Annotated in this window: 103 protein-coding genes and 1 pseudogene (2 of these 104 cut by a window edge); 55 read left to right on the forward strand and 49 right to left on the reverse strand. The window is 60.7% G+C overall.

Features of this window, described 5'->3' with window-relative positions; all coding sequences use genetic code 11:
• The 17 genes from ACSQ3Z_RS09055 to trbL all read left to right on the forward strand — a co-directional run.
• Positions 1-1155, forward strand: partial view of a replication initiator protein A gene (locus ACSQ3Z_RS09055; protein ID WP_436170946.1) — the 3' portion only. Its footprint begins 6 nt before the window's first position; 1155 of the gene's 1161 nt are visible here — the last part of the coding sequence; the start codon falls outside the window, past its left edge; it ends in the stop codon at positions 1153-1155.
• On the forward strand, positions 1152-1640 hold the full coding sequence (locus ACSQ3Z_RS09060; RefSeq protein WP_436170947.1) for a DUF2840 domain-containing protein: 489 nt from the start codon (positions 1152-1154) through the stop codon (positions 1638-1640). Before ACSQ3Z_RS09055 ends, ACSQ3Z_RS09060 begins: the two co-directional genes overlap by 4 nt.
• Positions 1637-2182, forward strand: coding sequence for a S26 family signal peptidase (locus tag ACSQ3Z_RS09065; RefSeq protein ID WP_436170948.1), 546 nt, complete (start codon positions 1637-1639; stop codon positions 2180-2182). Before ACSQ3Z_RS09060 ends, ACSQ3Z_RS09065 begins: the two co-directional genes overlap by 4 nt.
• Before the next feature lie 70 nt (positions 2183-2252).
• Positions 2253-2588, forward strand: a complete 336-nt coding sequence (locus ACSQ3Z_RS09070) for a DUF736 domain-containing protein (protein ID WP_436170949.1) — start codon at positions 2253-2255, stop codon at positions 2586-2588.
• Positions 2589-2591: 3 nt separating this feature from the next.
• On the forward strand, positions 2592-3365 hold the full coding sequence (locus tag ACSQ3Z_RS09075; protein ID WP_436170950.1) for a lytic transglycosylase domain-containing protein: 774 nt from the start codon (positions 2592-2594) through the stop codon (positions 3363-3365).
• A gap of 244 nt (positions 3366-3609) precedes the next feature.
• The gene (locus ACSQ3Z_RS09080) at positions 3610-5349 is read left to right on the forward strand and encodes a relaxase/mobilization nuclease domain-containing protein (RefSeq protein WP_436170951.1); all 1740 of its coding nucleotides are present in this window, start codon (positions 3610-3612) and stop codon (positions 5347-5349) included.
• 27 nt (positions 5350-5376) lie between these two features.
• Positions 5377-7359, forward strand: coding sequence for a conjugal transfer protein TraG (locus ACSQ3Z_RS09085; RefSeq protein ID WP_436170952.1), 1983 nt, complete (start codon positions 5377-5379; stop codon positions 7357-7359).
• A gap of 7 nt (positions 7360-7366) precedes the next feature.
• Positions 7367-7822 (forward strand): CopG family transcriptional regulator, encoded by a 456-nt coding sequence (locus ACSQ3Z_RS09090; protein ID WP_436170953.1) that lies wholly within the window; start codon positions 7367-7369, stop codon positions 7820-7822.
• A gap of 399 nt (positions 7823-8221) precedes the next feature.
• Positions 8222-8569, forward strand: coding sequence for a type II toxin-antitoxin system RelE/ParE family toxin (locus ACSQ3Z_RS09095; protein ID WP_436171875.1), 348 nt, complete (start codon positions 8222-8224; stop codon positions 8567-8569).
• The gene (locus tag ACSQ3Z_RS09100) at positions 8566-8883 is read left to right on the forward strand and encodes a helix-turn-helix domain-containing protein (RefSeq protein ID WP_006338687.1); all 318 of its coding nucleotides are present in this window, start codon (positions 8566-8568) and stop codon (positions 8881-8883) included. The genes ACSQ3Z_RS09095 and ACSQ3Z_RS09100 overlap by 4 nt, the downstream gene beginning before the upstream one ends.
• 216 nt (positions 8884-9099) lie before the next feature.
• Positions 9100-10116: a P-type conjugative transfer ATPase TrbB gene (trbB, locus tag ACSQ3Z_RS09105; protein ID WP_436170954.1), complete on the forward strand. Its 1017-nt coding sequence runs from the start codon at positions 9100-9102 to the stop codon at positions 10114-10116.
• A 35-nt stretch (positions 10117-10151) separates the two neighbouring features.
• On the forward strand, positions 10152-10445 hold the full coding sequence (locus tag ACSQ3Z_RS09110) for a TrbC/VirB2 family protein (protein WP_246678489.1): 294 nt from the start codon (positions 10152-10154) through the stop codon (positions 10443-10445).
• On the forward strand, positions 10445-10741 hold the full coding sequence (locus ACSQ3Z_RS09115) for a VirB3 family type IV secretion system protein (RefSeq protein ID WP_436170955.1): 297 nt from the start codon (positions 10445-10447) through the stop codon (positions 10739-10741). Before ACSQ3Z_RS09110 ends, ACSQ3Z_RS09115 begins: the two co-directional genes overlap by 1 nt.
• Positions 10742-10754: 13 nt before the next feature.
• Positions 10755-13193 carry a conjugal transfer protein TrbE gene (gene trbE / locus ACSQ3Z_RS09120; RefSeq protein ID WP_436170956.1) on the forward strand — a complete coding sequence of 813 codons (2439 nt, stop codon included), beginning with the start codon at positions 10755-10757 and terminating at the stop codon, positions 13191-13193.
• Entirely contained in the window at positions 13190-13948 is a 759-nt protein-coding gene (gene trbJ, locus ACSQ3Z_RS09125) for a P-type conjugative transfer protein TrbJ (RefSeq protein ID WP_436170957.1), read from the forward strand. Before trbE ends, trbJ begins: the two co-directional genes overlap by 4 nt.
• Before the next feature lie 10 nt (positions 13949-13958).
• Positions 13959-14354 carry a putative entry exclusion protein TrbK-alt gene (gene trbK-alt / locus ACSQ3Z_RS09130; RefSeq protein WP_436170958.1) on the forward strand — a complete coding sequence of 132 codons (396 nt, stop codon included), beginning with the start codon at positions 13959-13961 and terminating at the stop codon, positions 14352-14354.
• Between the two features lies 1 nt (position 14355).
• Complete coding sequence (gene trbL / locus ACSQ3Z_RS09135; protein ID WP_436170959.1) at positions 14356-15522, forward strand: P-type conjugative transfer protein TrbL; 1167 nt, start codon at positions 14356-14358, stop codon at positions 15520-15522.
• Here the strand turns inward: trbL and ACSQ3Z_RS09140 are convergent.
• The 5 genes from ACSQ3Z_RS09140 to ACSQ3Z_RS09160 all read right to left on the reverse strand — a co-directional run bounded on the left by ACSQ3Z_RS09140 (position 15415) and on the right by ACSQ3Z_RS09160 (position 18776).
• On the reverse strand, positions 15415-15864 hold the full coding sequence (locus ACSQ3Z_RS09140; RefSeq protein ID WP_436170960.1) for an MFS transporter: 450 nt from the start codon (positions 15862-15864) through the stop codon (positions 15415-15417). The two genes, trbL and ACSQ3Z_RS09140, sit on opposite strands and share 108 nt — an antisense overlap.
• 212 nt (positions 15865-16076) lie before the next feature.
• A complete protein-coding gene (locus tag ACSQ3Z_RS09145; protein WP_436170961.1) occupies positions 16077-17072 on the reverse strand; it encodes an aldo/keto reductase in 996 nt (331 codons plus the stop codon).
• Between the two features lie 15 nt (positions 17073-17087).
• The gene (locus ACSQ3Z_RS09150; protein WP_436170962.1) at positions 17088-17462 is read right to left on the reverse strand and encodes a DUF2255 family protein; all 375 of its coding nucleotides are present in this window, start codon (positions 17460-17462) and stop codon (positions 17088-17090) included.
• Positions 17459-17950 carry a (R)-mandelonitrile lyase gene (locus ACSQ3Z_RS09155; protein ID WP_436170963.1) on the reverse strand — a complete coding sequence of 164 codons (492 nt, stop codon included), beginning with the start codon at positions 17948-17950 and terminating at the stop codon, positions 17459-17461. Before ACSQ3Z_RS09155 ends, ACSQ3Z_RS09150 begins: the two co-directional genes overlap by 4 nt.
• A 46-nt stretch (positions 17951-17996) precedes the next feature.
• Positions 17997-18776 carry a carboxymuconolactone decarboxylase family protein gene (locus ACSQ3Z_RS09160; protein ID WP_436170964.1) on the reverse strand — a complete coding sequence of 260 codons (780 nt, stop codon included), beginning with the start codon at positions 18774-18776 and terminating at the stop codon, positions 17997-17999.
• Positions 18777-18913: 137 nt separating this feature from the next.
• On the opposite strand from ACSQ3Z_RS09160, the gene ACSQ3Z_RS09165 reads away from it, so the two are divergent.
• Complete coding sequence (locus tag ACSQ3Z_RS09165; protein WP_436170965.1) at positions 18914-19807, forward strand: LysR family transcriptional regulator; 894 nt, start codon at positions 18914-18916, stop codon at positions 19805-19807.
• Between the two features lie 644 nt (positions 19808-20451).
• Here the strand turns inward: ACSQ3Z_RS09165 and ACSQ3Z_RS09170 are convergent.
• Positions 20452-21258 (reverse strand): pyrroline-5-carboxylate reductase family protein, encoded by an 807-nt coding sequence (locus ACSQ3Z_RS09170; protein ID WP_436170966.1) that lies wholly within the window; start codon positions 21256-21258, stop codon positions 20452-20454.
• Between the two features lie 14 nt (positions 21259-21272).
• Positions 21273-21902: a TetR/AcrR family transcriptional regulator gene (locus ACSQ3Z_RS09175; protein ID WP_436171876.1), complete on the reverse strand. Its 630-nt coding sequence runs from the start codon at positions 21900-21902 to the stop codon at positions 21273-21275.
• Positions 21903-22050: 148 nt separating this feature from the next.
• Between ACSQ3Z_RS09175 and ACSQ3Z_RS09180 the strand changes: the two genes are divergently transcribed.
• Together ACSQ3Z_RS09180 and ACSQ3Z_RS09185 are read left to right on the forward strand one after the other, a co-directional pair.
• On the forward strand, positions 22051-24087 hold the full coding sequence (locus ACSQ3Z_RS09180) for an FAD-dependent oxidoreductase (RefSeq protein WP_436170967.1): 2037 nt from the start codon (positions 22051-22053) through the stop codon (positions 24085-24087).
• Between the two features lie 46 nt (positions 24088-24133).
• Positions 24134-24736, forward strand: a complete 603-nt coding sequence (locus ACSQ3Z_RS09185; RefSeq protein WP_436170968.1) for a dimethylsulfoniopropionate lyase — start codon at positions 24134-24136, stop codon at positions 24734-24736.
• Between the two features lie 271 nt (positions 24737-25007).
• Here ACSQ3Z_RS09185 and ACSQ3Z_RS09190 read toward each other — a convergent pair whose 3' ends face one another.
• The gene (locus ACSQ3Z_RS09190; protein ID WP_436170969.1) at positions 25008-26069 is read right to left on the reverse strand and encodes a 2Fe-2S iron-sulfur cluster-binding protein; all 1062 of its coding nucleotides are present in this window, start codon (positions 26067-26069) and stop codon (positions 25008-25010) included.
• Between the two features lie 4 nt (positions 26070-26073).
• On the reverse strand, positions 26074-27312 hold the full coding sequence (locus ACSQ3Z_RS09195; RefSeq protein ID WP_436170970.1) for an aromatic ring-hydroxylating oxygenase subunit alpha: 1239 nt from the start codon (positions 27310-27312) through the stop codon (positions 26074-26076).
• 161 nt (positions 27313-27473) lie between these two features.
• Here ACSQ3Z_RS09195 and ACSQ3Z_RS09200 point away from each other — a divergent pair, with 161 nt between their 5' ends.
• Positions 27474-28352 carry a LysR substrate-binding domain-containing protein gene (locus tag ACSQ3Z_RS09200; RefSeq protein WP_436170971.1) on the forward strand — a complete coding sequence of 293 codons (879 nt, stop codon included), beginning with the start codon at positions 27474-27476 and terminating at the stop codon, positions 28350-28352.
• Between the two features lie 55 nt (positions 28353-28407).
• Here ACSQ3Z_RS09200 and ACSQ3Z_RS09205 read toward each other — a convergent pair whose 3' ends face one another.
• Entirely contained in the window at positions 28408-29403 is a 996-nt protein-coding gene (locus ACSQ3Z_RS09205; protein ID WP_436170972.1) for an isopenicillin N synthase family dioxygenase, read from the reverse strand.
• A 249-nt stretch (positions 29404-29652) separates the two neighbouring features.
• Complete coding sequence (locus tag ACSQ3Z_RS09210; RefSeq protein WP_436170973.1) at positions 29653-30645, reverse strand: LysR substrate-binding domain-containing protein; 993 nt, start codon at positions 30643-30645, stop codon at positions 29653-29655.
• A gap of 327 nt (positions 30646-30972) precedes the next feature.
• Here ACSQ3Z_RS09210 and ACSQ3Z_RS09215 point away from each other — a divergent pair, with 327 nt between their 5' ends.
• The 3 genes from ACSQ3Z_RS09215 to ACSQ3Z_RS09225 are packed head-to-tail and all read left to right on the forward strand — an operon-like array spanning position 30973 to position 34702.
• Complete coding sequence (locus ACSQ3Z_RS09215; RefSeq protein WP_436170974.1) at positions 30973-32523, forward strand: trimethylamine methyltransferase family protein; 1551 nt, start codon at positions 30973-30975, stop codon at positions 32521-32523.
• Between the two features lie 8 nt (positions 32524-32531).
• Positions 32532-33641 (forward strand): mandelate racemase/muconate lactonizing enzyme family protein, encoded by a 1110-nt coding sequence (locus ACSQ3Z_RS09220; protein WP_436170975.1) that lies wholly within the window; start codon positions 32532-32534, stop codon positions 33639-33641.
• Positions 33641-34702, forward strand: a complete 1062-nt coding sequence (locus ACSQ3Z_RS09225; protein WP_436170976.1) for a GlxA family transcriptional regulator — start codon at positions 33641-33643, stop codon at positions 34700-34702. Before ACSQ3Z_RS09220 ends, ACSQ3Z_RS09225 begins: the two co-directional genes overlap by 1 nt.
• Before the next feature lie 217 nt (positions 34703-34919).
• Here the strand turns inward: ACSQ3Z_RS09225 and ACSQ3Z_RS09230 are convergent, their stop codons facing one another.
• From ACSQ3Z_RS09230 to ACSQ3Z_RS09265, 8 genes are all read right to left on the reverse strand, one after another.
• Positions 34920-36035, reverse strand: a complete 1116-nt coding sequence (locus ACSQ3Z_RS09230) for a mandelate racemase/muconate lactonizing enzyme family protein (RefSeq protein WP_436170977.1) — start codon at positions 36033-36035, stop codon at positions 34920-34922.
• A gap of 11 nt (positions 36036-36046) precedes the next feature.
• Positions 36047-37171: an alcohol dehydrogenase family protein gene (locus tag ACSQ3Z_RS09235; protein WP_436170978.1), complete on the reverse strand. Its 1125-nt coding sequence runs from the start codon at positions 37169-37171 to the stop codon at positions 36047-36049.
• A 66-nt stretch (positions 37172-37237) separates the two neighbouring features.
• On the reverse strand, positions 37238-37975 hold the full coding sequence (locus ACSQ3Z_RS09240) for an SDR family NAD(P)-dependent oxidoreductase (RefSeq protein ID WP_436170979.1): 738 nt from the start codon (positions 37973-37975) through the stop codon (positions 37238-37240).
• Positions 37972-38706, reverse strand: a complete 735-nt coding sequence (locus tag ACSQ3Z_RS09245; RefSeq protein ID WP_436170980.1) for an SDR family NAD(P)-dependent oxidoreductase — start codon at positions 38704-38706, stop codon at positions 37972-37974. The genes ACSQ3Z_RS09240 and ACSQ3Z_RS09245 overlap by 4 nt, the downstream gene beginning before the upstream one ends.
• A 362-nt stretch (positions 38707-39068) precedes the next feature.
• Positions 39069-40055 carry a glycine betaine/L-proline ABC transporter substrate-binding protein ProX gene (proX, locus tag ACSQ3Z_RS09250; protein ID WP_436170981.1) on the reverse strand — a complete coding sequence of 329 codons (987 nt, stop codon included), beginning with the start codon at positions 40053-40055 and terminating at the stop codon, positions 39069-39071.
• A gap of 37 nt (positions 40056-40092) precedes the next feature.
• Complete coding sequence (locus ACSQ3Z_RS09255) at positions 40093-41034, reverse strand: ABC transporter permease (RefSeq protein WP_436170982.1); 942 nt, start codon at positions 41032-41034, stop codon at positions 40093-40095.
• Positions 41034-42122, reverse strand: coding sequence for a quaternary amine ABC transporter ATP-binding protein (locus tag ACSQ3Z_RS09260; RefSeq protein WP_436170983.1), 1089 nt, complete (start codon positions 42120-42122; stop codon positions 41034-41036). Before ACSQ3Z_RS09260 ends, ACSQ3Z_RS09255 begins: the two co-directional genes overlap by 1 nt.
• Positions 42119-42286 carry a hypothetical protein gene (locus ACSQ3Z_RS09265; protein WP_436170984.1) on the reverse strand — a complete coding sequence of 56 codons (168 nt, stop codon included), beginning with the start codon at positions 42284-42286 and terminating at the stop codon, positions 42119-42121. Before ACSQ3Z_RS09265 ends, ACSQ3Z_RS09260 begins: the two co-directional genes overlap by 4 nt.
• Before the next feature lie 532 nt (positions 42287-42818).
• Between ACSQ3Z_RS09265 and ACSQ3Z_RS09270 the strand changes: the two genes are divergently transcribed.
• From ACSQ3Z_RS09270 to ACSQ3Z_RS09285, 4 genes are all read left to right on the forward strand, one after another.
• Positions 42819-43223, forward strand: a complete 405-nt coding sequence (locus ACSQ3Z_RS09270) for a hypothetical protein (protein WP_436170985.1) — start codon at positions 42819-42821, stop codon at positions 43221-43223.
• On the forward strand, positions 43220-44566 hold the full coding sequence (locus ACSQ3Z_RS09275) for an NAD(P)/FAD-dependent oxidoreductase (RefSeq protein WP_436170986.1): 1347 nt from the start codon (positions 43220-43222) through the stop codon (positions 44564-44566). The genes ACSQ3Z_RS09270 and ACSQ3Z_RS09275 overlap by 4 nt, the downstream gene beginning before the upstream one ends.
• A gap of 94 nt (positions 44567-44660) precedes the next feature.
• A complete protein-coding gene (locus tag ACSQ3Z_RS09280) occupies positions 44661-45767 on the forward strand; it encodes a mandelate racemase/muconate lactonizing enzyme family protein (RefSeq protein ID WP_436170987.1) in 1107 nt (368 codons plus the stop codon).
• A 380-nt stretch (positions 45768-46147) separates the two neighbouring features.
• Positions 46148-47134 (forward strand): aldo/keto reductase, encoded by a 987-nt coding sequence (locus tag ACSQ3Z_RS09285; RefSeq protein ID WP_436170988.1) that lies wholly within the window; start codon positions 46148-46150, stop codon positions 47132-47134.
• 317 nt (positions 47135-47451) lie between these two features.
• Here the strand turns inward: ACSQ3Z_RS09285 and dddP are convergent, their stop codons facing one another.
• The 6 genes from dddP to ACSQ3Z_RS09315 form a co-directional block, all read right to left on the reverse strand.
• A complete protein-coding gene (gene dddP, locus ACSQ3Z_RS09290; RefSeq protein WP_436170989.1) occupies positions 47452-48783 on the reverse strand; it encodes a dimethylsulfonioproprionate lyase DddP in 1332 nt (443 codons plus the stop codon).
• A gap of 65 nt (positions 48784-48848) precedes the next feature.
• On the reverse strand, positions 48849-49880 hold the full coding sequence (locus ACSQ3Z_RS09295; RefSeq protein ID WP_436170990.1) for a GlxA family transcriptional regulator: 1032 nt from the start codon (positions 49878-49880) through the stop codon (positions 48849-48851).
• Positions 49881-49962: 82 nt separating this feature from the next.
• Complete coding sequence (locus ACSQ3Z_RS09300; protein WP_436170991.1) at positions 49963-50655, reverse strand: corrinoid protein; 693 nt, start codon at positions 50653-50655, stop codon at positions 49963-49965.
• A 92-nt stretch (positions 50656-50747) separates the two neighbouring features.
• Positions 50748-52397 carry an ABC transporter substrate-binding protein gene (locus ACSQ3Z_RS09305; protein ID WP_436170992.1) on the reverse strand — a complete coding sequence of 550 codons (1650 nt, stop codon included), beginning with the start codon at positions 52395-52397 and terminating at the stop codon, positions 50748-50750.
• A 58-nt stretch (positions 52398-52455) separates the two neighbouring features.
• On the reverse strand, positions 52456-53997 hold the full coding sequence (locus ACSQ3Z_RS09310) for a trimethylamine methyltransferase family protein (RefSeq protein ID WP_436170993.1): 1542 nt from the start codon (positions 53995-53997) through the stop codon (positions 52456-52458).
• A gap of 258 nt (positions 53998-54255) precedes the next feature.
• Positions 54256-55164, reverse strand: a complete 909-nt coding sequence (locus ACSQ3Z_RS09315) for a LysR substrate-binding domain-containing protein (RefSeq protein WP_436170994.1) — start codon at positions 55162-55164, stop codon at positions 54256-54258.
• Between the two features lie 137 nt (positions 55165-55301).
• On the opposite strand from ACSQ3Z_RS09315, the gene ACSQ3Z_RS09320 reads away from it, so the two are divergent.
• The 5 genes from ACSQ3Z_RS09320 to ACSQ3Z_RS09340 all read left to right on the forward strand — a co-directional run bounded on the left by ACSQ3Z_RS09320 (position 55302) and on the right by ACSQ3Z_RS09340 (position 61256).
• The gene (locus ACSQ3Z_RS09320) at positions 55302-56657 is read left to right on the forward strand and encodes an NAD(P)/FAD-dependent oxidoreductase (RefSeq protein WP_436170995.1); all 1356 of its coding nucleotides are present in this window, start codon (positions 55302-55304) and stop codon (positions 56655-56657) included.
• Positions 56658-56674: 17 nt separating this feature from the next.
• Complete coding sequence (locus tag ACSQ3Z_RS09325) at positions 56675-57547, forward strand: dihydrodipicolinate synthase family protein (RefSeq protein ID WP_436170996.1); 873 nt, start codon at positions 56675-56677, stop codon at positions 57545-57547.
• A 22-nt stretch (positions 57548-57569) separates the two neighbouring features.
• Positions 57570-58184, forward strand: coding sequence for a short chain dehydrogenase (locus tag ACSQ3Z_RS09330; protein WP_436170997.1), 615 nt, complete (start codon positions 57570-57572; stop codon positions 58182-58184).
• 122 nt (positions 58185-58306) lie between these two features.
• Positions 58307-60748, forward strand: a complete 2442-nt coding sequence (locus ACSQ3Z_RS09335; protein ID WP_436170998.1) for a GcvT family protein — start codon at positions 58307-58309, stop codon at positions 60746-60748.
• A gap of 142 nt (positions 60749-60890) precedes the next feature.
• Positions 60891-61256, forward strand: a complete 366-nt coding sequence (locus tag ACSQ3Z_RS09340; RefSeq protein ID WP_436170999.1) for a helix-turn-helix domain-containing protein — start codon at positions 60891-60893, stop codon at positions 61254-61256.
• Positions 61257-62761: 1505 nt separating this feature from the next.
• Here the strand turns inward: ACSQ3Z_RS09340 and ACSQ3Z_RS09345 are convergent.
• Both ACSQ3Z_RS09345 and oiaX read right to left on the reverse strand, forming a co-directional pair.
• On the reverse strand, positions 62762-64096 hold the full coding sequence (locus tag ACSQ3Z_RS09345) for a four-carbon acid sugar kinase family protein (protein ID WP_436171000.1): 1335 nt from the start codon (positions 64094-64096) through the stop codon (positions 62762-62764).
• 3 nt (positions 64097-64099) lie between these two features.
• A complete protein-coding gene (gene oiaX / locus ACSQ3Z_RS09350; RefSeq protein WP_436171001.1) occupies positions 64100-65350 on the reverse strand; it encodes a 3-oxo-isoapionate-4-phosphate decarboxylase OiaX in 1251 nt (416 codons plus the stop codon).
• A 184-nt stretch (positions 65351-65534) separates the two neighbouring features.
• Here oiaX and ACSQ3Z_RS09355 point away from each other — a divergent pair, with 184 nt between their 5' ends.
• A complete protein-coding gene (locus tag ACSQ3Z_RS09355) occupies positions 65535-66248 on the forward strand; it encodes a transcriptional regulator NanR (RefSeq protein WP_436171002.1) in 714 nt (237 codons plus the stop codon).
• A 10-nt stretch (positions 66249-66258) separates the two neighbouring features.
• Here the strand turns inward: ACSQ3Z_RS09355 and apnL are convergent, their stop codons facing one another.
• The 7 genes from apnL to ACSQ3Z_RS09390 all read right to left on the reverse strand — a co-directional run bounded on the left by apnL (position 66259) and on the right by ACSQ3Z_RS09390 (position 74558).
• Positions 66259-68094, reverse strand: a complete 1836-nt coding sequence (gene apnL, locus ACSQ3Z_RS09360) for a D-apionate lactonase (RefSeq protein ID WP_436171003.1) — start codon at positions 68092-68094, stop codon at positions 66259-66261.
• Positions 68091-69125 (reverse strand): Gfo/Idh/MocA family protein, encoded by a 1035-nt coding sequence (locus tag ACSQ3Z_RS09365; RefSeq protein WP_436171004.1) that lies wholly within the window; start codon positions 69123-69125, stop codon positions 68091-68093. Before ACSQ3Z_RS09365 ends, apnL begins: the two co-directional genes overlap by 4 nt.
• A 2-nt stretch (positions 69126-69127) precedes the next feature.
• Complete coding sequence (locus ACSQ3Z_RS09370) at positions 69128-70192, reverse strand: ABC transporter permease (RefSeq protein WP_436171005.1); 1065 nt, start codon at positions 70190-70192, stop codon at positions 69128-69130.
• Positions 70185-71735 carry a sugar ABC transporter ATP-binding protein gene (locus ACSQ3Z_RS09375; RefSeq protein WP_436171006.1) on the reverse strand — a complete coding sequence of 517 codons (1551 nt, stop codon included), beginning with the start codon at positions 71733-71735 and terminating at the stop codon, positions 70185-70187. Before ACSQ3Z_RS09375 ends, ACSQ3Z_RS09370 begins: the two co-directional genes overlap by 8 nt.
• On the reverse strand, positions 71732-72391 hold the full coding sequence (locus tag ACSQ3Z_RS09380; protein ID WP_436171007.1) for a DUF2291 family protein: 660 nt from the start codon (positions 72389-72391) through the stop codon (positions 71732-71734). Before ACSQ3Z_RS09380 ends, ACSQ3Z_RS09375 begins: the two co-directional genes overlap by 4 nt.
• Before the next feature lie 79 nt (positions 72392-72470).
• Positions 72471-73412: a D-ribose ABC transporter substrate-binding protein gene (locus ACSQ3Z_RS09385; RefSeq protein WP_436171008.1), complete on the reverse strand. Its 942-nt coding sequence runs from the start codon at positions 73410-73412 to the stop codon at positions 72471-72473.
• 318 nt (positions 73413-73730) lie between these two features.
• The gene (locus tag ACSQ3Z_RS09390; protein ID WP_436171009.1) at positions 73731-74558 is read right to left on the reverse strand and encodes a phosphogluconate dehydrogenase C-terminal domain-containing protein; all 828 of its coding nucleotides are present in this window, start codon (positions 74556-74558) and stop codon (positions 73731-73733) included.
• Positions 74559-75046: 488 nt separating this feature from the next.
• Between ACSQ3Z_RS09390 and ACSQ3Z_RS09395 the strand changes: the two genes are divergently transcribed.
• Both ACSQ3Z_RS09395 and ACSQ3Z_RS09400 read left to right on the forward strand, forming a co-directional pair.
• Positions 75047-75322, forward strand: coding sequence for a class II aldolase/adducin family protein (locus ACSQ3Z_RS09395; protein WP_436171010.1), 276 nt, complete (start codon positions 75047-75049; stop codon positions 75320-75322).
• A 159-nt stretch (positions 75323-75481) separates the two neighbouring features.
• Entirely contained in the window at positions 75482-75880 is a 399-nt protein-coding gene (locus ACSQ3Z_RS09400; RefSeq protein ID WP_436171011.1) for an LVIVD repeat-containing protein, read from the forward strand.
• A gap of 151 nt (positions 75881-76031) precedes the next feature.
• On the opposite strand, the gene ACSQ3Z_RS09405 is transcribed toward ACSQ3Z_RS09400, so the two are convergent.
• Positions 76032-77192, reverse strand: a complete 1161-nt coding sequence (locus ACSQ3Z_RS09405) for an IS30 family transposase (protein WP_436171012.1) — start codon at positions 77190-77192, stop codon at positions 76032-76034.
• Positions 77193-77592: 400 nt separating this feature from the next.
• A complete protein-coding gene (locus ACSQ3Z_RS09410) occupies positions 77593-77859 on the reverse strand; it encodes a hypothetical protein (protein ID WP_436171013.1) in 267 nt (88 codons plus the stop codon).
• Positions 77860-78841: 982 nt separating this feature from the next.
• Between ACSQ3Z_RS09410 and ACSQ3Z_RS09415 the strand changes: the two genes are divergently transcribed.
• A complete protein-coding gene (locus tag ACSQ3Z_RS09415; RefSeq protein WP_436171877.1) occupies positions 78842-79627 on the forward strand; it encodes a DeoR/GlpR family DNA-binding transcription regulator in 786 nt (261 codons plus the stop codon).
• A 442-nt stretch (positions 79628-80069) separates the two neighbouring features.
• Here ACSQ3Z_RS09415 and ACSQ3Z_RS09420 read toward each other — a convergent pair whose 3' ends face one another.
• The 3 genes from ACSQ3Z_RS09420 to ACSQ3Z_RS09430 all read right to left on the reverse strand — a co-directional run bounded on the left by ACSQ3Z_RS09420 (position 80070) and on the right by ACSQ3Z_RS09430 (position 83660).
• Complete coding sequence (locus ACSQ3Z_RS09420) at positions 80070-81095, reverse strand: ABC transporter permease (protein WP_436171014.1); 1026 nt, start codon at positions 81093-81095, stop codon at positions 80070-80072.
• Positions 81096-81118: 23 nt separating this feature from the next.
• Entirely contained in the window at positions 81119-82657 is a 1539-nt protein-coding gene (locus ACSQ3Z_RS09425; protein WP_436171015.1) for a sugar ABC transporter ATP-binding protein, read from the reverse strand.
• Between the two features lie 73 nt (positions 82658-82730).
• Positions 82731-83660, reverse strand: a complete 930-nt coding sequence (locus ACSQ3Z_RS09430; RefSeq protein ID WP_436171016.1) for a sugar ABC transporter substrate-binding protein — start codon at positions 83658-83660, stop codon at positions 82731-82733.
• A 466-nt stretch (positions 83661-84126) separates the two neighbouring features.
• Here ACSQ3Z_RS09430 and ACSQ3Z_RS09435 point away from each other — a divergent pair, with 466 nt between their 5' ends.
• From ACSQ3Z_RS09435 to ACSQ3Z_RS09460, 6 genes are all read left to right on the forward strand, one after another.
• Complete coding sequence (locus ACSQ3Z_RS09435) at positions 84127-85242, forward strand: LacI family DNA-binding transcriptional regulator (protein WP_436171017.1); 1116 nt, start codon at positions 84127-84129, stop codon at positions 85240-85242.
• Between the two features lie 83 nt (positions 85243-85325).
• Positions 85326-87428, forward strand: a complete 2103-nt coding sequence (locus ACSQ3Z_RS09440) for a hydantoinase/oxoprolinase family protein (protein ID WP_436171018.1) — start codon at positions 85326-85328, stop codon at positions 87426-87428.
• 14 nt (positions 87429-87442) lie between these two features.
• On the forward strand, positions 87443-89257 hold the full coding sequence (locus ACSQ3Z_RS09445) for a hydantoinase B/oxoprolinase family protein (protein WP_436171019.1): 1815 nt from the start codon (positions 87443-87445) through the stop codon (positions 89255-89257).
• Positions 89258-89327: 70 nt separating this feature from the next.
• Entirely contained in the window at positions 89328-90236 is a 909-nt protein-coding gene (locus ACSQ3Z_RS09450) for an aminotransferase class IV (RefSeq protein ID WP_436171020.1), read from the forward strand.
• A 17-nt stretch (positions 90237-90253) separates the two neighbouring features.
• Positions 90254-91018 carry an SDR family oxidoreductase gene (locus ACSQ3Z_RS09455; RefSeq protein ID WP_436171878.1) on the forward strand — a complete coding sequence of 255 codons (765 nt, stop codon included), beginning with the start codon at positions 90254-90256 and terminating at the stop codon, positions 91016-91018.
• 55 nt (positions 91019-91073) lie between these two features.
• Positions 91074-91871, forward strand: a complete 798-nt coding sequence (locus ACSQ3Z_RS09460) for an SDR family NAD(P)-dependent oxidoreductase (protein WP_436171021.1) — start codon at positions 91074-91076, stop codon at positions 91869-91871.
• Positions 91872-91933: 62 nt separating this feature from the next.
• Here ACSQ3Z_RS09460 and ACSQ3Z_RS09465 read toward each other — a convergent pair whose 3' ends face one another.
• From ACSQ3Z_RS09465 to ACSQ3Z_RS09500, 8 genes are all read right to left on the reverse strand, one after another.
• Entirely contained in the window at positions 91934-92467 is a 534-nt protein-coding gene (locus tag ACSQ3Z_RS09465; RefSeq protein WP_436171022.1) for a VOC family protein, read from the reverse strand.
• A 16-nt stretch (positions 92468-92483) separates the two neighbouring features.
• Positions 92484-94097, reverse strand: coding sequence for a GMC family oxidoreductase (locus tag ACSQ3Z_RS09470; RefSeq protein ID WP_436171023.1), 1614 nt, complete (start codon positions 94095-94097; stop codon positions 92484-92486).
• A gap of 120 nt (positions 94098-94217) precedes the next feature.
• Positions 94218-95357: an ABC transporter substrate-binding protein gene (locus ACSQ3Z_RS09475; RefSeq protein ID WP_436171024.1), complete on the reverse strand. Its 1140-nt coding sequence runs from the start codon at positions 95355-95357 to the stop codon at positions 94218-94220.
• A gap of 159 nt (positions 95358-95516) precedes the next feature.
• The gene (locus ACSQ3Z_RS09480; protein ID WP_436171025.1) at positions 95517-96602 is read right to left on the reverse strand and encodes an ABC transporter ATP-binding protein; all 1086 of its coding nucleotides are present in this window, start codon (positions 96600-96602) and stop codon (positions 95517-95519) included.
• The gene (locus ACSQ3Z_RS09485; RefSeq protein ID WP_436171026.1) at positions 96599-97402 is read right to left on the reverse strand and encodes an ABC transporter permease; all 804 of its coding nucleotides are present in this window, start codon (positions 97400-97402) and stop codon (positions 96599-96601) included. The genes ACSQ3Z_RS09480 and ACSQ3Z_RS09485 overlap by 4 nt, the downstream gene beginning before the upstream one ends.
• A gap of 2 nt (positions 97403-97404) precedes the next feature.
• Entirely contained in the window at positions 97405-98283 is an 879-nt protein-coding gene (locus ACSQ3Z_RS09490; protein WP_436171027.1) for an ABC transporter permease, read from the reverse strand.
• A 267-nt stretch (positions 98284-98550) separates the two neighbouring features.
• A complete protein-coding gene (locus ACSQ3Z_RS09495; RefSeq protein ID WP_436171028.1) occupies positions 98551-99507 on the reverse strand; it encodes a sugar phosphate isomerase/epimerase family protein in 957 nt (318 codons plus the stop codon).
• A gap of 41 nt (positions 99508-99548) precedes the next feature.
• Positions 99549-100373: a helix-turn-helix domain-containing protein gene (locus ACSQ3Z_RS09500; protein WP_436171029.1), complete on the reverse strand. Its 825-nt coding sequence runs from the start codon at positions 100371-100373 to the stop codon at positions 99549-99551.
• Between the two features lie 173 nt (positions 100374-100546).
• Between ACSQ3Z_RS09500 and ACSQ3Z_RS09505 the strand changes: the two genes are divergently transcribed.
• The 5 genes from ACSQ3Z_RS09505 to ACSQ3Z_RS09525 all read left to right on the forward strand — a co-directional run bounded on the left by ACSQ3Z_RS09505 (position 100547) and on the right by ACSQ3Z_RS09525 (position 107581).
• On the forward strand, positions 100547-102349 hold the full coding sequence (locus ACSQ3Z_RS09505; RefSeq protein ID WP_436171030.1) for a thiamine pyrophosphate-binding protein: 1803 nt from the start codon (positions 100547-100549) through the stop codon (positions 102347-102349).
• Between the two features lie 91 nt (positions 102350-102440).
• Positions 102441-103751, forward strand: coding sequence for a histidinol dehydrogenase (hisD, locus tag ACSQ3Z_RS09510; RefSeq protein ID WP_436171031.1), 1311 nt, complete (start codon positions 102441-102443; stop codon positions 103749-103751).
• Positions 103752-103785: 34 nt separating this feature from the next.
• A complete protein-coding gene (locus tag ACSQ3Z_RS09515; protein ID WP_436171032.1) occupies positions 103786-105294 on the forward strand; it encodes a GMC oxidoreductase in 1509 nt (502 codons plus the stop codon).
• A 23-nt stretch (positions 105295-105317) separates the two neighbouring features.
• Positions 105318-106484 carry a Gfo/Idh/MocA family protein gene (locus tag ACSQ3Z_RS09520; protein ID WP_436171033.1) on the forward strand — a complete coding sequence of 389 codons (1167 nt, stop codon included), beginning with the start codon at positions 105318-105320 and terminating at the stop codon, positions 106482-106484.
• Positions 106485-106498: 14 nt separating this feature from the next.
• On the forward strand, positions 106499-107581 hold the full coding sequence (locus ACSQ3Z_RS09525; RefSeq protein WP_436171034.1) for a Gfo/Idh/MocA family protein: 1083 nt from the start codon (positions 106499-106501) through the stop codon (positions 107579-107581).
• Between the two features lie 59 nt (positions 107582-107640).
• On the opposite strand, the gene ACSQ3Z_RS09530 is transcribed toward ACSQ3Z_RS09525, so the two are convergent.
• Positions 107641-107763: a hypothetical protein gene (locus ACSQ3Z_RS09530; protein WP_436171035.1), complete on the reverse strand. Its 123-nt coding sequence runs from the start codon at positions 107761-107763 to the stop codon at positions 107641-107643.
• On the opposite strand from ACSQ3Z_RS09530, the gene ACSQ3Z_RS09535 reads away from it, so the two are divergent.
• The 6 genes from ACSQ3Z_RS09535 to ACSQ3Z_RS09560 all read left to right on the forward strand — a co-directional run bounded on the left by ACSQ3Z_RS09535 (position 107762) and on the right by ACSQ3Z_RS09560 (position 113508).
• A complete protein-coding gene (locus ACSQ3Z_RS09535) occupies positions 107762-108880 on the forward strand; it encodes an MFS transporter (protein WP_436171036.1) in 1119 nt (372 codons plus the stop codon). The two genes, ACSQ3Z_RS09530 and ACSQ3Z_RS09535, sit on opposite strands and share 2 nt — an antisense overlap.
• Before the next feature lie 119 nt (positions 108881-108999).
• Positions 109000-109707 carry a hypothetical protein gene (locus ACSQ3Z_RS09540; protein ID WP_436171037.1) on the forward strand — a complete coding sequence of 236 codons (708 nt, stop codon included), beginning with the start codon at positions 109000-109002 and terminating at the stop codon, positions 109705-109707.
• A 484-nt stretch (positions 109708-110191) separates the two neighbouring features.
• Positions 110192-111199 (forward strand): glycoside hydrolase family 3 N-terminal domain-containing protein, encoded by a 1008-nt coding sequence (locus tag ACSQ3Z_RS09545; protein ID WP_436171038.1) that lies wholly within the window; start codon positions 110192-110194, stop codon positions 111197-111199.
• Positions 111200-111274: 75 nt separating this feature from the next.
• A complete protein-coding gene (locus ACSQ3Z_RS09550; RefSeq protein ID WP_436171039.1) occupies positions 111275-111679 on the forward strand; it encodes a VOC family protein in 405 nt (134 codons plus the stop codon).
• A gap of 287 nt (positions 111680-111966) precedes the next feature.
• Positions 111967-112752: a helix-turn-helix transcriptional regulator gene (locus tag ACSQ3Z_RS09555; protein ID WP_436171040.1), complete on the forward strand. Its 786-nt coding sequence runs from the start codon at positions 111967-111969 to the stop codon at positions 112750-112752.
• 141 nt (positions 112753-112893) lie between these two features.
• Positions 112894-113508: a hypothetical protein gene (locus tag ACSQ3Z_RS09560; RefSeq protein WP_436171041.1), complete on the forward strand. Its 615-nt coding sequence runs from the start codon at positions 112894-112896 to the stop codon at positions 113506-113508.
• A 641-nt stretch (positions 113509-114149) separates the two neighbouring features.
• On the opposite strand, the pseudogene ACSQ3Z_RS09565 reads toward ACSQ3Z_RS09560, so the two are convergent.
• Positions 114150-114362, reverse strand: a pseudogene (locus ACSQ3Z_RS09565) (TetR family transcriptional regulator); the annotation flags it as partial.
• A gap of 132 nt (positions 114363-114494) precedes the next feature.
• Between ACSQ3Z_RS09565 and ACSQ3Z_RS09570 the strand changes: the two are divergent.
• Positions 114495-114512, forward strand: the beginning of a protein-coding gene (locus ACSQ3Z_RS09570; RefSeq protein ID WP_436171879.1) for an efflux RND transporter periplasmic adaptor subunit. Its footprint extends 1047 nt past the window's final position; only the first 18 of its 1065 coding nucleotides appear in the window; the start codon lies at positions 114495-114497; its stop codon lies beyond the right edge, outside the window.

Genomic DNA, 114512 nt, shown 5'->3' on the forward strand with positions numbered 1-114512 from the left:
GCGCGAAACCAGTCCCTTTCGGAGCGCGGGCAGCTCGACCTGTTCCAGGCGCTGCCTGGCGACTTCGCCCCACGAGACGCGCAGGATCTCATGGCCTATCCGTTCTTCTCCCTTTCCAAGACCCATCGCATCACCCCGATCGATTTTGCCGCAGGTAACGTCACGATCCGGGTCGAAGCCGTACCCGACCATGGGATGGCGACCATCTGGGACGCTGACATCCTGATCTGGGCCGCGAGCCAGATCGTCGAGGCGCGCGACACCGGCCTTCGCACATCGCGCCTGATGGCCGCCACGCCCTATGAGATTCTCACCTTCGTCGGCCGCGGCAAGAGCCTTCGCGACTATCAACGCCTGAAGGCGGCGCTTGATCGGCTGCAGTCGACCACCGTCTCGACGACAATCCGTCAGCCCGCCGAAGGTCGGCGTCACCGCTTCTCATGGATCAATGAGTGGCAGGAGCGCATCGATCGCCATGGCAAACCCGCGGGGATCGAGTTGATCGTCCCCGACTGGTTCTACCAGGCAGTCCTCGATGACGCACTCGTGCTGACGATCGATCGTGCCTATTTCGACCTGACTGGCGGGCTGGAGCGCTGGCTCTATCGGCTTGTGCGCAAGCATGGCGGACGCCAGCGCGACGGCTGGCGCTTCGACTTCCGTCACCTTCACCTGAAATCCGGCGGCCTGTCGCCCTACAAGCGCTTTGCCTTCGAACTGCGCGACATTGTCCGCCGCCAGCCGCTGCCCGGCTATACCCTTGCGCTGGAAGTGGAGATTGGCGGCCGGGCGCTGCTCGCCTTCGAGCGGATCGGCTCCTGTGGAAGGCCTGTGGACGGCCTCGTGCTATCAGGAACCGGACCTATCGTGCCATCGGGAACCGCGGGCTCGTGCTATCAGGAACCCAAACCGGGCCTAATCTCCAGAAAGAAAAGCCGAAATCGCGCCCTTAACTTAGAATCTAACCCAGATCCTAACTTTGAAGAGCGCGCGCGTGATGTGCAAAGGGTCATCCGACGAACCAGCGACGCACTCAGCATAGACACCGACAAGACCTCGAATGCGCCATCGGTTTCTGACGGCAGCAGCACGGCAACCAGCGTCTCCGAAGCCCCGAATCCGCCTCTTGATCCGCGCTCGGGAGCCACCCGATGATCGCCGCCACGCACCACGCTCGCGACGAACTCGTCCATGTCGAACTGACCTGGGTGGAGAAGAGGCAAGAGAACTGGATACGGTTCGGCACGCACGCCCAGGAACAGATCGTCGATCGTCGCCGGCGCATTCTGTCCTATCGCCCCGGCACGGTCTTCGCGTTCGTTCGCTGGGCCGCGAACGACTTCGGAACGATCATCTCACGCATAGACATCGTGCGTGCGGTCAGACGTGGCGAAGCCTATCAGACACTACCCTTCGTGCGCCCCGGCGGCGACATCCTGCTGAAGGTCGAGAGCTGGCCCAAGGTCGAGCGCGTGCTGCAGGCGATCGACGCCATCCAGCGCCTCGACATCGAGCCTGAGTTGGTGTCGCCCGATCATTGGCGGCACATCCACAACCGGATAACCGCCGGCCACTCGCCGCGCAGCTACACACTCGACCAACATCGCGCCTTCCTGCTGCGCAAGAGGACCGAGCCGTGACGCGCGCCGGGATCATCCTCGCTAGCGTTCTCGCAACCATGAGCGTCGGCTATCCCGGCCTCACTTCGATGCCCACGAAGCTCATCTGGAATGCATCAGCTAGCGCACCGATCGGCTTCTACACGATCGACTTCGACGGACCGTTCGATGTCACCGATCTTGTGGCCGTCGACGCGCCTGAGCCACTCGTCGCGTTCCTGGCTGATCGCGGCTATCTGCCGAGGGGCGTGCCACTCCTGAAGCGCATCCTTGGTGTTGCCGGGCAACGAGTCTGTCGCTCGAACCTCACCATCACTGTCGATGGTATCGAGGCGGGCGCGGCGCTCGAGCGTGATCGGGCCGGCCGTGACCTGCCGATCTGGCAGGGCTGCCGCCGCATCTCGACCGGGGAAGTCTTCCTGATGAACTGGCAGGTCCGCGACAGTCTCGACGGACGCTACTTCGGCCTCCTCGCCACCAGCCAGATCATCGGCCGCGCCGTCCCGCTGTGGACGGACGAGGGCGGCAACGGCCGCTTCGTATGGCGCGCGCCAACGCGGTGAGCGCGCGACCGGCGGCGCGCGTCGTGCCGCCAGCCTTCATCACCGCAACCACTGAAAACAGGAGCCTCACATGCAACAGATCGGGGAATTCACGCGCCAGAAGACTGGCTATAGCGGGCGCATCCACACGCTCAGCCTCAACCTCGATATCGCCATCGTGGCGGCAGAGGCGAGCGAAACGGAGAATGCGCCTGACTACCGCGTTCACGCAGGCAACGAGGACGGCCCCGAGATTGGTGCCGGCTGGAAACGCTCCAGCGAAAAGGCCGGAGACTACGTCTCGATCCAGCTCGACGACCCGACCTTCGCGCAGCCGATCCGCGCGAACCTCTTTCGCAATGGCGACGACAAGACGTCCTGGTCGCTGCACTGGGCGCGACCGCGCGACCGCTGCGAGAAGGATTGAACGATGCGCGCTCGCCGTCCGTCGACGAGCCATCGCAGTGCGCCCGGGCCGCTTTTCGCTGCCCGGCGCATGGCTTTGCTCCTCCTTTGCGGCCTGTCCGTCGCGACCGTCATGCCGTCGGCGACAGTGGCGCAGGACTTGGCCATCGCGCGATCGTCGCAGCGCGATCCGTTCGGCGCGCACATCAGCGAAGCCTCGCAGCGCTTCGGCGTTCCGACCGCGTTGATACGCGCCATCATGCGCAAGGAGAGTGCGGGCGATGTGCGCGCCGTGTCCAGCGCAGGCGCCCGCGGCTTGATGCAGATCATGCCCGGCACATGGGATGATCTGCGCGCCCACTGGTCGCTTGGCCGCGATCCGTTCGATGCCCGGGACAACATCCTGGCAGGAACGGCGTATCTGCGAGAACTGCACGATCGCTTCGGCTCGCCGGGCTTTCTGGCCGCCTACAACGCGGGACCTGCACGCTACGAAGCCTACCTCGCTGGGCGTCCGTTACCGGCCGAGACCCGCGCCTATGTCGCGACGCTCGCCCCCCTGATCGGTGAAAGCGAGGGTATGCGCCCTTTCGCCGTTATGCCTGCCGAGGCCGTTCCCTGGAGACAAGCCCCGCTGTTCGCAAGGCAACCGGAACGCAACCAAACTGTCGCTTCCGTAACGGACGAGCGCCCGCAAAATGACGCTAGCTCTGCACCCACCGTGCGCGATGTCTCCGCCATCGTGCCGCTGTCCAAAGGCCTCTTCGTGGCGCGAGCGGGCGAAGGGATCCAGCCATGAGCGCGTATGGGCGTTTTCGCCCAACCGCAAGCTCCAGCGCACCGTGGCGTGGATGGAGGCGGAAGGTGGGCAGAACAACCGGAGGATGGCTAGATAAAAAGCCGCGAGGTGCGGCATCGGTCGGTCGGCGGATTTCAAGGGTTCTTGCAGCGATTTCGCGAGGTGCGAAGGTTTCGCGCACCTCGCGGCGATGCCCATTTTTCTTGGATTTCAGCCGCCTGGCGCGATGTGCGGGATCTTGACCATGAGCGCCGAGGACGATCTTCGAATCCGCCCCGGCCGCATCCGCTCGTCCGGTACCCAGCGCGCCAGGCCCTTCATCGCGCAGGCGCTTGCCGCCGCCCAGAAGGCCGGCGCCCGTGTCTCACGCACCGGCCGGATCAGTCCAGGCAATCGTTCGACCTTCGGGCGCGGCCGCTCGGCGAGCGTGCGCGCCAATCGTCTCCTGACCGGACGCTCGCGAACCGTGATCATCAAGACACGGCTGGTGCGCCACCACGCGCGTGGCGCCCCGCTTGCCGCCCATCTCACCTACCTTCGCCGCGAGGGCGTTACCCGTGACGGGGAGAAGGCAAGGCTGTTCGGGCCGCAGGCCGATGCGGTGGATGGAGGTGCCTTTGCCGAGCGGTGCGGCGATGATCGGCACCACTTCCGCTTCATCGTCTCGCCCGAAGATGCCGTCGACATGGCGGACCTCAAATCCTTCGCCCGCGATCTGATGGGCCAGATGGAAAAGGACCTCGGCACAAAACTCGATTGGGCTGGCGTCGATCACTGGAACACCGACAATCCGCACCTTCACATCATCCTGCGCGGCCACACTGATGACGGGCAGGATCTCGTGATCTCCCGCGATTACATCAAGGAGGGAATGCGCGCCCGCGCGGCCGATCTCGTTACCCAGGAGCTCGGCCCGCGCACCGATCTCGACATCCATCGCAATCTGCAGCGCCAGGTCGAAGCCGAACGCTGGACCCAGCTTGACCGGCAGCTTGTTCGCGACGGCCGCGACCGAGGCGTCATCGACCTTGCCACCGCCGCGAACGCCCAGCCCGATGAATATCAGGTGCTGAAGGTCGGGCGGATGCGCAAGCTCGAAACCCTTGGCCTTGCCGAACAGGTCGGCCCGGGCCAATGGATGATCGACGACAAGGCCGAGGCGACGCTGCGCCAGCTTGGTGAACGCGGCGACATCATCAAGCGGATGCATCGCGCCTTGACAGAACAGGGCATCGAGCGCGGCACGGCGAATTATGTGCTGGCGGCGGAGCGCCTCGACACGCCGATCGTCGGTCGGCTGGTCGACCGCGGTCTCGATGATGAGCTGAAGGGCAGCGCCTACGCCGTGGTCGATGGCACCGACGGCCGTACACATCACATCAAGCTGTCCGACCTCGACGCCGCGGGCGACAGCGCTCCGGGTTCGATCGTCGAGCTGCGCAAGTTCCATGACGCGCAGGGACATGGGCGCGTGGCGCTCGCTGTCCGTTCCGATCTCGACATTGAGCAGCAAACGACCGCCGCCGGCGCAACCTGGCTTGACCGCCAGAATATCGCCCGCGAACCGATTGCGCTTTCAGAAGGCGGTTTCGGCGCCGAGGTGCGGCAGGCGATGCAGCGCCGCGCGGACCATCTCGTTGAACAGGGCCTTGGCGAGCGGCAGGGTCAACGCATCAGCTTCACCCGCAACCTGATAGACACGCTGCGTCGCCGCGAACTGGAGGCGCTCGGCGAAAAGCTCTCGGCCGAAACCGGCCAGCCCTTCAACCGCGCCCGCCGCGGCGAGTTCGTCGCCGGTTCCTACCGGCAACGCTTCACGCTCGCCTCCGGCCGCTTCGCCATGATCGATGACGGCCTCGGTTTCCAACTGGTGCCTTGGACGCCATCCCTGGAAAAACATCTTGGCCGCCACGTCTCAGGCGTCGCTCGCAATGACGACGGCATCGACTGGAGTTTTGGCCGCAAGCGAGGCCTCGGCCTCTAACCTCATGTTGAAGAAAGGACCGCTTCCATGTCTGCCACCAAAATACTCTGGGGCCAGATCCTCGCAGTCTTCGCGATCGTACTTCTCACGACCTGGGGCGCGACGGAATGGGTGGCCTGGCGCCTGGCGTTCCAGCCCGAGCTCGGAAGGCCATGGTTCCGTGTCCTGGGCTTTCCATTTTACCTTCCGCCGTCCTTCTTCTGGTGGTGGTACGGGTTCGATGCCTACGCGCCGTCGATCTTCGTGGAGGGCGCCTTTATCGCGGCTTCTGGCGGTTTCGCTTGCGTCGCCGTCGCCATCGGCATGTCGGTCTGGCGGGCTCGCGAGGCCATGAAGGTCGAGACCTACGGCTCCGCCCGCTGGGCCGACAAGCAGGAGGTTAAGGCAACCGGCCTTCTCGGTTCCGATGGTGTGGTTCTTGGGCGGTTTGACGGCGCCTATCTGCGCCATGACGGACCGGAGCACGTGCTGTGCTTCGCGCCCACACGTTCGGGCAAGGGTGTCGGCCTTGTCGTCCCGTCGCTGCTGACCTGGCCGAGCTCCGCTGTCGTCCACGACATCAAGGGCGAGAACTGGCAACTCACCGCGGGCTTCCGCGCCAGGCATGGCCGGGTCCTGTTGTTCGATCCCACCAATCCGAAATCCTCATCCTACAACCCGCTGCTCGAGGTGCGTCGCGGCGAATGGGAAGTCCGCGACGTGCAAAACATCGCTGACATCCTGGTCGATCCCGAAGGCTCGCTTGAGAGGCGAAACCATTGGGAGAAAACCAGCCATGCCCTGCTGGTAGGCGCGATCTTGCATGTCCTCTATGCCGAGCAGGACAAGACGCTTGCCGGCGTTGCGGGTTTCCTCTCCGACCCAAAGCGTCCGATCGAATCGACGCTGTCGGCGATGATGAAAACAGCGCATCTGGGTGAGGGCGGTCCGCACCCGGTCATCGCCAGCGCCGCGCGGGAGCTCCTGAACAAATCCGACAACGAGCGCTCTGGCGTGCTCTCCACCGCCATGTCGTTCCTTGGCCTCTATCGCGATCCTGTCGTGGCCGAGGTCACGCGCCGCTGCGACTGGCGCATCACCGATCTTGTCGACGACAAGCATCCGACGACACTCTACCTCGTTGTGCCGCCGTCCGACATCAACCGGACCAAGCCGCTCATTCGCCTGATCCTCAATCAGATCGGTCGCCGCTTGACCGAAGATCTGCAGGTGAGGGCGCAAGGGCACCGGCTGCTCCTGATGCTTGACGAGTTCCCGGCGCTTGGCCGGCTCGACTTCTTCGAGTCGGCGCTCGCCTTCATGGCCGGCTACGGGCTGAAAAGCTTCCTGATCGCTCAATCCCTCAATCAGATTGAGAGGGCGTACGGCGCCAACAACTCAATCCTCGACAACTGCCACGTCCGGGTAAGCTTTGCCACCAACGACGAGCGCACCGCCAAGCGGGTGTCCGATGCGCTCGGAACAGCGACGGAGATGAGGGCCATGAGGAACTATGCCGGCCACCGGCTGTCGCCCTGGCTCGGTCATCTCATGGTCTCCCGCTCGGAGACGGCTCGCCCGCTGCTCACGCCGGGTGAAGTGATGCAGCTACCCTCCACCGACGAGATCGTCATGGTCTCGGGCGCGCCGCCGATCCGCGCCAAAAAGGCGCGCTATCATGAGGATGCTCGCTTCAAGGAGCGAATCTTGCCGCCTCCGGCGTTGGTGGCGGCAGTGGAGGGGAGACCGGACGACTGGACCAGACTGCCCCTGCCTTCCCGTCCCCGGATTGCCGAAGCCACATCATTGCCCGCCGCCGAGGATGAGGACCTGACCGAATCCGAGCGTCGTCGGCAACCCGAGCTCAGTCGCGTCGAGCCGGTCGTGAAGCCAACGACCGAGAACGAATTCGAGATCGATCACCTCGACGACGTCGAGGACGATGTTGCCCGCAATCGTCGATTGACGCGCCTCATGCAAGGCATTGCGCGGCAGGCGTCCCTCGACCCCGGCGACGGTGTGGATATGTGAGGCTCCGATGGCAAAGTCACCCCGCAAACAACGCCTGTCCGTCTATCTCGATCCTAAGGCGATGAGCAGGCTGGTCGAGCATGCGGCGCGCCGAGATCTTTCACGGTCGCTCGTCGCGGAGGCGGCCATCGAGTCGTTCCTCTCGCCCGATGCCGCCGAGCGACAGGAGGCGGCGATCACCAAGCGGCTCGATCAACTCGATCGCCGTACGGCACGCCAGGAGCGCGATCTCGGAATTGCCGTGGAGACGCTCGCCGTTTTCGTCCGCTTCTGGCTGGCGACAACACCAGCGTTGCCCGAGCCCGCGGCGCAGGCTGCCCACGCCAAGGCGGGCGAGCGCTATGATGCCTTTGTCACCGCACTCGGCCGGCGCCTGGCGAAAGGTCCAAAGCTTCGACAGGAAATCTCCGAGGACATCGATGGCGGCCTGGACACACTCCAGCCCGGCACGCCCGTGGGCTAAATGGACGGGCGGACTGAGATTTTGCTAGCTCGATATGTCAAAACATATCAAAGCGTTGGAATGATATGTTGTTGTCATAGATCACGCTTTGCCGATCTGTCGAGTTTGGCAGAAGAGAACTAGACAGCCGCGGGGTGGGGTCGCTTTGCACGGGAACCACCTTCAGTCATCGCTGCGGCAACAGCGGGACGGATCTAGCGCGAATCCGCAATTTAAGATCCGTGATTGCATGAAGGACCACGCCTTCAAGAGCTTCTACGATCCCTTGGAAAAAACAGCCGTTTTTGACCCGAATCAACTATTTTCGGTGGCTAGGCGGTGTCAGGATTCGTCGTTGAAAACTATAGTCTGTATGCTATAAGGCAAGAGAGAATGAAGAACCAAAAGCCCGCTGTATGGATGGGGTCGTCAAAGGCCGACCTGCGCGAGTTTCCGGTCGATGTTCGCCGGTTGATGGGTGTCGCAATCAACGACGCCCAGAATGGTGAGGAGCACCCGGCTGCCAAAGCCCTGAAAGGGTTTGGGGGCCGCAGCATCCTCGAGGTGGTCGACGACTTCGACGGAGATACCTACCGGGCCGTCTATGCGGTGCGCTTTGCCGGGGTGATCTACGTGCTTCATTGCTTCCAGAAGAAGTCGAAGAAGGGCAGGGAGACACCCAAGCACGAAATCGATCTCGTGACAGTGCGATTGAAGGCGGCCGAGGCGCACTACCGCGAAAATTATGGGAAAGGTACAAAGTCATGACAGAAGACATCACCGCCGAAGTGAGCAGCGGCAACGTGTTTGCGGACCTCGGCTTTGACAATCCCGAAGAGGAATTGCTCAAGGCCAAGCTGGCCCGCGAGATCCGCGCCATTATCAAGCGCCGGCGCCTGACCCAGGCGAAGTCGGCTGAACTGCTCGGAATGAAACAGCCCGACGTCTCCGCGATCGCCACCGGGCGCACGGGCAAGTTTTCAATAGACAGGCTGGTTCGCTGTCTGGACCGCCTCGACTACAAGGTCGATGTGGTGGTTCGCCACAAGCCTCGACGGTCAACTCGTGCTGAAGCCGCTTGATCAGACGGCTTTGCCGACGAGGGCACAATTGAGGGCGAGCGCCGCCCTTGCCTGAAGATCGTCAGCCTTGATTACAGGTCGGCACCGCCAATCTCCTGTATTTGCACGCTACGCTACTACGCCTCGATATAGGTGTTGAAACCACTCGAGATGCGGCTCTCTTAATCATCCCCGTCCAGGGGCCGCCCATGTTCCCCGGATCGAAACGGGGACAGGATGGCAGCTTCGCATCACAATTCAGAAGGTCTGGCGCGCGGCGCACGCATGTTGCGCACAGCGCTCGGACCCGCGATCGCGAGCTATCTCGACGACGCGGGCATCGTCGAAGTGATGCTCAACCCCGATGGGCGTTTGTGGATCGATCGCCTGTCCGAGGGGTTGTCCGACACAGGAGAGCGCCTGTCGGCGGCGGACGGCGAACGCATCGTTCGCCTCGTTGCTCATCATGTCGGTGCCGAAGTCCATGCCGGCGCCCCACGCGTCTCGGCCGAGCTGCCCGAGACGGGCGAGCGGTTCGAGGGGCTTCTTCCTCCCGTCGTCGGGGCGCCCGCCTTCGCGATCCGCAAGCCCGCCGTCGCCATCATCACCCTCGAAGATTATGTCGCGACCGGGATCATGTCGGCGCAGCAGGCGGACGCGCTGCGCCAGGGCGTTGCCAACCGCGCGAACATCCTCGTTGCAGGCGGCACATCCACGGGCAAGACCACGCTGATCAACGCGCTGCTGGCCGAGGTGGCCAAGACCGCCGATCGCGTCGTCATCATCGAGGATACGCGCGAGCTGCAATGCGCCGCGCCAAATCTCGTGGCAATGCGCACGAAAGACGGCGTCGCGTCTCTATCTGATCTTGTTCGCTCATCGCTGCGCCTGCGGCCCGACCGCATTCCGGTCGGCGAGGTGCGCGGGGCCGAGGCGCTCGAACTGCTCAAGGCCTGGGGCACCGGCCACCCAGGCGGCCTCGGCACGATCCACTCAGGCAGCGCCATCGGCGCGCTGCGACGGATGGAACAGCTCATCCAGGAAGCCGTCGTCACGGTCCCGCGCGCGCTGATCGCTGAAACGATCGACCTAATTGCCGTCCTTTCCGGCCGCGGCCCCGCGCGTCGGCTGTCCGAACTCGCCCGTGTCGATGGCCTTCGCCCGGACGGCGATTACCGGGTCGCGCCAGCCGTCCTAGGTGGCGACGACAGCCCGACCTTGCTCATCCAAAGCCCTGAAGGAGAAAATCCGTGATCCAACGCCTGCGCCTTGCGCGCCATCGTCTCGCCATGACCGTTTCCGTTCCCACGCTCATCCTGGTGATGGCCGCGCCCGCTTTTGCCTCCGGCTCGTCGATGCCGTGGGAACAGCCGCTGCAACAGATACTCCAGTCGATCGAAGGCCCGGTCGCCAAGATCATGGCGGTGATCATCATCATCGTCACCGGCCTGACGCTCGCCTTCGGCGACACGTCGGGGGGCTTCCGCCGGCTCATCCAGATCGTGTTCGGCCTGTCCATCGCTTTCGCGGCGTCGAGCTTCTTCCTGTCGTTCTTCTCGTTCGGCGGCGGAGCGTTGGTCTGATGGCGGGTTTGGTCGAACAGGGCGGGTCAATGCCGGACTACGCAGTGCCGGGTTATGCGGTCCTCGTGCACCGCGCGCTGACCGAGCCGATCCTGCTCGGTGGCGCCCCGCGCGCCATTGCCATCATGAATGGGACGCTTGCCGGCGCCGTGGGGCTGGGACTGCGTCTCTGGCTCGTCGGCCTCGCAATCTGGGCGATCGGCCATGTTGTCGCCGTCTGGGCCGCCAAGCGCGATCCGCTTTTCGCCGACGTCGTTCGCCGGCACCTGCGCATCCCGGCGCATCTCACCGTCTGAGGGGGGCCATTGGATGATGAATCTTGCCGAATATCGCAATCGTAGCAGCCGGCTCGCCGACTTCCTGCCCTGGGTGGCATTGGTCGGCGCCGGCATCATCTTAAACAAGGACGGCAGCTTCCAGCGCACCGCGCGCTTTCGCGGTCCCGATCTCGACAGCGCCGTGCCGGCCGAACTGGTCGCCGTTGCCGGCCGGCTCAACAATGCCTTGCGCCGCCTCGGCTCCGGCTGGGCGATCTTCGTCGAGGCGCAGCGCCATGCCTCGACGCGCTATCCCGACAGCAGCTTTCCGGATCCGGCGTCCACGCTGGTGGATGCGGAACGAAAGGCGGGCTTCGAGGAGGCCGGCGCGCATTTCGAGTCCAGCTACTTCCTGACGCTCACCTATCTTGCGCCCGCCGAAGACACCGCCCGTGCGGAAAGCTGGCTCTACGAAGGCCGCGAGAAGAAGGGCCTCGACCCCAACGCGGTGCTGACCGGGTTCGCCGATCGCAGCGATCGCGTTCTTCGCCTCGTCGAAGCCTTCATGCCGGAATGCCGCTGGCTCGATGACGCCGAGACGCTGACCTATCTGCATGGTTGCGTCTCGACCAATCGCCACCGTGTCCGCGTTCCCGAAACGCCGATGTATCTCGACGCCATCCTAGCCGATCAGCCGCTAACCGGCGGGCTCGAGCCGCGGCTTGGCGCGTCGCACCTGCGCATTCTCACGGTCACGGGGTTCCCGACCGCGACCACGCCGGGTCTGCTCGACGAACTGAACCGGCTCGCCTTCCCGTATCGCTGGTCGACACGCGCGATCCTGCTCGACAAGACCGATGCGACCAGGCTGCTGACAAAGATCCGGCGTCAATGGTTCGCCAAGCGCAAATCGGTCGCCGCGATCCTCAAGGAGGTGATGACCAACGAGGCGTCCGTCCTCGTCGACACCGACGCCGCAAACAAGGCCGCCGATGCCGACATGGCCCTGCAGGAACTCGGCGCCGACTATGCGGGCATGGCCTATGTCACCGCGACGGTAACGGTTTGGGACGATGATCCCGGCATCGCCGACGAAAAACTGCGCCTGGTCGAAAAGGTTATCCAGGGCCGCGATTTCACGGCGATCATTGAATCCATCAACGCCGTCGACGCCTGGCTCGGCAGCCTGCCGGGTCACGTTTACGCCAACGTCCGCCAACCTCCCATCTCCACCCTTAATCTCGCCCACATCATTCCGCTTTCCGCGGTGTGGGCGGGGCCGGAACGGGACGAGCATTTTGCAGCGCCCCCTCTGCTCTTCGGCAAGACCGAAGGCTCGACCCCGTTCCGGCTTTCGCTTCACGTCGGCGACGTCGGCCATACGCTGATCGTCGGCCCGACCGGCGCGGGCAAGTCCGTGCTTTTGGCACTGATGGCGCTGCAGTTCCGCCGCTATGCGGGGTCACAGGTTTTCGCCTTCGATTTCGGCGGTTCGATCCGCGCGGCGGCACTCGCCATGAACGGCGACTGGCACGATCTCGGCGGCGATCTCAGCGATGGGGCGATCGATAGCGTCAGCCTTCAGCCGTTCGCCCGTGTTCATCATGTCCCCGAGCGCGCCTGGGCCGCCGACTGGATCGTGGCGATCCTGACGCGCGAGAATGTGACGATCACCCCTGAGGTCAAGGAGCATATCTGGACGGCGTTGAGCTCGCTGGCGTCCGCGCCTGTCGAGGAGCGCACGATCACCGGTCTGGTTGTGCTGCTGCAATCAAACGATCTCAAGCAGGCACTGCGTCCCTATTGCGTCGGTGGTCCCTACGGGCGGTTGCTCGATGCCGAGCGCGAACATCTCGGATCGGCGTCGGTCCAGGCATTCGAAACCGAAGGACTGATCGGAACGGGTGCTGCGCCCGCGGTCCTGTCCTACCTCTTCCATCGCATCGAAGACCGGCTCGATGGCTCGCCGACCCTCCTCATCATTGACGAAGGCTGGCTTGCGCTTGACGATGACGGTTTTGCCGGCCAGCTCCGCGAATGGTTGAAGACGCTGCGCAAGAAGAACGCCAGCGTCATCTTCGCCACGCAGTCGCTCAGCGACATCGATCGTTCGGCAATCGCGCCCGCGATTATCGAGAGCTGCCACACCCGGCTTCTCCTGCCGAACGAGCGCGCCATCGAGCCGCAGATAACGGCGATCTATCGCCGCTTCGGCGTCAACGATCGGCAGATCGAGATCATCGCGCGGGCGATGCCGAAGCGCGACTATTACTGCCAGTCCCGTCGCGGCAACCGGCTGTTCGAGCTTGGGCTGTCGGATGTGGCGCTCGCGCTCTGCGCTGTATCCGCGAAGACCGACCAGGCCGCGATCGCCCACATCGTCGCCGAGCATGGCCGCGACGGTTTCCTCGCTGCCTGGCTCAACCACCGTGGCGTCGCCTGGGCCGCTGAACTCGTTCCCGTCCTGACCAGCAAGGAGAAATCCCCATGAAAATGCGCCGTTCACTTGCCATGCGGTTCGCTGCCGCTCTGCTTGCCGCACCAGCCGCATTATCGCCCATCCTGGCGACGCCGGCACAGGCCTTCATCGTTTTCGATCCCTCGAACTATTCGCAAAACGTCCTGACGGCAGCGCGCTCGCTTGAGCAGATCACCAACCAGATCACCTCGCTTCAGAATGAAGCGCAGATGCTCATCAACCAGGCCCGTAATCTCGCAAGCTTGCCGTTCTCCTCGCTGCAACAGCTCCAGCAGTCCGTGCAGCGTACGCAGCAATTGCTCGGTCAAGCGCAGAACGTTGCCTATGACGTCCAGCAGATCGATCAGGCCTTCCAGCAGAAATACGGCAACGTCTCGCTGTCGGCTTCTGATCAGCAACTTGTCGCCGACGCGCGCTCGCGCTGGGGCAACACGGTTGGCGGCCTTCAGGATGCCATGCGTGTGCAGGCGGGCGTCGTCGGCAACATCGACACCAATCGCAGTGAGATGTCGGCGCTGGTCGGCCAGAGCCAGGGTGCGACCGGCGCCCTTCAGGCAACGCAGGCCGGCAACCAGCTCCTCGCGCTTCAGGCGCAGCAGCTCGCCGATCTCACCGCTGTCGTTGCCGCGAACGGTCGGGCGCAGGCATTGCAATCGGCCGAACAGGCCACCGCCGCCGAGCAGGGCAGGGAGCAGCGCCGCCGCTTCCTGACACAGGGCTCGGGCTACCAGCCCGGCAGTGCGCAGATGTTTTATGGCAAGGACTGAGGCCGGCCCGATGGATGGCAAGATCCTTGCTCGCATCGGCGCGGTCGTCTTCATCGCGGTCGCTTTGACAGTGACCGCGATCGAGATGAGCAGCAAGGACGATGAGCCTGACGCCCCGGCGATGCCGCACCGTTCCATCGCGTCAAAAGACCCGCTCGCGTCCGAATTGCGCCGCTGTTCCGGGATCGGCGAGGCCGGTCCTCGCGATCCCGGTTGTCTGAAAGCATGGGCAGACAGCCGGCGCCGGTTTCTCGGTCAACGTGCACCGGCAACCGTGTCTGCTCCGGTAGCGCCGACAACGGTGTTTCCAAATGTGGCGGCGTCGGCCGACCGGAAAGAAGGAGAGCGGTCGGATGTGACCGCTCCTGAGATGCAGGCCGAGCCGTCCTGGCCGGAGGCTCGCTGACATGGGCGGCATGGGCGTCATCGACCATTTCCTCGAAGTCTTCACGCGCTACATCGACAGCGGCTTCGGCCTGCTCGGCGGCGAGGTCGGCTTCATCGCCACAACCCTGATCGTTATTGACGTGACGTTGGCTGCGCTCTTCTGGTCCTGGGGTGCGGACGACGACATCATGGCGCGCCTCGTTAAGAAGACCCTGTTCGTCGGCGTTTTTGCCTATCTCATCTCCAACTGGAACAATCTCGCCCGCATCGTCTTCGAAAGCTTCGCTGGGCTTGGCCTGAAGGCCTCGGGTACGGGTTTTACCGTCAACGATCTCATGCGCCCGGGCAAGGTGGCGCAGACCGGGCTCGACGCCGGCCGGCCGTTGCTGGACTCGATCTCGAACCTCATGGGCTATTGGTCCTTCTTCGAGAACTTCATCCAGATCGCCTGCATGTTCTTCGCCTGGGCGCTGGTGCTGCTGGCCTTCTTCATCCTCGCGATCCAGCTCTTCGTCACGCTGATCGAGTTCAAGCTGACGACGCTCGCCGGTTTCGTGCTGATCCCCTTCGGTCTGTTCGGCAAATCCGCCTTCATGGCCGAGCGCGTGCTGGGCAACGTCATCTCGTCCGGCATCAAGGTGCTGGTGCTCGCCGTCATCATCGGCATTGGCTCGACTCTCTTTTCCGAGTTCACTACAGGCTTCGGCGGCAACACGCCGTCGATCGACGATGCCATGGCGATCGTGCTGGCCGCACTGTCGCTGCTCGGCCTTGGCATCTTTGGACCGGGTATTGCCAACGGTCTTGTCTCCGGCGGCCCGCAGCTCGGCGCCGGCGCGGCGGTCGGCACCGGGCTTGCCGCCGGCGGCATGGCGGCAGTGGGCGCCGCGACCGCCGGCGCCGTCATGTCCGGCGGTGCGGCTGTCAGCGGCGGTGCTGCAGCGGCGGCCCGTGGCGGTGCCGCGACCGCGGGCAGGGCATCCACAGCCTACAATCTCGGCGCGGCCGGAGAGTCTGGCTTTTCCGGCGTCGCATCCGGGCTCGGCGGTGTCATGAACGCTGGCGCACAGGGCGCCATCTCACCGCTCAAGCGCGCGGCCAACAATGCGGCAGGCAGCATGAAGCACAGCTACCAGTTCGGCGCTCGCGCTGCCTTCGAGACGACCCGCAAGCAGGACCGCTACTGACGCCACCGGGTTCGCAAAGGCAAGCGACAGGAGATAAAGCAAGCCGGCACCCGTTGCGCCGGCAAGTCCGAGCAGCACCGCGCGCTTTGGCCCCTGGGCATCACAAATGCGGCCGGACCAGAAGCGCGAAAGCAGCGATGCGGCAAACTGGCTTCCCGCGACCAGGCCCACGATGAACGGGCCGTAACCGAGGCCGTTGTGGACATGGAGCGGCAACACCGGCAGCGCGATCCCGATGACCAGAAAGGCCACCAGAACGGTCGCCATGATGGGCAACAGTTCCATGAACACCGACGGTTTGGCTGATTGGGTCAAAGGGGTGGCGATCACGTGGTGAGTCATTTTCTTGAATTTCAGCGCCTAAAGGTCCGCTGGACCGTAGCCCGGTTTTTGTAAGGGTGGCGGCCTTGCCGGCGATGTCGGGATCGTAGACTTCTGTGCGCCACGCTGCGGCCGCGGCCTCATCGAAGCCAATCGAGATCGAGACGTCGCGGTAGTTGAGGATGCTGGCCACATCGCGGAATGCCTTACAGAGGTTGCGGTCGCTGCGCTGATCAACGGCCCGAGAGTTTCAGCATCTGCGCCGGATAGCGCTCGCCCTGCACGCCGATCTCGGCCGAGCGCTGTTCGAGTTCCTCGATATCATCGGCGCTGAGGTGCACGGCGAGGGCACCCAGGTTTTCATCAAGCCGTTCGACCTTACGGGTGCCGAACAGCGGCACGATCCAAGGCTTCTTCGCGAGCAACCACGCCAGGGCAACCTGCGCCGGAGTTGCGCCGTGCCGATCACCTACCGCGCGAATGAGTTCGACGAGCGCCTGGTTGGCTGTCCTCGCCTCCGTGGAAAAGCGGGGGATGGAGTTGCGGAAATCGGCACTGTCGAGCGTCGTGTTGACGTCGATCGTGCCGGTCAGGAAGCCCTTGCCGAGCGGGCTGAATGGCACCAGTCCAATGCCCAGTTCCTCAAGCGTCGGCAGGATGTCCGTTTCAGGCTCCCGGGTCCAAAGCGAGTACTCGCTTTGCAGCGCAGACACGGGTTGCACCGCGTGCGCCCGATGGATGGAATCCGAGCTCGCTTCCGACATGCCGAAGTATTTCACCTTGCCTTGCTGGATCAGCTCCTTGACGACGCCCGCAACCTCTTCCATCGGCACGTCCGGGTCGACACGGTGCTGGTACAGCAGGTCGATCTGCTCGACGCGAAGTCGCTTCAGCGAGCCCTCAACGGCCGCCCGGATGTGGTCGGGCCGGCTGTTGACCCCGCCATTGTGCACACCGGTGGCGGCGTCTACGTCCCAGCCGAACTTGGTCGCAACGATCACCTGGTCACGGATCGGCGCGATGGCCTCGCCGACCATCTCTTCATTGGTGAAAGGGCCGTAGACCTCGGCGGTGTCGAAGAAATCCACGCCGCGTTCGACTGCCGCGCGGATCAGCCCGATCATCTGCGCCCTGTCGCGCAGCTGTCGTGCGTCGCTGCTGTAGCCCATGCAACCCAGCGAAAGGGCCGAGACTTCGAGTCCGAGGACCCCGAGTTTGCGTTTTTGCATGATGACAATCCTGCGTCAGGGGTTGCGGGGGCTGATCTTGATCGTGGCAGAACGCGCCCGGCTGCCGACCATTGGAGCGAGGTAGGGGCTCGTCGCGTACTTCTTCTTGTAGGCAGCATCGACCGCGTCGTTTACGGCGCCGTCGACCGGCTCGAAGGCAGCGTCCAGAGCCAACCCTGCGGCGGTTATCTTCCCGGCTCGCTGCCGCACAGCCGCCTGATACCAACGGGACTTCGGCCCGTTGTAGCCACGGACGAAGAGGTCGTTGCCGACGACGACAGACCAGATCCAGGTCAGTGTGCCATAGGTCGTTCCATCCTCGCGGAAGGGCGCGATGTGAAGATCGTCGCTTGCGGCGATCTTCTGCAGCGTTTCGGGTGTCCAGGTCATGCCGTTGCTCTCTGTTCAGACACGGACGGTTGGTATTGCTCAGGGCTGACCTGCTCGAGCCAATCGACGTTTTTGCCGCCGAGCATGTAGGAAATCGCAATGTGGCTCATGCCGGTGGTATCGGTGGCGCCGTGCCAGTGCTTGACCCCCGCCGGAAACCAGACCACGTCGCCGGCCTTGATCTCGTGGCGCTCGCGGCCTTCCTCCTGAACCCAGCCCTTGCCGGAGGTCACCATCAGGGTCTGACCTGCGGGATGCGTGTGCCAGGCAGTGCGGGCGCCGGGGGCAAACGTGACGTGGCCGCCGGTGCCATGCGTGAATTCGGTTGCCGGGAACAAGGGCACAACGACGACATGTCCGGTGAAATAGTCTGTGCTGCCGATCGTCGACGGGCTCGCCCCATTGGGAGTGATCTGGATGCCCTCGGCACCGGTAGGTGCTGCGCCGAATGTTGCAAGAGCGGCCATGGTGGGCGGCTTGTTTTTCATGGGCGGGTCTTTCTTTTGGGTTGGACAGAAGGAGCGCCGGGCGCGGCTACTTCTGTCGGCCCTCGAAAACGTCCTTGGCAACCGGCACCGCCGACATCGCGGCCGGCCATCCGGCATAGAAGGCGACCTGTGACAGGACCTCCGAGGCCTCGTCGCGCGTCAGGCCGTTGTCCATGGCCCGGTTGAGGTGGAACGGAATCTGACCGACGTAACCGGAGGCCATGAGCGCGCTGACGGTCACGAGGCTGCGGTCCCTTGGCGCAAGGTCCGGCCTCAGCCACAGATCCTTGAACAGGACGTCGCCGGTGAAATCGACCAGGCTCTGGGACACGGGCGCGACATTCGTCTGCACACTGGCAGCGCGCGCTTCCTCGGCCTTCTGGTCGAGGGGCAGCAGGGCTGGCGACGCGGCGGGCAACTGTTCAACGCCGACGCCCCGCGCTTCGAAGATGCCCTTGGTCTCGTTGGCGGCGGCCATGGCGTTGCCCCAGCCTGAGTAAAAGGCGAGGTGGGTAATGATTTCCGAAATCTCGGCCGGTTTGACGCCGTTGTCCAAGGCGAAGTCGACCTGTTGGCCAAGCTCAGCCGTCTGTTTGCGGGCGATCATGACGGCGATTGTCACAACGCTGCGGTCGCGGGCCGACAGCGCTTTGCGCTGCCACAGGTTATCGACCAGGGTGTCCTTGCGATACTTCTCAAGAGCCGGGGCGACGATAGCCAGGCTGCCGGAAGCCGGCAGAGTGCCGGCACCCTTCGATGACCTCTCGGATGACGCGGCACCGGCGGCGGCGAGGCTGGTCAATGTGGATGCAGCGAGTGTCTTCATGGCAAGGCCTCCTTTTGCGAGCCGTCTTTGACCTGCACCTGTGTCAGGCGCCGATGAACTCATGCCCGCAATGTAATGCGATTTTCGGTTTGCATTAGGGAGCAAAACCCGCATAGACTCATTAGGAGGGCTTATGAATGGCCGGCGAGAATCTGAATGACCTTGCAGCGTTCCTCGCGGTGGCGCGGGAGCGCAGCTTCACCAAGGCGGCTGCCAAGCTTGGCGTGTCGCAGTCCGCACTGAGCCAGACCATACGCCAGCTCGAGGAGCGGATTGGCCTGCGGCTGCTCACGCGCACGACCCGTAGCGTCTCGCCCACCGAAGCGGGCGAACGTCTCCTGCAGAACGTCGGCCCGCACCTCGACGAGGTGGAAGCCGAAATCGAAGGTTTGAGCGAGCTCCGGGAGAAGCCTGCGGGAATGGTGAGGATCACCGCCGGCGACCATGCCATCGTGACACTGCTATGGCCGAAGCTGAGGAAGGTCCTCGCCGACTATCCTGATATCAAGGTGGAGCTGAGTGCCGACGCTTCCCTGACCGATATTACAGCCCACGGCTTCAACGCCGGCGTGCGGCTGGGCGAACAGGTGGCCAAGGACATGATTTCGGTGCGCATCGGCCCCGACATGCCCTTTGTCGTCGTCGGAACCCCTGCTTATTTTGCCGATCATGCGCCGCCGCTCGTGCCCCAGGACCTGATTGACCACACGTGCATCAACCTGCGTCTGACCACCTTCGGCGGCCTCTACGCTTGGGAGTTCGAACAGGCAGGACAGGAACTCAAGGTTCGGGTCGACGGACAGCTTGTCTTCAACAACGTGTTCCATGTGTTGGACGCGGTCCTCGACGGATACGGCCTTGCCCATGTGCCCGAAGATCTGGTCCGGCCTTATCTCGCCGACGGGCGCTTGCGCCAGGTCCTTGCTGACTGGTCGCCCCCTTGGCCGGGATATCACCTGTACTACCCCAGTCGTCGCCAGGCCTCGCCCGCGTTCGCGATCCTGATCGAAGCGCTGCGCATCCGCAGTTAGGCAAGTGTGTGTTTGAGCCTGTTCGGCTGTTGCCAAAGTCTTGCAGCCGGCGACAGTCCCCCGGCTGGTTGTCGTCGACCACGTCCGCCTTCAGGAAAGTGGCGACGGACGCTGAGTGACTGATATGAGGCGAACTGACATTCAAGTGGACTCATTGTTATCGGGTTCGCCAGACCATACGAGATCATACGAGAGATATGGTTTGGCGAACCAGCCGCTAACATATTGATTTTGTGTAGAAAAAGGCGTCCCTCCGGGCCCACCAACCACTATATATCAGTGGCTTACGCCTAATTCTTTGAGATTGAATTGAGCGTTAGCGGATAAGTCCAAGAGTTTTGAAGGAAATGATTTGGTCCTTTTCGTCAATTTTCTCCTTCTCGTTGATGGCACTCGTCACAGGTAGCTCATGACTCGCGGCTTCGAAAGACCCTTCAGCGATGCGTGCGGTAATCGGCGGCAACGACGTGCAATTAGGCGGGTTCTGACTTCGGCCGAAGGCTCAAAACACTCGAAGGCGCTCGCCATTCGGTCGATCTCGACTCGCCGATGGAACCGAATGTGGCCAGTCCTGCAGGTGTGGCAAAGGCCTGCGGAGGCGTATCATAGCCGCAACGCAACTTCCGTCCTTCGTGGAGGACCGGCTAGTGCGGCAGTAAGGTGGCTTGTCCCATAGTCACCGATTTCTGAAGCGCTGCGGCAAGGCCGTCGCGCACGGCTGCTTCAAAGCCTGCTGCACGCATGGCATCGATTGCTGCCGCGGTGGTGCCGCGGTAGTCGAGGAAGGTCTGGACGATGTCTTTGGGATTTTCTGCGCGGGCCTCGAGGAGTTTTCCCGTTCCAATCAGCACCGCGCTGACGCTCCTTCGGGCAATGTCCGGGCTTACTCCTCGACTGACGGCATCGTCCATCATCGCCGCCGCCAAAAGCGCCGGAAACGCCGGGCCGGAGCCGGTGAGGCCCGTCAGATAGTCGATATCTGCTTCGCTTTTGACTTCATCAGCAGTGCCACAGGCCTCCAGTATCCGGCGAACGAGATTGCGGTCATCCGGGGTGACGCCCTGAGAGCCTATCCAGGGAGTATAGGAATTCCGCACCTCTGCCGCCGCATTCGGAAGCGTACGGACCACGCAGTCGGTCTTGAGACGTCGAGCCAATTGATCGAGAGGGATCCCGGCCATGACAGACATGGCGAGCTTGCCGTGCGCAGAAATGTCGATGGCAGGCCAATCTTGGGGGCGGACCGATACGATGATGACGTCGGATCGATCCACCAGTTCCTGGTTGTCCCGGGTCCAGGTAGCGTTTGGCAGAAAGCCCGGTTGCCCGCTTCTGTAAGAGAGTGTGAGTTGCTCGGGGGTCACAATTTGCGCATCGACGATGGCATCGGCGATGGCGCGTCCAAGCCAGCCGCCTCCGCCAATTATCCCGACGCTTATAGGTCCGCCCATTGTCGAACCCCTCCTCAACCCGCCGAATAGCCGTGTCTGGCGAAGAATCGATCCAGCTCGCGCTGCTGCGGGGCCTCGCCTGTAAAAATCTCCACGTAGCCGGGAATGCGCTTCATGCGGGCCGCGAGATCTTCCTTGGTCTGCATTGAGATGTAGCCGATCTGCACGAGGTAGATGGTGCGCGCTCGAACGTCGGCCGAGTTTTCCTTGTAACCGAAGCGGACGAACATTTGGCTCATCGCGTCGAGACGCGTCTGGTCGGCTTTCTGGACCTCTGCCAGAATGTCAGGAGACTGGAGCGCCCAGCTTCTGACAGCGAATTCGAACTGGGAATCGAACAAGGACGTGTCGAGCCAGCAGTCGAAAACGTTCAGCATCGCTTCGGCAACAGTCTCGGCATACGCCTCCGCCTGCCTGACGAGGTTGCCGGTGTTCTTGTCGCGCCAACGGGTCACGAGGGCAGCCAACAGTTCTTCTCTGTCCTTGAAGAACCAATAGAAGCTGGTGCGCGACAGGCCCAGTTTCTTGGCCAATGGCGAAATTCTCACCGAGTCGACGCCGGATTCGAGAAGCAGGTCGTAGGCGGCTTCAAGCCATCCCTCCGGCGATCCGCGCCACCCGCTATCGTTTGAAACCTGCTCCATGAGCGACCAACCTAACGAAATGTCAAAGTGAAAACCAGCAAAATGTACACCCATGTCGACTCTGTCAACTACCTGGAACTTAAACTTGACATAGGTGTACATTTTCAGATAGCGTTCGCATCTGCCATCCCAGTCCGGAGTCCGTCTGATGTCGAGCGATCCCCTTCTGCAGCCCTACAAACTCAAGCATTTGACCCTGCGCAATCGCATCATCGTGACGTCCCATGAGCCGGCTTATCCGGAGGACGGGATGCCGAAGGAGCGCTATCTTGCCTATACGGTGGAAAGGGCGAAGGGCGGCGTAGCGATGACGATGACAGCCGGGTCCGCGGCGGTCTCGAAGGACAGCCCCCCGGTTTTCAACAACCTGCTCGCCTACAAGGACGAGATCGTGCCGTGGATCAGGCAGATGACAGATGCGGTCCATGAAGAGGGCGCCGCGATCATGATCCAGCTGACCCATCTTGGACGGCGTACACGCTGGGACAAAGGTGACTGGCTCCCCGTTGTAGCGCCGTCCCATCATCGGGAAGCCTCACACCGCGCGTTTCCCAAGAAAATTGAAGACTGGGATATCGAGCGCATCATCAAGGACTTCGCGGATGCCGCCGAGCGAATGAAGGCGGGTGGGATGGATGGTGTCGAGCTTGAGGCCTACGGCCATCTGCTCGACCAGTTCACGTCGCCTCTCACGAACGACCTTGACGGTCCCTACGGTGGTTCGCTTGATAATCGCATGCGCTTCTGCATGGACGTCTTGAAGGCGATCCGGTCACGGGTCGGCGAGGACTTCATCCTGGGCGTGCGCTATACTGCGGATGAGGCTCTTCCCGGCGGCACCGGCAAGTCCGAGGGCATTGAAATCTCCAAGCGCCTCAAGGAAAGCGGACTTGTCGACTACCTCAATGTGATCCGCGGCCACATCGACACCGATGCGGGCCTGACGGACGTCATTCCGATTCAGGGAATGGCGAACGCGCCGCACCTTGATTTTGCCGGCGAGATTCGTGCGGCAACCAACTTCCCAACCTTCCATGCAGCGAAAATACCGGATGTGGCGACGGCGCGCCACGCGATTGCATCGGGTAAAGTTGACATGATCGGCATGACACGCGCCCACATGACTGACCCCCATATCGTGCGCAAGATCATCGAAAAACGCGAAGACGAAATCAGGCCCTGCGTGGGTGCCAACTATTGCCTTGACCGTATCTATCAGGGCGGGGCGGCATACTGCATTCACAACGCCGCGACCGGCCGCGAACTGACCATGCCGCACATCGTCCCCAAGGCAGAAACCCGCAAGAAAATTGTCATCGTCGGCGCAGGTCCGGCCGGCCTCGAGGCCGCCCGCGTGGCGGGTGAGCGGGGACACGAGGTCGTGGTCTTCGAGGCCGCCAGCGACCCTGGCGGGCAGATCCGCCTGACCGCGCTGAGTCCGCGCCGCAAGGAGATGATGAGCATCATCGATTGGCGCATTGCCCAGTGCGAAAAATACGGAGTGACCATCAAGTACAATGCCTGGGCGGAAGCCGAAACCATCGAGGCGGAAAATCCTGATGTCGTCATCATTGCGACGGGCGGGGTGGCGCACACCGACGTCCTTTCCAAGGGCAACGAGTTGGTGGTGTCTTCATGGGACATCATCTCAGGAGACGTAAAGCCGGGAAGCAATGTCCTGATCTTCGACGACGCCGGCGACCATGCCGCACTCCAAGCCGCGGAATTCATCGCGGGTGCGGGAGCGAAGGTTGAGATTATGACGCCGGACCGGTCGTTCTCACCCGAGGTCATGGCGATGAACCTCGTGCCCTACATGCGGTCTCTTCAAAAACTCGATGTGACCTTCACCGTTACCTATCGGCTCGAGTCTGTTGAAAAGAATGGCAATCAGCTCATTGCAAATGTCGGCAGCGACTACGGCGGCATATCCAAGCAGCGCGTCGTGGATCAGGTAGTCGTCAACCACGGCACCATTCCGCTCGATGACATCTATTTTGAACTGAAACCGAAATCGACCAATCACGGCGAGATTTCGCAAGATGAGCTCATCGCTGGACAACCGCAGTCGGTGGTGCGGAATCCGCAAGGACAATTCCAATTGTTTCGTATCGGCGATGCCGTTTCAGCTCGCAACACCCACGCCGCGATCTACGACGCACTTCGACTGGCGAAAGATATCTAACGTCCGGCCACGGACGATACCACCCGCTCACACCAAGGGCTGCGAGATGAACAGAAGTGATGCCCTGCAATATTTTGTAGACACCGCGTTCGTGGCCTTCGACCAGTTCGCACACGACCTGCGATCGCGCAGATCGATCATCCAACTCTTCGCCCAATCGGAGGTTCCCGGGCTGGAAAGGACCAAGGCCGGGAGCCGTTTGCCGGTCTGCTCTTATCTTGGCTCGGCGTTGGCAGAAGAAGCGATCCCGTCCACGCTCCGCAACTTGATCGAACGCTTCAAGGCGATCGAGCCGCTGCTCGAATGGCGGCCGAAATCAAATCCCGCCCAGTCTGCCAGCAGCAATTTCAGCGACGGTCACGCCAACGCGATGATCCTTGGCCCGGGTGGCATCGAGGACAGAAACGATCTGTGGCTCGGCGTCACTTTGATGGCTCCTCACGTCCGGTATCCCGACCACGAACATACCCCGGAAGAAACCTACCTCGTGCTTTCGGATTCCGAGTTCAGGCAGGCTGACAAGGAGTGGTTTTCGCCGGGCATCGGTGGATCATTCTACAATCCGCCAGGCATCAAACACGCAATGAGATCGCTCGATCGACCGCTGTTCGCTTTCTGGGCGCTGATGGTGGATCAAACGCATCACTGAGCTGGCCGAAACCCGCTACGGACTGAGGGCAGGCAACAAGATTGCCGTTCCGATGAGGCATGCAGGTCATCAATAGCTTCATCGTCTCAACGGTCCGGCTTCAACCGAAGTCGGAGGCGGAGTTCCGCGACGACCTAAATAGACATTCCGCTTGTACTCGACCGCTTTGGGCCTGTTGAGCCCATATGACGAGATCACAAGAGGACATCGAAATCAAAGCAGATATCTCTGACCTCGATCCAAAACTCCAACGACTGATTTGGGATGTTTGCTATGCCTCGACTTTCACGCGTCCGATCGGATTGGAGCAGCACGCAAGAATATAACCTTCGGCAACGTCCTCCTCGGTAATGCCGCCGTTATGCACCATATGAACCTGACCTTCGATCTTTCGGATCTTGCAGGTTCCGCAAATCCCCATGGAGCAACCCGACGGGATCACCAGCCCCGCGGCCTTCGCAGCGGCTAGGATCGTATGCGTTTCCGTACACTTCGCGACTATGCCGGACAGGGCAAATTGGATTTCGGCTACGCTTTGTTCATTCGGAACCACATCCTTGGGGACATTCTCCGCATCTGGAGGTTCTGCCTGGAAGCTTTCCTGATGATAGCGGCTCATATCGTAGCCGAGACCCGCAAGGGCCTCGCGCACGGCCCGCATGAAGGGCTCGGGCCCGCAGCAGAACACCTCGCGCTCAAGATAATCCTGCGCCATTAGGCCCAGCATGATCTGGTTGAACATCCCGCGGTAGCCGGTCCATGACCGGAAGGGATCTGCCTCTTCGACGACCCATTTGAGATCGATGCCGACGATGCGCGACGCCATGAGTTCCATCCTGTCGCGCAGAATGATGTCGGATGGGCGGCGCGCGCAGTTGATGAAAACGATGTTCGGCTCGCGCCCGGAATCGTAAAGCCAAGTGGTCATCGCCACCATCGGTGTGATGCCGGAACCGGCCGAGATGAAAAGGTACTTCTCGACCGGATGGTGGACAATTGAGAATTTCCCAGTCGGCCCTATTGCCTTGATGCGCGCGCCTTTGCGCAAATTGTCGAGCATCCATCTGGTGCCGATGGAACCTTCCTGCGCCTTGACCGTGACTGTCAGGGCAGTCGGACGCGAGGGCGAAGACGAGATTGTATATGTGCGATAGACCGGCCCCCCGGGAATGGGCAGTTCCAGTGTGAGAAACTGCCCCGGTTCATGACTGAACAGCGCGCCGGACGGACTCTGAAAGCTGAAGGTCACGACATTCGGCGCTTCCGGAGTACGGGTGACGCATTCCAACTCTTCTGCGTCGGTCCAGAAGGTGAGTTTTTTTAATGCGCTCATCGGTTCATTCCGCTGCAACTTGAAGCGGCGCAAGGGCGCGCTCAAGCCAGGCTGCATACCAATCGACAAATTGTGTCACGCCACTTTCCTGCCCGGGCGAATAGGGGCCAGGGGTGTAAGCTGGTGAGAGGATTCCCAGTTGGTTGGTTTCGACGATCTCGCGATCTTCCTCATTGGTTGCGATCCAGACCTCCGTCAGGCGCTTGAGGTCGTAATCGACGCCTTCGACGGCATCCTTATTCACCAGCCAGACGGTGGTGACCTCGGTTTCCGTGGGACTGATCGGCGTGACTCGGAAGGTCAGAGAGTGGTCAGGCAAGAAGTGGCTCCAGGTTGTCGGATAATGGAACTTCAACAGCGTGCCTGCATCGGGCAGAGCCACCTGGCCCAGATTCTTGCGAACGGCAGCCTTGCCGTCGAGCGTGTAGCTCAGGGCCTTCTGTTGCAGCGGCATCCGCGCCAGACGGAACTGGCCGTTGCCGCCAAGCCGGAACTGCGCAGGGGCACCTGAGGCTTCGCAGCGGTCAAAATGCGCCTGAAGGGTCGCCGAGACCGATCCGTCGGCAGACACGCCCGCCACTTCCGGGTCGAGCGAGAAGGAGTGGCACAGCGACGGGTGGTTGCTGCTACAGTGGTAGCATTCGCGGTTGTTCTCCCACACGAGCTTCCAGTTGGCCTTCTCAATGATGGTGGACGTATGCGCGACCTTCGCATTGTTGAGGTCATGGACCTCAAGGTAGGGAAGGGCCAGGTCGGCAAACGGTTCGAAGTCGGGGGGCGTTTCGGACAGACAGACGTAGATCATGCCGGCTAGATTGCGCAGATGGACCGGCTTCAGGCCGTGTTTGGACATGTCGAAGTCAGGCCCCATGTCATTTGCCCAGATAAGCTTGCCGTCAAGCTCATAGGTCCACTGGTGATAGGGGCAGACGAGTTTGGCCACCTGGCCTTCGCGCGCCTTGCAAATCATCGAGCCTCGATGGCGGCAGGAATTGTGGAAGGCGCGGATTTCGCCATCGCGGGCGCGCACGATGACCACCTCATAGGCACCCACGCGCATCGTCACGTAGCTACCAGATCTCGCTAGCTGGCACGCTGGGGCCGCGTAGAGCCATTCCTGATAGAAGATGTGCTCGAGATCGAGTTGGTAAATTGCCGGCGATGTGTAAAACGGCTGCTCAAGGGCATAGCCCGAGACGCGGCGCGCTAACAGTTCTTGGATGGACGGCGAGGCGGCGTTCATGCGGAAATTCCATAGATGGCGTGCATATTTTGAAATGTATTTTTCTTGCTCGAACGCCTTTTTCGCAATAGCAGTAATTTTCAGCTCGATTTAGTTCAGCTAATCTCTTGCGCCCCGCCCGCGCCAACCATGAGCCAAAAGACGGGTCCAAAGAGGCTTTGATGAGAAGACCGTACGATCTCTCCTCGGTGACCGCTCTCATCTGCTTCGAGGCGGCCGCCCGAAATGCGAGTTTCAAGAAGGCCGCTCAGGAATTGAACGTGACACCCGCCGCTATCAGCCACCAAATCAAAGCGCTCGAGGGTGACTTGGGATGCAGCTTGTTCCTGCGCATGAGCCGCGGTGTCGATTTGACTGAGAAAGGGGCGTTCTTGTTCGTTGCGGTGCAGCGCGGCCTTGAGACGATTTCCGACGCCGTTACTCACATGCGCGATCGCCCGGAAACCGCTGACGTGACCATCCGGACAACGACGGCCGTCAGCTCGCTTTGGCTTACGCCAAAGATATCAACCTTCTGGAAAAGCCATCCCACCATCACTGTCTCACAGATCGTCAGCGACGTGCCTGGAACAGCTATCCGCTGCGATCTAAGTATTCGATACGGGGATGAGCAGGAGCACCATGAGGAGTGTCACAAGCTCTTTCAAGATCGCATTGTCGCGCTCGGGACCCCAAAATTCGCCGCCGAGCACGGCATTGGGCGAGTTGAGGATCTGCTCAAGGCACCCTTGATTCATACGAACAACGAGGAAACGGACTGGACGAACTGGCCGGACTGGTTTCAAGCGCTTGGACACACCATCCCAAAGGGCCGCAGGTTTTCCGTCAACAACTACATGATTGCCCTCCAAGCCGCCCAGGATGATATCGGGGCGGTACTGGGGTGGGATGGATTGGTCAAAAGCCTGATGGAACAGGGACGGCTGGTCACACTGGTGCCCGACAATATTCCCTCACCCAAGGCATTTTATCTGAAAATCCATCCGCGAGCAGGTTCGAAAGCTCGGCTCTTTGCGAGCTGGCTTGCCAAAAGCTCTTGAAAGGCTGGCCTCTTGCTCGCGGACAACGTGTACCGGCTTTACACGACCACACTCGCTATGCCTTGGCTAAGTGGGCGTAACTTGCTGCGAAACGCCCGAATTTGTGCTGGCCACAAGTCACCGGCTTGTAGCGACGCGGGTTGCCATCCGTGACGCAGGACGCCAGCGGTTCGATGATTGCATCGAAATCAGCGTCGATAAAGAACGGGATCGAATAGCGCTCCCGCCCTGTGGTGTTGACCACGCGATGCATGTTCGCCAGATAGACATCATTGGTGAGCCGCTGGATCAGATCGCCAATGTTGATGACGAAGGTGCCATGGATGGGTGTACCCTCTACCCAGTCGCCGTCTCTGTTCATCACCTGCAGACCGCCCACGTCGTCCTGCGCCAGGATGGTCAGATTGCCATAGTCCGTGTGCGCACCGATACCGATGATGTTTTCCCCGACATAGCCACCCTGCGGAGGGTAGTGGAGAAGGCGCTGGATGCTGATGGGGTCGCGCATCAGATTCTCGAAATGATTTTCTCCCAAGTCCAGACTGAGAGCGATGCCCTTCAACAGTGTTTTCGCAAGGACGACCATTTTCTGATGGTATGCGTATGTCAGCTCGGAAAACTCGGGCAGGGCTGAGGGCCACTGGTTGGAGCCAAAAAACGGACCCTCCAGGGTCGAGCGTTCAGGGCCGATGTCAAAGCACTCTTTGAGATCCTTCGTCTTGCCTGGATCGGTGTTTTCCCCGAATGGCTCGATATATCCGCGCAGCGCCACATCGGATTTGCTTACATGCAATTCCATCTTCTGTGGCATCGGCAAATCAAAAAACCGGCGACTCACATCGAACACGGAGTCGACGAACTCCTGGGGGATGCCATGGTTCTTGACGTACAGGAAGCCAGTGTTCGACAGCGCCCAACGTATCTGCTTGGCCACCGCCTGCTTGTTGCTGCCATCGAGAAGGGGCGCGATATCGACCACCGGGATCTTGTCAAAGCTTTCGCGCTTCGCACGCAACTTGTCGTCCAGTCGGGCAACGAGATCTATGGACATTGAACACCTTGTTTGATGGTGGGAGACGGGCCGACCTTGGCCCATTCGTTCCAGCCTCCTCAACTGCAATAATATTGCTGCTGGATTACGTGTAATAATCTGGCGTCACCGGTGCGGACGGCACGGACCATCCGATCCTGACGGATTCAGGCATCTCAAACTGATCGTGCCTGAGACCGGTTGGCGACGAAGACGCCAAGTTCGGCGAGCAATACGGCGGCACGAGGAGCGCTTCGCGGCGCAAGAACTCTAGCTGTCTCGCTCCTGCGCAGCGATTTCTCGTATCCAGCTTCGCAGGATTTCTGCAGCGGGCGAAAGCGTGCGGTTATCGTTCCAGGTTAGATAGTAGCTGCCTGGCGCAGGGAGCTCGAGTTCGGTCAGCCTGACCAGTTTGCCTTCCTCGATCTGTGACTTCACGAGGTGATGCCAGCCTACTGCAACGCCCTGGTTGGCCTGGGCCGCCTGCATGGCTACAAAGAATTTGCCGAAACGGCGGCCGCGGCTCGGACCGTGGGGCACGGCCGCACGACGCAATACCTCGTCCCAGCCCGCCCAGTTTGGATCAACCCAGTCAACATGCAGCAAGGGAAGATCCGGCAAGGACCCTGTCGTCGCGTCTCGATGCACTTTGGCAAATTCGGCTCCGCAGACCGGATAGATGGTTTCGCCGAAAAGAAGCTCGGCATTCTCGTCAGGCCAGGACCCGAACCCGTATCGGATGCGCAACTCCACCTCGGCCCTCCGGTAGTCTCGCGGATTGTCAGAGATCAAATGATCGACTGCAATCTCGCTGTAGCGTGTCCAGAAATCGGGCATACGCGGTATCAGCCACATTGTCGCAAAGGCGTCAGAACAGGCGAGCGTGACGTTCTTGGACCGATCGCCGCGCTTGACGGTGCGGACAATTTCGGCTGCGCGCGAAAAGCCGCTCGCAAGAACGCCATAGAGGTCCTCGCCGGCACTCGTCAGCATCACCCCTGAGCCCAGTCTTACAAACAGCTGAACGCCAAGTTCGTCCTCGACCGCCTTGACCTGTCTGCTGACTGCCCCGGGAGTCACATTCAGCTCTCCCGCCGCCAGCTTGAATGATAAGTGCCTGGCGGATGCTTCGAAGATCGCGAGGGCTGTCAGGGAGGGCAGGTCATAATATCGGCGAACCATCTTGAGCTCCAAACACCCAAAACCACCTGGCGCGGCGATTTCGGCGAGGTGTGCGCGGCAGACCGTTGTGATCTTTGCCATGCATACACCAGATCGCGTCTGGCGAAAGCTGATGCAGTCGGGACTGCCCGCATTTTCATGCGGAATATGGCGACCGTCGCAACTCAGCAAAGATGAGACTTCTGCTGGGCGCGCGTGGGAATGATTTACGGGCTGGCTTTCACTGATTGAGCCGCGTTTCCCATGACGATGCTGATTGGATCAATCGTAAGCGACGAGGCGAAGCCACGGACGTCCGCGTATAAGTCAACACGCGCGTGAGACTTTTGCAGTAGGTCAAATCGGCCGGTTGCAGCAATAGTCGCGCGCGGCCCGGCTGCGGCTCGCGTGTTCTTTTTGGAGGCCCGCATGACCGTTGAAGCGCAAGTTTCTCGAAGGGGAGGACGCGATGCGCGCCGAATTATTCGGACTGCGCCCAAGGTGGAGATGCTGCCGACACTCAAGCGCGGGCTACCTGTAATCGAGCCCATGGATGCAGAGCAGGTAGAACGTATTCACGAAGCGTCGCTGGCAATCCTGGAAGAGGTCGGGGTGGTGTTTCGCGACCCGATCGCTCTTGAGGACTGGAAGAGAGCAGGCGCCGACGTTCGCGGTGAGCGAGTCTATCTGGATCGCGCGTTGGTGATGGAGCTGATCAAAACAATCCCGCCCGACATTGAGTATTTCGCTCGCAACCCGGCAAAAAACGTCCAGCTGGGCGGCCCGAATTCGATCTTCGTGCCGATGACCGGCGCGCCATACATGCGCGATCTTGACGACGTGCGTCGCGGCCCGACCATTGCGGACTTAGGGACCTTCCACAAGCTGGCACACATGATGCCGGCGCTGCACTCATCGGCGCACCACATCGTCGAGCCGATGGATATCGTCGTAGCGCACCGACATCTGCACATCACCTACTCGTCGATGAAGCATTCCGACAAGATCTTCATGGGCATGACCACCTCGCCCAAGAACGCCGAGGACGTGCTCGACATGTGCGAGATTCTCTTTGGCAAAGGCTTCATGGAAACGCATGCGGTCACGACCGGAAACTGCAACGGCAATTCTCCGCTCGTGTGGGACCAGGTCATGCTTGGCGCCATGCGGGCGTTCTGCCGGCGCAACCAGCCAGTGCTGTGCTCGCCATTCGTGCTGGGCGGCGCAAACACGCCCGCGTCGACGGCGGCTGCGGTGGCCCAGCTGAATGCCGAGGCACTGTCCGCACTCGCCTACACCCAAGTGATCCGCAAAGGCTGCCCGGCCATTTACGGGCATTACCTGTCGACGGTCTCCATGCAATCCGGCGCCCCGATGGCTGGAACGCCCGAGATATCGCTGATGAACTTCATGATCGGTCAGATGGCGCGACGCTACAACGTCCCGTGGCGCACATCGAACCTGCTCGGCGGCGCCAAGATTTTCGATGCTCAGGCCGGCTACGAAAGCGCCATGACAATGATGGCGGTGCTGATGTCGGGCGCCAACTACATCTGGCACTCGGCGGGTTGGAACGAAGCCGGGATGCATTGTTCTATCGCGAAGTTCGTCGTCGATGCCGAGGTTTGTGCGATGGGCTATCGCATGACCCAAGGTATCCACTGGGATGATTTCGACGAGGCCTTGGCCGCCATCCGTGACGTTGGACCCGGTGGCCACTATCTCGGCCATCCGCATACCCAGGCCAACTTCGAACGCGCATTTTTCATACCAAAGCTGTTCGACAACAATTCGATCGAGCAGTGGAAGGTCGACGGCTCAAAGGACATAAAGCAAAGGGCGCTCGACCACGCGAAGCACCTTTTGGGAGAGTACCAGGAGCCCACGCTGGACCAGGCCAAAGATGAAGAGCTGCGCGCTTACATCGATCGACGCTCGCGCGAAATCCCGGCGGTTGACGCACTCAACGACGATTACTGAGCGTCGTCATGCGCATCAACAGGATCAACGTCTACTCGATCCGGCTTCCCACCAAGGGTGGCGCCTATAAGATGGCGAGCACGGAAGTCCACTCCTTGGACAGCACCCTTGTCGAAGTTGTGACGGATGACGGCATTACGGGATGGGGCGAAACTTGCCCCGTCGGACCAGTCTATCAACCCCATCACGCGCTGGGAGCTCGGGCGGCGATAGCTGAGATTGCGCCAGGCCTTATTGGAGAGCCGACCCAGTCGCCGCGTCATCTGGCCAAGCGGATGGATGAAAGGCTCAACGGTCACAACTATGCCAAGGCGGCGTTCGACATAGCGTTCCTCGACCTCATTGGTCAGCGTCTTGGCGTGCCGATCTCGACGCTGCTGGGCGGCGCGCTTACGGACCGCGTGCCGTCTTACTACTCCCTGATTGTGGGCTCGCCGGACGAAACCGCGCGTATCGCGGCTGACAAGGTCAGGGCGGGCTACCCGCGCATCCAGATCAAGGTTGGTGGTCGCAACCTGGAAAAGGACGCAGCCACCGTGCATAAGGTCTGGGAGGCCGTGGGCCTCAAGGCAAGCATAGTTGTAGACGGTAATCGTGGCATGTCCGTAGCATCTGCGCTGCAGTTGGATCGGCTTTGCCAAAATATTCCGTTCGTGTTCGAGCAGCCCTGCAACACCATGGAAGAGATCGCGGCGGTCCGGGGCAGGGGTACCCATCCCATCTATCTGGACGAGAACACCGAAGATCTGAATGCAGTATTGCGGGCCATATCATCGGGCATTGCCGATGGTTTCGGCTTCAAAGTCACTCGCCTGGGCGGACTGACCAAAATGATGACCGCTCGCGACATGTGTGCCATCCGGTGCCTGCCGCACACCTGCGATGACGCATGGGGCGGCGACATTATCGCAGCCGCCTGCGCTCATCTTGCTTCCACGGTCGATCCACGTCGCTTTGAAGGCGCCTGGATCGCGCAGGAATACATCGATGGGCACTACGACAATACGAACCCCGTGGTCATTGAAAATGGTCATATCGCCGTGCCACAGGGAACGGGCCTAGGTGTCAAGCCCGAAGCCGGCATCTTTGGTGTCCCGGTAGCGAGCTATGGCTCCTGATGAACGCGCCGGCCCGCATCCACGAAACCAGCAGCCCCGTCCACCCAGACGCTGCGTTTCAGGTGTCAGGGAAGCCGCATGACATTGCCGTGCTCGTTTTGCCGGGATTTTCGCATCTGGCGCTTCACGCTTATCTCGAGCCCTTCCGCATAGCCAATACGGTTTCGCGGCTTCCTCTTTTCCGCTGGCGGATTGCAGGGGTCGACGGCCAAGCGGTTGTGGGCGCCAACGGGATCTCGATACCGGTGGATGTGACAGTCGAGGAGTTGACAGCGGACGGGTCCCACAGTTGCAGACTGAACCAACTCGTCGTCGTGGCGGGCGAACCGGTCGAAAAGCAGATGACGGCTCTGTTGAACTCGTTCCTGCGGCTAGTGGCGCGGCGAGGGGTATCGATATCGGCGATCGGCACGGCAACGTGGCTGCTCGCTCAAACGGGGCTTCTCGGAGATACCCGTTGCACCATTCATTGGTCGCGTCTCGCGGCTTTCTCAGAGGTTTTTCATAAGCCACGCATCCGTGATTCCCTGTTCGTCAGGGATGGCCAATATTCAACGTGCGGTGGTGAATTGGCGGCGTTCGACCTCGCGGTAGATCTCATTGCAAGTCACGCGGGCGCCTTCATCGCCCAAGAAGTGTGCCGTCATGCGACGGTGGAAGGCCAGCGCTCCGGTTCGAACCGGCAGACGGGTCCTTCAGGCCTGGCGTTTGCAGGAGTCAGCGACAAGCTGGCGATGGCGATGCGCATTATGGAAGAGAATGTGGAAGTTCCGCTGTCGATGGGCGACGTTTCAGATCGGGTTGGGATTTCCCGCCGGCAGCTTGAACGCCTGTTCGCAATCCACGTAGGTCAACCACCGGCTCGTCACTACCTCGGGATCAGGGTCGACCACGCCAAGCGCCTGATCGAAGGCACGCGAATGCCCATCATCGACATTGCTGTTGCCTCCGGGTTTCTGTCGGCGTCGCATTTTGCCAAATGCTTCCGCATCATCAATGGCTTTTCGCCACAGCAGTGCCGGACAATGGTGCCGGCTTGGGTCGGGCCGGGACTAGGTTGAGAAGCTCAGCCGCAGCGTGACCCTCCTGCAAGCGAAATGTCGGCAACACATCGAACTTGCCTGGTCGCTGTCTACCGAACAGCTGTTTGCGCAACCGCGCGCGACAAGCGCGCGGGCGATGCTGTAACGCTTGGGCCAGAGGCCTCAATCACCGTGGTTGCAAGCCGCGATGCTTGTCACGCAAGTGTTTGCAACCGGCGTGACCTACACCGCTCAATCAAGAATAAGTTGCAACTGGAGCGCCCAAGACATCCAGGCGCGGCGTAATGCCCAGTCCAGGTGAGTCAGGCGCGCTGACACGTCCTTCAGTTACCACGAAGTCGCCGTCCGCCACCTTTGTTGTCACCATATCTCGACATTCCAGAATGCATCGAAGATTCTTCTCAGGAACGGTCTGTCCAAGGTGCACTATGCCCGCAAACGCGATATCCGATCCTACAGTGTCTTGAACGCTGACGGTGTAGCCTGCTGCAAGGCAGATGTCTCTGTGGCGACGGCCCTTGGTGAGACCACCATTCTTGGAAATCTTGAGGCCAATACCGTCTGCTGCATCGTCTGCAATTATCTGGACGATTGACGCGTCGTTCGTCGCGAGCTCATCGAAAATTATCGGAACGTCAGTCCTTCGACGTAGCGAGACACACTCGCGCCATGTCGCGCAAGGTGCCTCCAAGACGAAGTCGAGACCTTGCGGTAGCAGGCGCAGCATTCTCAGGGCTGTCTCCACCGTCATGCCGCCATTGGCGTCCACGAGAAAAAACTCGCCTGGTTTCTTGTCAGCCATCGACGCCGCAATGCGTTCAGCGTCGATCGCCGGATCGTCGCCGACCTTCACCGAGTGCCCGATATAGCCCTGGGCCCGGTGATCCGCGACACGCCTCCGCATCTCCTCTGGATCGCCCACATAGATAGACGAGATGATCGGCATCCGGACGTTCGTCCGGCCGCCCAGCAACTCGCAAACGGGCATTTCGACGGACTTTCCGAAGATGTCCCAGCAGGCGATGTCGAGAGCTGTCTTGGCATGTTCGTGGCCGACAAGCGCAAAATCCATCGCCTCGTTGATACGGTCGACTCTTCTCGGGTCAAGACCGATGAGACTGGGTGCGATCTCAGCGATCCCTGAGCGGACACCAAGCGCGTGGGCGGCGACATAGGTGGATCCCCATGGCGTACTCTCGCCCCATCCCTCGATGCCGGTGTTCGTGGTCACGCGGACGATCGTCGCATCGAAGCTGGGGTATTCTCGTCCACCTGAAAGAAGGTAAACGCCGCCAGAATAGGGGAGGTTGACTTGGAAGACGTCGATTTTCTGGATTTTCAGGTCGCGCATTTTTTTCACTTTCACGTGGGTATGACGAGAACAAGCTTGCCGCTGATCTTCTTGGACAGGAAATCGTCCTGCGCCTGGACGATGTCTTCCAATGGATAGGTCTTGCCGATGTGCGGCTTGATTTCGCCGCTCTCGACGTAGGACACGAGGTTTTCGAAGACTATGTCCTCCTGGAATGTGCAGCCAAAGAAGCTCAGATCCTTGAGATAGAGCGTGCGCACATCAAGCTCGACAATCGGTCCGGCAATTGCACCGGCGATGGCATAGCGTCCGCCACGCCTCAGTACATCCAAGAGCTGCGGAAACTGTGGGCCTGCGGCGACGTCGATGACAACGTCGACCGAATCCCTTCCTATGGCGTCGACGAGGCTCTCGCCACGCGACACCACTCGGTCAGCACCGAGTTCGCGTACGGTGGCGGCCTTGCTTTGGCCTGCAACCGCGTTGACGATGGCCCCACGTCGCTTTGCCAATTGGACCGCAGCGGACCCGACGCCGCCGGACGCGCCCGTAATGAGCACGGTCTCGCCGGCCCTCACGTCTGCCCGATGCAACATGCCTTCGGCGGTCGAATAGGCACAAGGCAGCGCAGCCAATTCGACGTCGCTCCAATCGCAGTCGACCTTGAACGTCTCACGCGATGGCGCCTTCGCGTATTGCGCGAATGCGCCGTCGCATTCAGATCCAAATGTCCAGCATTCCCAAGGTCGATAGTCCACATAAGTTCGAAGCAAATTCCGTACGATCACCCGTTCGCCGATCCGCCCATCATCGACACCCTCTCCAACAGAAACGATGTGGCCACAGCAATCGGCGCCTTGAATGCGAGGGAAGGACAACGCCATGCCTGTCCAACTCGCGTCGTCATCCTCCGACGACTCAAATCCGGAGGAGCCCCCTTCGGACGTGCCGCTCCTCACGCCTTTGGAATACCAGCCGATCCGGGTATTGATGTCGGTGTTGTTAATCGCAGCCGCAGCCACCTTTATGAGAACTTCGCCCGGTCCCGGCTGTGGAACCGAGAGGTCGGTCTTGAATTGCAGCTTGTCGAAGCCGCCATGTCCGGTCAGCACCACGCCGGACATCGTCGTTGGAATGCGGGTTGATGGGGACAATCTCGCTGCCTCTGCGTTCATGCTCGTTATCCTTATGGGGTAAAATCCGGAAGACGGCGGTCGGTGCGCGATCCGCCGCCTGACTGGTCATTGTGGTAGGCTAAGCTTTGCCATTCGACCGCCGTCGATGGTCCAGACCTGACCTGTCACGAATGACGATTCGTCCGATGCCAACCAGGCAACCAGACTTGCGACCTCTTCGGGTTTTCCGGTGCGTCCCACCGGATGAATTTTGCCGATATCCCGGCGGAACCCTGCCGGATCGGGCATGCTTTCGATGAACTCAACATTCAGGTCGGTGTCGATCCACCCTGGTGCCACGGCATTGCATCGCACACCTTCGGCACTGTGGTCGACCGCTACCGCGCGCGTCAGACCGTGAATTCCAGCCTTGGAAGCGCAATAGGCTGCGTGTCTCGGGTTGGAGCCCAGCCCCTCGATCGAGCCAATATTGACGATCGTCCCGCCAACCGCTCGCAGATGCGGAAGTGCTGCCTTGATCATGGCAAATGGTGTTGTCAGATTGACCGCTATCGTCCGCTGCCAGTCCTCGAGGCTCATGTCCTCCACGAGGGCTTCTTGCATCATGCCGGCATTGTTTATCAAAACGTCGAGCCGTCCGGCACGGTCGGCTACTGACTGCACAGCGCCGGACGCGGCCGACGGGTCGGTGAAATCAACACCTATCCCTTCGAACTCCTGGTCCTCGCCACGTTGTGCCGTGAATACCCGCGCCCCCTCGTCTCGTAACCGGCGTGCAATAGCCAGACCGATACCGCTGCGACCGCCTGTCACAAGGGCGACTTTGTCTGCGAACCTCTTCATCCGACCGGCTTTCCACCATTGACCTCGACCAGCGAGCCGCACATGTAGCGAGCGGCGTCGGAGGCAAGAAACAGGACCACCGCGGCAATATCGTCCGGCTCCGCAATCCGGCCAATCGGAACGGTTTTTCCCAATTCGGCAACGGCCGTGTCCGGGTCGAAGCCGCGTTTGATAAAGCCTGTTCGAAGCATCGGCGTGTTGACCTCGTTGGGGCATACGGCATTGACCCGAATGTTCTGATGGGCGTGGTCCATGCCCATGCACTGGGTCAACGAGGCAATTGCAGCCTTCGTCATGCAGTATACGGCGTGGTTCGGACCCGGTCGAACGCCCCAGCATGAAGACACGTTAACGATCGCGCCACCGCCCCTATCGACCATGATAGGAATGGCGCCCCGGCACACACGAAACGGGGCCTCTACATTCACACCGAGCGACAAGGCCCAGTCGGCGTCCGTTGTGTTGGCTACCGAGCCCCGCGTGATCACGCCCGCATTGTTGACCAAAATGTCCAGGCCGCCCAGTGCCGCAAATGCGGCTGCGGACAAATTGTCCGCATAGCTTGCATCAAGCAGGTCGCCAGGCAGATGCGCCTCAGCGTCCACGCCCGTCACGTCGCGATCTGCGACGGCGACCCTGACGCCTTCAGCTCTTAGCTGTTTGACGATCGCCGCTCCGATGCCGCCGGCGGCACCTGTCACCAGGGCGGTCTTTCCCCTGAAATAACTCATCAGTCCCTTCCTGCTCATTTTCAACTAGGGTTAGTCCTGGCTGTCCGGCGTGTTGTCGAAATGCTCTCGATAAAGGCCTTCGAACAATGCGATGTCGAAGTGAGCCTGCGTGCAAGAGCGATTTCTTGGTCCTCAGGCGATATAGGCCGGTCTCGCTCGATCAACAGCTCCAACTGCCTGGAAGACATGCCAAGCCGGTGAATGAGCTCCGGATCGCTGGTCCACGCCCGATGTACTCGTCCATGATGTCACTCCGCCAAGGCGGCTATCTCGTTGCTGCGGCGAGATCGTGCCCATGGCGGCGGGCGAGGGGGCAAAATAGGTTGCGGGGCGCTGCTTGGGGCGCGCCCCGCTGTGGACAATCATTTCACTGTTTCGCGGGCTGCTTTGAGCCAGCCGTCATACGCATCGCGGTGCGCCGCGATCCAAGTGTCCACATGTTTGTCGATGTCGGCGGAGTTCTTTTCCCCGTCAGCGATCAATTTGTTCTCAGCCGAGATGTCTTTGATGTCGATCTTCGCGAGTTCAAACAGCTTGGCCGCCGCCGGGTTGTCCTTGAGGAAATCGTTGCGAGCAACAATCCGCAGGCTGTCCACCGCGAAGCCGAGATTCTTGCCATCGAACTCGGTGTTCGCTTTGGCACCATCCGGCAGAGAGCTGTAAGGCACGCTCAGCCATTCCACATCCTTGCCTGGAACCAGCGCGCCCGAGACCCAGTAGGGCGTCCAGGTGTAGTAGAGGACGGGCTTACCGTTCTTGGCACGTGCGATCGTATCGGCGATGATCGCGTTGTATTCGCCCTGGTTGTGCGTGACCGTGTCCCGAAGCTTATACTCGGTCAATTGATGCTCGATCACGCGTTCGCATCCCCAGCCGGGCACGCAGCCGGCGAGGTCCGCCTTGCCATCGCCGTCCTCGTCGAACATGGCAGCGATCTTGGGGTCTTTGAGATCGCCCAGATTCTTGACCCCGGCGTCGTAGCTCTTCTTGTCGACCAGATAGCCCTGGAGGGCGCCTTCGACCAAGGTGCCTACTTTGCTTATCTTCTCCGGTCCACCCGCTTCTTTGAAGAACGCTTCATGGAGCTGATCCCAGCTATCGGTGAAGAAATCGGCATCTCCGGTGCCAACGGCGAGATGCGCGGTCTGGGCGATGACCTCCTGTGGTTCGGCAACGGTATAGCCAAGATCCTGGAGCGCGCGGAAGACGATCCGCGCCTGGAACATTTCCTCGATTGCCGGCTGTATCACCGGCCGTACGGTAACGCCTTCGCCCGGCTTGTCTTTGGCAAAGAGCGGACTTGCGGTAAGCGATAGGACAATCGCTGTAGTCACAGATAAGAGTTTCATGCGCTTTCTCCCTTGTTGCGTGTGAAATTGGTTCTCGTCAGGCATGCCTGTGGAACAGGTTGGCGATCAGCCCGACAGGCCCGCTCTGCCACCAGTGGCGATGGCCTCTTTCGCGCCTCGACTGATTCAGGCCTTGGGTGATGCGGTCGAGGACGATCGCCAGGATCACGATGCCAAGCCCCCCGACGATGGCCTTTCCGGCATCGAGTCGTCCCATGGCGCGCAGCACTTCGTTGCCAAGGCCGCGGACCGAGATCATCGACGCGATGACCACCATCGACAGCGACAGCATGATGGTCTGATTGAGGCCCGCGAAAATGGTCGGCGTGGCCATCGGCAGCTCGACCTTGAACATGATCTGTGATGCTGAGGCACCGAACGCGCGGGCCGCTTCGACGACGCTTGGATTTACCGTGCGGATGCCAAGTGAGGTGAGTCTTATCAATGGGGCGAGCGCGAATATGACCGTAACCAAGACGCCCGAGACATTGCCAATTCCGATCAGCATGACGACCGGAACCAGGTAGACGAACGCTGGAATGGTCTGCATCGTATCCAGGAGGGGCCGAAGTACAGCTTCGAAACGATCGCTCTTGCCTGCGAGGATTCCGAGAGGAAGGCCGATGATCACGGAGAGGATCACCGCAGCCATCACGATAGCCAGCGTCGTCATCGCCAGTGACCACGCTTCTGGCGAGAGAAACCCGAGGACAGTCAGAGCGACTGCGACGTAGATGGCGGTCCGGCGGCCCGCGGCCTGCCAGGCGATCAACACGATGATGGCGAGCATGACGAGCGGCGGAACCGCCAAGAAAGCTCGTTCGATGCTTTGAATCACGCCATCGAGGAAGATTTTGAAGGGCTGGATTGCTTCGCGGTTGTCAATCGCCCACTGCTTTATGCCGTCGGAATGATCAGCGATTTTCAGATCGACGCTCTCGAACGGATTTAGCCAGTTGAAGGTCTTTTCATCGGCCATCAATTGATCTCCCGTTTAGCCGGGCCGGCGTGGTCCCGGCCTTGAATGCCCCGCAGCAAAGCGTCCTTGGTCACGACACCGGCAACGACGTCGCCGTCTCTCACCAGGATGGGATGGGCGGTTCCGATAGACAGGTTTACCAATGTGTTGAGCTTGTCGTCGGGCCGGGCGACTGGCCAATTTGCGGTATCGGCCGAGCCGTTGGTCTGTCGGTACTGCTCAAGTGGCAGCATCACCTTGGCGGCGGTGACAAGATCTAGTTTGGAGATGCCACCGACGAATTGCGCGACGTATTCGTCGACGGGGTTTGTGACGATCTCCTCCGGCGTGCCGATCTGCACCAGAACGCCGTCCTTCATGATGGCGATGCGGTCGCCGATGCGGATCGCCTCGGACAGATCATGCGTGATGAACACGGTGGTCTTATGGAGTTCGGCGGAGAGCTCCATGAAGGTGCCCTGCAACTGGTGGCGGATAAGCGGATCGAGCGCGGAAAACGGTTCGTCCATCAGCAGGATCGACGGATTTGCCGCTATGGCGCGCGCCAGACCCACGCGCTGTTGCATGCCGCCGGAAAGCTCATCGGGGTATTTGAGGTCCCACCCCGTGAGTTCCACCGCCTCGATCGCCTGCAGGGCAACCTCACGGCGCTTGTCTTCAGCGACGCCTCTCACTTCCAGCGCGAACGCTACGTTGTCCCGAACGTTGCGGTGGGGCATCAAGGCCATGTTTTGGAAGACCATGCCGATGGTTTCGGCACGGATCTGACGCAGTTCCTTCGCGCCCATGGCACTGACGTTTCGGCCTTCAATGTAAATCGCACCGTCGGTAGGCTCGATCAATCGGTTGATGTGTCGGATCAGGGTCGACTTCCCTGATCCCGAAAGCCCCATGATGCAGAATATCTCACCGCGGCCGACGCTGAAGGTGGCGTCACTGACCCCAACGACGCAATCGAGCTTGTCGCGGATTTGAGCTTTGTTCAGCTCTCCAGCCTTGACGGCTTGGATCGCCTCCTTGGCCTTGGCGCCGAATACCTTCCAGACGCCATCGCATCGAATGACGGGCTCTTCACCCTGAATACTCATTGCTGTTCCCTTATTGTCGTTTTTTCTACCTGTTCTGCATCCATGGGCTCGAGCACGGGTAGCTCGCGCTTGAGTGTCGGCAGCATCTCCACTTGCACCGCGGTCCGAATAGTCCTGCGCGCATTGCGTTCTCGCCTTCGAGAAACTTGCGCTTCAACGGTCATGCGGGCCTCCAAAAAAACTCGCGAGCCGCAGCCTGGCCGCGCGCACCTTTGCTGCAACCCGCCCATTTGACCAACTGCAAAAGTCTCACGTGCGTGTTGACTAAAATGCAGACGTCCATGGCTTCGGCTTCTCGCCCACCATTGATCCAATTCGGGTCGTTATTGGAAACGCAGCTCAAACCACTGAAGGCTGGCCAGCAAACCATTCTCACGCGCGCCTGCAGAAGTCTCACACCTTGGTTGAGTTGCGGGGATCCTCAGATTGCACATGAAAATGCCTGCAGTCCCGACAGCACCAGCTTTCGCCAGTTGCGATCTGGGGTATGCATGGCAATGGAGTTCTTCCGCCCGGAGCGCTCCTCGTTCAAATCGGCGATCCTGTCACCAACTTTGGATAGGCAGGGGTCTTCGTTGCCAGCCTGTCTTGGGCAGGATCAATTTGATGCCGGAATCCATCAGGACCGATCAGTGACGCCAGATTATTAGAAGTAATCCGACAGCAATATTTTTGCAGTTGAGGGGACTGGAACGAATGGGCAAGGTCGGCCCCGTATCCATCCATAAAACCAAGGTGCTCAATGTCCGTAGATCTCGTTTGCCAGTCTGGATGGCAAGCTGCGTGCGAAGCGCGAAAGCCTTGACAACATTTCGGTGGTCGACATCGCGCCGCTTCTCGATAGCAAGCAGCAAGCAGGCAGTGGCGAAGCAGATACGTTTGGCGTTTTCGAACACTGGGTTCATCCCGCAGGACTTTCTGACGCGCGCTGGAGCAGGGCGGGAAATTCATTTAATGCATCGCATCACAACTCCCTTCGGAGGGTTCAAGTCTTCCGGCTTCGGCGGTCGCGACAACGGCATCCACGCCCCCGACAAGTACACCAGAATCAAGACCAGCTGGCTTGATCTCACCGGTGACGCAGACGAGGCGGTCGCGTGACCGTCCACAAGGCTGAAAGGCTGCCGGTCCAACGGGGGCCAGCAGCCTGGAACGCCATCCTCCCGGCCCAACCCTGTTCTGCGCCCCTTGAAGGCAACATTCGTGTCGATGTCGCCATAGTTGGCGGCGGCTTCGCCGGTCTTTCAGCCGCCAAACGCCTGCGCCAACAAGACCCGAACCTTCGTATCGCCGTTCTTGAGGCTAGTGGTCTTGCGGAAGGCGCTTCCGGCCGCAACTCCGGCTTCATGATCGACCTGCCGCACGATGTGCAGTCCGATGATTATGCCGGAAAGGGTGTCGAGGAGGACGAGAAAATGATCGCGCTGAATCGCGCCGCCATTAGCTTCGCGAAGGAGTGCGTCGAAGAGTACGGAATCGACCCCGCCTATTTCGATCCAGCGGGCAAGATCAACGGAGCAGCCAGCGAGACCGCGCGCGACCTCAACGCAAGCTACGCAAAACACCTCACCGAATTGGGCGAAGCCAGTGAAATGCTCGACGCCAAGGCTATGCATGAGGTAACGGGAAGTCGCCACTACACGTCTGGCCTTTACACGCCCGGAACAGTGATGATCCAGCCGGCGGGCTATATCCGGTCGCTTGGTACAGGTCTTCGACGCGACGCCGTGTTCGTGTTCGAGGGATCCCCTGTCTCAAAGCTAGCAAGAGTGAACCAGGATTGGGCGCTTACAACGCCCAATGGCCATGTCACCGCGGCGAAGGTCATTCTTGCCAACAACGGGCACCTTGAGAGCTTCGGCTTCGCCCGCAAACGGCTCATGCACGTTTTCCTGTACGCCTCGATGACTGTCGAGCTCGACGCTGAAGTCCTTTCCAGGCTGGGAGGGCAGCCTCGTTGGGGCATTACGCCGTCCGACCCGATGGGTACGACTATGCGGCGCATCGACACCGCACAGGGCGGAAACCGCGTCATCACCCGGACTTGCGCCAGCTATCTGCCTGGGATGGTGCCGTCGAAGTCAGCTGTCGCCCGTGCGGCAAAGGTCCATCGGCGAAAATTCGCGGACCGCTTTCCTGCCATCGCCGATGTTCCCATGGAATACAGTTGGGCTGGACACCTCTGCCTGACCTGGAACGGCGTCTCGATGATGCACGAACTTGATCCAGGTCTTTTCTCAGCCTGCTGCTGCAACGGACTCGGAACGGTGCGTAGTACGCTAACCGGCATCGCTGCGGCTGACATGTTGTTGAACCGTCCTTCGAAAATCTCCGCGCATTTCATGGCTGAAGCAGAACCGTCGAAGCTCGTACCGGCGCCCTTCGCGGAGATCGGCGCGAACCTCTATTTCCGTTGGAAAGAATGGAGAGCGCGTGAGGAATAGCAATACCCAAATCACTAACTGCGCTGGGCCGATCGTTTAACCCGACGTTCACACGCTTTGCCTCGCGAAAGATATTGCTTCTGATTGGAACGACATGAAAATCAAGGAAGTCCACGTCTTCGCGCATGATCTGCCGGTTAAGAACGGTCCCTACACAATGGGCGGCGTCAAGGTGTATGCGCTCGATACGACGATCGTTAAGATCGTGACCGACAACGGTCTCATCGGTTGGGGCGAAACCTGCCCTGTAGGCCCGACCTATCAGCCGCATCATGCAAAAGGTGCACGGGCTGCACTGGATGAGATGGCACAGGGACTGATCGGAGCCGACCCACTTCAGCCAGTAGCCCTTCGACGCCGGATGGATGGCCTCCTTAGTGGCCACCGATACGCAAAGGCGGCGGTGGATATGGCGGCATACGACATCATGGGCAAACAGTTCGGCATGCGCGTCGCCGACCTTCTTGGCGGTGCCGTGACCGAACGGGTTCCTTCATATTACGCGTTGGGCATAGGCGAGCCAGATGAGGTTGCGCGTATTGCGGCGGAGCGTGTAGCGGAAGGTTATCCGCGCCTCCAGATGAAGATCGGTGGTAGACCGGTCGAGATCGACATTGCTGTCGTGCGCAAGGTCTGGGAGCGCGTCGGGGGACGCGCCCGACTTGCGGCCGACGCCAATCGATCGCTGACGACGCGCGACGCGCTGCGGCTCAGTCGCGAATGCCTCGATGTTCCGTTCATCCTGGAACAGCCTTGCAATACGTTCGAAGAGATCAAGGCCATCCGCAATCAACTACACCACGCAGTGTATCTCGACGAAAACACCGAGGACCTTTCCACTGTGATCCGTGCGATCGGAGAGGGGGTATGTGACGGCTTTGGGATGAAGGTGACTCGCATTGGTGGTCTGCATGCAATGGCGACGGTGCGTGATCTTTGCGAGGCACGATCAATGCCGCACACTTGCGACGATGCATGGGGTGGTGACATTCTCGCCGCCGCCTGTGTTCACATCTGTGCAACTGTCAGTCCGCGCCTGAACGAGGGCGTCTGGATCGCGGCACCATACATCGAAGGCCATTATGACGAGAAGAACGGTGTGTCCGTCGAAGATGGACATATTAGTCTTCCGAATGGGCCTGGCCTGGGAATTCTTCCGCAGGGATCCTATTTTGGCTCACCGGTGGCATCTTATGGTTGATCGGCGGAGACTCTCAATCGGACAGGATTTGAGCGACATGCCAGCCGCGACGGCGATGCTTCAGCCGCCAATGCCGCTAGCATTGAAACCATATCCTGATGGGCCGCCGTATAAAGGTAGACCGGATCGGCGGTCGGGGTTGGCACATAGGCTTTTCGCATTCGGAAGATCGGCCAGGACCGGGACCAGGAAATCTTCTCGCGGAACTTCGGCAAAGCTGTTTCAACACGCTCAAAGCGGAGCCTCGCTGTGCATGCGAACTGCGATACAAGATGGGCGCTTCTAGCTGGAGTATTCCGCTAGGTTGCGCATGGCATGGATGCATCGGAAGTCACGGGAGCAGAAGTCGTTATCCTGAAACAAATCTAAGGCGTTTTGCGATGAATTACACTCATCTAGGCCGGACGGGCATCAAGGTCAGCCGAATAGCCCTCGGCACGATGGAATTCGGCTGGCAGATCGATGAGTCGGACAGTGTCACGATCATGGACGAAGCTCTCGACGCCGGCATCAATCTCTTCGACACGGCGGATGTTTATGGTGGCCCGCAATCGCCCGAAATGGAGAAGGGCTACGGCATCTCCGAGGAGATCATCGGCCGTTGGCTCGCGCAGGGCGGCCGGCGCAACCGGATTGTATTGGCGACGAAGGTCTACCAGCCGATGGATACTGGTCCCAACGATCGCCGTTTGTCTGCCTATCACATCCGACGCGCCTGCGAAGCCAGCTTGCGGCGGCTGAAGACCGATCACATCGATCTCTACCAGATGCATCACGTCGACCGGGCCACGCCGTGGGAGGAAATCTGGCAGGCGATGGAGCAGCTGATCCGCGAGGGCAAGATCACCTACGTGGGCAGCAGCAACTTCGCCGGCTGGGACATCGCCACTGCCCAGTGCACGGCCGCGTCGCGCAATCTGATGGGATTGGCTTCCGAGCAGAGCCTCTACAACCTCGCGCAGCGTACCATTGAGCTAGAGGTGATTCCGGCGCTTCGTCACTACGGGGTGGGCCTCATCCCATATGGACCGATCGGCGCTGGGTTGCTCGGCGGCGTGCTCCGCGGGGCAGCCCAGGGGCACGGCTCGTCGACGCCGCTTCAAACGCGGATCGTGGAACTGCGCCCGCAACTGGAAGCCTATGAAGCGCTCTGCGATGAACTGGGCGAAGCGCCGGCCCTCGTGGCCCTCGCGTGGTTGCTTCACAATCCCATTGTCAGCGCGGTGATCAGCGGCCCCCGGGCGGTGGTGCAGCTCCGCGAGAACTTGAAGGCACCCTCACTGAACCTCTCGAATGACACGCTGACGAGGCTGGACGAAATTTGGCCAGGCCCCGGCGGCGAAGCGCCGGGGGCCTACGCGTGGTAGGCTATGGAAGTGGCTATGGTCGTATCTCTCGTTTAGGGAACGACTAGTCGAGGCGGCGCTTACTGCGCCGCGTCGGCCACACGATCTCGTCCGGCATCTCCAACGTCTGAAGATGGTCGACAACAGCGGAGCGGGCCATCCGGGTTTCGTTCCTCAGGACAGCGCAGAGACCTTTCCATGCCACAGCTTTGCACCTCATTGCGGACCTATTGTCGACTGACGCCAAATCCCAAGAGCGGCAATTACCGAGGGACGGTCGCGATTGCCCCAAAAGCGGCTAACGGCTAATCGACGAACAGTTGCACAGCCGGACAATCCTAGATCATCAAAGCTCGATCAAATGGGCATTTTGTCAGGTTTTCAAAGCCGCTGTCCGTGATCAAAACCTGCTCTTCGAGCTTCACGCCTTCACGGCCACCAACGGCACCGATATAGGCCTCAACGCACAACGTCATCCCCGGCTCGAGAACATAGTCGAATACTCCAGGGATAAAGTCTTGAGGATAGAGGATCGCGGGATACTCATCGCATAGACCGATGCCATGCATCATGACGCCATATCGCTGATCCACGAACTCGGCAGGGAGCTTGTGGCCGCGCTCGGTTAGTTCGTTGAATGATACTCCAGCTTTGAGCATGGCCATGTTGGTCATCACGTGCTCGTACGCGATGGCGTGTAGCCTTCGCTGTTCGTCGGTTGGCCTGCCGTCGCCGCAATACCAAGTGCGCGAAAAATCCGCACACATGCCATAGGGCCCGACCATGTCGGTGTCGAAGGCGACCATATCCCCTGGCATTATGCGTCGAGGACCGGCCTCTTGCATCCACGGGTTCGTGCGTGGGCCGGAAGTCAAAATGCGCGTTTCGATCCACTCGCCGCCGCGGGCGATGTTTTCGGCATGAAGAACCGACCACAATTCAGTTTCCGCTATGCCGGGTCGCAAACGCTCGCGCATTTTGCCGACAGCGATTTCGCATGTGGCTAGCGAGCAGCGCATAGCGTTGATCTCGTCGACACCCTTGATGGCCCTCGCGTGCTCCATAAGTTGCATGCCGTTGCAGACCTCGACACCGACTGCTTCCATCGCGCGCAGGCCGGGAATTTCGATCTTGTCGACGGCAAGACGTCGGTTCTTGCCGGCACTCCGTCGCATTAATTCATCGATCTGCCCCGCGAATTGTTTGGCGATTGCTTCCTCTGCATCGCCGGCAACGAAATAGTAGAAGCCCGCCCCACCGTCTCGGATCTCGTTGATCAGCGGTAGGTAAGTCGAGAGATGACTGCAGCGGTGAAAGTCCCAAAGCACGACATAACCGTCCGCTGACACGAACACGGCTCGCGACGGGTTGTGCATGGTCCAGATATGCATGTTCGAGGAATCGGTCGCATATCGAATATTCAGCGGATCGAAGCAAAGCACGCCGGCGTAATCCCGTTGGCGCAGCTGTTGCACGAGGCGGTCTAGCCGGGTTTTCCTCATCCGCTCCAGATTGGGGGCAGTGAGTCCCAGTTGCTCCCATTCAGCAAATGCCACGTCAGTCGGGCCGATTTCCACACGATCGTTGTTGTCGATGCTCCCGTCCGCCTTCAGTGCCCTTGCACCTCGCGTAGGATCAATCTTATGATTCACGATCGAAAATGAAGACATGATGACGGTTCCTACTGCCGAATATGCGTGTCGATGGCTCCGCCGCATTCACTGTCACCGCGAGATCAGGATCGACAGGCACTTGGATTGGCGCCGAAGGCCTGGCGGAAGCATTTCGAAAAATGCGAGGCCGACGCGAAACCGCATGCGATTGCGATCTCGACCACGGGCAGTTCTGTCTGTTCAATGAGACGCTTGGCGCGGCTAAGTCTCAAATGCAGGTAGAATCGCATGGGAGACGACGTAATCGACTGCTGGAAAAGCCGTTCGATCTGACGCTGCGAGCGGCCGACGCATTTTGCGATGTAGCGCAGCGGCAGCGGGTCTTCAATATGCTCCTCCATGATTCGAATGACGTCTACCAGCGCCTTACAGATGCCGGTTTCACCAGCATTGATGGTCGATTGTCTATCGGAGGCGGGGCGCCAATGCCCGGCAGTCGTATGTCGGCAGACTGCTAGCGCAATGTCTCTGCCGAGGCGCTCGCTGATCAGCTCCATAACCAGGTCGAAGGACGCGAATTCTCCTGCGCAAGTCAGGAGGTGAGGATCGCGGACGAACAGTTGGTCGATAACCTGGAGGCGGCCAAACTTTTCCGACAGGGCGGCCCTCTTGTCCCAATGGATTGTGCAAGCGGTATCGTCGAGTAATCCACTTTCCGCCAGCAGCCATGTCGCGGTACCCAACGCCGCGATTGGAACTCCGTGCCGCTTACAAAGCCGAAGAATCTTGGTGAGGGAAGTCGACATCTGCTTTTGGACCGGCTCGCCTGCGCAGACGATGACCATGCTTGGTCCCTTGCCGGACTGAATGCATTCTCCAGTGTCGGCAAAATTACTGCCGACCGAAAGGATGAACCCGCTGGCGCATTCAACCGGCTGGCCATCCGGGCTCGCAATCGTCCACTCGAAGGAGGATCGCCCGGAGATGGAATTGGCAAGGCGAAGCGGATCCACGAAGGATGAAAGGCCGAGCTGGGAAAATCCCGGAAGTGCGAGAATGACCAGGCGGTACACGTCGTCGGTGTCGATCACCTGCCGGTTGGGATTCCATCCCACAATCCGCCAACTGTCCCTCGCTGAAAATGGCGCATTCATAAGGTCATACATCCTCGTTGACGGTCATCAACATCGAGCGGGGCGTTGGCACCAGCGTCTTGCAGGATGGACACCGCCGCCATCAACCGCGGACGTTGTGCTTGCGCTTCATGAAGTCCTTGGCGGTCTCGACCGCCACCGCGGCGTCGCGGCAATAGGCGTCGGCGCCGACGGCCTTGCCAAATTCCTCGTTGAGCGGCGCGCCGCCAACCAGGACGATATAGTCGTCGCGAATGCCCTTTTCCTTCATCGTGTCGATGACGACCTTCATGTAGGGCATTGTCGTGGTCAGCAGTGCCGACATGCCGATGATGTCGGGCTGATGCTCTTCAATCGCTGCCATGTATTTCTCGACGGCATTGTTGATGCCGAGATCGATGACGTCGAAGCCGGCGCCCTCCATCATCATGCCGACGAGGTTCTTGCCGATGTCGTGGATGTCGCCCTTGACGGTGCCGATCACCATCTTGCCCTGCTTGGGCGCGCCGGTAGCGGCGAGCAGCGGGCGCAGGATGAACATGCCGGCCTTCATGGCGTTGGCGGACAAAAGCACTTCCGGCACGAACAGGATGCCGTCGCGAAAATCCTCGCCGACGATGCGCATGCCTTCGACCAGCGCCTCGGTCAGCACATTGTACGGCACCCAGCCGCGCTCGATCAGGATGTTGGTGCCTTCCTCGATCTCGTCCCTCAACCCGTCATAGAGGTCGTCGTGCATCTGCTGCACCAACTCGTCATCGGAAAGCTCGGAAAGGATGATCTCGTCGTCGGACATGTCGGGTCGCCTCATGCATGGTTCAAAGAAGGTCGGCACCCCATGCTCGATGGGGCGCCGACCAGGCTTCCGGTTGGAGCCTTGGGAGTCTGCTAGGCTGCCAGCCAGACTTTCTGCAAATCCATCTGGAAAGTCTGGTGGATTGCATAGTTCTGAACTTTTTTGTTCATGTGACCAAAGAGGCTTTGCCAGAACGGCTGGATGATGACCCCAGAATCCTGCAGCATGTCTTCGATATCCTTCATCAGTTCCTTCCGCTTGGCGGCGTCGCTGACCGAGAACGCCTTCTTGAGTTTGGCGTCGAAGTCCGGGTTTGCGTAAGCAGTCTCATTCCAAGCCTCGCCAGTGCGATAACCCAGCGCCAGGACCTGCACCCCGAGCGGCCGCATGTACCAAACGGTCAGCGAATAGGGATACTTCGCCCAGTCGTTCCAGAAAGTCGAACCCGGAAGCACCGTGCGCTTGACCTTGATGCCGGCTTCGCGCAGCTGCGCCGCAATGGCGTCACCAGTATTCTTCTGCCAGTCTTCGTCGATCGAAATCAGCTCGTGCTCGAAGTCGGCATTTCCGGATTCAGCGATGAGTTTCTTCGCGCCCTCGACATCCCGGCTTTTCTTAGGCAGGGCAAAATATTCCGGGTGGATCGGGCTGACGTGATGGTTTTCGCCGACCGTTCCCCGTCCTGCATAGCCGAGTTGAAGGATAGTGTTGTTATCGACCGCCATCTGCAGCGCGTTACGGACCTTCTTGTTGTCATATGGTTTGTTGGTCGTGTTGGTGCGGCACACCAGAGTCGTTGCGGTAGCGACCTGCGATTTGACCACGTCCATCTTGTCCAGGATGTCGATGAAGTCAGCCGGCGTCTCCATATTGACGTCGATCTCACCGGAGTCGAAGGCAGCCACCGTTGCCTGGAAGTCGGTGCCATAGTCGATGAATTGCACGCCATCCAGCAGAGCTTCGCCGCCCCACCATTTGCCATTCTCGCGGCGTTTGACTTCAGCCTTGCTGCCGACCGCATAGGATACCAGTTCGAATGCCCCCGTTCCGATCGGCTTTGCGACCGGGTCGGCGCCGCCGGCATCGAAACTGCGATGGACGATCAGTCCGGGGTAGTCGGTGAAATTCGCGATGATGGCAATGTCCGGCTCGCTCAGCTTGAGTTTGACGGTATGGTCATCGACCTTGACGATAGCTCGATCTCTTGCCTTACCGGTCTTGGCATCGATCAGTCCCCCGACGCGCGCGGCCATCGAATTGCCGGAGACGCCCTTCTCGCACCAGCGGGTGATGTTGAGGACTACGTCATCGGCGTCGAAAGCGTCGCCATTGTTCCAGGTAACACCCTTTCGGACATGGAAGACATATTCGGTGGCATCGTCATTGACCTCCCAGCTTTCCAGCAGGACAGGCTCAAATGTGAATTCATGTGTGTAGCGAACCAGCGGCTCGAGCCAACAGCGAGAAATGTTGGCAAGTTCCACCCAATCATAGGTACGTGGGTCTTTCTGCGCCTTGACGGGCATGGACACGCGGAGGATTCCGCCCTTCTTGGGCTCAGCGGCGCGTGCGGGCTGGGGCAATGCTACGCCGATCAAGCCGTAGGCCATGGCAGCCGAGGCGCCGAACGTGCTAGCAAGCGCGAGAAACTCGCGCCTGTCCATTTGTCCTGCTTTGACGTCGCTCGCCATCTTTTCGATGGCAGCTGGAACGCGATTCCCATTGCTTCTGAAAAGTCCCATTTTTGTCTCCCTTGTTGGTGTTCCCGGATATTGACTGCATGGGCTCGTGCGCGGACCCTTAGGCAAGGCTTGGCGAAATTTCCTCCTGGCGTTGCGTCACGAATGCATCGAGTTCCTCGCGCACGGCCGGATCCATCGGCGGTTGCTCGTAACTCGCGATGATCGATTTCGCCTTCTCACGGCAGCGCTCCGCCATGTCCTTGGAGCCTTTGACCTTCCACTGCTCGTAGCTGAGGTAGTCGAGGATCTCCGGCGCGAAGAATGCGTCCTTGAAGCGCTTGAGCGTGAAGGAATCTCCCAGATAGTGGCCGCCGGGGCCAATGCGCCGCACTGCCTCAAGAGCGTCGACGAAATGCTCGAACGAAATCCCCTGCGCGTATTTTTCGATCAGCAGGTTCTGTTCAGCGTCGGCGACAAACTTCGCCATGCAGCATACGAGGCCGGCCTCATCCCAGCCGCCCGCATGCATCATCAGGTTCGCGCATGCGCTCGCTCCCGACATGTAAGCGATCGCCGACTCGTATCCGGACTGAGCATCAAAGGTCTTGGCAGACGACTGGGATGCAGTCGTTCGCCACGGCAAACCATACCGTCTTGCCAGTTGGCCGATGACGGCGTTGATCAGAGTGACTTCGGGCATGCCGGACATCGGAGCGCCGCTGCGCATCGAAACCGAGACTGAATATTGCCCATAGATCATTTTGGCGCCGGGCCTGACCAGTTGGGTGTAGGCGAGCGCTGCGAGTGCCTCGGCGTTCAACTGCGCGATTGTGGCCGGGATGTCGGCGGGAGTGTTTGCGGCGCCGAGCACAAAAGGCGACAGCAGGACGACCTGGTTCGCCTCGACGAAAGCGCGGAGCCCTTCCAGCATGGTCGAATCCCAGACCAGCGGCGAGTTTCCCGATACGTGACCGAGCATCACCGCGTTCTGATCCATAAAGGCCTTGCCGTGCACGATCTGCCCCATGGCGATCGAGTCCTCGGCTCGCTGCTTCCCGGTCGTCAGACCGAAGAAGGGCATGTTCGTTTCCACCAGGCTCGAATGGTTGATGTGCAGATGGCGCCATGGAACAGCGATGTCGGTCGGCTCACAGGTGAACCCGCCGGCGATATGGAACCCGGGCAGCATCTGGGTCAGCCGGTTCATGTTCCGCAGATCCTCGATCGTGGATGCGCGTCGCACACCCTGGAGGTCCCGGACGTTCGGCGCGCCCTGCATGGCGCTGAAGGTCATTGTGTCCGGCGCGATCTCGAAACGCTGTGACGGATCGCGAGACGTCATCTCAAAGCGGGATGGGGCCTTGGAGATGAGATGCATCAGCATCTCGCCATCGAGGCGCACACGTTGGCCTTGGACGTCCGCGCCCGCCTCCTTCCATTGCCGGATCGCTGTCTCATCCCGGAATTCGATTCCGATCTCGCGCAAGATCGCCAACGAAGCCTGGTGAATGCGCTCAAGCTGCTCAGCAGTGACGGCTTCCACAGGTCGAATGCCGTACTTGATAGTCGAGACGCGAGGCCTCCTCTCTGCTTCCCGGGCAGCTACGACCGACGCGCGTCCTCCGCGGCGGCGGATTGCGGGTGTATCAGTGTCCATCATCGTGTTTCCCAGAGGGCGCAAAAGGTCCCCGTCAACAGAACTTTCCTCGGTCCGCGTACGGAACGCGGCCCTGCTCATTGACGTTGATGATAGGGGCGAACAATTATCCTGAGAATTCGCAAAAGGTTTCGCTGGCGTTAAACTCAGTTTATGTCTGGGTCGACAGCGCAGTCACTCGCTACCTGGGAAGAACAGCCCGAAAAGCGACGCGGAGGTGGGTATGAGAACCGAGGGAGCGTTGGCCGGTAGCCGTCTAGTCTAAGGGCGCAATTCCTTCGACTGAGCGAGGAACCAGTCCACCAGAACCTTGCACCTCTTGTTTTTGCCAGGATCTTCATTGGACAAGAGGAAGAAGGCGCGGTCGGTCTTGATCTCAGTCGCGATGGGCCGAACCAGCAGGCGGTTGTTAAGCAGGTGTTGGGCGGTCAGGGACCATCCCAGCGAGATTCCTTCGCCTGCAAGAGCTGCCTGGAGCGCCAGCTGATAGTCGTTGAATACAATGTTCGGTTTGGTCTCGCTGGCATCTCCGCCTGCAAGCTCGACCCATTCGGGCCAACTCATTCGCTTGCGAAAGGCATCGGACGAATGAATGAGCTGGTGTCGAACCAGCTCATCGACGCTCTTTGGAGCGGGGTGCGCCAGAAGATATGCGGGGGAGCAGACGGGGAAAATGATCTCGTCGCATACGAACCAGCTGTTGGCCCTATCAAAATCCCGTGGCCGCACCCACACGGTGACGTCTACTTCGTGATCGGGCTCGATGTCCCGATCGGTGCCGACCACCTTGATCTTAACGTCCGGATGCTCGTCCTGGAAATGATAGAGCTGAGGCGCAAGCCAATGTGCCGCGAGGGATGTCGACGCCGCAAAAGTGACGTACTTCGTTCCGCGATCGGAAATGGTCTCAAGTCGCTGTTCCAGACGGCGGAAGCTAGTGCGCACCTCATCGTAGAGCTGCCTGCCAGCCTCCGTCAGCTGCACTCCTCGATTGTCACGGGCAAAGAGCGCGGTCCCGCAATGCTTCTCGAACATCTTGATCGAGTGCGAGACACTCGGTTGCGTCACGCTGAGCTCGCTGGCTGCGCTTTTGAAACTTTGGGTTCGGGCAGCCGCTTCGAAGACAAAGAGCGAATGCGTCGAGGGCACCAGGCTGCGAAGCTTTGACATGAAGCAGGTCTATATCAGACGCTATCTTTTCCGTCTACGAAACACCCGCCAAGCGGTCTATTCCAAACAGGACACAACGCGACCGCCGATCGTAGCTAAGGCTTCGTCACCGGCCGCCTTAACCCAGCGAGTTGGCAGTGAATTCGTTCAACCAAACAATGGCCAATGAGCGCAAAGTCGTTCAGCCACCTCATCCCGAACCGACTATGTCCGGCTGGTACACTACGGCAGGGCCGGAGTTGGCGCTGGTGCCGCAAGAAGGCGACGTTGCGTGTGATTGCCTCGTGATTGGCGGCGGCTGGATGGGGCTACACGCGGCCCGTCGATTTGCCGAACTCAACCCTCAGTCTTCGGTTGTCCTCGTAGACGCCGGCCGCATTGGGAACAATGCATCCGGACGGTGCATGGGTTTCGTCATCGATCTCGCGCACAATCCTCGGAAGCGCGATTTCGTCGAAGACATCAAGGGGAACAAGGAAGAGCTGTTCGTTAACCTGGACGGCATCGCCTACATCCGAAGCGCTGTCGAAGAGCATGGGGTCGATTGCGACTGGGACGCGCAGGGAAAATACCACAGCGCGGCCACCGCTCACGGTGCGGAGGATCTGCACCGCTTTTCGAAGGCGCTGGATAAGCTTGGGCAGAACTACAGCTGGGTCGAGACCCCCGAAATCCAGGCGATCACCGGCAGCAAGCACTACATCAAAGCCTTGCATCATCCTGGCACCGTCTTGGTCCAGCCTGCGAAATATCTCAAGAATGCGACAAGAAGCCTGCCCGACAACGTCACCGTTCACGAAAACACGCCTATCGTAGCGGTGCAGTTCGGTGCGCCGAAGCACATCTGCGAGACGCCCACCGGAACAATCAGGGCTTCGAAGGTCATCATCTGCGCGTCAGGCTATCTGACGAAATTTGGCTTCTTCGACAACCGCGCCATACCGCTGTACACATTTGCGAGCATGACACGACAGCTCACGGAGCGTGAGCTTTCGCGGGTGGGAAACAAGAACGCCTACGGACTTATTCCAGCCAACAGCTTCGGCACGACGGTTCGTCGCACGATCGACAACCGGCTTTTCCTTCGCAACGTCTATTCCTATGCGACGGACTTCAAGACCACCACGCAGGACGTGATGAGGGCTCGGGTGCAGCAGCAGATCGCCTTCGATCGGCGGTGGCCGGAGCTCTCGTCGATCGGCTTCGAGGCCAGCTGGGGCGGCCTTCTTACCCTCGCGCAAAATGGCGGAATGGTCTTCGGCGAGTTGGCGGAGAAGGTTTACGGCGCCGCATTCTGCAACGGAACAGGCGTCGCGCGCGGAGCTGCCTTCGGCAAGGCCGTAGCCGATCTGGCGTCAGGGAGATCATCGCCGGTGGTCGATATCCTGAAGACGCGAGCAAGTCCCAGCAAGCCCTATCCCAGGCCTGTCACAGCGATGGGCGTTCGCATCGTAACCGCGGTCCGTTTCCGACAGGCCGGCGCTGAAGTCTAGATAAAACGAGAGAGATCATGGCGGACCTGAAGGGCATAAATCTGGCAATGCAAACACCGTTCGATGAGAATGGTGCGATCAACTATTCGATTTTCGAGGATCTGATCGAGAAGTACGTCGCGGCAGGTGTTCACGGGCTAGTGCTTGGCGCAGGGACCGGGCAACACCCCTATCTTACCGAGGCCGAGTGCAACCGCCTCTACGAAGTAGGCGCAAAGCGAATAGCTGGTCGCTGCAACGTCATTTGCCAGACCTCCGCCTTGAATATGGACGAAGTCATCAGAAGGTCGCGTCACGCGGAGTCCGTCGGCGCCGACGCATTGATGGTACTGCCACCCTACCTGGAGGGTCCGAGTGATGAGCAGGGTATCTTCGACTTCTACAAAGCAATCGATGCTGAATTAGGTATCGACCTGGTCGGCTACAACATCCCACAGGCCACCGGCATTTCGGTTTCACCACAGCTGTTTGAGCGCCTGAGCCAGTTGAAGAATTTCAACTACATCAAGGACAGCGCAGGTGACTTTACTGTCCATCAGGAATACCTGCAGACAAGCGGAACGGTGCTCAATGGCTGCGACACCACCACGCTCTACGCACTGATGGCCGGGGCACGCGGCGTCATATGGGGTGGTGCGAATTACATGCCTTCTGAAGCGGTCGAGCTATATAGATTGGTGGACCGCAAGGAATACGAACAGGCGCTAACCCTCTGGCAGCGCATGTTGCCCTCGTTGCTCTTTATCTGGAGGTCGCCCTATACGCCGTCAGTACTTCGAGCGGCGCAACTGCGCGGCTACGGAACAGGAAATCTTCGCAGCCCACTGAGAAAGCTATCGGCAGATCAGGAAGCGGAGCTTCGCCGTTCGCTTGAACCGTTGGGCGTCTAAGGCGAAGAGAGGCGAGGGCTTCGTGAGGATCGTTCATGTTGGTGCGAGTGGCGTGATCGGCAAGGCCGTGTCGGCCGAACTCGGCAGGCGGCATGATGTCATCGCTGTCGGCCGAAGCACCGGCGATTTCCAGGTCGATATCGACAATCCCTCGTCCATAAGTCGAATGTTCAGCCAGATCGGCGAGTTCGATGCCCTGATATGCACAGCGGGCACGGTTCATTTCGCGCCGCTCGCCGAGTTCACCATCGAGCAATATGCAATCGGCTTGCAAAGCAAACTCATGGGGCAGGTGAACCTTGTCAGACTTGGACTTGGATTCCTTCGTGAGGAAGGATCGTTCACATTGACCTCCGGTCCAACGAACGACGATCCGATATCGCTCGGAACATCCTCCGCGATGGTCAATGGCGCGCTCGAGGGATTTGTCCGAAGTGCTGCAATTGAGCTTCGCCAAGATCGTCGGATCAATCTGGTGAGTCCGACTATGCTCGAGGAGTCCTCTCCGCTCTACAGCCCTTACTTCCAGGGTTCGAAGGCCGTCGCGACGAACGACGTGGTGCTTGGTTACGTCAAAAGTGTCGAGGGCAGGCAAACAGGATGCGTTTACAGGATTGGATGGTCACGAGATCGCTGACCTGAATGCGGCACAACGGGCTGATATGCGAGCCGGAGTGCGTGTCGGCGGCCGGTTTTGGTTGCCCGCACTGGCATCGGCTTATCCGACATAGATTGGTCTGGTAACGGGAGTAAGACCGCTTGATTATTCCGTCCAAAGCCCGCGCCGTCATCATCGGCGGCGGCGTCTCCGGCTGTTCGGTCGCCTATCACCTGGCCAAGCTCGGCTGGACCGACATCGTGCTGCTCGAACGCAAGCAGCTGACATCGGGCACAACCTGGCATGCCGCCGGCCTGATCGGCCAGTTGCGCGGCTCGCAGAACATGACGCGGCTGGCGAAATATTCGGCCGATCTCTACTTCAAGTTGGAAGCCGAGACCGAGGTCAGCACCGGCATGCGCCAGGTCGGCTCGATCACCGTGGCGCTGACCGAGGAGCGCAAGCACGAAATCTACCGGCAGGCATCGCTGGCCCGCGCCTTCGACGTCGACGTGCGCGAGATTTCGCCCAGCGAAGTCAAACAGATGTACCCACATCTGAACATTTCGGATGTCGTCGGCGCGGTGCACCTGCCGCTCGATGGCCAGTGCGACCCGGCCAACATCGCCATGGCGCTAGCCAAGGGCGCACGCCAGCGCAGCGCGACCATCATCGAGAACGTGAAAGTCACCAAGGTTCACACCAAGAATGGCCGCGTTACCGGCGTGTCCTGGGCGCAAGGCGAAGAGCAAGGCACGATCGATACCGATATCGTCGTCAACTGCGCCGGCATGTGGGCGCGCGAGCTCGGCGCGCAGAACGGCGTCACCATCCCGCTGCACGCCTGCGAGCATTTTTACCTGGTCACCGAGCCTATCCCCGGCCTCTCCCGCCTGCCGGTGCTGCGCGTGCCCGACGAGTGCGCCTACTACAAGGAAGACGCCGGCAAGATGATGCTCGGTGCCTTCGAGCCGGTGGCCAAACCCTGGGGCATGGACGGCATCCGCGAGGATTTCTGCTTCGACCAGTTGCCCGAGGACATGGAGCATTTCGAGCCGATCCTCGAAATGGGCGTCAACCGTATGCCGATGCTGGCGACCGCCGGCATCCATACGTTCTTCAACGGTCCCGAGAGTTTTACGCCTGACAACCGCTATTATCTCGGCGAGGCGCCGGAACTGTCCGGCTACTGGATGGCGACCGGCTACAATTCGATCGGCATTGTTTCGTCGGGCGGCGCCGGCATGGCGCTGGCGCAGTGGATCAACGATGGCGAGGCGCCTTTCGACCTCTGGGAAGTCGACATCCGCCGCACCCAGCCGTTCCAGAAGAACCGCCGCTACCTGAAGGAACGCGTCTCCGAAACGCTCGGCCTGCTCTATGCCGACCATTTCCCCTACCGGCAGATGGCGACATCGCGCAACGTCAGGCGTTCGCCGCTGCATGAACATCTCAAGGCGCGCGGCGCCGTGTTCGGCGAGGTTGCCGGCTGGGAGCGTGCCAACTGGTTCGCACGTCAGGGACAAGTGCGCGAATACCGCTATTCCTGGAAACGCCAGAACTGGTTCGACAACCAGCGCGAGGAACATCTCGCGGTCCGCAACGGCGTCGGGCTGTTCGACATGACCTCGTTCGGCAAGATCCGCGTCGAAGGCCGCGACGCCTGCGACTTGCTGCAAAGGCTTTGCGCCAACGATATGGACGTCGCGCCGGGCAAGATCGTCTACACGCAGATGCTCAACCAGCGCGGCGGCATCGAGAGCGACCTCACCGTGTCGCGGCTGTCCGAAACCGCCTATTTCCTCGTCGTGCCTGGCGCCACGCTGCAGCGCGACCTCGCCTGGCTGCGCAAGCACGTGGCCGATGAATTCGTCGTCATCACCGACGTCACCGCTGCCGAAGCCGTTCTTTGCCTGATGGGACCGGATGCGCGAAAACTGATTCAGAAGGTGAGCCCCAACGATTTCTCCAACGAAACCAATCCGTTCGGGACGTTTCAGGAGATAGAAATCGGCATGGGCCTGGCCCGCGCCCATCGCGTCACCTATGTAGGCGAACTCGGCTGGGAGCTGTATGTCTCGACCGATCAGGCAGCCCACGTCTTCGAGGAGATTGCCGATGCCGGGGCGGATGTCGGGTTAAAACTCTGCGGCCTGCACACGCTGGATTCCTGCCGCATCGAAAAAGCCTTTCGCCACTTCGGCCACGACATCACCGATGAGGACAATGTGCTGGAGGCCGGCCTCGGCTTCGCGGTGAAGACGGCCAAGGGCGAGTTCATCGGCCGCGATGCCGTGCTGAAGAAGAAGGAAGCTGGATTGAACCGCCGGCTGGTCCAGTTCCGTCTGAAAGACTCGCAACCCTTGCTCTTCCACAACGAAGCGATCCTGCGCGACGGCAAGATCGTCGGCCCGATCACCTCGGGCAATTACGGCCATCATCTCGGCGGCGCGATCGGGCTGGGCTATGTGCCGTGTCAGGGAGAAAGCGAGGCGGATGTGCTGGGATCGTCCTACGAGATCGAGATCGCCGGCGAGCGCTTTGCCGCCGAAGCATCGCTGAAGCCGATGTACGATCCGAAGTCGGATCGGGTGAAGATGTAGCGCGGTCCACTGCTCGACGTTGAATAGCCGAACGGGAGACCTAGGTCGGCATGGGCGTGCTTTTTCTCCAATACGGCTCGTCTTCGTGCGTTGAGCTCGAAAGTCGATACAGATTCATACCTTGTTTGAAAGAGTGGACTGGATGACGCGATCTGAGTTCAACACACAGGCGTTTTTGAAGGCGCTGGATCGAAAGAAGTCAGATAGAAGACTGAACTGGAAGCAAGCCGCTGACCTTTCAGGAGTCAGCGCTTCAACATTGATCCTTATGGCGCAGGGACAAAGGCCAGATGTCGAGAACCTGGCTAGGCTATTCCACTGGTCGGGTTTGAATGCCGAAACATTTATGGGCGCTGGACAGGGACACCGTCTTTTTACTGAGCCGTTCAGCCAAATCGCCATGGTCATCTGTTCGGACAACTATCGTGCCGACAATGGCCGCAGCACGGTGGTTGGCACCATCACTGGTATTTGTGTGCGTATCCGAGACAAACGCCACCACGGCTAGTCTAGCGGGAAAGGATGGCTCTGGTACCCGCTTTGACGAGCACGGGCGTCGTCGAGCGCCAGCGTGGTGCTCCCGTTCCCCAGGATCGCCGGCCCCCGTCATGAGAAGACGGCCTTTAGGGGTTTGGTTCATCGGCGTCGCAAGCTTGTAGGCCTTCGCCTCCGATCTTCGGCTCCGTCGATCAGTTAGTCCGCGAATCCGTTGGATGGTCAGCTACTGGTCTAAAGCGGAATGACCATGACCTCGTCCTGTGAGCTGGCAGGCCGCTTGCGGCCCAAAAGCCCTGTCCGAAAAGCGCCTCATCTCGGCCGTGAAGTTAGCTCGGCCACTGCCTTGAAACGGACACTACCGGCAACCTCGCTTGAGATCGCGGTTGCGCCATGAGGTCGCCGAATTGCAAAAGAGATTTGATGGGCCGATATCATCGACCACGAAGCAACGTCGCAGCGAGCGGACGGCTCAACACACCAAACGTGACCTACGCGGCGCGTCGTTGAGCCAACCGGAGACCCGAACGGGCTCGACGAGGGTCGACTGCCGTCACGATGCTGTGGTGGTGATCGCAGTAGACGCGATCCGGCGAAGTTGGCCCAGCACAAAAACGGTAGCCGCCGGGTATGGATGCGTCTTCGCTCACCGGGAAGCGGCACTGATAGACGCCTAGGTGAATGAGGGGGACGTCTCTCGCAGTCAGTCTGATATTTTCAGGCATGATGGTTTTCAGGCTCCTAGTTCATAAGTCGATGCTGGCTGACGGCCGCGGTGCGACCCCGCCGAGGCGAGCTTCTCTCGTTTTGGAAGGCTATGCACCACCATATGGTGTTGGTCGCAGCATCAATGAAGCCCGAAGCCATGCTATACGAAGCCAATAGTTTGCGACTTAAGGCCACACCTGCGCGAGTAAGAACGTTCGGCAAATGTCGTAGCAGGCTACCTCGGGCACTAGCCCTGCCAGGGTTTGTCGGCGGCGGGGGGTAGCGGCTCTGTGGGGGCCTAACAGGCGCGCCCAGTCGTTGACCTTCAGGACGGTGATCGGCGCACGGCTCCGAACGTTCGCACACGAGGTTAGCTACAATCGACTATCATGCGTCACGAGGCCATGCGGAACGATACGGGAAGATTTCTGATTTTGGCACACGAAAAACTCAACAAAATCAACGTTTGCGGCACATCCTCCAGGCCCACAAAAATACCCATCTAACTTACTGATTTTATTTATTTATTTTTTCTTTGACCACACCATGGACTCGAACCCCTCCCATAAAGGTCAAATCGGGTTGTGTTCGAGAGCGATTTCGGGGCCTGTCGCGAAGTGAATTTTCAAGCCACTCCGGATATGCCCGACTTGACCCGTAGCTGACCTGCGCCGGCCGCAAGAGGGGCGGCGGCTTTGCGCCTCATGTCGGCTAGTCCTCGCTAAGCGCGACTTTTACGAAAACGGTCATCATTCAACCTGCGACCGTACTGAGGTTTAGTCTAGCAGTTTTGGCTGCCCAACGGCGCTGTCAACCGCCGAGGCCGTCGCGGATGGCCGAGAAATAGCGGTCGGCTCCGACCTGCCCACCCTTCAGCGCCACCTCCAGCCCGTCGATCGCCGCGATGCGCGAATGGGCGACGCACAGCGGTGACCCCGGCGAGGCGGGCAGCGGCATCCTGACCGTCAGCGCATCGACGCCCATCTGTCCGAGCGCATGGCTTGACGTGTCGCCGCCGGCGATGATGACGCGCTTCAGGGCCTGCTGCTCGGTCAGTTGCCGAAGCAACATGCCGAGGCCTCGGCCGAGCTTGTGGCGGGCGCCATCCTGGCGGTCGATCTCGGCGCCGCGATCCGCCGTAGGCCCGAGCGCCGTATAGAGGATGATACTGCGCCCGGCCTGCAAGCTGGTGCGGCCGCTTGCGGCCGCACGCGCGATCGCGTGTTCGGAAGCCTCCGAGACCAGTTCGATGGGATCAACTTCGATGCCGTCGAATCCGTCGGTCAGCGCATGCCGGATCTGCCGTTCCGTGGTCGGCGAGCAGCTGCCCGAAACGACAGCGACGCGATCGGCGGCGCCCGGCGGGAGAAAGCGAGGTTCCGCGCGGACTGTCCCAATCTCCGCCCATTCGGTGAGCAGCGCATATTCGATGCCCGAGGAGCCGACGACGAAGGAACCGCTTGGCTTGCGCGTGCGCCATATCTCCTTGCCGGCGAACGCCTGGCTTTCCGGACTGTCGACATCGATAAGCACGATCGCGGCGCCATCTTCGGCGAGGCGATCGAAAGCTGCCGAGCGGTCGACCGAGCCCAGCGTCGCAAGGTCAAGCAATCCCGAGGCAAGCGCGGTCTGCCGCGATAGATGGATCAAGAGGTCCGCCTCATCCATCGGCGTCGTCGGGTGGCGGCTCATCACCGGATGGCGGTCGATGCGGTAGTGTCGGTCGCGATAGGCGGCGAACAGATGGCCGAAGGCCGTGTAGCGTTTGAGCTGCGGCGCGCCGACCACGAGCGGCACGCTCTTCTGCGTAAACACCGAACGGCCGATCTCGATCGCCCGGCCGATGCTGCCGATCGTCGGGCTGGAATCGAAGGTCGAGCAGACCTTGTAGTGGCAGATGGCGGCATTTAGCGTCTTCAGCCAGCCGAAGGCATCCTTGAGATGCATGTCCATCCACTGCGGCGTCTCGCTGCGGCTGGTGCCGGCCAGCCCAACGGCGCGGCAATGCGAAAACCGCGCCAACTGCGCCGCGTCCGGCTGCCGCATGAACAGCACGGTCGGCACGCCGCCGAGCTCCAGCGCCTCCATCACATCGGTCGAGCCGGTGAGGTCGTCTCCATAATAGCTGAGCAGAAGGTCCTGCATGCTTCAGGCCGCCTTGCCGTCGCCGAATTTCTCGATCGAGCGCGCCAGCTCCGCATGGCTCTTGGCGAAATCCTCGAGCGGAATGCCGTCGACCGCCGCTTGCCAGGCCTGTTGCACGGCGCGCACGCCGGCGCCCGGCCCGTCCGGATGGCTGACGATGCCGCCGCCGCAGAGATAGAGCAGATCGACCGTGCGGCCGGTGCGCTCATAGGTTTTGGGCGCCTGCCCGCCCCACTGGCCAGAGCCCGCCACCGGCAGGGCGCTATCATCAGGCGAAAAGAGCGGCGTCGTCACCGCCTCGAAGGAGCGGATGAAGGAGTCGTCCGGCTCCCAGTATTTCGAGGCGATGCCGTTGATCTGGAACTGGTCGACGCCGAGCAGCCGCCAGAACTGCTGCCAGACCTTGAAATCCATGCCGAGCCCAGGATGGCGGGTGAGGATGTCCCAGCCGTTGCGATGCGCATGCAGCACCAGGCCGGAGCGCTTCCTCAAGAAAGCCATGCCGCCGAAGCCGATGGAGTTGATGTTGATCACCGCGCAATTGCCGCCGGCTTCGACCACAAGTTCATGGTTGCGCATCAGTTGGTCCGGATCGGCATGCGAGATGCCGAAGGCATACATCACCTTCTTGCCGGTCTTCTGCTCGTGGTCGAGGATCAAAGGCATGATTGCCTTCACCCGTTCGGCCAGCGGCGAATAGGCCGGGTTCATCAGCTTCTCGTCGTCCTTGATGAAGTCGACGCCGGCCTCGATCAGCTCGCCCACCATAGCGGCCGTCTCATGCGGCCTCAGCCCCAGCGCCGGCTTAACAATGGTGCCGATGATCGGGCGATCCGTTACCCCGGTCAGCCTGCGGCTGCCGGCGACGCCGAACTGCGGTCCGGGATGCGCGCCGCGATATTGCTCCGGCAGCTTCATGTCGACGACGCGGATGCCGGACAGGCCTTTGATCGAATAGGTGCCGCCGATGGCGATGGTCATCAGCGCTGCAAGGTCGGTGCCGATGGCATCGAAGGGGAAGGCGATGTCGACATCGGCGCGCTTGAACGGCCCGTCGCCCGCTTCAGGAATGGATGGCCGCTCGGCATCGGGCAGGGGCCGTATCGCCAGCACCCGCGCTGCCACCCGCGCCTTCAGCTCCTCGGTCTCCCCGGGCAGCGAAACGAAGGTACCGGTCGACTGGTCGCTGGCTATTTTGGCCGCCAGCGCCTCGATGCTGCCAGAGGTCTCTATGCGATAGGTGAGGGTTATCATGGTCCGCAGTCTCAGGCCGAGGCGTTCGAAAAAAGTTCACCGCTGCTCGAAATCTGGTATAATGAGTACATAAGTATTGCAAGCAATATCCGGCTGGACGTTTCAGCTCGGTCGAGGGACAGCAATTCCGGGAATTGCGCCGGCGGTGTTAGATAGGGCCGGGTCAAGGGAGTGATTCGCGACGATGAACCGTTCGGAACCGATCGTCCGGCGCAAGCTTTCCGACGAAGTCTTTCTGCGGCTGAAGCGGCTGATCACCAGTGGCGAATTGATGCCGGGCGACGATATGCCCTCGGAGCGCGAATTGATGGAGCGCTTCGAGGTCGGCCGTCCTGCCATCCGCGAGGCGATGCAGGCGCTGAGCAATATGGGACTGGTGGCGATCTCGCATGGCGAGCGTGCCAAGGTGCTGCAACTCACCGCCAAGTCGATCATCAAGCAGGTCGACGGCGCCGCCAAGATCATCCTGTCGTCGTCGAAGGACACGCTGGAGCATTTGAAGAGCGCGCGCATCTTCTTCGAGCGCGGCATGGTCAGGGAAGCCGCCGAGAAGGCCACCGCCGAGGATGTGCAGCGGCTGCGCGCCACCGTTGCCGAGCAGCGCGGCTTTCGCGGCGACGCCGAGGCCTTCATCTCCGCCGACATGAAGTTCCACACCCAGATCGCGGCGATTTCCGGCAACCCGATCTACGTCGCTGTCAGCGAGGCGATGCTGGGCTGGCTCAAGGAATACCACACCGAGATGCTGATCTGGACCGGCAAGGAAAAGTTCACGCTGACCGAGCATGAAGAGATCATCGGCCGCATCGAGAAGAAGGATGCCGACGGCGCCGAGAAGGCGATGATCAAGCATCTCGAACGCTCGCGCGCGCTCTATGTGATGAACACCGGCAACTGACTTCGCCGCCTCAGATCCGCGCGATGGCGTGAGGCGTCATCACAAGCTGGCTGCGGCCAAGCGCTGAAGTGTCGACCGCCACATTGTCCGCTGTCAGGTTGGCCAACCACACAATGGTCTCGCCCGAAGCATTGCGGCCGGCCAGCGCCAACACCTTGGTCTCATCGCTTGTCCTTGCCGCAACATGTGCAAGGCCAGCCAGTTCGCAGAGCCCCTCGATGGCCTGGAAGATCGGCCGCGGCGATCCTTCTGCGACCGGTTCCCCGGACGCCGCCAGCACACCGAACGGCCCGGCGAAACCGGAAAGCGTCAGCATTTCCAACCCAGCCGGCGCTACGCGCGCGGCATAGCCGATCGTCCATGCCGCCGTGAATTGGCCGGCATGGCGCGGGTCATGATTGGCCATGGCGATGCGCTGGCCGTCAAAATTGTCCTTGGTCGCGCCGCCATAGGGGTTCTGGCGCATGGCAATCGTCGACGGGCCGATACGGTATGGCTTTGCGCCGAAGATCGCCCGCGCCGACTGCGTGATGAAAGGCAGCGCTTCCAGCGATTGCATGACGCTGAGATCGTCCGCCGCATGCACGATCGGGCAGGTGCAGTGGGTGATGAAATCGAGCGGGCCGGCGGGCACGCGCTTGCGGTTCAACTCGGTGAAATAGCTGAACATGCCGCCGCCAAGGCGAATGTCCGGAAAGGCGCGCCGCGCTGCCGCATAGACATCCTCGAGCGGCGGGCATTCCGGCCACGCGCTGCCCGGCGGCGTCGACTGCCGGTCGATCGAAGGCGAGACGGCAATGGCCGAGAGTTTCAGCCCAGCCTGAAGCACCATGTCGGCGACGCCTGAAAGCTCGGCGTCGAGATCACCCATGCCGACAACGACGCATTCGAGTGTCGTCTTGGCTGGGTAGGCGAAGGCAAGCCGGGCGAAAGAGCGCAAGGCGTCGAGCCCGTGGCCGCGCGTCGGATCGTAGTGGAAGATCAGCTGCTGCGGGCCGAGGTCGGACAGCATCGAAAGGTTCGCAAGCGCTGTCTCGACATCATCCGGATAGATGATCACGCCGACATCCGGCAGCGCCGAACCGGGCTCGCCGAGCGCGACGCGAACCGGCTCGCCCGCTGCGATGGCAGCCGGCGCTTTCGCTTCACCCGTGATGTTCAGGCTGATCGTTTGGCGATTGGGTTGCCCGGCCGGCAGCACATAGGGCCACGGCAGCGCCAGCGGCCGCACATAGGTCTTGTAGGAGGCATCCGACCAGTTGCGCTGGTCTTCCATCTCGAAAATGTCGCCTTCCATCCGGCATTCGGCACTGACGCCGGGACGCACCTCATGCGTGATGGCGCGAATGTCCTTGAAGGGCTGCCAGGGATCGATCAGCAACGGAAGTTTTGTTCCCACGATACGGCCATCTGTATGTTCGACCGTTACCGGGCTGCCGGCGAGGCCGGCGATCGGGTGCAGGATGCAGAAGCCGCAGCGATTGGTCTCGAAATCGCTTTCGGGGAGCGCACTGACGTCGAACACCAGCTCGCCGCTCGCAGAGCCCTTGATCGTGGCGCGGAAGCCGAGCCGGCTTCCGCCCGGTCCAACGCAGCTTGCCGAATAGCTGACGAAAAAGGTTTCCTCATTCTGGTCGATGACAAGGCCGGTCAGTTCGGGCTCGTAGGTGCCCCAGTCGCGGTCGCGCACGATATAGGCGATGGCGCGCAGCACTTCGGTGCCGTCGTGGCGGATCGTGCGCAGATTGCCGTTGACGAAGTCGGCACTGAGCAAGCCCGCGCTCAGCCTGACCGATCCGGCCTCGACCGCCGATGTGCCGTAGAGGAGGAAAGCGTCGGCGGTCATCCGAGTAATGTATCGAGCCGCACGGGCTCGCGGCTCGCAGCACCCGCATAGGCGGCCTCGACCAGCGCGAACGTTTTGAGGTTGTCGGCGCCCGAGGTTGCCGGTTCGATCCCCTTCGCCAGGCAGTCGACCCAGTGCTTCTGGATGGCGAGGACGCTTTCCTGGATGTTGTGCCAGGGACGCGACGCCCAGGGCAACAGCGGCGGCGAAACGTCACTCACGGCGGTTCCTTTCTTGCCGGTGACGGTGAGCTTGTAACCCTGCGCCAGCCGGATCGTGCCGTCACTGCCGTCGATCTCGATCAGCGTTTCGGGAAACGGCTCGACGGCAAGTTTCGTCGCGTAGCTGCAGTCGACCACCGACGTGACGCCGGAGTTATGATCCATCAACATGGTCGCGACATCCTCGCCGGCGATGGCGGGGTTGATGCGCGCGGTTCGCGTTGTGATCGTTGAGACATCGCCGAACAGGAAGCGGGCGATGTCGATTACGTGGATGCCGAGATCCTCGATGATGAAGCGCTTTCCGGTCGCCAAGTAAGGCTGGCCGGAAAACACGTCATAGGCCGAGCGGAAGGAAATCCGTCCAAAGAACGGCGTGCCGATCTCACCGCCGTCGAGCACGGCGCGCACCGCCTGGATCGGCGACTGCCAGCGGAAGTTCTCATGCACCATCAGCGGCACGCCGGCCTCAGTGCACGCCTGCACCATGGCTTTGGCATCGGCGAGCGTCGGCGCAAACGGCTTTTGGCAGATCGCCGGAACGCGGTTGGCGGAGGCCAACTCAACCAGCGGCCGGTGGCTGCCGACGGTGGTGGCGATATCGACGAAGTCGAGTTTTTCGCTGGCGAACATCTCCGCCGCGTCGGTGTAGCGCTTCGCTATGCCGAACTGGTTGCCAACGATCTGAAGCCGCTCCGGATCGCGGTCGCAGATGGCGACGATCGCTGCGCCTTCGATGTCGCGCCAGCCATGCATCTGGTTGACGGCGAAGAAGCCGCAGCCGATCAGCGCTCCGCGCAGTTCCGCCATGCTCAGCCCACCTTCGCCATCTGCATCAGCGTTACGCGGCTTTGCAGCCGGCGCTGCGCCTGGTCGACGACCACGGCGACGATGATGACGAGACCCTTGATCACCATCTGCCAGAAAGAGCTGACCCCCATCATCACCAGCCCGTCCGAAAGAATGCCGATAACGAAGGCGCCGACGATGGTGCCGCCAATTGTGCCGCGTCCACCTGACATCGAGGTGCCGCCGAGTACCGCCGCGGCGATGGCGTTGAGCTCGAAGCTCTCGCCTGTCGCCGGATGCGAGGCCATCAGCTCGGACGAGATGATCAGGCCGACGATCGCCGCGCAGAAGCCGGAGAACATGTAGACGAACATCTTCACCATGTTGACCCGGACGCCCGAAATCCGCGCCGCCCGCTCATTGCCGCCGACCGCGAAGATGTGCCGGCTGAGCGGCGTGTATTTGGCGAGATAGGCCGCGCCCAGCGCCACGACGATCAGGATCCAGATCGAGACAGGTAGGCCGAGCAGCTTGCCGGCGCCTAGATAGCCGAAGCCGGTGGTGCCGAGTTCCGGCTTGCCGACGAGATTGGGGAAAGTGCGGCCGTCCGACGACAACAGCGCCAGGCCGCGCGAGACATAGAGCACGCCGAGCGTGGCGATGAACGGCGCGACGTTGAGTCTTGTGATCAGCAGCCCGTTGACGGCGCCGATCAATATGCCGACGGCAAGCGTAATCAGCGCGATCTCGACGACGTTGAAATAGATCGTGTAGCCGATCTGCAGGTCGATGCCGTTGAGCACCAGATAGCCGGCGACCATGCCGCACAGGCCGACGATCGAGCCGACCGACAGGTCTATGCCGCCGGTGATGATGACGAAGGTCATGCCCATGGCCAGGAAGGCGTTTAGTGCCACGTGCTTGGCCATCAGGATCAGATTGGCGGCCGACAGGAAGTTCGGCGCCGCGATCGAGAAAAACACTAGCACGGCAATCAGCGCGATGAAGGTCCTGAGCTTCATCAGCGTCAGCAGCACGGAGCCGCTGGACGCGGAAGGGGCAGCCGCCTTGGCTGGAATGTCAGTCATGGACGTTTTTCTCCGTATGCCCTGCGGGTCCGTGGCCAAGCGCTGACGCGGCGATGATCGCCGCCTCCGTCGCCTCGGCGCGGTCAAACATGCCGGTCAGTTTTCCGTTGCTCATCACCGCAATGCGGTCGGACAGAGCCATCACCTCGTCGAGGTCGGAGGTGGCGAAGAGGATGCCGAGCCCATCACGGGACAGCTTGCGCATGGTGCGGAAGACGTCGGCCTTGGCGCCGACATCGATGCCGCGGCTGGGCTCGTCCATCAAGAGCACTTTGGGTCCGGTGAGCAGCGCCTTGCCGATCACCACCTTCTGCTGGTTGCCGCCCGACAGCGAGGAGACCTCCTGCGCCGGGTCAGCGACCTTGATCGCCAGTTCGCGCACCATGCCGGTCACCGCCTGCCTTTCCTCGGCGCCCAGGATGTGGAACAGGCGGGCGAAGCGCGACAGGCTGGCCAGCGTCAGGTTGCTGGCGACCGAAAGGATCGACACCAGCCCTTCACGCTGGCGGTCTTCAGGGATCAGCGCCAGGCCGCGCCGGATGCGCCGCGTCGTGTCGCGCTCGCGCACCTTTTTGCCGGCGATGAAGATCGAACCGGTGGAATGCGCGTGGCGGCCCATGATGCAGTCGAACAGTTCACTGCGCCCGGCGCCCATCAGGCCGTAAATGCCCAAGATCTCGCCGGCGCGCAGCGACAGCGAGACATGGTCGACGGCAAGTCCACCGGTCGCGCGCGGCAGGCAGATCTCCTCGGCACGGAATATTTCCTCGCCCGGCAGATGGCCATCGGCCTTGGCGAAATCCTTGGCGTCGGAGCCGATCATCTGCCGCACGATCCACTGCGTGTCGACGTTTTTCATCCTCTCCTGGCCGGTGATGCGGCCGTCGCGCAGCACGGTGATGTAGTCGCCGATGCGGATCAGCTCCTCCAGCCGGTGCGAGATGTAGACGATCGCCACACCGCGCGCCTTGAGGTCGGCGATCACCTTGAACAGGATCTCGACTTCGGCAGCGCTTAGCGCCGATGTCGGCTCGTCCATGATCAGGATGCGCGCGTCGAGCGAGACCGCCTTGGCGATCTCGACCAACTGCTGCTGGCCGATGCGCAGATCCTCGACCAGCATGTCCGGCCGGATGCCGGCCTGCAGCCGTTCGAGGAATTCCGCCGCGCAGCGCTCCTGCGCCTTGCTGTCGATCTTGCGGAACCGGTTGGTGATTTCGCGAGTGGCGAAGATGTTCTCGGCGACGCTCAAATTGCCGAACAGGTTGAGCTCCTGGAACACCATGCCGATGCCGCGGTTCACCGCATCGCCGGATGACCAGAACGAGACCTCTTCGCCTTCCAGCAAGATGCGCCCGGCCGTCGGCCGTTCGACGCCGGCGATGATCTTCATCAGCGTCGACTTGCCGGCGCCGTTTTCGCCGACCAGCACGTTGACCGCGCCCTTGCGCACCTCGAAATTGGCGCGCTTGACCGCGACGGTGCCTGAATAGACTTTTGACACGTCCTCCAGCTTAAGGATGACGTCGCGCTCGGCGCTCATGGCTTCGGCCCGATCTCTGCCTCCGCCGGCGTCACCAGCGGCAGGTCCTGGCCGCTGCCCAGCGTATAGGCGCCGAGCACCTTGGCGCTGCGGCCTTCCAGCGCTTCGCGCGGCAGCTTGGATAGCACCGTCTTGTCGGCATAGGTGTTGAATGCTTTGCCGAACTGGGCGAAGTCGATCTGGTTGGTGAAGTCGTTGAACTGGACAAAGTCGAGGCTGTCGCGCAGCGCGGTGCCGCGCACCGCCGGTCCGATCTGCACCCGCGCGTCCGCCTTGCCGTCGCCGTCGACATCGACGTCGATGGTCGCCGCGCGCGACTGCGTGTTGGCGGCGACGATCTTGCCCTCCACACGCACCGCGAAGGTCCATGGCGAATTCGCCTGCTTTTTTGGGTTGCCATATTTGGCGCCGGCGGCGGCGGGATCGGCAGTGGCCAAAGCGTGCACTTCGGGGAACGCTCCGCCCTTCTGCTGCAGGTAAGGGATCACCTTCACCGCCCAGATATCCTCGACCATCTTGTCGGGATTGAAGGCGGGCGTGTTGCCACCGTCTTGCGCCGACGGCGTCGGCAGGATCTTGCAGGCGGTGAGCCCGAGGCCCGCCATTCCGGCTAGTATTGGCACGGCGAGGCTCAACCAGGTCAGCTTGTTCGGCATGGCGGTCAGGAAGCACCCACGAAAATGGAGGCAAGGGACGAACCGGAAGCCCGCCCCTTGCGATTGATGTCATGCCGGCTCAGTTGGTGAGCGCGAAGGTCTCCAGCTTCTTGGCATTGTCGCCATTGACCAGCACGCAGTCCATCAGCTGCTTTTCCTGGGCGGGAGATTTTTTGTTCTTGATGAAGTCGTCGGCCTGCACGACAGCCATCTGCGCCTGCGCGAAGGCGGGCTGCAGCACGGTTGCCTTGATGCCGCCCGACGTGATGGAGTCGCGCACGTCGTTCGATCCGTCGAAGCCGACGACGATGACGTCCTTGCGGCCGGCGGCGGCAAGTGCTGCGTAGGCGCCCATCGCCATCGTGTCGTTGCCGGAAATCACGCCCTTGATGTCGGGGTTGGCCTGGAGGATCGATTCCATCTTGGAATAGGCTTCCGTCTGGCTCCAGTTGGCCGACTGCTGGGCGACCATCTTAAGGTCCGGATAGTCGTCGATGACATCGTGATAGCCCTTCGAGCGGATGCCGGCATTGGTGTCGGATTCCTTGCCGACGAGCTCGACGAAATTGCCCTTCTCGCCCATCAGCTTGACGAACTCCTGCGCGCCGAGCTGGGCGCCCTGGTAGTTGTTGGAGACGATCTGCGCTACGGCGACGCCGGTGGCGTTGATCTCGCGGTCGATCAGGAAGGAGGGGATACCGGCGTCCTTGGCCTTCTGTACGGCAGCGACGGTGGCGTCGGCGCCGGCATTGTCGAGGATGATCGCCTTGGCGCCGCGGCCGATCGCCGTGTCGATCAGTTCGGACTGCTTGTTGGCGTCGTCGTCATGGACCAGCACCAGCGCCTCGTAGCCGAGTTCCTTGGCCTTGGCTTCGGCGCCGACGGCCTCCGCCTTGAAGAACGGATTGTCGTGCGAGGGCGTGATTATGGCGATGAGATCCGCCGCGTAAGCGGGCATTGCCGTGCCAAGCGTCAGCATGCCGGCGAAAGCCGCAAGCGTCATTCTGCGAGTGAGTTTCATGAAGTCCTCCCGTTGAAAAACTCTGCCTCGGGCGACCGAGGCCAATGTCTGCATTGAATTCGTCAGGCAGTGCATGCAGCGCGTCGCTCGGGTTTGAAAAGCCGTTCGCCGGCTTCATCCGAACCGATCTTCGCTTCCGTTCCCCGCCATCCTCCACCCGTCCCAACTTCGATTTTCTAGCGAAGCATGATCGATCCAAGCCAGTTACTAGCTAAAGCCAACTGGTATGATGAGTCAACCACAAATTCAGGTGATATGTACCCGATGAGCGGTTTACGGCTCTCCCTTCTCCCACAGGAGAAGGCAGGGCGGTCCGCCTCAGGTAATGCGCTGGATGCTGGCGGCGATCTCTTCCGGCTCGAAGACGCGCTTCCAGTCGTCGCGCATCAGCACCGGCTTGCCGAATTCGATCGCCTTGTTGCAGGCATCCGAGAACACACCCTTGGTCTCGCCGAAGATGACGGCGCCAAGCACGTTCATGTGGCCGAGCAGGAAGTCGAGCGCCGCTTGCCTGTCGACACCGCGCGCCACGACTTCGTCGAGGGCTTCCTTCATGACGACCAGCAGCGAGGCGCACACCGTTTCCGACAGGCCGGGCTCGAGCAATGCCATCTGTTCGACGGTGACGCGGTGCGAGCGCATCACCGGGGCCCAGATGATCTGGGCGATCGCCTCGCCCTTGGCGTAATGCTCCTCCGGCCCTTGCATCAGCGCGCTGACGAAATGCTGCTTGGCTTTGACGCCGCCAAAAAAGTCCTTCTTGGCCGCCATGTCGGTCTCGTCGTTGAAGATCGGCGGATGGCAGGGATGGGTGACGAAATAGGTGAGATCCGGCCGCTTCGGCAGATGGCCGGCGAACGGGGCCGCCGCGTCGAGCACCACCACCATTGTGCCCGGCGCTAGCTTGCTTTCGATGCTCGCCGCCACCTTGCCGATATGCGTGTCGGGAACGGCCAGGATCACCACATCGGCACCGTCGAGCGCCTCGTCGGCGCTGATCGCATCGAAGCCCAGTCCGGTCTTAAGCCTCTCGCGGCCCGCCTCGCTGACCTCGACATGACGTATCGTGTAGGGCGATCCGCAAAAATTGGTCGACAGGCGGTAACCCATTTTCCCGCCGGCACCGAACAGCGCAATCGTTGTCATCTATGCATGCTCCCGATTTCCAACGATGGCCGCGCCGATCGTCACGTTATCAACTGGTATGATCACTCTACCACAACACGGTGGTTTGACCAGAGCTTTCGTTGCCGCCTCATGCCGGCCGGTCGCCTGCCTGCGTGGCGGGATCGGCATCGTCGGCTACCGGTTCGGCCGGCGCGCGCCGCGTCAAGGCCTGGCGTCCGGCCAGCGCCAGCACGAAGATGACGACGATGCCCTGGAATACCCGATATCAAGGTGGTAGCCACCGTCTATGGCCAGGCAACCGCCTCGAAACGGTTCGGCGGGGTCGCGCAGGCGCGCCTGGATCGCCGATTTTATCAGTCGCGCGCCGGGCAAGGCGGTCATTACTCGTAGATGAGGCCCTTGCGCTGCAAGCGCTCGCGCATCTCGTTGACATCGAGGCTTAGCTTACCGGCTGCGTAAAGGCTTCGCTTTTCTTCTTCCATCGCCTCGCGCTTGCGGGCTTCCTGATGGGAGCGACGATCGGGGCGCATGTTCCGTTCTGGGATCAGCAGGACGAGTTTGGGGATACGACCTTGCTGGTGGTCAAACCGGAAGAGGGGCGTTCGCTGGCGCGGGCACTTGGCCAGAATTCGGTCGTGTTGATGAAACGGCACGGAGCCACCTTTGTCGGGGCCGATCTGCCGGACCTCGTCTTTCGCGCCGTATACGCCTGCCGCAATGCCGAGGCACAATCGGCTGCCACGCGTTGGGAACAGTTGCCGCCCTGTCGCCGGGTGAAATAGAGCATGCAGGCGCTCTCTGCTCTCGCGTCGGTGGGTTTTCGTCGCGAACCTGGGACTTCTGGCAGCATCAGCTTGAGCTTGCCGGGAATAGCCTGACGGAAGGCTGATCCCATATTCTGTGTCGCAATCGAGACGATCAAGGGCAGGCGCATCCTCATCGTGGCCGATGAGGATGTGGCCGAACTTTGGCCCACGCCGCCCGCATTCAGCTGGACCTTTGACATCACCGACGAGATGCATCCCGTGCCGATCTCGACATTTCAGGTGCCGGGGCTGGATCGCGATGGCAGTCCCCAACCTCACATGACCGGCTGCCATCAGCCATCCGAGCGACTTAAAGGAACGGTCGTGCCTTTCGCATGGTTTGCGCAGGGGCTGCGACTGGTCGATTTTGCCGATCCCTTCTTACCGAAAGAGGTCGGTCATTTCGTGCCAGAACCTGCGCTAGGTGAACGTCGACCGTCATCCAACGACGTAACGCTGGATGATCGTGGCCTGATCTACCTTGTCGATAGGGTCAGGGGCGTCAGCATTATCGAGCCGCTATTGTTCGCATAGCGTGGTCGCTCGGAACAAGACCGCGATGTTGCGCCAAAAATACTCACGATCGCGCTGCTCACGTCGCCGAAGCAAGCTGTGGCGTTGTTTCCTGCGATGTCCGCTTCGGGAGGATCGCAAGGCCGGCGGAATGACCGAAATGGGGGCGGGTTCAACCGATCGCTGCAACACACTCAGCGAACTTCTCCGCTGGGGTCTGATAGAGCAAGGTCTTTCTGGGGCGTTCGTTGAGCTGCCGCGCGATGGCGCTGAGCTTTGCCTGGCTGTGCAGGGACAGGTCGGTACCACGTGGCAGATATTGGCGCAGCAGTCGGTTGGTGTTTTCATTCGAGCCGCGCTGCCAGGGTGATCGAGGATCGCAGAAGTAGACCTCGACATCCGTGGCCAGTGTCAGCCGCTGGTGGTCGGCAAGCTCTTTGCCTCGGTCCCACGTCAGCGATTGATAGAGTTCCCCGGGCAATTTCTGCGACTGCTTGATTAGGGCTGAGACGACGCTTTCGGTATCTTTGTTGGCGACCTTGATCAGCATCACATAGCGCGAGTGACGCTCGACCAGCGTCGCCACGTAGCTGTTCTTGGACCCGCCGATGAGGTCGCCCTCCCAGTGGCCGGGAACTGCTCGATCTTCGACGGTGGCGGGCCGTTCGCTGATGGAGATTGCATCCTTGATCTGGCCCAACCCACTCCGCTTCATGCTGGCGTGCCGGGAACGGCGGATCGTGCGCCTGGCTCTAAGATGCTCCAGCAGTTCCTTTTTCAGCACTCCACGTGCCTGGATGAACAGGCTGCGATAGATCGTTTCGTGCGACACCTGATTATGCGGCTCCCCTGGGTAGGTGCGCTTGAGCCAGCCGGCAATCTGCTCTGGCGACCATTTCCGCTGCAGCTTGACCGATACTGTCCGGGCTAGGGACGGACAGCAAGCCAGCTTGCACAGCTTGGGGCGCAGGGCCCGATCCCAAGCGGCGTGATCGGAACGTGCTGCTCTATACCGATCAGGCCCGCCATTGCGAAGGACCTCACGACTGATCGTGGACGGCGATCGACCCAGTGTGTGGGCGATCGAACGCAAAGAGCACCGCGTACTGAGCCCTCGGAATATCTCCTCCCGCTCGCCCAGACTGAGCGCCTTGGGCGCCCGTCGCCGCTCGGCTGGGAGAATGCCGCCGGCTGGGGAGATCACCGAGAACACCGATGATGACGCCCGATCAAACCGCCGCCCAATCGACTTCATCGACTCGCCAGCCTGCCACCGATCCCAGATCTCCGATCGCTGGGCAGCAGAATAATAGATGCGACGTCGCTGCTTCATGGCCCACACTCCATCTTTGATGAAAGACTAGTGTGTTGCCCTCAGCGATTGAGCCCACCGGCGAAACCGGTCATCCGGCGCTGAGTTTCTGGACGTCGCTCTTGTAGGGCACATCCTGAGAAATTTTGAAACAGCCGAATTGATTAGAGACAATTGTCACTTGGAAATGAAGTTGGATGGCGATCTGTCGTCATTCCTCCTTTCGATTCTCGGGTTCGCCAGACCATGCGAGATCATACGAGAGATATGGGTTGGCGAACCAGCCGCTAACGTATTGATTTTGTGTAGAAAACGTTGACCCTCAGCGACCAACATGATCTTTATCTATCAATAACTTAAGAGGCGGTTCGCCAGTTTCGATTCAAGAGGTGGTCCAGCTCCTCGCCGATCGCATTGTCTTCTACCAAATGGCAGCTTTGCGCCTCATGGCAGTCGTTCGGGCCAGTGGCAGTGTTTCCCAGAAGCGGACGCTCACAGCAGTCACGTATTTGCTGGCATTCTCTTGGCAATGCGCGCGCACGCGGGCGAGCCAGCTGTCGAACCAGACCCACGTGTTCTTGTAGTCACCAGCCTTGCCGAACCCCTTTGCCGGGTCCTTCGCATCCAGTTCCTTCCATAGCGCAGTGTACGCCGCTTGGTTGAACTTCGGATATCCTTCGGCGTGCATCGAATCGACTACCTGCCCGGCAGTATAGCGCGCCTTGTGTCGACCTCCTTGAGCAGTACAGCATTGATCGCCCGCGCTTCATCTGAATTCGGCTTGATAAATTCGACGGCGGTGTCTGATTTGCTCGCCTTGCTGCCGAGCTTCGGCACGAACGCGACGCGATAGGTGAACGCGGGGTCCTTGAGCTCATTTTCGCGTGGAAGGCATCCATCGTGGACGCGATCGTTGGAGGAAGGGAAGGGGCCTTCTTAAGACCAGCTGCCTGTGCGGCATCAAACGTGACGAATTGCAGCGCGATCGGCAAGCGGCGCTCAAGCCCGAATGCGCGCCGAACCAAGATCTAATCGCCTCGTTATAGTTGAGGCAAAACGTTTGCATCAGCGGCCCGAGCGCATAGAGAACAGCGCCCCTGACAAATCACCTGTATTTGCGTTGGCAACCGCTTCTTGCAGCCACCCACAGGCTTCGAGCACCTCGATTAAATTGCGGATCGCCTCTCCGTTTCGACTGCTGCGACAGGTGGGATATCCCTGCAGACAACCATCGGAGTGGATCGGTATCTGTGATTTGTCTGTCGCACAGAGGTCTTGCAGTATCCTCTAGTCCTTTTCCTGCAAACCAGGCAGCGGCCGTCACAGTTTCTGGAACCAACACCGCGCGGGCGTACGAGCATTGAGCCGCGCGATTCGAAGCGGTCATGAAGGCCACAGAGTATTCAGGTTTACTCGGCGAAAAGAGCACCCGAATTGGTAGTCGAATAGCCCAGCGCCTACACGGTCATAGAGTGCGGAACTCCGCGCGGCAAGCGGTACACCTGGATCGGGCCTCGTCCGGGGCGGGATGTCCTGCCGCCTTGCAACGTTTACAGCGCCAACCGAGCAGGCATAGGGAGCCGGATGCTGTAAATACATTGACACTTTTCTTCGCGCGGTTCACGTTTATGCCGATTTGTGCGTGAAGTGAGGAAGTTTTGTCCTACCTATTGCTGGGGGAGCGTCAGTCTCTCATAAAGGGCCGTCTAAGCGCGCGGGGGCGGGTGATCGCAGCCGAATTGGCGCAGGAACTCGGAGTATCCGAAGACACAATCAGGCGTGATCTGAGAGAAATGGCTGCGGCGGGGCTGTGCCGGCGGGTGTATGGCGGCGCCTTGCCGATTTCCCCAGGGTCGGTCCCAACTGTGAAACTACACACAAGTCTTGCTAACCGGAATGCGATTTTAGGCATGGCGGCAGCCAAACTTGTCCCTCCCGGCAGCACGATCTTCGTTGATGCGGGCTCGACAAATGCTGCTGTGGCGATGGCACTATCGAACGACAACAACATCACCGTGGTGACGAACTCGATCGTCGTCGTGGGGGCGATCGCCGACCGATCGAACATCGAGGTCATTGTTATCGGTGGGCGCCTTGACCAAAGAAGCGGAGCTATTCTGGGTGGAAGAGCAATCAGGGACGTCGAGTCCATTCATACCGACATATGTTTTCTTGGCGCGTGCGGCGTTGACGCAGAAGCAGGAATAACGGCTTTCAGTTTTGAGGAAGCGGAAATGATGCGGGCGGTGGCGAGGGCGAGTCGTTCGATCGTGGTCGCTGCCACTCTCGAGAAACTTGGCACCACGGCCCCGTTCGCTGTCGTAGGAGGTGACGAAGGCTACACGTTGGTGGCGGAGCACGGTCTCGGCGTCCAAGAGGCTGCCGCTTTCGAGCGTTGCGGCGTCCACGTAGTCAGAGCATCGGCTATGAAGGTTGAAACGATACAGGCTACCTGACGCCCATCTGTGAGTGATTGCGGACAGCTCAAATCAGCCAATCAATGGTAAAAAATGTCCAACCGTATCAAATCGCTCACTGACTCTGCGACGGCCCGCAGGATCGCCCCGCGCCTCCCCGACGCTCTGGCAGCGGCCCGTTTTACAAGATCGGACGCGTGGCTCGCCCCATGTTTGTCAACAAGGCGACGAGCAACTTCGTGAACCCTAGCCAAATATCGCCATCTTTGAGGTATGCATCCGGTGAACAAGCCGATGTCCAAATGACGCAATGTCAAGCTGTCCAGCGCTTTGATTCGCATTTTCGATCCATCGATGAAATTTTACGGGATTGACCTGAGGTCTGTCTGCGCTTGCGGAACTTCCCTGCCTTGGTGAGTTTTATCTGAACGGCTGTTTGTTGTATTTTTGGAGATGGACGCCCTTCGAACGTGGGCTCAGTCTAGGAGCCCTTCTGCCGATTCCGGTAGACATCAATGGTCACGGCCGTAACGATGATCAGGCCCTTGACGATTTCCTGGTAGTAGGCGTCGACCCGCAGAAACGTGAAGCCCGACGACATCACGCCCAGGATTACGACGCCGATAACGGTACCCCCTATCCGGCCCACCCCGCCGGCAAGCGACGTTCCGCCGATCACGGCTGCGGCAATCGCATCGAGCTCATACATATATCCCATGCCCGATTGCGCCGTCTGCGCGCGCGCCGCGGTGACGATGCCGGCGAGCCCGGCGAGCATTCCGGCGATCGCGTAGACCTTCACCAGATGCCTTTCGACATCTATGCCGGAGACCCGCGCTGCCTGGACGTTAGCGCCAATGGCGTAGGTGTACTTGCCGTATCGGGTGTAACGGAGCGCGACATGGAAGACTATGGCAACGACAATGAAAACAAACACCGGCCACGCAGACGAGCCGATGGCGGTGAATTGATCGGTCAGTCCCGAAATAGGCTGGCCTTTTGTATACCATTTCGAAATGCCCCTTGCCGAAACCATCATTCCAAGCGTTGCGATGAACGGCGGGATTCGCGCATAGGCAACAAAAACGCCGTTGACTATGCCTGCAACCAAACCGATCAGGATGCCGATGGCGATCGGGAAGATAGCGGGCAAATCGGTCAGTGATGGATAGAGAGCCTTCGACCATTCCGCAGATTGGGCAAACCCAGCCGCCATCATCGCGCTTGCCGCCACGACGGACCCGGAAGACAGGTCGATCCCCCCGGTAATGATGACCTGTGTCACGCCGATTGCGATAATCCCGACCACAGACACCTGGAGGATGGTGATCGTGAGGCGCTGCGGATTCCAGACGAAACTCTGCCCGATCAAAAGCCAACCGCACACCTCGCACAGAAGAACGATCCCCACCAGGACCAGGAAAATATTGAGTTCCTGAGGTTTTCGCCAACCGCCAAAGCTGCCACGGTACCCAGGAACAGCGGCGGCTGTTGTGTCTTTTCCCATCGTACAGTTCCTCTATTCCTCGCTTACTTCGAAGCGAGTTCCATTATTTTGACCTGCGTCGCCTCATCACGATCCAGAACGCCGGTGATCTTTCCTTCATGCATCACCATGATCCGATCGCTCATTCCAAGGATCTCCGGCATCTCCGAGGAGATCAGAATGACGCCCGCGCCCGCGCTGGCGAGCGATGACACCAGCGCGTGAATCTCGGCTTTGGCAGCAACGTCGATGCCGCGTGTCGGCTCGTCGAGGATGAGGATGCCCGGTTTGGTCAAAAGCCAGCGCCCGATCAGCACCTTTTGCTGGTTGCCGCCCGAGAGGTTTTCGACTGTGGTGTGGATCCCGGAGCTCTTGACGCGCAAGGTCGTGCTCATCTCGCTGCATGCTGCGGCAATCACCTTGCTTTGGACGAAACCGGCTTTGACGAATTGGCTTTGAAGAGCGGCAACCTGCATGTTCTCGAGGATGTCGAGGACGAGAAAACAGCCGCTTTGTTCTCTGTCTTCTGTCAGAAAGGCCATTCCGTTGGCGATCGCATCGCGCGGCGACTTTAGAGCGACGCGTTGCCCCTTTATCCATATCTCGCCGCTGGTGGCGGGCGTCACTCCGAAGATCGTCTCGGCAACGTTGGACCGCCCCGACCCGATCAGGCCGGCAAGGCCCAGTATTTCGCCCGCCCGCAGATCGAAAGAGACCCCCGAGAAGACGCCGCGCAAAGTGAGGTCCCGAACCGAAAGCAAGATATCGTCGGTCGGCACGTTCTCTTTCGGAAACATTTTCGAAATGTCCCTGCCGACCATCATGCGGATGATCTCGTCTCGGTTGGTGGCGGCCGCTGGATGGGTGCCGATATACTTGCCGTCACGAAAAACGGAGATTTCGTCGGCGATCTCGAATATCTCGTTCATCTTATGCGAGATGTAGACGATGCCGATGCCCTGGGTCCTCAGGTCGTCTATTATCTCGAAAAGGTGGGCCGACTCGCGCTCTGTCAGCGCCGAGGTGGGCTCGTCCATGATCAGGACGCGAGAGCGGTAGGAAACTGCCTTGGCGATTTCCACCATCTGCCTGCTGGCGATCGACAGATGGCGCACTTCCATCTCTGGATCGAGGTTGATTTTCAGCTCCGTCAGAAGATCTCGCGACAGGCGATTCATGCGCCGATGGTCGACGATCCCAAATCGATTGCGTGGCTCTCTGCCGATCCAGATGTTTTCCGCGACCGTCATCGAGGGCATCAGGTTCAACTCCTGATGGATCATGCCGACCCCCTGCACCAGCGCGTCGAGCGGCGTCTTGAACTGGGCGGAAACGCCGTCTAGGCGGATCTCTCCCGCATCGGGCTGATATATTCCCGCCAGGATCTTCATCAGCGTGGATTTCCCCGCGCCGTTCTCGCCCATGAGTGCGTGGACGGTGCCTCGCCTGAGTTGAAAGCTCACATCGTCAAGCGCCACCACGCCCGGAAACGACTTGCTGATCCCGGTCACGCTCAGCAGGCAGGGCTGACGCTTCTCCTCAATGCCGGGTGGGGGTGGCGTAACGGCGACTGTGGTCTGCATGGAAGTGGTCCCCAATCCAGATCGAACGGAACAGTCCGCGCGCCGATAAATGACCGGCGCGCGATGCTGGCGATCAATTCCTGTTCAGGTACTTGTCCATGTTGTCCTTGGTGACGAGTTCGAGCGTCGTGAAGACCTTCCTGTCGGTCTTTTCGCCTCGCGCCAGCTTTAGAACCGTGTCGAGCGCACCTTTTCCCTGGCTGATGGCATCCTGGAAAACGGTCACCTTGAGGTCGCCCGACTTCATGGCCGTTAAGGCGTCCTGCGTCGCATCGATGCCGGCAATGACGTAATCGCTGGTTGCTCCGCCGCTTGCCTTGATGGCCTGAAGCGCACCGAGCGCCATCTCGTCATTGTTTGCGATGACAGCGTTGAAGTTGAGCCCCGCCGACAGCCAGTTTGTGGTCAGGTCGAGCGCTTGCGTGCGCGACCAGGTCGCCGTCTGCTCTTCGACGATTTCGATGCCCTTGCATTCGTCGGACTTGAAGACCTCGTGCACCGCCTCGGTGCGGCCACGCGCAACCAGGGTTCCGAGCTCGCCCATCAGAATCACGGCCTTGCCCTTGCCGCCGAGCAGGCGACACACCTCGCGCGCCTCCAGGCTGCCTGCCTGGATCTGGTCGGACCCAACGAAGGCCTGCCTTTCTGGCAGCTCATCGACATTGGACGGCTGATTGTTGGCGAAGACCAGAGGGATTCCAGCCTTGTCGGCAGTCTTCGACATCGCGACGCCAGCGTCGGCCTCGACCGGAATCACGATCATCCCATCGACCTTGGCAGCAATGAAATTGTCGATCTGGCTTTGCTGCCGGGCGATGTCGCCCTGCGCATCCTCGATCAACAAGGTCACGTTCCCAAGGTCTTTGGCGTGTGCCTCCAGGCCGCTGCGAAGAATCGCAAGAAAATTGTCGTCGAACCGCTGCATGCTGAAGCCGATGGTTTCAGCCTGAACAGGGACACCGAGTAGCGTTAGGCAAGCGGCAGCAAGCAAAATCTTTTTCATGTTCCGTCTCCGTCGGTTTTTGATGATTGAAAGTTTTGTCATTGCCGACTTCGCCCCGGTACCCGTCGGACTAGCGGCGGCATCGCAAAAAACGATCGTGCAAGTTTCAGGCGTGGCGTTGCCCTGTGCGAAACATGTCTGGCGCCGCTAAGCCTGCTGCGAAGCTCTTCGGCTTGCTTACAGTAGGTAAAACGATACACTAGATTTTTTTCACCTGTCAACTGCCACTTGACGAGTTTGCCCCCCATCAGAATCAAGTGCCTCCTGCAAATCTCACAATACCAGCGGTATGAACCGGCGACGCCCCATAGATCGACTCCGATTGACACAGAGAATTTTTAGTGTACCGTTTTACCAACTTTCTCGATCGCAAAGCTGCGGGGCCGGACTCGCAACCATCGAGGTTTCGTTCTCCCGCGGGAGTCGTAGAATGAGGGGCTCTGGGACCTTGGGAGATTTGAACGTCATGCCGCCGAAGAGTGGATCGCCCACAGATGCCGCGGACCGCGCCACCATTCAGGACGTCGCGAAAGCGGCAAGCGTATCGGTGAGCAGCGTCTCGAATTACATGAACAATCGATTCCACCGGCTGGGTGCGGAGACCCGGACGCGCATTGCGACGGCAATTGCCGAGCTCGACTTCCGACCGAACCAGGCAGCGCGCCAACTAAAGACTGGCAAGGCCAAGGTAATCGCCCTTGTCGTGCCCAGCATCGTCAACCCCTTCAACGGGCAGATGGTGTTCTCGATAGAACAGGCTGCGGTGAAGGCGGGTTACCGGGTTCATCTGTGCAACACCATGCGCGATCCGAAGCTCGAGAAAGAGTTTTTGGACAATCTGGCTGCCATCGGCGTTGCCGACCTCATCACCATCGCACCCCTGAACACCAGGCGGGGATACTACTCGGCGTGGAGCGATCTTTCGATCGTTGCCGTGGACGCCAACAGGCTCGATTTGAAGCTTGCTCGGCTCGATACGGTCAATCTCGATCACGAGGCTGCAATCGGAATGGCTGTGGAGCATCTGTTTGCTCTCGGTCATCGCCGGATAGCCTATGTGACCGATCCCCTCATCACCCACAGCCGGGTGATGCGGTTGTCCGGTTTCAAGAAAGCAATGAAGGACCACGAACTCGACGACAGTCAGGCTGTCGTGCTCGAGCGTCACCAAAGCGCGCTTGATATCGCAGACGCCCAGATGGTCGAGGTCGGTCGCGACGCCGCTTCCGATGTGGCGGCGCTGTCGCCCAGGCCCACGGCCATTATCGCGTTCAACGACATGATCGCCCTGGGGTTGCTGGCGAGTTTCCGTTCCGCCGGCATTGCCGTTCCAAAGGACATTTCGATTATTGGCGTGGACGATGCCTGGATCAGCCAGCTGTCATTTCCTGCACTGACGACCATACGTCAGCCTATCGAGGCGATGGCCAGCGCTACCGTCGAGCGTGTTCTCAAACCGAATGCGTCGCCGGCCAACGCCGGCTCCGACACGATTTTTCTGCCCGAACTCGTCATTCGAGACACATGCGCGAAGCCACAGGAAGAGGCTGCCACGCGTGTCCGGAAGCGACAATTGGAATAGCAGCCCCAAACAGCGCCCTTCTTCCAACAACCCCAGAATATCCGGCCGGATTCATCCGCGCCGGCACGAAAGAGGTTTGCCTTATGGACACCCACGCCACCCAGACCAGATCCAGTGCACATCGTCTCAGGATGGCGTGCGACACCGGTGGCACTTTCACCGACCTTGTCGTTGAAGACGGCAACGAGATCAGACTGTTCAAAGCGTCGACGACGCCTGATGACCCGGTGCGCGGCGTGCTCGATGCCTTGGATCTCGCGGCCAAACACTACCGACTGGAGCTCGGGGATTTCCTGAACCGCGGCGCAATGTTCGTCCACGGCACCACCCGGGCTATCAACGCGATCATCACCGGCAAGACGGCGAAAACAGCCTTCATCACGACCAAAGGTCATCGTGACATCCTGGTCGTGCGCGAGGGCGGACGCATTGAACCTTTCAACTTTACGGTCGCTTACCCTGAACCCTATGTGCCTCGGCGGTATACGTTCGAGGTGGATGAACGCGTCGATGCTCGCGGCAATATCATCGAGGGACTGGACGAAACCGACTTCATCGCGACAATCAAGAAACTGCAGGCGCTGAAAATTGAAGCCGTTGGCGTTTGCCTGCTGTGGTCGGTCGTCAATCCCGTTCATGAGCGGCGTATCGGAGAACTGCTTAAGGAGCATCTGCCGGATGTTCCATACACGCTCTCGCACCAGTTGAATCCAACCCTGCGCGAATATCGTCGAGCTTCCGCGACCGTCATTGATGCCTCGCTCAAACCGCTGATGTTTGATTATCTCGATGGCTTGACCAACAGGTTGCGAGACGCCGGTTTCCACGGTCGCACACTGATGGTTACTTCAAGTGGCGGCATCATGGATGCGACGACAGTTGCACGTGCTCCGATCCACTCGATCAATTCAGGACCGGCGATGGCGTCCGTTGCAGGCCGCTACTACGCACAACGCGATTTCGGCAACGCCGTCGCGATTGTCGCGGACACGGGTGGAACCACCTTTGACGTCAGCCTGGTGCGCGACGGGCGCATCCCCTGGAGCCGCGAGACGTGGATTGGCCAGCGCACGCGCGGCCATATGACCGGCTTTCCATCTGTCGACATCAAGAGCATCGGCGCCGGAGGCGGCTCGATCGCATGGGTCGACAATGGCGGAATTCTGCAGGTCGGTCCACAGAGCGCGGGTTCGACCCCGGGGCCGGTAGCATACGGCCGCGGTGGAACCGAACCTACCGTCACGGACTGCGCCTTGATCCTGGGCTATATCGATCCGGACTTCTTCCTGGGTGGCGCCATGGTCCTCGACCGGGAGGGGGCGACCCGGCAATTGCACATGAAGGTCGCCCAGCCGCTCGGCATCAAAGTTGAGGAAGCCGCTGCCGCTGTGTTGAGGCTTTCAACCGAAAAGATGGTTGGAGCGATCGAGGAGATCACGGTCAACCAAGGCATTGATCCCACCTCGGCGGTTATGATCGGCGGCGGTGGCGCCGCCGGGCTCAACGCAGTAGCGGTTGCCAGGCGCCTTCAATGTGCTGGTGTCCTCATCCCCGAAGCAGGTGCCGTGATGAGCGCTGCCGGGGCCCTGATGTCGGAGCTTTCATCGGACTATGCGCAACTGCAGTTTACAACCAGCGCCAGATTTGCGGACGACAAGGTCAACGAGGTTCTGGCGGGCCTGCGGAAGCGATGCCTTGAGTTCGCGGAAGGACCCGGCGCCGGGTCCCTCGACTGCCACATCGAGTATTCCGTAGAGGCGCGGTATCCGCATCAGATCTGGGAAATCGACGTTCCTCTCCCGCTTGATCAGGTGAAGAGCGAAGGAGATTTGAAGCAGGTCACGGATGCCTTCCATGACACCCACCAGCGTATTTTCGAAATCAGCGACCGCAATTCCCATGTCGAATTCGTGACCTGGCGCGCCAAGGTCAGATGCAGGCTGAATGATCGGGCTACAGGCACGCTCCCTCCCGAAGGCGATTTTGCCGGCGGTCGCGCAAAGCGGCCAGTCTACTTCTCTGAACTCGGCTGGAGCGATGTCGCGGTTCATCGCTACGAGGCCATGCAGCCGGGTGAACCGGTTGCCGGCCCTGCCATCATCGAATCTTCGTTCACGACCGTCGTGGTCGATCCGGGCACAGTGGCAGAACGTACGGCCAGCGGTGGCCTGCGTGTGACATTCTAAGGAGGCGCTTACACATGTCTGAGCAAACTTTGAAGACGGCGCCGGACGGCGTTCAGATGGCGATGATTTCCAGCCGTATGGAGACCATCGCCCGCAAGATGCAGAATACTCTCTTCCGAACCGCTCGCTCCGGTATCCTCAACACGGCCCATGATTTCTCATGTGTGGTTCTGACTGCTGACTGCAAGCTTCTGGCGGCTGCGGAAAGTCTGCCGAACCACACCCTCATCGGCCCTGACTTGATGTGCCAGGCGGTCCTCAAGCACCATCCCGTGCTCAAGCGTGGCGACTGCTTCCTTCACAATAGTCCATATGAGGGAAACTCCCACGCGGCCGACCACTGCATGATCGTCCCGGTCATCGACGACGAAGGCATCCTGCGCTTCTTCGTGCTGGCCAAGGCACATCAGGCGGACTGCGGCAATTCCCGCCCTTCCAGCTATCTGGCCGACGTAAAGGACCTGTACGAAGAGGGGGCCCTGATTTTTTCTGCGACGAAGATACAGGAAGACTACGAGACCAACCACGACATCGTGCGCATGTGTCAGGCCCGTATCCGGGTTCCGGACCAATGGTGGGGCGATTTTCTTGCAAGCCTGGGATCTGTCCGCATCGGCGAACGCGAACTGCTCAACCTCGGCCGCGAGATCGGCTGGCATATGCTTGAAGGCTATGCCGATCGCTGGTTTGACTATTCCGAACAAAAGATGATTGAGGCAATCAGGAGATTGTCTTCAGGACGGGTCGTTTTGGTGTCTGCTCACGACCCGTTCCCCGGCATCCCGGACGGCATTCCCGTCAAGGTGGACGTTGAGGTTGATACGGCCGAGGCCAGGATCATCGTCGATCTGCGCGACAATCCCGATTGCCAGCCCTGTGGCCTCAATCTTACGGAGGCAACCGCCAAAAGCGCGGCGATGATCGGGATTTTCAACGGCATCCTCGATCACCATGTCACCGCCAATGCGGGCAGCTTTCGACGCATTGACATTCGGGTTCGCGAAAACTGCTGCGTTGGCATCCCGAGGCATCCGGCGTCCTGCTCGGTGGCGACGACCAATCTCGCCGACCACGTCACCAATCCGGTGCAGCGCGCGATAGCGGAGCTTTCGCTTGGCTTTGGGCAAGCCGCTACCGGTCCGATCCAGCCTCCAGGAATGGGTGTCATTTCCGGGCGCGACCCCTACAACGATGACGAGCCCTTCATCAACCAGGTCCACATCGGTATCAGCGGCGGCGCCGGCACGCCGGTCACCGACGGCTTTCTAACCATGATCCATGCCGGTAACGCGGGCATGTGCCATATCGACAGCGTTGAAGTCGATGAGCTCCACCATCCAATCATCGTCCACGATCGCCATATCCTCGACGACACCGAAGGGGCGGGCACGTTTCGCGGCGCACCGTCGGTCTATAGCGAGTACGGGCCGTGGGGCGGAAACTCCCTGACCGTCCTCTACACCGCCGATGGTACCATCACGCCTGCCGCAGGCGCCCGCGGCGGTGGCGCCGGCGGTGTATCCAGAGCGGCAATGCGCAGGGCCGATGGCTCGGTCGTCGATCTTCCCCCCTGCTACGGGGTCACGCTGCAGCCAGGCGAGCATATGATCTCTCACTCCGCAGGCGGCGGTGGATATGGTTCGCCCCGGGAACGCGACCCGGCACGGGTGCTGCACGATCTTGCCGAGGGGTGGATCAGCGTGCAGCGCGCACGGGACGTCTACGGAGTAGCGGTCAAGGGGTCCCGCGAAGACGACAATCTTGAATTGGACATCGTCCAGACACGCATCCTGCGCGCCGGCCGGAGCGAACTGGCGGTAGCCGTTTAGCCCGCCCGATACCCCAGTTTTTTGTCAGGCTGCCCGACAGCGGGCACGATTCAGATCAAGGAGAACTACGATGACAAACGTCGATTGGTCCGCTGGCGCGGCCTACATTGATGGTGAATTCATGCCTCTCAAGGATGCCAAGCTCGGTATCACCGAATGGGGCTACCGCCGGTCCGACGTTACCTACGATGTCGCGGGCGTCTACTACGGCGCATTCTTCCGCCTTGACGATCATGTCAAACGCTTTCGCACCTCGATGACGAAGTTGCGGATGAATCCGAAGGAAAGCGACGAAGAGATCAAGAATATTCTCGCCGAACTGGTGCGGCGCACCGGGTTGCGCGAGGCCTATGTGGCGATGGACTGTGTGCGCTCCCGCCCGCCGCGCGGCGTGCCGCTTCATCCCGTCAACGGCCGCAGTTATTTGATTTGCCATGCCATGCCTTGGGTGTGGGTGTTCACGCCTGAGCAGCAGGAACGTGGCGTGCACGCCATGATCGCATCTCCCCAACGGATCGCGCCGGAGTCACTCGATCCGACGATCAAGAATTTTCATTGGGGCGATCTGACGCGCGGGAACTTCGAGGCGCACGATCAAGGCGCTGAAACCTGCATTTTGCTGGATCGCGATGGAAACGTAACCGAAGGCCCGGGTTTCAATGTCTTCGCCGTCATCGATGGCAAGGTCGCCACGCCGAAACATGGTGCGCTCGAGGGCATCACTCGAAAAACAGTAATCGAACTGTGCGACGAATTTGGAATTCGTTGTGAGGTCCGGGATATCTCCCGGAGCGAATTCGAAGGCGCCGACGAGATCTTTTTCTCGACTACGGCCGGCGGCATCATGCCGGTAAGCCGTCTTGGAAAAAGGATCCTGGGGAACGACCGCCCGGGTCCGATCTCCGCGCAACTGAGAGCGGCCTTTTGGGAGAAGCGGAAGGACGGCTGGCACGCGACGCCGGTGTCCTACGCTTCGTGATCGAGAGCGGCGTGCCGGTGCAATCGCTTTTCACCCTCAAAGGCAAAATCGCCTTGGTTACGGGCTCGGGCCAGGGCATCGGCCTGGCTCTCGCCCGCGGCCTGGCCGAGCACGGCGCCTGTGTCGTCCTGAACGGTCGCCGCGAACAGCAACTGACGGACGCCGCCAAAAGTCTGATCAACAACGGCCTGTCGGTCAAGGTGGCGGCCTTCGACGTGACAGATGCCCCAGCGGCTCGGCAAGGGGTCCATGAAATTGAAAAATCGATCGGCCCGATCGACATCCTCATCAACAACGCCGGCATGCAGCATCGAACAGCATTGCAGGATTTTCCGGAAGACAAATGGGACGAGCTTCTGCGTACCAATCTCTCCAGCATTTTTCATATGAGCAAAGCCGTGGCGAAGGGCATGATCAGCCGCGGCAGCGGGAAGATCATCAATATCGGCTCAGTCCAGAGCGAACTGGCTCGTGCGGGCATCGCGCCTTACACCGCGACAAAAGGGGCGGTCAGGAATCTGACCCGAGGCATGTGTGCGGACTGGGCAAAATATGGCTTGCAGGTCAACGCCATCGCCCCTGGCTATTTCAAAACGCCGCTCAACGATGCGCTCGTTCGGGATCCCGAGTTTTCCGCGTGGCTGGAGAAGCGCACACCTGCCGGTCGATGGGGCAATGTTGAAGAACTCATCGGGGCTGCAGTGTTTCTTGCCAGCCGAGCTTCCTCGTTCATCAACGGTCACACGCTCTTCGTTGATGGTGGCATCACCGTGACGGTTTGAGCGCGTGACGTCACCTCGGGGCTGCCTGTCTGACTTGCTCCCCCACCATCCAAAAATGAAAGCGGAATTCAAAATGCAGGCAGTTCATTCTCGGTCATACTCGGCCTCTTACCCATCGCTCGAGGGCAAAGTCGTCTTCATCACCGGAGGCGGCTCTGGCATCGGCGCAGCGCTTGTCCAAAGATTTTCCTGGCAAGGCGCCAAGGTTGCCTTCGTGGATATCGAGAAATCCTTGTCCGAGGCGCTCGTGACGTCGCTGAGCGAGCACGTATATCCGCCTGTGTTCATCGAATGCGACGTCCGCGATATCCCCGCGCTCCAGATGGCAATAGAGCATGTCGGGCGAGATCTTGGTGACGTCTCGGTCCTGGTCAACAATGCCGCCAATGACACACGGCACAAGATCGAGGATGTCACGGTTGAATATTGGGACAACAGGATGGCGATCAACCAGCGGCCGATGTTCTTTGCTGCACAGGCCGTCATCCCGCAGATGAAGCGTCTCGGCGGCGGGTCGATCATCAACTTTGGATCAGTGAGCACCCGCATAGGGTCGAACTTCCCCGCATACATGACCGCCAAGGCTGGCGCGCATGGTCTGACAAAGGGCCTGGCCCGTGACCTCGGTCCTTTCAACATCCGGGTCAACACGCTTCTTCCGGGATGGGTGATGACGGAAAGACAGAGGCGCGAACACCTCACGCCCGAAGGAGACGCCCGCATTGACGCCCTGCAGGCAATTCCAACGCGAATCCAACCCGACGATATCGCAGCGATGGCGTTGTTTCTGGCCGCTGATGATAGTGCGTTGTGCACGTCGCAAGAATTTATCGTGGACGGCGGCTGGATCTAGGACCTATCCACTGTTCGCGGCGCCCCGCGAACAGTGGATATCTCAAATGCTGCGGGCGTCCGCTACCGACTTGGTTTCCAGAGGAGCTTTGGCGCATCCGTCTCGTAGGCCTTGCCGTCTGGATAGCTGATCAGTTCCATCTGCAACCCCCACGGTGCCTCGAAATAAACCCAGGATTCGCCGGCTCCCGGTCCTTGCTTTTCGAGTTCGGGCCGGTCGAAGACCTTGACGCCTTTGCTTGTCAGATAGCCGGCGGCGGCCTTGATATCCTCGACATAGAAGCAAAGGTGGTAGCCGCCGATACCGCTGTTCCTCGGATAGACCCGCTTCTGGTCGGGCGCCTCGAAGTCGAACAGCTCGATGTTGCTGCCGTTGCCGCAACGCATGAAGACGACTTCCTTCATGTTGGCGCGCGGATGGATGTTCATCTTGTCCTGCATAAAGGTGCCGCTGTCGTCCTTCATCGAGCCGCCGGAATAGATGAAGTCGCAGCCGATGACATCTCGGAAGAAGGCGATCGCCTGCTTCATGTCGGGCACCACAAGGCCGATATGGTCCATGGCGGCCAACCCCGGCATTCCTTTTCTGTCGCTCATTTTGTTGCCTCCTGCATTAAGAAACTAGTCTCGGTTCAGTGCGGTTGCGGCGGCGACGTATGAAGTCGGCGACGCGTTCGCCGACCATGATCGATGGCGCGTTGGTATTGCCTGAAGGCACGCTCGGCATGACCGAGGCGTCCGCGACGCGCAGGCCATCGATGCCGTGCAGTCGCAACTCGCTGTCGACCACCGCCATGCGATCCCTGCCGATCCGGCAGGTGCCGGTCGGATGCAGCGCGCCCTGCGCCATGGACTTGACGTAGTCGCGATAGTCGTCCTTCGAGCGCATCAACCGTCCAGGATATTGCTCGCGCTTGACGATCGGCTTCAACGCCGGCTGCCCCATGATCTCTTGGCCGAGCCGTACCCCCTCGGCCATCGTGTCGAGGTCGTACGGGTCAGACAGGTAGTTCGGCACGATTCGTGGAGGTGCGAACGGATCGGGCGAACGCAACTCGACGAATCCACGCGACCGCGGCCGTGTCTGACACACATTGAGCGTGCATCCATGGCCGCTTTCGACCGTCGCCACACCTTCCTCGACGCCCGAACCGGCAAGGAAGGCATACTGCAGGTCGGGGTGCGGATCGTCGGCATTGCTCCACCAGAAGGCGCCGCCCTCAATGATGTTGGAGCAGACAGGTCCCTGCCGAAACAGCGCGTATTGAAGTCCAGCCCACGCCTTCCAATGCAGCTTCTTGTACTTGTCGTAGCCGTGGGGGCCGTTCAGCTCATAGATCAGGTAGCAATCCACATGATCCTGCAGACCGCGTCCGACACCGGGAAGATCGTGCACGACGGGTACGCCGATCTTCTTCAGATGCGCGGCCGGGCCGATGCCTGAAAGCAGCAGCAGGCGAGGCGAGTTGATCGCGCCTGCCGACAATATCACTTCACACTCGGCACGTGCAACGAGTGTGTGTCCACCTTGGAGGTACTCAACCCCGACGATGCGATTGTTCTCGACCAGGATGCGCGTAGCTCGGGCGCCAGTCTGCACCTTGAGGTTCGGTCGCCTGCGCGCCGGCTTCAGATAGCAGACCGCGGCGCTGGCGCGGCGGCCGTTGCGCGCCGTGATCTGGTAAAGACCCGAGCCAGCCTGCTCTCCGGCGTTGAAATCGGCGACATAGGGTATCCCCGCCTGCTGGCAGGCCTTGAGCCAGGTCCTCGTCAACGGGCTGACATATTGCGGAGACGATACCTTCAGCGGCCCGTCCGATGCATGCGCCTCGCCCGCCAACGTGTCGTTGTCCTCGGCGCGCAGAAAGAAGGGCAGCACGTCCTTGTAAGTCCAGCCCTCGGCACCCTGATCGGCCCAGCCGTCATAGTCCGACGGAATGCCACGTATGTAGAGCATGGCATTGACGGAACTGCCGCCGCCCAGCACGCGCGCCTGCACCATAGTCGGCGGCGTCGTCCTTGGGTTCTCGGCGGTCGGCTCCTGTTCAAACCGCTGCAAGAGGTTGCCGGTCGCGGTCTTGTAGACCATCACAGGCAGATGGATTTCAATGGCCCGATCTTCAGGCCCTTCCTCCAGCAGGAGCACGGAACTTCCAGCATCCTCCGACAGCCGCGAAGCGGCTACGCAGCCGGCGGAGCCGCCGCCAATGACGATGTAGTCTGGCATTGGTGCTGCCTCTGTTGCACAAGCTGTGCGGTAAGAGGGCGGCAGCCGCACACGCACGGCTGCCGCCTCGCAGAGCAGCGCTGGGAGGATGCGCCCCTCTGGTTGGATGTGTCAGAGGCGTCAGCCCGCCTTGAATTCGTTCCAGGCGGCGACCCAGTCGGCGTACGTCGCATATTGGTTCGACTGGAGCGGCGGAATGCCGAGAAGCGGCGCGGCCTTGAAGATGCCTTCGACATCGGAATAGTCGAACAGTGCCTTGGTCTCGGGCGGCAGCAGGTTGACAGCCTTCGATGAGACGACACCGGCTGCATTGCGGGTGACGACCTTGGCCTGAACCTCCGGTGAAATCGCTTGGTTGAAGAACTCATAGGCAGCGTCTTCGTTGTCGGCTCCAGGCGGCATGAACCAGGCGTCGCACCAGGTCGCGGCGCCTTCCTTGGGGATGGTATAGATCGTCTCGACATTCTGCTTGGCGGTCTCGGTCGGGATGCCGGTCCAGCCGGCGAAGCAGGCAGCGACCTCGCCGGACACCATCAGCGACACCACGTCGCCATAGGTTAGGCTGATGGTGCGGGCCTGATCGCGATAGAGCTTCAGATGCTCGAAGGTCTTGGCCATCTCGTCCTTGGTGAGGTTCGGAAATGTCGTGAAACCCGCCAGCACCGCCGCGACGGGCCAGGTAACCAGCGTGTCGTCGACCAGCACGATCTTGCCCTTCAGTTCCGGCTTCAGGAGATCCTCGTAGGAGGTCGGTTTTTCCATCATCTTTGGATTGTAGACGATAGTGTTCAGGCCCCAGGCGTAGGGTACGCCGTGCAGTTCGCCGTTCCGGAACCAGGTCGGCTTGTCGTAGAAGACGTCGAAAAGGTTGTCGGCGCTGTAGTTCGGCAGCTTGGACTTGTCGAGCGGCTTGGTGATCTTCAGCACATCGAGATAAAGGTCGGCATAGCCCTGGTTGTATTCGGCAGCGTCGAAAGGCGGTGGGTTCGGCACGCTGAACTTCGTGGTTACGTCGTCCTGGTTGCCCATGGCCGAGACCTCGACGTTAAGATTGTTCTTGGAAATCCAGTCGGCAAGCTCGTCGGTCAGCTCCCAGCCTTCCCAGGCCATGATCTGTAGATCGCCTGAGGCGGCATGCGCCAGATTGGGAATGAAAGGCGCGAGCATCGCGCCGCCGGCTAGCGCCGTTGCGCCGCCAAGGAATGATCGGCGGCTTGTTGCGAATTGCATGACTTCGTCGGTGGACCAGATTTTTCTCATTGTCGAATTCCCCTTTTGAGATCCGTTAAGAGCTTGATTGTGTTGGCTGTGCTCGCGAGAAACAATTTCGCATGGTGCCGAATGCCGGCGCTTCATGGCGCGTTGTGTGCGTCAGTGTGCGAAAGCCCTCGTCGGAGATGCACAAGTTCTGGCGCCGCATCAGGTGTGCGGGAGCATGACGACGCTGGCCGAGTCCCAGTAGACGCGGGTACGGTCGCCAATCGACGGTAACGCAAGGCGACCGTTGCGCTGCACCTGGATGCGGACCGGGGACTGGTCGTCGAGACGCACGGTGTAGAACGAGCGGCTGCCGATGAAGACGACATCCACGACTGTGCCTTCGGCCGATTGAGCTGCCGTCTCACCGCCCTGGAAACTCAAGGATTCCGGGCGAATGGAGACAGTAATGCGTTCCGATACGTGGCGATCCGCGGTCTCGGCGCCGAGGAAGGGGATACCGGCAGGCGTGACCGCGGTGGTGCCAATGCCGTTGACTGCGCTGACGGTCGCATCGAACAGGTTTGTCTCGCCGAGGAATTTCGCGGCAAACAGCGATTTCGGCTTGGCATACATGTCCTCGGGCCGGTCGATCTGCACGATGCGGCCCTTTTCCATCAGGACGACGCGGTCCGACAGGATCATCGCCTCGTCCTGATCATGGGTGACATAGACGAAGGTGGCTCCTGTCTCGGTGTGGATGCGCTTCATCTCGGCCAGCATGTGCTGGCGGATCTTGAGGTCGAGCGCCGCCAGCGGTTCGTCCAGCAGGAGCACCTTGGGGCCGTTGACCAGGGCACGCGCCAGCGCCACGCGCTGGCTCTGGCCGCCGCTGATCTCGTCGATGTAGCGGTTGGCGAAATTGTCGAGCTGCACGATGTGCAGCATCCGGCTGACCCTCTCCTTGACCTCGGCCTTGGGCATGCCCTTGACCTTCAGGCCAAAAGCGACGTTTTCGAAGACGTCGAGATGAGGAAAGAGCGCATAACGCTGGAAAACCATGTTCACGGGGCGGCGTTCCGGCGGCGTACCGGCGCAATCGCTGCCGTCGATGCCGATGGTGCCCGAGGTCAGCGTTTCGAAGCCGGCGATCAAGCGCATCAGCGTGGTCTTGCCGCAACCGGAAGGTCCGAGCAGCGTCAGGATCTCGCCTTGGCGGATCGAGATATTAATGTCGGTCAACGCAGTAAAATTGCCGAAGACTTTCTTGCCATCGCGGATTTCGATGATCGTCTTGGGATTGGTCATGGCAAAGGTTCCAACTGTTCGAGGCGGCCGGCGATCGCAGAGCGCCGGCGCGCCTGACCGATCACCCAGGACGCAACCAGGATTGCGATCGAGAAGAAGAGGGCGAGTGTCGAGATGGCGTTGACGAGTGGCGTCACCGTGCGGCGCATCATCGACCAGATGTACATGGGCAGGGTCGTTTCCGTGCCGGCGACGAAGGAGGTGACCACGAACTCATCGAAAGACACGGCAAAAGCCAGGATCGAGGACGCGATCAGGGTCGGCGCGATCAACGGCAGGGTAACGCGGGCAAAGGTCTGCAACTGCGAGGCGCCGAGGTCACGCGCGGCCTCCTCCAGCGAGGGGTCAAACAGCGCCAGTCGCGCCTTCATCGCCACGATCAGGATCGGGATCGCGATGACGACATGGGCGATCACGATCGTGGCGGTCGAGAGCTGGGTGCCCGACTGCGCGAAGAGTACGAGCAGGGAGACGCCGACGAACAGGCCCGGCAGCGCGATCGGCGTCACGGTCAGCGCCTCGATCATGCCGCGGCCGGCGCGGCCGAAGCGCAGCCAGGCCAGCGACGCCGTGGCGCCAAGCAGTAGGGTCACCAGCGCCGTGAGGAGGGCGATCGTCAGGCTCTTGATGACCGCAGAAGCCAGTTGCGCATTGCCGAACAGCTCCTCGTACCAACGCAGCGAAAATCCGGCAAAGGGGAAGGACAGCGCTGGCGAAGCGTGGAACGAGAACAGCACGATGATCAACAGCGGGGCGAGCAGGAAGGCCAGGATGGTCCAGACGATGATCCGCAACAGCACAGTCAGATCTCCCGTTCGGTTTTCGCTCGCCGCTTGACGATCAGGCCCGTGGCGCGGCCAAGCACCGTGATGACGACGTAGAGGATGATCGAGACACCGAACATCAGGAAAGCCTGCGCCGCGCCGAGCGGCCAGTTGCCGGTCTTGCGGAACTGGTCGGCGATTAGGAGGCCTGTGGTTTGTCCCGACGAGCCCCCCAGCATCTGCGGCGTCACATAGTCGCCAGCAACAAGGATGAAGGTCAGCATGAAGGCGCCGACCAGGCCGTTGGCCGCGTTGGGCGCAATGACCTTGAAGAATGCGCCAATCGACGACGTACCCAGGTCACGCGCCGCATCGACCAGGTCGCGCTTGATCTCGCTCAGCGAGGACACGACCAGCAGGATGCAGAACGGCAGGTAGATATGAACCAGCGTGATCGTCACCGCGAAGGGGCTGAACAGGAAAGCCGAGACCGGGTGATCGATGACACCGAGCTGCAGGAGTACGGTGTTGAGCACGCCACTCGTGCCAAGCAGCGTGCGCCAGGCGTAGATGCGCACCAGATAGCTCGAGAACCAGGTGATAAGGATGAGATAGAGGATCGTCTGCGAACGGCTGACATAAACCAGGTAGTAGCTGACCGGGATCGACAGGATCAGCGTGATCGCGGCGGTGAAGAGGCCGATGCGGATGGCGTTGAAGGTGACCTTCCAGAAGACCGGCGAGGCCAGCGAGCCAAGATAGTTCTGGAACTGAAAGTCCGGCACGATCCTGTAGGACGCAGACGACCAGAAACTATAGGCGAACAGGATCAGGCTCGGCACGACGAAGAAGACGAGCATGTAGAGTATCGCTGGCGTGGCCAGCAACGCTCCCGTCCTCGTGCGTGAAAGGCTCATTCGCAGCACTCCCGCAAAGCTTCGTCCATCGCCCGCCCGTTCAAGCCAGCTCTGTCCGCTGCTGTCCGCGCCGATCAACGGCGCCTTCGTGGTTCCCGTCGGCAGGTCGTCAGATCGATCGACCCGTCGCCTGCTCTTGCCAGGTGATAGTCCGCAGTTTCGGGCCGGTTAACAATTTCGCACGACAGGGTTTCATGAAGCGATGTTGCGCACGATGCGCGAAGTATCGCTTCCAAATCGAGCATCAGCGCTGGGACAGAGAAGCCGTCAGACGTTCACGTCGGCCGCATCGAGAGCGGCAGCGATCGACGTCGCGGATTTAGCCGCGACCTCTTGGGTCGACATGGCCACCAGCATCGGGGAAAAGACCTCCGGTCCGACCTGGTTCAGGCCGCCGCCTTGGGCCAGGATCCGGATGATCTCCGCGTTGGGAAAGTCGCCGTCCCCGGGAAATAGCCTGTTGTAGCAGTCATCCTTGATGGAGACCCCGGCAGGAAGGTCGAGCGGTCCGTCATTCAGCTGCAAGCAGTGGATCATGCTGCCGGGAAGCTGGCGAAGGGTGTCGAGCTTCGAGCGGCTCCGCACGAAATGCCAGACATCGAAAACCAGACCGGAATTCGGCTGGTCCGCGGCGCTGACGATTTGCCAGGCCATGTCCAGCGTCGGCACGCCCCAAAGCGGAATGAATTCAAGATCGCAGGTGACTCCGTGCGCCGCGGCGCGACGGCAGATAGCGACGTAATGCTGGGTGATCTCGTCGATCGACATGGCATTCAACGGGAACGTGGCATTCAGACTCATATGCGTGCAACCCAGTCCATCGGTCAGCCGAAAGAAGGCGTCCGGCGTCGTGTCGACAGTGCGGATATAGGCTTCGTCCATGTTGTCGGGACGCCAGATGCGCGGCCAGGTGTTGAGCGGATCGAGCCGGGTGATCGAGACGCCCTGGTCGGTCGCGCGGGACTTCATCTCGGCAAAACTCATGCCGCCTTCCAGCAGGCGCTCGACGTCCAGGGGCATCAGCGAAAGTTCGCCGAATCCGGCCAACCGCGTAGCGCGCAGTTTTTCCTCGAAGGGCAAATGCGCCACGTTGGAAAACGGCATCATGGTCGAGTTGACGGTGCCTACCAAGATCGCACTCCTTCTGACCGGACGTTCGGCACTCTGCCGGACCCGCGCCAATTGACACGGCTGCGCACGCTTCGGCAATTTCGTGGCGAACATATTGGCGAGTGTGTTTGACGCTTTGGCCGCGTCGGATTGCGTCAGCCGAGCTGGATCATTTCGGAGCCGTCGCCGAGGAATTGCAAGGCCTCGCGCGGGATTGAGGGGTCGCCGCGGTCGAGCACAGTCAGTGCCTCGAGGTGCTCGCGCTTGAGCAGCCCGGGTCCCCGGTAGTGCAGCGCCACCTTGGTCGAATAAGGCTGGCGGAACATGGTGGCCGCGATGCCTGTGGCAATGCCGAACATGAATTTCGATGAGCTGCGCTTGACCGGCGCATAGACGCCGAAGGTCAGCTCGTTCCGCTGAATGCCTTCGAAGTCGGCGGTGAAAAGTCGGCCGGCCACCGGAAAGACGAAGCCGTAATATTTGAAAACATATTCCGTCTTCGTCGGATCGTCGTAGCTCGGAAACCGCTCGATGTAGTAGTGCTGCAGGAACTGGTTGTTCTTGTAGATGCAGAACGCCGAGCGCAGGACGAACCCCTTGTAGATCGACGAGTACTGGTAGCGGTCCCAGACGCCAAGGACCTCTTTTTGGTCGCCGCTCGATTCGACGATCATCGCCTCGACGAACTTGTTGAGCTCGGGCGAGCGGCGCACATTTTCCATCGCGTGGAAAAAATTTCCCTCCACGAGGGTGCGGAACTCGTCCGGCTGCGAAAACAGGATCGGTACGCTCAGGCCGAAGTAATTGGCGATCAGCCGCAGGTTCTGTGGTGAGGGCATGTGCAGCCCGGAAAGATATTTGTTGAATTGCTGACGATTCAGATTGATCTTCCGGCAGACGGCGGAGATCGAGCCGTGACGCTCGCAGAGCAGGCGCAGGTTGGCCGAGAAGTGGGCCACCTGGTTTTCGTCGTGTTCCATCGAACTCGCCCACTTTAAGTCACATGTCGCATATGTTGCGTCATGTCGCGTCAATATTCAAGTGTCTGCGAAATTGTGCGTCAATGACAATTTCCTGAAACTCTGCCTCGATCCTGCCGCCGGGCCCCCGAGCCCATCGACCCGCCGGCCACGCGAAAACTGAGGTGGAACCCATGAATTTGACGGGCGGACAAATCGTAGCACGAGCGCTGAAGGAGTACGGCGTCGAGTATGTCGCCGGCGTCCCCGGCCACGGCATCTGGTCCTTGTTCGACGCATTTCTCGAGTCCGGCTCGCAGATCCCGTTCATCCAGGTCATGCACGAGCAGAGCGCCGTGCACATGGCCGACGGCTATTTCCGGGCTTCGGGCAAGCCGATGGCGTGCTCGACCTCGATCGGCCCGGGCGCGACCAACACAATCATCGGCTTGGCTACCTGCTACACCGACTCCATTCCGGCCTTCTACGTTTCCGGCGGTCCGGCGACGCATATGAAGGGTCATGGCGTCATGCAGGAGCTGGAGCGCCAGCAGGAGAACGCGTTCCCGCGTATCACCGAGCAGGTGACAAAGCGCGTGTACAAGGCGGGCCGCGTCGACGAACTGCCCTTCATCATGCACCGTGCCTTCAACACAATGCTGTCGGGCCGTCCCGGGCCGGTGCATGTGGAAGTGCCGATGGACCTTCAGACCGAAGCGGCCAACGTCACCATCCATCCACTCGCTTCGCGCATGGCGATCGGTGTCGCCTATCCCGATCCCGCCGCCGTCGAGAGGGCGGCGGCGTTGCTGCTGTCAGCCGAGCGACCGGTAATCATCGCGGGCGGCGGCGCAATCAGCGCCAATGCCTCGGAGGCGTTGCTTGCGCTGGCCGAGAAGGTTGGGGCGGCCGTTTCCTCTACCTGGAATGGCAAGGGCGCCTTCCCCGAGGATCATCCGCTGTCGATCGGCGCCATCGGCCAGACCGGTACCGCCTGCGGCAATCAGATCACTGCCAGCGCCGATGTCGTCATGTCGGTCGGCTGCCGCTTCACGGACTGGTCGGCGTCGAGCTATCGCAAGGGCGCGTCCTTCTCCATCCCGCCCGGCAAGCTCATCCATATCGATCTCGACCATCATGAGATCGGCAAGAATTATCCGACCGAAGTCGGCATCGTCGCCGACGCCCGCGCCACGCTCGAGGCGATGCTGGCATTGATCTCGGACCAGCAGTCGAGCCGCGCGCTCGGCCGGCGTGACCGCTTCCATGCCGATGTCCGCAAGGCCAAGGCCGAATGGGAGGTGATGCTGGCGCCGCGCCGCGACTCGAACGAAAGCCCCTTCACGTCGCAGCGGCCGCTCGGCGCGCTGCGCAAGGTGATGGACCGCTCGGGCATTGTCGTGGCCGGGTCGGGCAACACGCAGGGCGCAGTCAAGCAGACGTTCCCGGTCTATGAACCGCGAACGCACCTCACTTCGGGTTCATTCTCCCCGATGGGATGGGCGGTACCGGCAGCACTCGGCGCAAAGCTCGCGCAGCCCGACCGCCAAGTGGTTGCAGTGGTCGGCGACGGCGATTTCATGATGTCTCTGCCGGAGATGGGCACGGCTGTGATGAACGACATCCCGGCCGTGTTCCTGGTCCAGAACAACCGCGGTTACATGTCGATCCGTGGCGGCCAGCGCAAGTTCATGGGGCGCCATGTCGGCAGCGAGTTCAACCACCACAAGGGCAATGGCGAGCCCTACACCGCCAACATCGCTGAAGTGGCCAGGAACTTCGGCATGGAAGCCTGGAAGGTCGAGGACTCGGCCGATCTGGAAAAGACGCTGAAGGCGGCGCTCGATTGCGGTGCGCCAGCTCTGGTCGAGGTGACCACCTCACGCGATGCGGCCGGGCCGTTCGTCACCGGCTGGTGGGATTTCCCGTCGCCCGCCTACTACGAAAAGGAGCAGGCGGAATACGCCGCCGGCCGCGAACTTGAACAGCATATGTGAGTCCGGAGAGCGGCTGCCTTTCTAAAAGGCGCCGCTCCGGCTTCGCCCTCGAATGAGGGGCGACAAAAACGCCTCGGCAAAAGGTCCAGACATGATCAGACAGCTGAAATCGTCGAAAGCTGCCACCGGATTTGCGCAGGATGCCAAGCTGACGGCGACTGTGGAGGCGCTGCTGGCGGATGTCGCAGCGCGCGGCGATGCGGCGGTACGGGAACTGTCGACCAGGTTCGACGGGCTTGACCGTTCGTCCTACAGGCTGACCGACGCCGAAATTCAGGCGTGCGTTGACAGCCTCACGGTTCAGGAGCGCGATGACATCGGCTTCGCGCAGGAACAGGTGCGAAACTTCGCACAGGCACAGCGCGATTCCCTGCTAGACATCGAAGTCGAGACACTGCCCGGCGTGATCCTTGGCCACCGGCACATCCCGGTCGAGAATGTCGGCTGCTACGTACCTGGCGGGCAGTACCCGCTCCTGGCCTCCGCACACATGTCGGTTTTGACGGCGAAGGTCGCCGGTTGCGACCGCGTTATCACCTGTGCGCCGCCTTTCAAGGGCCGCCCGGCGCCGCTGATCGTCGCCGCGCAGCATCTTGCCGGCGCCGACGAGATCTACTGCATGGGCGGTGTCCAGGCGATTGGCGCAATGGCCTATGGCACCGCGACCATCAAGCCGGTCGACATGCTGGCCGGACCGGGCAACGCCTATGTTGCGGAGGCCAAGCGCCTCCTGTTCGGCCAGGTAGGCATCGACCTTTTCGCCGGGCCGACTGAAACACTGGTCATCGCCGACGACACGGCAGACGGTGAATTGTGCGCCACCGATCTGCTCGGCCAGGCCGAACACGGCGTGAATTCGCCGGCGGTGCTTTTGACCAATTCCGAAAAGCTTGCCCGTGACACGATGCGCGAGATCGAGCGGCTGCTGAAGATCCTGCCGACCGCAGCCATTGCCGGCAAGGCCTGGGAAGACTGCGGTGAGGTGATCGTCTGCGACACGCTGGAAGAGATGGTGGAAGAGGCCGACCGCATGGCTTCCGAGCATGTCCAGGTGATGACCGCAGATCCCGATTACTTCCTCGCCAACATGACCAATTACGGCGCGCTGTTCCTCGGCCATCGCACGACCGTGGCCTATGGCGACAAGGTGATCGGCACCAATCACACGCTGCCGACCAAGACGGCGGCGCGTTATACAGGCGGCCTCTGGGTCGGCAAGTTCCTGAAGACCTGCACGCATCAGAGGATCGTCACTGACGAGGCTTCGGCGATGATTGGCGAGCGCTGCTCCAGGCTTTGCATCATGGAAGGCTTCGCCGGCCATGCCGAGCAGGCAAATGTGCGGGTACGCCGCTTCGCGCGCAAGAATGTCGGCTATGGGCAGGCGGTCGAGGCAGCATGACCAACATGCGGCGGGCATCGACGAGGCATGCGCAGTGACAAAGCTTTCCGCCGACATCGTCATCATCGGATCGGGCATCGGTGGCGCGACGGCTGCGTCCGTGCTTGCCGACACGGGAGCGCGGATCCTCATCCTCGAACGCGGCGAGCAGCTTCAGGATACGCCCGAGACGCGCGACGAGCGCGCAATCTTCCAGCGCAAGCATTTCCGCACCAAGGAATCCTGGCTCGACGGCTCGCGGATGCCGTTCAGCCCCGGCAATTTCTACAATGTCGGCGGCAATTCGAAATTCTACGGCGCGATCATGTTGCGCAACCGCGCGGAGGATTTCGCCCCGCAGCAGCACATGGAGGGCTCGACGCCGGGCTGGCCGTTTTCCTATGACGAGATCGAGCCGTGGTATGGCCGGGCCGAGCGGCTGTTTTGCGTACGCGGCGAACTGGGCGACGATCCGACGGAACCGCCGCATTCGACCGGCTACGATTTTCCGGCCGTTCCGGACGAGCCCTCGATCGGCAAGGTCCGCCAGCGGCTGAAGAGGATCGGCATTCATACAAGTTCGCTGCCGATCGCGATCGATCATGTCGCGTGGCTGAAGCGCGCATCGACGCCATGGGATGCCTTTCCCGACACCTTCACCGGGAAGATCGACGCCGAGACCGGTCCGCTCGCAGCGGCACTCGCCCACGACAATGTCGAACTCTTGACCGGCGCGGACGTGCTGCGCCTCGACACGGACGCCTCGGGCAAGACGATCAAGCAAGCAATGATCCGTTACAAGGGGCAGGACGTGCCGGTGCGCGGCAAACGCTTCATCCTGGCCGCAGGCGCGGTCAATTCCGCAGCGCTCCTGCTGCGCTCGGCGAACGGGCAGCATCCGAACGGTCTCGCCAACGGCTCCGACCAGGTCGGTCGCAACTTCATGAACCACAACTGCAGCGCGATGATCACGCTCGATCCTCGCTTGCGCAACACCGCGGTCCATTCCAAGACCTTCGGCTTCAACGACTTCTATCTGCACGATTCCAAGACCGGTTTTCCGCTCGGCAATGTGCAACTGCTCGGCAAGATATCGGGACCGATCTTCAAGGCCAGCATGCCCAGCGTGCCGGAGTTCGTCACGGGGCTGATCGCCCGCTATTCCTTCGACTGGTACGTCATGAGCGAGGACCTGCCCAATCCGGAAAGCCGGGTGATGGTTGACGGGTCGGCGATCGTGCTCGACTGGCAGCGCTCCAACATGCTCGGTCACAGGGCGCTGGTTGAACGAGTGCGTGGCGTGTTCAAGGCGGCCGGATTTCCGATCGTGCTGTCGCGCGCTTTCGATCGTCGTACGCCGTCGCATCAGTGCGGCACAGCCAAGTTGGGCGCTGATGGCGCGACCTCGGTCGTCGACACCCATTGCCGATCGCATGACGTCGAGAACCTTTACATCATGGACGCAAGCGTGCTGCCGACCTCGGCCGCGGTGAATCCGGCGCTGACCATCGCCGCCGTGACACTGCGCGCTGCGTCAAAGCTGCGTGCTGAGCTGGTCCAGTAATTCGAGCGGACAGGAGAGGACCAATGAGCAGATCCGTGAAAGTAGCCGTTCTGGGCGCCTGCGGCTGGATGGGCAAGGTCCACACCATGTCCTATCAGAACATACCGTTCATCTTTGGCTCGGACAAAGGCACGGCTGAAGTCGCCTGGCTGATCGACGGAAGTGCTCAGGCGCTGGAGAAGGCGGGCAAGCTGGTCCCGAATGCCAAGCTGTCGACCGACTGGCGCGCAGCGGTGGCCGATCCGTCAGTTGAGTTGGTCGATATCTGCCTTCCCGATAGTCTGCACCACGAGGTCGCCAAGGCGGCGCTCCTCGCCGGCAAGCATGTCTATTGCGAAAAGCCGCTTGCCAACACGGCGGCCGAGGCGCGCGAGCTCGCCGACATCGCGGCCGAGAAGGGCCTCATCACGCGTGTCGGCCACGCGTTCCCGCGCAACCCGATCCACGACGTTGCCAAGGACATCATCGATTCGGGCGAGATCGGTGACATCAAGCTGTTCAGGGCGTGCCAGCATGTCGATGTGCTGGGCGATCCGAACGCACCCTTCATGTGGCGTGCGGACGGCAAGCTCGCGCCGACGGGCATCGTCGGCGATACCGGCAGCCACGTCTTTTCGTTCATGGAGCGGCTGGTGGGACGGGTGTCCGAACTGATCGCCGATTGCGCGATCGTCACGCACAAGCGCCCCGTCGTCACCGGGTTCAACTATGGCAGTGGCGCTGAGCTAACCGGTAACGAGGAAATGGCCGAAGTGACCAACACCGACGCCACGAACCTGCTCTGCCGTTTCAAGAACGGCGCAATGGGCATCGTCGATTTCAGCCGTGTCGCGACCGGCCGCAAGTTCAAGCAGACCTATGAGATCTACGGCACGAGGGGCAGCATCGCCTACGACTATGACGAGGTAAACCGCCTGCGCTTCTATACCAATGACGACCGCATCGGCCGCAGGGGTTTTCGCGAGATCGACGTCGGGCCGGAGAACACCACTTATGCCGCGTTCCTCCCCATCGCGAACTTCGCGCTCGGCTACAATGAATCCAAGCAGATCGAGATCGCCGAGGTGGTGCGCTCCATCGTGACCGGCGAGCAAATGTGGCCAACCTTCGAGAGCGGCCACCATATCACCCAGATCGTTGACGCCTGCCTCGATTCCTCGCGGCTTCGCCAATGGGTCTCGATCACCTGACTGGAAGTGTTCCGATGGCCCTGCGCAAAGCGAAAAATACCAGACATGCGGGTTTGGCTCCGGCCGGGCCTCTGACGGTTGCCATTGAGGCCCTCGACGGTTTTGGCTGGGGTCTCATCGGCGCCAGCACCATCGCGCGCGAATACATGGTCGACGCGATCCGCCGCACCGGCGGCCGGCCCCTGAGCGTGATGAGCCACGACGGCGCGCGCGGCGCCGCCTTCGCGCGCGACCTCGACATTCCGGACTCCTGCTCCGATCTCGACGCGCTGCTCGCCAACCGGCGGATCGGCGCGGTCTACATCAGCTCAACCAACACGCAGCACCGACACCAGGTGCTGGCGGCGGCGGCGGCTGGCAAACATGTGTTGTGCGACAAACCGCTGGCCACCCGCTCCACGGATGCGCTGAAGATGGTGCGTGCGTGCGAGAAGGCCGGCGTGGTGCTTGCCGTCAACCACCATCTGCGGTCGTCACCGGTGCACCAGACGATGCAGCGGATGATCGCAGCCGGCGAGATAGGTGTCGTCCGCTCGCTGATGATCGTCCATGCCGGTTATCTCCGACCCGTTCTGCAATCATGGCGCATCAAGGACGCGGCCGAGGGCGGCATCTACCTTGATCTCAGCGTTCATAACATTGACCTCGCTTCGTTCCTGCTGGAGCAGACGCCGGTGACGGCGGTCGCGTTGGGCGCGGGCGTGGCGCTCGGTTCCAACACCGTGCACGATCATGCGATGTATGCGCTGAAGATGAGCGGCGGTACCTTCGTTCAGGTGCACGAGAGCTTCGTCACGCCTGACGTGGAAAGCCAGGTCGTAGCGCTCGGCTCGGAAGGAGCGCTGATCGCGGCCGGCACACTGGCGCAGCGTTCCACGGGAACGCTGACGCGGCGGGTGAATGGGCGCAACGAATCGATCCCGCTGCGGGCCAACGATCTCTACGCGGATACGGTCGAGCAATTCCTGGGTGCCATCGCTGGGACTGGCAGCCCTCGTGCCACGGGCCGCGACGGGCTGGCGGCGCTCGCTGGCGCTGAAGCCGTAGGAAAGGCTGCCGCGACCAGCAGGGCGGTTGCCATCAAACGTCACGAATAGGCGTCGATCCCGGCGAACAACGGATGGCGATCGGTGCCGTGGTCCCTTTGCAGGCGCATCTACCGGCTCGCCAGCCCTCTCATCCATGGGCCATGCCGCCACAACCGGCCGATCCCGTCGGCAAGCAGGATTCCAATGATCACCGCCGAGAAAAAGTCGCCGTCACGCTTGGCCTCCTTCATGGTTTTTCTTGCGGGCGGCATTGGCATCGGCGCGTGGGCCGCCAGCCTGCCGTCCATCAGCGCGGGGCTGCAGATTGACAAGGGCACGCTAGGCTTCGTGCTGCTCTGCTTCGCGACAGGCGCCATCATGACCATGACCAACGTCGGCCGACTGGTGCCGCGGTTTGGCACGCGCATCCTATGTCTGGTCGCCTGTACCGGCTTCGGGCTGGCGTTGATCGTTGCACCGCATGCGCCGAGCGTGATGTCGTTGGGGCTTGTCGTTGCCTTCGCGGGCGCCTCGTTCGGAGCGCTTGACGTGTTGATGAATACGGATGCGGCCTTCCTGGAGCGACGCGTCGGCCGCCATATCATGTCGTCCTTCCACGCATTGTTCAGTGTCGGCAATCTGGGGGGCGCCGGCATCTGTGGGCTGATCCTCTCTACTGGCGGCAATGTGCAGGCGTGCCTCGGCGTCACCGGAATGGGCGTGATCCTGTTCGGCGCTGCCGGTTGTTGGCTGAGCGAACCGCATGTGTCAGTTCGCAAGAATTCGAACGAAGGCGCGGCGCGGCTCGACCCCGTCCAGCGACGACGCCTGGTACTCGTCGGTGTGGTCTCGTTCCTGGCGTTGTTTTCGGAAGGGGCGCTGATGGACTGGACAGCCATCTATCTGGTCGGCAATGCCGGTGCGTCGGAGAGCACCGGCGCTTTCGGCTTTGCGGTTTTTGCCGGCATGATGGCGGTCGGTCGGGTTGTTGGCGACGCTATGGCCATTGCGTTCGGGCCGGCACGGCTGTTGCGGCTCGGGGCCGCGACAAGCGCTCTTGCGCTGGTGGTGATCCTTGGCATCTCGACGGTGCCGGTCATCTTCCTGGCGCTCATCTTGTGCGGTTTCGGCATCGCCAATGTGGTGCCGTTACTGTTTGCCGCAGCTGGGCAGATCGGCGGCCATGCGGCAGGCTCGGCGATGTCGCTCGTCGCCACGCTCGGCTATGCTGGCCTGCTCGTCGGCCCGGCTTTCATCGGCATGCTGGCCCAGGCCACCTCACTGCGCGCCAGCCTGTGGGTGGTGTTCGTCGCCTTGGTCGTCATCGCACTGGGTGCCAGCGCGACCCGCCCACACAGGTCAGCCTGACGCTAACTGACGCATAATTCGCTTGCTTCTGCGCCAGGAATACGCTCGCCGCGAAATTGAACGGCGAGGTGGAGCGTGGTTCCATCCGCCAGAGTTGGACGCATGGAATTAGGATACCGATGGCTTATCAAGAGAACGCATGTCGCAATCTGGCTTTTGCCGATGATTTCATCTCGGCGTCATTGGTCGACAATGTGCGCGACTTCGCCGTGGAAGACGGTGTGGTCGTCAACCTTTCGCCAAAGCCGATGGTGACGTCGGGATCGGCCGTGCCTGGCATCGTGCCGGCCTGGAAGTCGACCGCGCTCAAGGGGGCGAAGATCGTCAGCGCAGAGCGTGCGGCGGTGCTGAAGATGAACAAGACAACTAACCTCGGCGGCGTTGCCCTGCGCGGCTGGGACTGGCTCGGCAACCGGATCAGGAGCTTTCCGCGCGACACGCCCCTCTACATCTCGGCGCAGGACACGATCGGCACCGTGAGGACCAATCCTCTCGCCTTTACCAACGAGAATCCGACTGTCGCGGCAAATCAGGAGTTCGAGCTGAAGCTAAACCTGTGGTGGTCGCCGGGAGAGACCGACTGCTTCATCCACAATGAGCACCCGTTCCTCGAAGTGCACACCCAGATCCATGGTCTCGGCCGCATGCAGAAATTCCATGAGCGGGAGCAGTCCGCGCTCTATGAGGATATCATGATGCCGGTTGGCTACACGCATGACCCATTCTGTCGCGTCGCCGGCAAGAACCGGTGGGAGTATCCGTGGCATCGCTATTATGCGGACACGGACTCGATCTGGTTGGCTATCGAGTTGCACCCGATTTCCTAGATGGCTGTCCCGGCGCTGGAGAGGGCCGTGTTCTGCCTATTGCATGGAAAAGCCAATGTTGAATCGAACCCGAAAAAGGCCTTCAATTCCAATCGCAGCTCTGGCGAGCCTGATATTGTTTTCCTTGGCGGGGTCATATTTTTTCGGGGGAAAAATCGTGGCTTTCATAAACCGCACAAATCAGGAGAACGTTGAGTTATCCAGAATTAAGTGCTTGGCGTATTCTGAAGTATCCCATGCGTATAGCGAGCAACTTTGCGAAGCGCCCGTTGACGCGGAATAAGCGCGAGAAGAAGTCTGTGGTCAACGCAAGGCCAGCGCCTCGGGGCGGGATGGAATGATATCGCTCAGACGCGCGGCTGCCGCAAGCGCCGGGCGGAACGTCAGAAAACCGTGACTGTATCCAAGCTTCAGGCCGAAGCATTCTCATGCGCACGGCCGCGGCAAATTCTCTGGTTCGAACACATTTGCAAGGGACAAGACCGTGGACAGCATCGAACGCAACGCCCGCGCGGTCCTCCTTCCCGCTATCGACAGTCTGGAATTGACTGATGATTTGAAGCGCTATTTCGACGAAGGTGGCCGATCTCTGCTGCTCGGCGAGACACGGGCCGAATATGTTTCGCGTCGAATGAGCGATGCCAGACGCGCCTCTGAAAGAGCGGAAGACTTCCGCGGTCTGGCTGGCGAAGTGGCCAGCCGCGCCGACAGGGTGATGATCGCGCTTGATCAGGAACCAGCCGGAATCGAACGTCTCCATGGACTGGCGCCAAGCTTTGGTGATCAGGCGGAGCTGCTCTCGATGCAAGATGAGGCCATTCGCCAACGTGCGCAGGAAATTGGCCGGAGGGCCAGGGAACTTGGGGTGGGAATGTTCCTCGGTCCCGTGGTCGATGTCCTCACTGGTCGCAATCCCTGGCTGCATGGACGAACGCTTGACACGGATGCGCTTCAGGTTGCTCGCATCACGAGGGCGTTCATCAGCGGGGTCCAGAGTGCCGGCGTTCTGGCTACGGCCAAACACTTTCCCGGCCACCATGACGTCACAGGTGACCCGGCAATCGAACTCGCGGATGTTCGAGGGACAGCAGAAGATCTTCTCCCGGGATTTGACGTTTTCCGCTCGGCGATCCAGGCCGGCGTGCGCGCGATCATGACCGGCCCGGCGCTGGTGCCCGCCGTCGATCCGGAATGTCCGTCCTCTCGCTCGGAGAAAACCATCAATATGCTGCGCCGCGATTTTGGCTTTACCGGCATTATCGTCAGTGACGATATTGATGCCGTTGCAATGCTGCGAGGCCTCTCTGATGGCGAAACCGCGGTCGCCGCCGTGAAAGCGGGTGCCGACCTCATCCTTCTTCCGGCAGCCGGGATTGAGGAGATTGCCAGGCACATCGTCGCGGCAATTCGATCAGGAGACTTGCCTGAACACCGGTTGGCCGACGCGGTACGAAATGTGGAAACCAACAGCGATGCCCTGGACGTCCATTAGACCGTGCTCGACCGTCGTGATGATCGGATGTGACGGGTCAAATCTGTTCGAAACATTCTGGTCCGGATCGTCGGCATGGTTGCCATGAATGCGAAAGTTGCGCATGCGGCACTTTGGACCGCCGACCTGGAAACATCCGCGGCTTTCTGGTCACGCTATTTCGACGCCAAGATCGGCGAGCGGTATGAAAGTCGGCGGCGCCCAGGCTTCGCATCTCGCTTCGTGGAATTGGACAGTGGACCATCCATCGAATTGATGACCGGTCCGTGGGTTGCCGATGACATGGCGCGCGCCGGCGCGGAAGTTCCGGGCTGGGCGCATATCGCCGTCTCCGTCGGTTCACATGAAGCTGTAGATACCCTCGCCAGACGACTTGATGAAGACGGCCTGCTGGTCTCGCATCCGCGCATGACCGGAGATGGCTACTATGAAGCGGTCGCCCGAACACCGGATGGCTCGCTGGTGGAGATCACGTCCTGACTTCTGTGAGGCGGGTGCAAAGTTGGCTCTGGCGCAATCTCGACGAGGCTCGCGATCATGCGGCGCAGTCAGGTGTGCATTGGGTAGATGCGCCTGTCGGCTCCACCTCGAATTGCCCGGTGTTCTTGCAGGCAACGATGAAGCGATTGTCAAGACTGTCTTGGAGCAGTTCAGCGACGTTGGACCCTCTCGCCGATGCGGGTAGCTGGATGTCTCTCGCGCCGAAACGACCGGGGACCGACTTCAACCATCTCCATTGTTTGCGAGATTTGTGGCATAGAGGCCGTATGCAGATCTCGGGCATTGGCAGGATCATCTTCTGGTCTGGCGGAAGTCTTTGGATCGGGCAAGCAGTTGGCCCGATTGAGTGTCACTCCCACCATGCCATTCAGGTCAGCATGGGCCTATCCGATCGCGTGCAATTCCGAACGAGTGATGCGGCGGCTTGGGTATCCAATGGCGCGGCTTTCATTCCGTCCGACCTTGCGCACTCGTTCCAGGCACCGGGCAAGACGGTTGCCAACCTCTTCTGCGAGCCCGAGTCGGCGCTGGGCCGCGCCCTTTTGGCCCGTTTTGGAGGCGACCATATCGTTGGAATCCCTACCGTCGACATAGCGCCACACGCCAAGGCTCTTCGTTCTGCGTTCGACGACGGAAACCTCGACGAAGAGCTCGAGGATATCGCGCTGGAGACGCTTTACGCTCTTTGCGGAGGTGTTCCGGCAAGCCTGGTCGATCAGAGGATTATTCGCGCCACCGCCTATATTGCTGCAAAACTGGGGGAGCCGCTCATGCTCGAAGCGGTGGCCCATCATGTTGGGCTCTCCGCGGGGCGCTTCAGACACCTTTTCGTCGAGGAAACGGGCATCTCGTTCCGAGCCTATCTTCTTTGGACGAGGCTCAATCGAGCGCTCGAACTCGGCTTCGGGGGAACGTCTTGGACCGATGCAGCTCATGCGACGAACTTCGCGGATTCTGCCCATCTGAGTCGAACGACGCGTCGGATGTACGGGCTCGCTCCAAGTTCGCTGCGCCAGCAACCTCCCTCGGCATCCCGACCGATGACGGCTTAGCCCCCTCATTCAAGTCTAGTTCAGGCGACAGGTCTATCGAGTTCGTGCAAATCGCAACTCGAGGAACATCGCCATGTTTGCCAAATTCTCCGAACGCCATCTGCTGAACGCCAACGACTCATTCGGCGTGGAGCAGGCGCGATGATTGAAATAGCGGCGCTTCGCCAGCATCTGTCGCTCGAGCAGCGGAGTCTCACCGAGATCGCTACCGGCCTGTCGGTCACTGCGATGGTCGGCGCGACGCTCTACAATCTCGGTTTCTTTGCGCCGGTTGAGTGGAGCCTCATCTCCGTGCTTACCGTGCAAGACCTCTTGATCGGAGCATCGATCGCACTGCTCCCTATGTCGGTCGCGGCGTGGCTAGCGCTGCTCATTGCTCGTTTCATTGCGGATGCGCCAAGGCGCCGAATGCGCACGATAGTGATCTCAATCGGGCTGATTGCGCTCGGCCTCGCTGGGTCCTGGTACTTCTATGAGGGACCTCACCAATCGACTGGGGGTCATCTTGCCTTTGCCTATCTGCCGCTCGCTGGCCTAGCGGCCATTGCCAATCTGATATTCAGGACGCGAACCGTCGGTCTGGTTTGGCTCGCCTTCTCATTGATTTACGTCCCCTTTTGTTGCGGCGCCGCTGATAGTCTTCGTACCATCTCCAATATGTCGGCCGCGACAACCGAGGTCGAGACCGACAAGGGGGTGATCAGTGGTCGGATTCTGAGGATGACCTCGGGATTCGCCATCATCTTTGACGGGTAAGCCATTGTGGTATTGCCTCTGAACAAGGTCCGAAACATGCGGCGACTGTACACCGCCACGCCTGAGATCGACTACCTGAAGGGCGGCATGCCGGGCTGACCTAAGCTCTAGCATTCTGACGCCGGGACGCTCGTTAATGCTAGTGCGTCCGACGCCGGCAAGCCGAGCGTAGGCTGTCGCGATCTGTTCGGTGCAAGCAATCGAATAGAATTATCCGGGTCGATTTTGACACCTCCAAAATCAGGCCAAATTTCGTGATAAATCGCTGCGGTCAGACGTTCCAACTTGAGGTGCTCTTGGATTGATTTAAGATAGGAGTAGCCAAATTCGATCGTGAAAGCCTCGCGGAACCATACGAAACGATACGGGAAGACTTCTGATTTTGACCCACGAAAAAGCTAGTGAAATCAATAATTTTAGGATGTCCTCCGGGCCACCAATACTTTAACTTATTGATTTTGTTATACTTTTTGGGATGTTTAAGGTCGCGTTTTGGACTCGACCCCCCCATCGAGAACTGGAGGTTCATAGGTGGAGGCTGTGGGTTTCGTAATCGTACGCGAGGTGCTTGGCGACACAACGACACAGTTCGGCGCGACGCTTCCTTGCCGAGCCGGAAGTTCTGATCCAAACCGCTCGCTCTGGGTGGCGCTCTCCATCGCTCGCCTGGACGCCTGCGCCGCCAGGTCGTCCTTTGACTCGAATTGCTTGTAAAAGGCGCCCTGGGTCAGCCCGGCACCCTTCATCAGATCCTTGAGGCCGATGCCGTCAAAGCCGCGCTCCCGAAAAAGGCGGCTTGCCACATTGATCACGGTCTCGCGGTTTTCTGCGGCTTGAACGCGGCTCACGCGCATCGTCGATCTCCTATTTTTTGATTGCGTTCGTAATCTATAATCGATATAGAGGGCGAACGCAATCTATTTTGAGATGAGGCGACGAGCGTGAAAAAGAGAACCGTTATCGTATTGGGATCGACCCTCACGGCGATGTCATGGGCGGCGGCA

The organism is Mesorhizobium sp. LjNodule214 (assembly GCF_964252735.1).
GTDB lineage: Bacteria > Pseudomonadota > Alphaproteobacteria > Rhizobiales > Rhizobiaceae > Mesorhizobium.

Excerpts from the sequence above, each read along its gene's own strand:
- ACSQ3Z_RS09340 (WP_436170999.1), top strand. The coding sequence starts at position 60,891 with ATGACGCGATCTGAGTTCAACACACAGGCGTTTTTGAAGGCGCTGGAT.
- ACSQ3Z_RS09230 (WP_436170977.1), bottom strand. The coding sequence starts at position 36,035 with ATGCGCGACCTGAAAATCCAGAAAATCGACGTCTTCCAAGTCAACCTC.
- ACSQ3Z_RS09215 (WP_436170974.1), top strand. The coding sequence starts at position 30,973 with ATGACCGTTGAAGCGCAAGTTTCTCGAAGGGGAGGACGCGATGCGCGC.
- ACSQ3Z_RS09145 (WP_436170961.1), bottom strand. The coding sequence starts at position 17,072 with ATGCAAAAACGCAAACTCGGGGTCCTCGGACTCGAAGTCTCGGCCCTT.
- ACSQ3Z_RS09395 (WP_436171010.1), top strand. The coding sequence starts at position 75,047 with ATGGGAGCGACGATCGGGGCGCATGTTCCGTTCTGGGATCAGCAGGAC.
- ACSQ3Z_RS09155 (WP_436170963.1), bottom strand. The coding sequence starts at position 17,950 with ATGAAAAACAAGCCGCCCACCATGGCCGCTCTTGCAACATTCGGCGCA.
- ACSQ3Z_RS09525 (WP_436171034.1), top strand. The coding sequence starts at position 106,499 with ATGGCCCTGCGCAAAGCGAAAAATACCAGACATGCGGGTTTGGCTCCG.
- ACSQ3Z_RS09070 (WP_436170949.1), top strand. The coding sequence starts at position 2,253 with ATGCAACAGATCGGGGAATTCACGCGCCAGAAGACTGGCTATAGCGGG.
- ACSQ3Z_RS09200 (WP_436170971.1), top strand. The coding sequence starts at position 27,474 with ATGAGAAGACCGTACGATCTCTCCTCGGTGACCGCTCTCATCTGCTTC.
- proX (WP_436170981.1), bottom strand. The coding sequence starts at position 40,055 with ATGAAACTCTTATCTGTGACTACAGCGATTGTCCTATCGCTTACCGCA.
- ACSQ3Z_RS09095 (WP_436171875.1), top strand. The coding sequence starts at position 8,222 with ATGGGGTCGTCAAAGGCCGACCTGCGCGAGTTTCCGGTCGATGTTCGC.
- ACSQ3Z_RS09495 (WP_436171028.1), bottom strand. The coding sequence starts at position 99,507 with ATGTTCGCCACGAAATTGCCGAAGCGTGCGCAGCCGTGTCAATTGGCG.
- ACSQ3Z_RS09420 (WP_436171014.1), bottom strand. The coding sequence starts at position 81,095 with ATGGGAAAAGACACAACAGCCGCCGCTGTTCCTGGGTACCGTGGCAGC.
- oiaX (WP_436171001.1), bottom strand. The coding sequence starts at position 65,350 with ATGATAACCCTCACCTATCGCATAGAGACCTCTGGCAGCATCGAGGCG.
- ACSQ3Z_RS09245 (WP_436170980.1), bottom strand. The coding sequence starts at position 38,706 with ATGAGTTATTTCAGGGGAAAGACCGCCCTGGTGACAGGTGCCGCCGGC.
- ACSQ3Z_RS09210 (WP_436170973.1), bottom strand. The coding sequence starts at position 30,645 with ATGGCAAAGATCACAACGGTCTGCCGCGCACACCTCGCCGAAATCGCC.
- ACSQ3Z_RS09240 (WP_436170979.1), bottom strand. The coding sequence starts at position 37,975 with ATGAAGAGGTTCGCAGACAAAGTCGCCCTTGTGACAGGCGGTCGCAGC.
- ACSQ3Z_RS09410 (WP_436171013.1), bottom strand. The coding sequence starts at position 77,859 with ATGCACGCCGAAGGATATCCGAAGTTCAACCAAGCGGCGTACACTGCG.
- ACSQ3Z_RS09305 (WP_436170992.1), bottom strand. The coding sequence starts at position 52,397 with ATGGGACTTTTCAGAAGCAATGGGAATCGCGTTCCAGCTGCCATCGAA.
- ACSQ3Z_RS09450 (WP_436171020.1), top strand. The coding sequence starts at position 89,328 with ATGACAAACGTCGATTGGTCCGCTGGCGCGGCCTACATTGATGGTGAA.
- ACSQ3Z_RS09445 (WP_436171019.1), top strand. The coding sequence starts at position 87,443 with ATGTCTGAGCAAACTTTGAAGACGGCGCCGGACGGCGTTCAGATGGCG.
- ACSQ3Z_RS09405 (WP_436171012.1), bottom strand. The coding sequence starts at position 77,192 with ATGAAGCAGCGACGTCGCATCTATTATTCTGCTGCCCAGCGATCGGAG.
- ACSQ3Z_RS09505 (WP_436171030.1), top strand. The coding sequence starts at position 100,547 with ATGAATTTGACGGGCGGACAAATCGTAGCACGAGCGCTGAAGGAGTAC.
- ACSQ3Z_RS09165 (WP_436170965.1), top strand. The coding sequence starts at position 18,914 with ATGGCCGGCGAGAATCTGAATGACCTTGCAGCGTTCCTCGCGGTGGCG.
- ACSQ3Z_RS09140 (WP_436170960.1), bottom strand. The coding sequence starts at position 15,864 with ATGACTCACCACGTGATCGCCACCCCTTTGACCCAATCAGCCAAACCG.
- ACSQ3Z_RS09380 (WP_436171007.1), bottom strand. The coding sequence starts at position 72,391 with ATGCCGAACAAGCTGACCTGGTTGAGCCTCGCCGTGCCAATACTAGCC.
- ACSQ3Z_RS09265 (WP_436170984.1), bottom strand. The coding sequence starts at position 42,286 with ATGACCGTTGAAGCGCAAGTTTCTCGAAGGCGAGAACGCAATGCGCGC.
- ACSQ3Z_RS09300 (WP_436170991.1), bottom strand. The coding sequence starts at position 50,655 with ATGTCCGACGACGAGATCATCCTTTCCGAGCTTTCCGATGACGAGTTG.
- ACSQ3Z_RS09390 (WP_436171009.1), bottom strand. The coding sequence starts at position 74,558 with ATGACAACGATTGCGCTGTTCGGTGCCGGCGGGAAAATGGGTTACCGC.
- ACSQ3Z_RS09550 (WP_436171039.1), top strand. The coding sequence starts at position 111,275 with ATGGTTGCCATGAATGCGAAAGTTGCGCATGCGGCACTTTGGACCGCC.
- ACSQ3Z_RS09500 (WP_436171029.1), bottom strand. The coding sequence starts at position 100,373 with ATGGAACACGACGAAAACCAGGTGGCCCACTTCTCGGCCAACCTGCGC.
- ACSQ3Z_RS09440 (WP_436171018.1), top strand. The coding sequence starts at position 85,326 with ATGGACACCCACGCCACCCAGACCAGATCCAGTGCACATCGTCTCAGG.
- ACSQ3Z_RS09225 (WP_436170976.1), top strand. The coding sequence starts at position 33,641 with ATGAACGCGCCGGCCCGCATCCACGAAACCAGCAGCCCCGTCCACCCA.
- ACSQ3Z_RS09270 (WP_436170985.1), top strand. The coding sequence starts at position 42,819 with ATGGGCAAGGTCGGCCCCGTATCCATCCATAAAACCAAGGTGCTCAAT.
- hisD (WP_436171031.1), top strand. The coding sequence starts at position 102,441 with ATGATCAGACAGCTGAAATCGTCGAAAGCTGCCACCGGATTTGCGCAG.
- ACSQ3Z_RS09235 (WP_436170978.1), bottom strand. The coding sequence starts at position 37,171 with ATGAACGCAGAGGCAGCGAGATTGTCCCCATCAACCCGCATTCCAACG.
- ACSQ3Z_RS09315 (WP_436170994.1), bottom strand. The coding sequence starts at position 55,164 with ATGTCAAAGCTTCGCAGCCTGGTGCCCTCGACGCATTCGCTCTTTGTC.
- ACSQ3Z_RS09470 (WP_436171023.1), bottom strand. The coding sequence starts at position 94,097 with ATGCCAGACTACATCGTCATTGGCGGCGGCTCCGCCGGCTGCGTAGCC.
- ACSQ3Z_RS09090 (WP_436170953.1), top strand. The coding sequence starts at position 7,367 with ATGGCAAAGTCACCCCGCAAACAACGCCTGTCCGTCTATCTCGATCCT.
- ACSQ3Z_RS09185 (WP_436170968.1), top strand. The coding sequence starts at position 24,134 with ATGAACAGAAGTGATGCCCTGCAATATTTTGTAGACACCGCGTTCGTG.
- dddP (WP_436170989.1), bottom strand. The coding sequence starts at position 48,783 with ATGTCTTCATTTTCGATCGTGAATCATAAGATTGATCCTACGCGAGGT.
- ACSQ3Z_RS09560 (WP_436171041.1), top strand. The coding sequence starts at position 112,894 with ATGATTGAAATAGCGGCGCTTCGCCAGCATCTGTCGCTCGAGCAGCGG.
- ACSQ3Z_RS09150 (WP_436170962.1), bottom strand. The coding sequence starts at position 17,462 with ATGACCTGGACACCCGAAACGCTGCAGAAGATCGCCGCAAGCGACGAT.
- ACSQ3Z_RS09310 (WP_436170993.1), bottom strand. The coding sequence starts at position 53,997 with ATGATGGACACTGATACACCCGCAATCCGCCGCCGCGGAGGACGCGCG.
- ACSQ3Z_RS09190 (WP_436170969.1), bottom strand. The coding sequence starts at position 26,069 with ATGAGCGCATTAAAAAAACTCACCTTCTGGACCGACGCAGAAGAGTTG.
- trbE (WP_436170956.1), top strand. The coding sequence starts at position 10,755 with ATGATGAATCTTGCCGAATATCGCAATCGTAGCAGCCGGCTCGCCGAC.
- ACSQ3Z_RS09520 (WP_436171033.1), top strand. The coding sequence starts at position 105,318 with ATGAGCAGATCCGTGAAAGTAGCCGTTCTGGGCGCCTGCGGCTGGATG.
- ACSQ3Z_RS09205 (WP_436170972.1), bottom strand. The coding sequence starts at position 29,403 with ATGTCCATAGATCTCGTTGCCCGACTGGACGACAAGTTGCGTGCGAAG.
- ACSQ3Z_RS09425 (WP_436171015.1), bottom strand. The coding sequence starts at position 82,657 with ATGCAGACCACAGTCGCCGTTACGCCACCCCCACCCGGCATTGAGGAG.
- ACSQ3Z_RS09535 (WP_436171036.1), top strand. The coding sequence starts at position 107,762 with ATGGTTTTTCTTGCGGGCGGCATTGGCATCGGCGCGTGGGCCGCCAGC.
- ACSQ3Z_RS09060 (WP_436170947.1), top strand. The coding sequence starts at position 1,152 with ATGATCGCCGCCACGCACCACGCTCGCGACGAACTCGTCCATGTCGAA.
- ACSQ3Z_RS09260 (WP_436170983.1), bottom strand. The coding sequence starts at position 42,122 with ATGAGTATTCAGGGTGAAGAGCCCGTCATTCGATGCGATGGCGTCTGG.
- ACSQ3Z_RS09325 (WP_436170996.1), top strand. The coding sequence starts at position 56,675 with ATGGCGGACCTGAAGGGCATAAATCTGGCAATGCAAACACCGTTCGAT.
- ACSQ3Z_RS09285 (WP_436170988.1), top strand. The coding sequence starts at position 46,148 with ATGAATTACACTCATCTAGGCCGGACGGGCATCAAGGTCAGCCGAATA.
- ACSQ3Z_RS09460 (WP_436171021.1), top strand. The coding sequence starts at position 91,074 with ATGAAAGCGGAATTCAAAATGCAGGCAGTTCATTCTCGGTCATACTCG.
- ACSQ3Z_RS09110 (WP_246678489.1), top strand. The coding sequence starts at position 10,152 with ATGACCGTTTCCGTTCCCACGCTCATCCTGGTGATGGCCGCGCCCGCT.
- ACSQ3Z_RS09375 (WP_436171006.1), bottom strand. The coding sequence starts at position 71,735 with ATGAGCGCCGAGCGCGACGTCATCCTTAAGCTGGAGGACGTGTCAAAA.
- ACSQ3Z_RS09180 (WP_436170967.1), top strand. The coding sequence starts at position 22,051 with ATGTCGAGCGATCCCCTTCTGCAGCCCTACAAACTCAAGCATTTGACC.
- ACSQ3Z_RS09490 (WP_436171027.1), bottom strand. The coding sequence starts at position 98,283 with ATGAGCCTTTCACGCACGAGGACGGGAGCGTTGCTGGCCACGCCAGCG.
- trbK-alt (WP_436170958.1), top strand. The coding sequence starts at position 13,959 with ATGGATGGCAAGATCCTTGCTCGCATCGGCGCGGTCGTCTTCATCGCG.
- ACSQ3Z_RS09195 (WP_436170970.1), bottom strand. The coding sequence starts at position 27,312 with ATGAACGCCGCCTCGCCGTCCATCCAAGAACTGTTAGCGCGCCGCGTC.
- ACSQ3Z_RS09555 (WP_436171040.1), top strand. The coding sequence starts at position 111,967 with ATGCAGATCTCGGGCATTGGCAGGATCATCTTCTGGTCTGGCGGAAGT.
- ACSQ3Z_RS09220 (WP_436170975.1), top strand. The coding sequence starts at position 32,532 with ATGCGCATCAACAGGATCAACGTCTACTCGATCCGGCTTCCCACCAAG.
- ACSQ3Z_RS09255 (WP_436170982.1), bottom strand. The coding sequence starts at position 41,034 with ATGGCCGATGAAAAGACCTTCAACTGGCTAAATCCGTTCGAGAGCGTC.
- trbB (WP_436170954.1), top strand. The coding sequence starts at position 9,100 with ATGGCAGCTTCGCATCACAATTCAGAAGGTCTGGCGCGCGGCGCACGC.
- ACSQ3Z_RS09080 (WP_436170951.1), top strand. The coding sequence starts at position 3,610 with ATGAGCGCCGAGGACGATCTTCGAATCCGCCCCGGCCGCATCCGCTCG.
- ACSQ3Z_RS09465 (WP_436171022.1), bottom strand. The coding sequence starts at position 92,467 with ATGAGCGACAGAAAAGGAATGCCGGGGTTGGCCGCCATGGACCATATC.
- ACSQ3Z_RS09345 (WP_436171000.1), bottom strand. The coding sequence starts at position 64,096 with ATGCAGGACCTTCTGCTCAGCTATTATGGAGACGACCTCACCGGCTCG.
- ACSQ3Z_RS09435 (WP_436171017.1), top strand. The coding sequence starts at position 84,127 with ATGCCGCCGAAGAGTGGATCGCCCACAGATGCCGCGGACCGCGCCACC.
- ACSQ3Z_RS09295 (WP_436170990.1), bottom strand. The coding sequence starts at position 49,880 with ATGAATGCGCCATTTTCAGCGAGGGACAGTTGGCGGATTGTGGGATGG.
- ACSQ3Z_RS09355 (WP_436171002.1), top strand. The coding sequence starts at position 65,535 with ATGAACCGTTCGGAACCGATCGTCCGGCGCAAGCTTTCCGACGAAGTC.
- ACSQ3Z_RS09075 (WP_436170950.1), top strand. The coding sequence starts at position 2,592 with ATGCGCGCTCGCCGTCCGTCGACGAGCCATCGCAGTGCGCCCGGGCCG.
- ACSQ3Z_RS09175 (WP_436171876.1), bottom strand. The coding sequence starts at position 21,902 with ATGGAGCAGGTTTCAAACGATAGCGGGTGGCGCGGATCGCCGGAGGGA.
- ACSQ3Z_RS09115 (WP_436170955.1), top strand. The coding sequence starts at position 10,445 with ATGGCGGGTTTGGTCGAACAGGGCGGGTCAATGCCGGACTACGCAGTG.
- trbL (WP_436170959.1), top strand. The coding sequence starts at position 14,356 with ATGGGCGGCATGGGCGTCATCGACCATTTCCTCGAAGTCTTCACGCGC.
- ACSQ3Z_RS09385 (WP_436171008.1), bottom strand. The coding sequence starts at position 73,412 with ATGAAACTCACTCGCAGAATGACGCTTGCGGCTTTCGCCGGCATGCTG.
- ACSQ3Z_RS09530 (WP_436171035.1), bottom strand. The coding sequence starts at position 107,763 with ATGAAGGAGGCCAAGCGTGACGGCGACTTTTTCTCGGCGGTGATCATT.
- ACSQ3Z_RS09475 (WP_436171024.1), bottom strand. The coding sequence starts at position 95,357 with ATGAGAAAAATCTGGTCCACCGACGAAGTCATGCAATTCGCAACAAGC.
- ACSQ3Z_RS09085 (WP_436170952.1), top strand. The coding sequence starts at position 5,377 with ATGTCTGCCACCAAAATACTCTGGGGCCAGATCCTCGCAGTCTTCGCG.
- ACSQ3Z_RS09160 (WP_436170964.1), bottom strand. The coding sequence starts at position 18,776 with ATGAAGACACTCGCTGCATCCACATTGACCAGCCTCGCCGCCGCCGGT.
- ACSQ3Z_RS09100 (WP_006338687.1), top strand. The coding sequence starts at position 8,566 with ATGACAGAAGACATCACCGCCGAAGTGAGCAGCGGCAACGTGTTTGCG.
- ACSQ3Z_RS09540 (WP_436171037.1), top strand. The coding sequence starts at position 109,000 with ATGGCTTATCAAGAGAACGCATGTCGCAATCTGGCTTTTGCCGATGAT.
- ACSQ3Z_RS09430 (WP_436171016.1), bottom strand. The coding sequence starts at position 83,660 with ATGAAAAAGATTTTGCTTGCTGCCGCTTGCCTAACGCTACTCGGTGTC.
- ACSQ3Z_RS09280 (WP_436170987.1), top strand. The coding sequence starts at position 44,661 with ATGAAAATCAAGGAAGTCCACGTCTTCGCGCATGATCTGCCGGTTAAG.
- ACSQ3Z_RS09370 (WP_436171005.1), bottom strand. The coding sequence starts at position 70,192 with ATGACTGACATTCCAGCCAAGGCGGCTGCCCCTTCCGCGTCCAGCGGC.
- ACSQ3Z_RS09170 (WP_436170966.1), bottom strand. The coding sequence starts at position 21,258 with ATGGGCGGACCTATAAGCGTCGGGATAATTGGCGGAGGCGGCTGGCTT.
- trbJ (WP_436170957.1), top strand. The coding sequence starts at position 13,190 with ATGAAAATGCGCCGTTCACTTGCCATGCGGTTCGCTGCCGCTCTGCTT.
- ACSQ3Z_RS09365 (WP_436171004.1), bottom strand. The coding sequence starts at position 69,125 with ATGGCGGAACTGCGCGGAGCGCTGATCGGCTGCGGCTTCTTCGCCGTC.
- ACSQ3Z_RS09480 (WP_436171025.1), bottom strand. The coding sequence starts at position 96,602 with ATGACCAATCCCAAGACGATCATCGAAATCCGCGATGGCAAGAAAGTC.
- apnL (WP_436171003.1), bottom strand. The coding sequence starts at position 68,094 with ATGACCGCCGACGCTTTCCTCCTCTACGGCACATCGGCGGTCGAGGCC.